This is a genomic window from Nonomuraea sp. NPDC052265, from assembly GCF_044547985.1.
Lineage (GTDB): Bacteria > Actinomycetota > Actinomycetes > Streptosporangiales > Streptosporangiaceae > Nonomuraea.
The window spans coordinates 1-115,343 of the sequence record NZ_JBIUBJ010000006.1 but is presented as its reverse complement, the minus strand read 5'-3'; the positions used below and the strand labels follow the sequence as shown (position 1 = coordinate 115,343).

89 protein-coding genes, 1 pseudogene and 2 riboswitches (1 of these 92 running past the window's edge) are annotated in these 115,343 nt (G+C 71.1%); of the genes and pseudogenes, 43 read left to right on the top strand and 47 right to left on the bottom strand.

Features of this window, described 5'->3' with window-relative positions; all coding sequences use genetic code 11:
* The 3 genes from ACIHAD_RS20065 to ACIHAD_RS20055 all read right to left on the bottom strand — a co-directional run.
* Positions 1–134, bottom strand: the 5' portion of a protein-coding gene (locus ACIHAD_RS20065; RefSeq protein ID WP_397356001.1) for a hypothetical protein. 535 nt of this gene lie to the left of the window's left edge; 134 of the gene's 669 nt are visible here — the first part of the coding sequence; it begins with the start codon at positions 132–134; the stop codon falls past the left edge of the window.
* 657 nt (positions 135–791) lie between these two features.
* A complete protein-coding gene (locus ACIHAD_RS20060; protein ID WP_397356000.1) occupies positions 792–920 on the bottom strand; it encodes a hypothetical protein in 129 nt (42 codons plus the stop codon).
* A 38-nt stretch (positions 921–958) separates the two neighbouring features.
* Positions 959–2,275, bottom strand: a complete 1,317-nt coding sequence (locus ACIHAD_RS20055; RefSeq protein WP_397355998.1) for a phosphoribosyltransferase family protein — start codon at positions 2,273–2,275, stop codon at positions 959–961.
* Between the two features lie 326 nt (positions 2,276–2,601).
* Between ACIHAD_RS20055 and ACIHAD_RS20050 the strand changes: the two genes are divergently transcribed.
* Positions 2,602–3,573, top strand: coding sequence for a CapA family protein (locus ACIHAD_RS20050; RefSeq protein WP_397355997.1), 972 nt, complete (start codon positions 2,602–2,604; stop codon positions 3,571–3,573).
* A gap of 56 nt (positions 3,574–3,629) precedes the next feature.
* On the opposite strand, the gene ACIHAD_RS20045 is transcribed toward ACIHAD_RS20050, so the two are convergent.
* Together ACIHAD_RS20045 and ACIHAD_RS20040 are read right to left on the bottom strand one after the other, a co-directional pair.
* The gene (locus ACIHAD_RS20045; RefSeq protein WP_397355996.1) at positions 3,630–4,457 is read right to left on the bottom strand and encodes an alpha/beta fold hydrolase; all 828 of its coding nucleotides are present in this window, start codon (positions 4,455–4,457) and stop codon (positions 3,630–3,632) included.
* 262 nt (positions 4,458–4,719) lie between these two features.
* Entirely contained in the window at positions 4,720–6,753 is a 2,034-nt protein-coding gene (locus ACIHAD_RS20040; protein ID WP_397355995.1) for a catalase, read from the bottom strand.
* A 272-nt stretch (positions 6,754–7,025) separates the two neighbouring features.
* A riboswitch (cobalamin riboswitch) is annotated at positions 7,026–7,143 on the top strand.
* A gap of 33 nt (positions 7,144–7,176) precedes the next feature.
* Here ACIHAD_RS20040 and ACIHAD_RS20035 point away from each other — a divergent pair.
* Genes ACIHAD_RS20035 through ACIHAD_RS20010 form a run of 6 tightly spaced genes read left to right on the top strand, consistent with a single transcriptional unit; the run spans position 7,177 to position 12,783 of the window.
* A complete protein-coding gene (locus ACIHAD_RS20035) occupies positions 7,177–7,365 on the top strand; it encodes a CbtB-domain containing protein (protein WP_397355994.1) in 189 nt (62 codons plus the stop codon).
* A gap of 8 nt (positions 7,366–7,373) precedes the next feature.
* Positions 7,374–8,156 (top strand): CbtA family protein, encoded by a 783-nt coding sequence (locus tag ACIHAD_RS20030; RefSeq protein WP_397355993.1) that lies wholly within the window; start codon positions 7,374–7,376, stop codon positions 8,154–8,156.
* A 5-nt stretch (positions 8,157–8,161) separates the two neighbouring features.
* Positions 8,162–8,707 (top strand): histidine phosphatase family protein, encoded by a 546-nt coding sequence (locus ACIHAD_RS20025; RefSeq protein ID WP_397355992.1) that lies wholly within the window; start codon positions 8,162–8,164, stop codon positions 8,705–8,707.
* A gap of 4 nt (positions 8,708–8,711) precedes the next feature.
* The gene (locus tag ACIHAD_RS20020; RefSeq protein ID WP_397355991.1) at positions 8,712–10,817 is read left to right on the top strand and encodes a VWA domain-containing protein; all 2,106 of its coding nucleotides are present in this window, start codon (positions 8,712–8,714) and stop codon (positions 10,815–10,817) included.
* 2 nt (positions 10,818–10,819) lie between these two features.
* The gene (gene cobO, locus ACIHAD_RS20015; RefSeq protein WP_397355990.1) at positions 10,820–11,422 is read left to right on the top strand and encodes a cob(I)yrinic acid a,c-diamide adenosyltransferase; all 603 of its coding nucleotides are present in this window, start codon (positions 10,820–10,822) and stop codon (positions 11,420–11,422) included.
* Positions 11,416–12,783: a cobyrinate a,c-diamide synthase gene (locus tag ACIHAD_RS20010; protein ID WP_397355989.1), complete on the top strand. Its 1,368-nt coding sequence runs from the start codon at positions 11,416–11,418 to the stop codon at positions 12,781–12,783. Before cobO ends, ACIHAD_RS20010 begins: the two co-directional genes overlap by 7 nt.
* Here the strand turns inward: ACIHAD_RS20010 and cobN are convergent.
* Positions 12,738–16,349, bottom strand: coding sequence for a cobaltochelatase subunit CobN (gene cobN, locus ACIHAD_RS20005; RefSeq protein WP_397355988.1), 3,612 nt, complete (start codon positions 16,347–16,349; stop codon positions 12,738–12,740). The genes ACIHAD_RS20010 and cobN overlap by 46 nt on opposite strands.
* Positions 16,350–16,402: 53 nt before the next feature.
* Positions 16,403–16,529: riboswitch (cobalamin riboswitch) on the bottom strand.
* Between the two features lie 71 nt (positions 16,530–16,600).
* On the opposite strand from cobN, the gene cobG reads away from it, so the two are divergent.
* The 3 genes from cobG to ACIHAD_RS19990 are packed head-to-tail and all read left to right on the top strand — an operon-like array spanning position 16,601 to position 19,892.
* Positions 16,601–17,791, top strand: coding sequence for a precorrin-3B synthase (cobG, locus tag ACIHAD_RS20000; protein WP_397355986.1), 1,191 nt, complete (start codon positions 16,601–16,603; stop codon positions 17,789–17,791).
* Positions 17,788–18,408, top strand: coding sequence for a precorrin-8X methylmutase (locus tag ACIHAD_RS19995; protein WP_397355985.1), 621 nt, complete (start codon positions 17,788–17,790; stop codon positions 18,406–18,408). Before cobG ends, ACIHAD_RS19995 begins: the two co-directional genes overlap by 4 nt.
* A gap of 5 nt (positions 18,409–18,413) precedes the next feature.
* Positions 18,414–19,892, top strand: a complete 1,479-nt coding sequence (locus tag ACIHAD_RS19990) for a precorrin-2 C(20)-methyltransferase (RefSeq protein ID WP_397355984.1) — start codon at positions 18,414–18,416, stop codon at positions 19,890–19,892.
* Here the strand turns inward: ACIHAD_RS19990 and ACIHAD_RS19985 are convergent.
* Genes ACIHAD_RS19985 through ACIHAD_RS19970 form a run of 4 tightly spaced genes read right to left on the bottom strand, consistent with a single transcriptional unit; the run spans position 19,883 to position 23,040 of the window.
* Entirely contained in the window at positions 19,883–20,662 is a 780-nt protein-coding gene (locus ACIHAD_RS19985) for a cobalt-precorrin-6A reductase (protein WP_397355983.1), read from the bottom strand. The two genes, ACIHAD_RS19990 and ACIHAD_RS19985, sit on opposite strands and share 10 nt — an antisense overlap.
* The gene (gene cobM, locus ACIHAD_RS19980; protein WP_397355982.1) at positions 20,647–21,402 is read right to left on the bottom strand and encodes a precorrin-4 C(11)-methyltransferase; all 756 of its coding nucleotides are present in this window, start codon (positions 21,400–21,402) and stop codon (positions 20,647–20,649) included. The genes ACIHAD_RS19985 and cobM overlap by 16 nt, the downstream gene beginning before the upstream one ends.
* Before the next feature lie 31 nt (positions 21,403–21,433).
* A complete protein-coding gene (gene cbiE, locus ACIHAD_RS19975; protein ID WP_397355981.1) occupies positions 21,434–22,642 on the bottom strand; it encodes a precorrin-6y C5,15-methyltransferase (decarboxylating) subunit CbiE in 1,209 nt (402 codons plus the stop codon).
* Positions 22,639–23,040 (bottom strand): pyridoxamine 5'-phosphate oxidase family protein, encoded by a 402-nt coding sequence (locus tag ACIHAD_RS19970; protein WP_397355980.1) that lies wholly within the window; start codon positions 23,038–23,040, stop codon positions 22,639–22,641. Before ACIHAD_RS19970 ends, cbiE begins: the two co-directional genes overlap by 4 nt.
* A gap of 52 nt (positions 23,041–23,092) precedes the next feature.
* On the opposite strand from ACIHAD_RS19970, the gene cobF reads away from it, so the two are divergent.
* Positions 23,093–23,842 (top strand): precorrin-6A synthase (deacetylating), encoded by a 750-nt coding sequence (cobF, locus tag ACIHAD_RS19965; RefSeq protein WP_397355979.1) that lies wholly within the window; start codon positions 23,093–23,095, stop codon positions 23,840–23,842.
* Between the two features lie 76 nt (positions 23,843–23,918).
* Positions 23,919–24,131, top strand: a complete 213-nt coding sequence (locus ACIHAD_RS19960; protein WP_397355977.1) for a hypothetical protein — start codon at positions 23,919–23,921, stop codon at positions 24,129–24,131.
* A 321-nt stretch (positions 24,132–24,452) separates the two neighbouring features.
* On the opposite strand, the gene ACIHAD_RS19955 is transcribed toward ACIHAD_RS19960, so the two are convergent.
* The gene (locus ACIHAD_RS19955; protein ID WP_397355976.1) at positions 24,453–25,433 is read right to left on the bottom strand and encodes an aldo/keto reductase; all 981 of its coding nucleotides are present in this window, start codon (positions 25,431–25,433) and stop codon (positions 24,453–24,455) included.
* A gap of 261 nt (positions 25,434–25,694) precedes the next feature.
* On the opposite strand from ACIHAD_RS19955, the gene ACIHAD_RS19950 reads away from it, so the two are divergent.
* Complete coding sequence (locus ACIHAD_RS19950; protein ID WP_397355975.1) at positions 25,695–26,177, top strand: Lrp/AsnC family transcriptional regulator; 483 nt, start codon at positions 25,695–25,697, stop codon at positions 26,175–26,177.
* Between the two features lie 589 nt (positions 26,178–26,766).
* Here the strand turns inward: ACIHAD_RS19950 and ACIHAD_RS19945 are convergent.
* The 5 genes from ACIHAD_RS19945 to ACIHAD_RS19925 form a co-directional block, all read right to left on the bottom strand.
* Positions 26,767–28,098, bottom strand: coding sequence for a glycoside hydrolase family 43 protein (locus ACIHAD_RS19945; RefSeq protein ID WP_397355974.1), 1,332 nt, complete (start codon positions 28,096–28,098; stop codon positions 26,767–26,769).
* A 78-nt stretch (positions 28,099–28,176) separates the two neighbouring features.
* Positions 28,177–29,754, bottom strand: coding sequence for a lectin (locus ACIHAD_RS19940; RefSeq protein WP_397355973.1), 1,578 nt, complete (start codon positions 29,752–29,754; stop codon positions 28,177–28,179).
* 25 nt (positions 29,755–29,779) lie between these two features.
* Positions 29,780–30,901 (bottom strand): lectin, encoded by a 1,122-nt coding sequence (locus ACIHAD_RS19935; RefSeq protein ID WP_397355972.1) that lies wholly within the window; start codon positions 30,899–30,901, stop codon positions 29,780–29,782.
* 205 nt (positions 30,902–31,106) lie between these two features.
* The gene (locus tag ACIHAD_RS19930) at positions 31,107–32,477 is read right to left on the bottom strand and encodes a PHB depolymerase family esterase (protein WP_397355971.1); all 1,371 of its coding nucleotides are present in this window, start codon (positions 32,475–32,477) and stop codon (positions 31,107–31,109) included.
* Complete coding sequence (locus ACIHAD_RS19925; protein WP_397355970.1) at positions 32,474–33,805, bottom strand: PHB depolymerase family esterase; 1,332 nt, start codon at positions 33,803–33,805, stop codon at positions 32,474–32,476. The genes ACIHAD_RS19930 and ACIHAD_RS19925 overlap by 4 nt, the downstream gene beginning before the upstream one ends.
* A gap of 496 nt (positions 33,806–34,301) precedes the next feature.
* Between ACIHAD_RS19925 and ACIHAD_RS19920 the strand changes: the two genes are divergently transcribed.
* The gene (locus ACIHAD_RS19920) at positions 34,302–35,759 is read left to right on the top strand and encodes an endo-1,4-beta-xylanase (RefSeq protein WP_397355969.1); all 1,458 of its coding nucleotides are present in this window, start codon (positions 34,302–34,304) and stop codon (positions 35,757–35,759) included.
* 437 nt (positions 35,760–36,196) lie between these two features.
* On the opposite strand, the gene ACIHAD_RS19915 is transcribed toward ACIHAD_RS19920, so the two are convergent.
* The gene (locus ACIHAD_RS19915; protein ID WP_397355968.1) at positions 36,197–36,826 is read right to left on the bottom strand and encodes a hypothetical protein; all 630 of its coding nucleotides are present in this window, start codon (positions 36,824–36,826) and stop codon (positions 36,197–36,199) included.
* Between the two features lie 673 nt (positions 36,827–37,499).
* Here ACIHAD_RS19915 and ACIHAD_RS19910 point away from each other — a divergent pair.
* The 4 genes from ACIHAD_RS19910 to ACIHAD_RS19895 all read left to right on the top strand — a co-directional run bounded on the left by ACIHAD_RS19910 (position 37,500) and on the right by ACIHAD_RS19895 (position 44,771).
* Positions 37,500–40,220 carry a beta-L-arabinofuranosidase domain-containing protein gene (locus tag ACIHAD_RS19910; protein ID WP_397355967.1) on the top strand — a complete coding sequence of 907 codons (2,721 nt, stop codon included), beginning with the start codon at positions 37,500–37,502 and terminating at the stop codon, positions 40,218–40,220.
* On the top strand, positions 40,217–42,229 hold the full coding sequence (locus ACIHAD_RS19905; protein ID WP_397355966.1) for an RICIN domain-containing protein: 2,013 nt from the start codon (positions 40,217–40,219) through the stop codon (positions 42,227–42,229). Before ACIHAD_RS19910 ends, ACIHAD_RS19905 begins: the two co-directional genes overlap by 4 nt.
* Before the next feature lie 15 nt (positions 42,230–42,244).
* On the top strand, positions 42,245–43,693 hold the full coding sequence (locus ACIHAD_RS19900) for a non-reducing end alpha-L-arabinofuranosidase family hydrolase (RefSeq protein WP_397355965.1): 1,449 nt from the start codon (positions 42,245–42,247) through the stop codon (positions 43,691–43,693).
* A gap of 487 nt (positions 43,694–44,180) precedes the next feature.
* Entirely contained in the window at positions 44,181–44,771 is a 591-nt protein-coding gene (locus ACIHAD_RS19895; protein WP_397355964.1) for a hypothetical protein, read from the top strand.
* A gap of 53 nt (positions 44,772–44,824) precedes the next feature.
* Here the strand turns inward: ACIHAD_RS19895 and ACIHAD_RS19890 are convergent, their stop codons facing one another.
* From ACIHAD_RS19890 to ACIHAD_RS19880, 3 genes are all read right to left on the bottom strand, one after another.
* Entirely contained in the window at positions 44,825–46,090 is a 1,266-nt protein-coding gene (locus tag ACIHAD_RS19890) for a valine--pyruvate transaminase (protein WP_397355963.1), read from the bottom strand.
* A gap of 274 nt (positions 46,091–46,364) precedes the next feature.
* Positions 46,365–47,096: an SDR family NAD(P)-dependent oxidoreductase gene (locus ACIHAD_RS19885; RefSeq protein ID WP_397356370.1), complete on the bottom strand. Its 732-nt coding sequence runs from the start codon at positions 47,094–47,096 to the stop codon at positions 46,365–46,367.
* Positions 47,047–47,184, bottom strand: a complete 138-nt coding sequence (locus tag ACIHAD_RS19880; protein WP_397356374.1) for a hypothetical protein — start codon at positions 47,182–47,184, stop codon at positions 47,047–47,049. The genes ACIHAD_RS19885 and ACIHAD_RS19880 overlap by 50 nt, the downstream gene beginning before the upstream one ends.
* A gap of 151 nt (positions 47,185–47,335) precedes the next feature.
* Here ACIHAD_RS19880 and ACIHAD_RS19875 point away from each other — a divergent pair, with 151 nt between their 5' ends.
* Positions 47,336–47,746, top strand: coding sequence for a hypothetical protein (locus ACIHAD_RS19875; RefSeq protein ID WP_397355962.1), 411 nt, complete (start codon positions 47,336–47,338; stop codon positions 47,744–47,746).
* A 207-nt stretch (positions 47,747–47,953) separates the two neighbouring features.
* Here the strand turns inward: ACIHAD_RS19875 and ACIHAD_RS19870 are convergent, their stop codons facing one another.
* Entirely contained in the window at positions 47,954–48,391 is a 438-nt protein-coding gene (locus ACIHAD_RS19870; RefSeq protein ID WP_397356369.1) for an NUDIX domain-containing protein, read from the bottom strand.
* A gap of 283 nt (positions 48,392–48,674) precedes the next feature.
* Here ACIHAD_RS19870 and ACIHAD_RS19865 point away from each other — a divergent pair, with 283 nt between their 5' ends.
* Entirely contained in the window at positions 48,675–49,193 is a 519-nt protein-coding gene (locus ACIHAD_RS19865) for a beta-class carbonic anhydrase (RefSeq protein WP_397355961.1), read from the top strand.
* Between the two features lie 235 nt (positions 49,194–49,428).
* Here ACIHAD_RS19865 and ACIHAD_RS19860 read toward each other — a convergent pair whose 3' ends face one another.
* The 3 genes from ACIHAD_RS19860 to ACIHAD_RS19850 form a co-directional block, all read right to left on the bottom strand.
* Positions 49,429–49,665 carry a hypothetical protein gene (locus ACIHAD_RS19860; RefSeq protein ID WP_397355959.1) on the bottom strand — a complete coding sequence of 79 codons (237 nt, stop codon included), beginning with the start codon at positions 49,663–49,665 and terminating at the stop codon, positions 49,429–49,431.
* 156 nt (positions 49,666–49,821) lie between these two features.
* Positions 49,822–52,542, bottom strand: a complete 2,721-nt coding sequence (locus ACIHAD_RS19855) for a CARDB domain-containing protein (protein ID WP_397355958.1) — start codon at positions 52,540–52,542, stop codon at positions 49,822–49,824.
* A 151-nt stretch (positions 52,543–52,693) separates the two neighbouring features.
* Positions 52,694–54,163: an SDR family oxidoreductase gene (locus ACIHAD_RS19850; protein ID WP_397355957.1), complete on the bottom strand. Its 1,470-nt coding sequence runs from the start codon at positions 54,161–54,163 to the stop codon at positions 52,694–52,696.
* Between the two features lie 341 nt (positions 54,164–54,504).
* Here ACIHAD_RS19850 and ACIHAD_RS19845 point away from each other — a divergent pair, with 341 nt between their 5' ends.
* On the top strand, positions 54,505–55,755 hold the full coding sequence (locus ACIHAD_RS19845; protein WP_397355956.1) for a cryptochrome/photolyase family protein: 1,251 nt from the start codon (positions 54,505–54,507) through the stop codon (positions 55,753–55,755).
* A gap of 28 nt (positions 55,756–55,783) precedes the next feature.
* On the opposite strand, the gene ACIHAD_RS19840 is transcribed toward ACIHAD_RS19845, so the two are convergent.
* A complete protein-coding gene (locus tag ACIHAD_RS19840; protein WP_397355955.1) occupies positions 55,784–56,050 on the bottom strand; it encodes a DUF3303 domain-containing protein in 267 nt (88 codons plus the stop codon).
* Between the two features lie 282 nt (positions 56,051–56,332).
* Between ACIHAD_RS19840 and ACIHAD_RS19835 the strand changes: the two genes are divergently transcribed.
* The 3 genes from ACIHAD_RS19835 to ACIHAD_RS19825 all read left to right on the top strand — a co-directional run bounded on the left by ACIHAD_RS19835 (position 56,333) and on the right by ACIHAD_RS19825 (position 59,509).
* Positions 56,333–57,553: an alpha/beta hydrolase family protein gene (locus ACIHAD_RS19835; protein WP_397355953.1), complete on the top strand. Its 1,221-nt coding sequence runs from the start codon at positions 56,333–56,335 to the stop codon at positions 57,551–57,553.
* Between the two features lie 247 nt (positions 57,554–57,800).
* On the top strand, positions 57,801–58,793 hold the full coding sequence (locus tag ACIHAD_RS19830; RefSeq protein ID WP_397355952.1) for a PmoA family protein: 993 nt from the start codon (positions 57,801–57,803) through the stop codon (positions 58,791–58,793).
* On the top strand, positions 58,790–59,509 hold the full coding sequence (locus ACIHAD_RS19825) for a cupin domain-containing protein (protein WP_397355951.1): 720 nt from the start codon (positions 58,790–58,792) through the stop codon (positions 59,507–59,509). Before ACIHAD_RS19830 ends, ACIHAD_RS19825 begins: the two co-directional genes overlap by 4 nt.
* Before the next feature lie 83 nt (positions 59,510–59,592).
* On the opposite strand, the gene ACIHAD_RS19820 is transcribed toward ACIHAD_RS19825, so the two are convergent.
* Entirely contained in the window at positions 59,593–60,594 is a 1,002-nt protein-coding gene (locus ACIHAD_RS19820) for a LacI family DNA-binding transcriptional regulator (RefSeq protein ID WP_397355950.1), read from the bottom strand.
* A 123-nt stretch (positions 60,595–60,717) separates the two neighbouring features.
* Here ACIHAD_RS19820 and ACIHAD_RS19815 point away from each other — a divergent pair, with 123 nt between their 5' ends.
* On the top strand, positions 60,718–61,449 hold the full coding sequence (locus ACIHAD_RS19815; RefSeq protein ID WP_397355949.1) for a polysaccharide deacetylase family protein: 732 nt from the start codon (positions 60,718–60,720) through the stop codon (positions 61,447–61,449).
* A gap of 37 nt (positions 61,450–61,486) precedes the next feature.
* Here the strand turns inward: ACIHAD_RS19815 and ACIHAD_RS19810 are convergent, their stop codons facing one another.
* The 12 genes from ACIHAD_RS19810 to ACIHAD_RS19755 all read right to left on the bottom strand — a co-directional run bounded on the left by ACIHAD_RS19810 (position 61,487) and on the right by ACIHAD_RS19755 (position 81,159).
* Positions 61,487–62,485, bottom strand: a complete 999-nt coding sequence (locus tag ACIHAD_RS19810; RefSeq protein WP_397355948.1) for an oligogalacturonate lyase family protein — start codon at positions 62,483–62,485, stop codon at positions 61,487–61,489.
* Between the two features lie 14 nt (positions 62,486–62,499).
* Entirely contained in the window at positions 62,500–65,640 is a 3,141-nt protein-coding gene (locus tag ACIHAD_RS19805; RefSeq protein WP_397355947.1) for a hypothetical protein, read from the bottom strand.
* Positions 65,640–66,347 carry an RraA family protein gene (locus ACIHAD_RS19800; RefSeq protein WP_397355946.1) on the bottom strand — a complete coding sequence of 236 codons (708 nt, stop codon included), beginning with the start codon at positions 66,345–66,347 and terminating at the stop codon, positions 65,640–65,642. Before ACIHAD_RS19800 ends, ACIHAD_RS19805 begins: the two co-directional genes overlap by 1 nt.
* Before the next feature lie 7 nt (positions 66,348–66,354).
* The gene (locus ACIHAD_RS19795; protein ID WP_397355945.1) at positions 66,355–67,848 is read right to left on the bottom strand and encodes a hypothetical protein; all 1,494 of its coding nucleotides are present in this window, start codon (positions 67,846–67,848) and stop codon (positions 66,355–66,357) included.
* Positions 67,845–70,997 (bottom strand): hypothetical protein, encoded by a 3,153-nt coding sequence (locus ACIHAD_RS19790; protein ID WP_397355944.1) that lies wholly within the window; start codon positions 70,995–70,997, stop codon positions 67,845–67,847. The genes ACIHAD_RS19795 and ACIHAD_RS19790 overlap by 4 nt, the downstream gene beginning before the upstream one ends.
* A gap of 12 nt (positions 70,998–71,009) precedes the next feature.
* Positions 71,010–74,162, bottom strand: coding sequence for a sugar-binding protein (locus ACIHAD_RS19785; protein ID WP_397355943.1), 3,153 nt, complete (start codon positions 74,160–74,162; stop codon positions 71,010–71,012).
* Positions 74,163–74,185: 23 nt separating this feature from the next.
* Positions 74,186–75,031 carry an NAD-dependent epimerase/dehydratase family protein gene (locus tag ACIHAD_RS19780; RefSeq protein WP_397355942.1) on the bottom strand — a complete coding sequence of 282 codons (846 nt, stop codon included), beginning with the start codon at positions 75,029–75,031 and terminating at the stop codon, positions 74,186–74,188.
* On the bottom strand, positions 75,031–75,885 hold the full coding sequence (locus ACIHAD_RS19775) for a carbohydrate ABC transporter permease (protein ID WP_397355941.1): 855 nt from the start codon (positions 75,883–75,885) through the stop codon (positions 75,031–75,033). The genes ACIHAD_RS19780 and ACIHAD_RS19775 overlap by 1 nt, the downstream gene beginning before the upstream one ends.
* A complete protein-coding gene (locus ACIHAD_RS19770) occupies positions 75,882–76,820 on the bottom strand; it encodes a carbohydrate ABC transporter permease (RefSeq protein WP_397355940.1) in 939 nt (312 codons plus the stop codon). The genes ACIHAD_RS19775 and ACIHAD_RS19770 overlap by 4 nt, the downstream gene beginning before the upstream one ends.
* Positions 76,817–78,175: an extracellular solute-binding protein gene (locus tag ACIHAD_RS19765; protein WP_397355939.1), complete on the bottom strand. Its 1,359-nt coding sequence runs from the start codon at positions 78,173–78,175 to the stop codon at positions 76,817–76,819. Before ACIHAD_RS19765 ends, ACIHAD_RS19770 begins: the two co-directional genes overlap by 4 nt.
* A 113-nt stretch (positions 78,176–78,288) precedes the next feature.
* The gene (locus ACIHAD_RS19760) at positions 78,289–79,539 is read right to left on the bottom strand and encodes an enolase C-terminal domain-like protein (protein ID WP_397355938.1); all 1,251 of its coding nucleotides are present in this window, start codon (positions 79,537–79,539) and stop codon (positions 78,289–78,291) included.
* Positions 79,540–79,554: 15 nt separating this feature from the next.
* Positions 79,555–81,159 (bottom strand): hypothetical protein, encoded by a 1,605-nt coding sequence (locus tag ACIHAD_RS19755; protein ID WP_397355937.1) that lies wholly within the window; start codon positions 81,157–81,159, stop codon positions 79,555–79,557.
* 89 nt (positions 81,160–81,248) lie between these two features.
* Here ACIHAD_RS19755 and ACIHAD_RS19750 point away from each other — a divergent pair, with 89 nt between their 5' ends.
* The 6 genes from ACIHAD_RS19750 to ACIHAD_RS19725 all read left to right on the top strand — a co-directional run bounded on the left by ACIHAD_RS19750 (position 81,249) and on the right by ACIHAD_RS19725 (position 91,701).
* Entirely contained in the window at positions 81,249–82,382 is a 1,134-nt protein-coding gene (locus ACIHAD_RS19750) for a LacI family DNA-binding transcriptional regulator (RefSeq protein ID WP_397355936.1), read from the top strand.
* An 18-nt stretch (positions 82,383–82,400) separates the two neighbouring features.
* The gene (locus tag ACIHAD_RS19745) at positions 82,401–83,480 is read left to right on the top strand and encodes a Gfo/Idh/MocA family protein (RefSeq protein WP_397355935.1); all 1,080 of its coding nucleotides are present in this window, start codon (positions 82,401–82,403) and stop codon (positions 83,478–83,480) included.
* Entirely contained in the window at positions 83,477–84,619 is a 1,143-nt protein-coding gene (gene dgoD / locus ACIHAD_RS19740) for a galactonate dehydratase (protein WP_397355933.1), read from the top strand. The genes ACIHAD_RS19745 and dgoD overlap by 4 nt, the downstream gene beginning before the upstream one ends.
* 178 nt (positions 84,620–84,797) lie before the next feature.
* On the top strand, positions 84,798–87,650 hold the full coding sequence (locus tag ACIHAD_RS19735; RefSeq protein WP_397355932.1) for an AAA family ATPase: 2,853 nt from the start codon (positions 84,798–84,800) through the stop codon (positions 87,648–87,650).
* A gap of 56 nt (positions 87,651–87,706) precedes the next feature.
* Positions 87,707–87,838 (top strand): hypothetical protein, encoded by a 132-nt coding sequence (locus ACIHAD_RS19730; protein WP_397355931.1) that lies wholly within the window; start codon positions 87,707–87,709, stop codon positions 87,836–87,838.
* Positions 87,839–87,858: 20 nt separating this feature from the next.
* Positions 87,859–91,701, top strand: a complete 3,843-nt coding sequence (locus tag ACIHAD_RS19725) for a S8 family peptidase (protein WP_397355930.1) — start codon at positions 87,859–87,861, stop codon at positions 91,699–91,701.
* Between the two features lie 136 nt (positions 91,702–91,837).
* Here the strand turns inward: ACIHAD_RS19725 and ACIHAD_RS19720 are convergent, their stop codons facing one another.
* From ACIHAD_RS19720 to ACIHAD_RS19710, 3 genes are all read right to left on the bottom strand, one after another.
* Positions 91,838–93,955 (bottom strand): hypothetical protein, encoded by a 2,118-nt coding sequence (locus ACIHAD_RS19720; RefSeq protein WP_397355929.1) that lies wholly within the window; start codon positions 93,953–93,955, stop codon positions 91,838–91,840.
* A gap of 155 nt (positions 93,956–94,110) precedes the next feature.
* The gene (locus ACIHAD_RS19715; RefSeq protein WP_397355928.1) at positions 94,111–94,284 is read right to left on the bottom strand and encodes a hypothetical protein; all 174 of its coding nucleotides are present in this window, start codon (positions 94,282–94,284) and stop codon (positions 94,111–94,113) included.
* Between the two features lie 32 nt (positions 94,285–94,316).
* Positions 94,317–95,477, bottom strand: coding sequence for a PucR family transcriptional regulator (locus tag ACIHAD_RS19710; RefSeq protein WP_397355927.1), 1,161 nt, complete (start codon positions 95,475–95,477; stop codon positions 94,317–94,319).
* Positions 95,478–95,714: 237 nt separating this feature from the next.
* On the opposite strand from ACIHAD_RS19710, the gene ACIHAD_RS19705 reads away from it, so the two are divergent.
* Genes ACIHAD_RS19705 through ACIHAD_RS19680 form a run of 6 tightly spaced genes read left to right on the top strand, consistent with a single transcriptional unit; the run spans position 95,715 to position 104,534 of the window.
* Complete coding sequence (locus tag ACIHAD_RS19705) at positions 95,715–96,548, top strand: alpha/beta fold hydrolase (RefSeq protein ID WP_397355925.1); 834 nt, start codon at positions 95,715–95,717, stop codon at positions 96,546–96,548.
* Between the two features lie 26 nt (positions 96,549–96,574).
* A complete protein-coding gene (locus ACIHAD_RS19700; protein WP_397355924.1) occupies positions 96,575–97,435 on the top strand; it encodes a VOC family protein in 861 nt (286 codons plus the stop codon).
* Positions 97,436–97,460: 25 nt separating this feature from the next.
* Positions 97,461–99,230 (top strand): FAD-dependent oxidoreductase, encoded by a 1,770-nt coding sequence (locus ACIHAD_RS19695; RefSeq protein WP_397355923.1) that lies wholly within the window; start codon positions 97,461–97,463, stop codon positions 99,228–99,230.
* Between the two features lie 6 nt (positions 99,231–99,236).
* Positions 99,237–100,793 carry an FAD-dependent monooxygenase gene (locus ACIHAD_RS19690; protein WP_397355922.1) on the top strand — a complete coding sequence of 519 codons (1,557 nt, stop codon included), beginning with the start codon at positions 99,237–99,239 and terminating at the stop codon, positions 100,791–100,793.
* Positions 100,790–102,862, top strand: a complete 2,073-nt coding sequence (locus ACIHAD_RS19685) for an acetate--CoA ligase family protein (RefSeq protein WP_397355921.1) — start codon at positions 100,790–100,792, stop codon at positions 102,860–102,862. The genes ACIHAD_RS19690 and ACIHAD_RS19685 overlap by 4 nt, the downstream gene beginning before the upstream one ends.
* The gene (locus ACIHAD_RS19680) at positions 102,843–104,534 is read left to right on the top strand and encodes a (2,3-dihydroxybenzoyl)adenylate synthase (protein WP_397355920.1); all 1,692 of its coding nucleotides are present in this window, start codon (positions 102,843–102,845) and stop codon (positions 104,532–104,534) included. Before ACIHAD_RS19685 ends, ACIHAD_RS19680 begins: the two co-directional genes overlap by 20 nt.
* A gap of 63 nt (positions 104,535–104,597) precedes the next feature.
* On the opposite strand, the gene ACIHAD_RS19675 is transcribed toward ACIHAD_RS19680, so the two are convergent.
* Positions 104,598–104,771 (bottom strand): hypothetical protein, encoded by a 174-nt coding sequence (locus tag ACIHAD_RS19675; RefSeq protein WP_397355919.1) that lies wholly within the window; start codon positions 104,769–104,771, stop codon positions 104,598–104,600.
* 101 nt (positions 104,772–104,872) lie between these two features.
* Here ACIHAD_RS19675 and ACIHAD_RS19670 point away from each other — a divergent pair, with 101 nt between their 5' ends.
* Positions 104,873–105,103 carry a hypothetical protein gene (locus ACIHAD_RS19670; protein WP_397355918.1) on the top strand — a complete coding sequence of 77 codons (231 nt, stop codon included), beginning with the start codon at positions 104,873–104,875 and terminating at the stop codon, positions 105,101–105,103.
* Positions 105,104–105,126: 23 nt separating this feature from the next.
* Here ACIHAD_RS19670 and ACIHAD_RS19665 read toward each other — a convergent pair.
* From ACIHAD_RS19665 to ACIHAD_RS19655, 3 genes and pseudogenes are all read right to left on the bottom strand, one after another.
* A pseudogene (locus ACIHAD_RS19665) lies at positions 105,127–105,432 on the bottom strand (pyridoxal-phosphate dependent enzyme); the annotation flags it as partial.
* Between the two features lie 79 nt (positions 105,433–105,511).
* Positions 105,512–108,502, bottom strand: coding sequence for a WD40 repeat domain-containing protein (locus tag ACIHAD_RS19660; protein WP_397355917.1), 2,991 nt, complete (start codon positions 108,500–108,502; stop codon positions 105,512–105,514).
* Positions 108,442–108,627, bottom strand: a complete 186-nt coding sequence (locus ACIHAD_RS19655; RefSeq protein WP_397355916.1) for a helix-turn-helix domain-containing protein — start codon at positions 108,625–108,627, stop codon at positions 108,442–108,444. The genes ACIHAD_RS19660 and ACIHAD_RS19655 overlap by 61 nt, the downstream gene beginning before the upstream one ends.
* Positions 108,628–108,830: 203 nt before the next feature.
* Between ACIHAD_RS19655 and ACIHAD_RS19650 the strand changes: the two genes are divergently transcribed.
* From ACIHAD_RS19650 to ACIHAD_RS19640, 3 genes are all read left to right on the top strand, one after another.
* Positions 108,831–109,253: a hypothetical protein gene (locus ACIHAD_RS19650; protein WP_397355915.1), complete on the top strand. Its 423-nt coding sequence runs from the start codon at positions 108,831–108,833 to the stop codon at positions 109,251–109,253.
* Between the two features lie 580 nt (positions 109,254–109,833).
* Complete coding sequence (locus ACIHAD_RS19645; RefSeq protein WP_397355914.1) at positions 109,834–111,093, top strand: carotenoid oxygenase family protein; 1,260 nt, start codon at positions 109,834–109,836, stop codon at positions 111,091–111,093.
* An 11-nt stretch (positions 111,094–111,104) separates the two neighbouring features.
* On the top strand, positions 111,105–111,995 hold the full coding sequence (locus ACIHAD_RS19640) for a GntR family transcriptional regulator (RefSeq protein ID WP_397355913.1): 891 nt from the start codon (positions 111,105–111,107) through the stop codon (positions 111,993–111,995).
* 371 nt (positions 111,996–112,366) lie between these two features.
* Here the strand turns inward: ACIHAD_RS19640 and ACIHAD_RS19635 are convergent, their stop codons facing one another.
* Positions 112,367–113,608 (bottom strand): serine hydrolase domain-containing protein, encoded by a 1,242-nt coding sequence (locus ACIHAD_RS19635; protein ID WP_397355912.1) that lies wholly within the window; start codon positions 113,606–113,608, stop codon positions 112,367–112,369.
* Between the two features lie 198 nt (positions 113,609–113,806).
* Here ACIHAD_RS19635 and ACIHAD_RS19630 point away from each other — a divergent pair, with 198 nt between their 5' ends.
* Positions 113,807–114,466 (top strand): helix-turn-helix domain-containing protein, encoded by a 660-nt coding sequence (locus ACIHAD_RS19630; protein WP_397355911.1) that lies wholly within the window; start codon positions 113,807–113,809, stop codon positions 114,464–114,466.
* 7 nt (positions 114,467–114,473) lie between these two features.
* Here the strand turns inward: ACIHAD_RS19630 and ACIHAD_RS19625 are convergent, their stop codons facing one another.
* Positions 114,474–114,647 carry a hypothetical protein gene (locus ACIHAD_RS19625; protein ID WP_397355910.1) on the bottom strand — a complete coding sequence of 58 codons (174 nt, stop codon included), beginning with the start codon at positions 114,645–114,647 and terminating at the stop codon, positions 114,474–114,476.
* A 134-nt stretch (positions 114,648–114,781) separates the two neighbouring features.
* On the opposite strand from ACIHAD_RS19625, the gene ACIHAD_RS19620 reads away from it, so the two are divergent.
* On the top strand, positions 114,782–115,343 hold a 562-nt coding region (locus ACIHAD_RS19620; RefSeq protein WP_397355909.1), incomplete at its 3' end, for an alpha/beta fold hydrolase.

Genomic DNA, 115,343 nt, shown 5'->3' with positions numbered 1-115,343 from the left:
TGCACCGGGATCCCGTTCATCGTCAGGGCCTTGTACACCTCGCGCACGGCGGCCAGGTGCTGCGAGGAGTACACCGACGAGGTGCGCGAGTACACGATGCCGACGCCCGCCCCGGCGCCCTGCAGCAGGGCCACCTCGGCGGCGAACCGGTTCAGGTCCAGGCTGGTCCGGCCGCGCGATGCCGGCCTGGAGGTCGTAGAACGGGAACTTGCCCAGGAAGCCGTCGACGCCCTGTCCCGGATAGTTCGACGCGTCGTTGCCCGACAGCTGGGAGAAGCCGGGCACGTCCCAGTGCGACCAGCCGTACGCGGTCGTCCGCGCGGCCCACGGGGCGGCGTACGCCAGCACCGGGAGCAGGGTCACGCCGTTCGCCGCGGCGGCGGCGAAGCGGGAGCCGAAGGCGTGGACGGGGCTGTCGTCGTACGTCCCTTGGGTGGGTTCGACGGCGGCCCAGAGGACGTCGGCGCGGTCCCACGACATTCCCGCCAGGACGCCGACGCCGGGACCGGCGGTGCCGGCGTGGTTGGTCCCGAGCAGTGTCCCCAGCGGTATGGGGGTCGCGGCGGCACTCGCGGGCCGCGCCGGCCCGGGCAGCCCGAGTGCGGCGGTGGCCACGCCGAGACCTGCGCCCGCGAGGACGGCACGCCGGGAGACGGTGGGAGGGACGTTCGGCTGACCGGCTGCGGTCACGGGTTCTCCTTCGCGAACGGCGGGGAGGTGGACGCGATCAGGGCGGAGATTAAATCAATCTGTCGGATTAAGTGGAGATTAGAGATCTGGACCGCCTCCCGTCAACGGACGCGGCGCGGCTCGTCTCCGTGCAGGCGTCCGATGGCGTCGGCCGGCAGCGGCATCCCCGAGCCGGCGGGCTGTGTGACGGTGTCGGTGACCAGGATCCGCCGGAGTGCGGCAGCACGCACATCCCCCACCAGTTCCTCGGCGACCACGCGCGCGGGGCTCAGCCGGCCTGGAGATGGTCGGTGAACCAGTCCCGTGCCAGGTCGGCGACGATTTCCAGCGCTCCGGGCTCTTCGAAGAGATGGGTCGCGTCAGGGATGATCTCCAGATGGTTCTCACAGCGCAGTTGCTGTTGTGCCGTCTGGTTCAGGTCGAGCACCAGTTCGTCCCTGTCGCCCACGATCAGCAACGTCGCCGCGCGCACCTCTGACAGACGCGGCCCGGCCAGGTCCGGCCGTCCTCCTCGGGAGACGACGGCGGCTGCCCGGCTGCCCGGCTCCGCCGCCGCCCGAAGCGCGGCCGCCGCTCCGGTGCTGGCGCCGAAATAGCCGATCCGCAGCCCCCCGGCCCGAGGGTGGTCGCCGAGCCGGTTCGTCACCTGGACGAGCCGTCCGGCCAGCATCTCGATGTCGAACACGTTGCCGCGGTCGGCCTCCTCCTCGGCGGTGAGCAGATCGAACAGCAACGTGCCCAGACCCGCCTGGTTGAGCACGGAGGCGACGTACCGGTTGCGGGGGCTGTGCCGGCTGCTGCCACTGCCGTGCACGAAGACCACCAGCCCTTCGGCCCCCTCCGGGACGACGAGCCGCCCCGGCAGGCGGACACGGCCGATGTCCATCGTCACCTCCTCGACCAGCTCCGGTCGATCAGACTTCAGCCCGCCGGCCTTCCCCCGCGCACGCCCCTCGGCGGCCCGCCGCAGCAGCTCCACAACCTGCCCGTCGGGGGTCTGCCTGAAGTCGGAGTACCAGACTCCGATGGCCCAGAGAGCGGCGGGCGTCTCCAAGCAGATCACCTCGTCGGCGTCCGGGCGCAGGGCGGCGACGGTGTCCGGCGTACCGACCGGGACCGCCAGGATCACTCGCGCGGCGCCGCGCGCACGAGCCACCTGGCAGGCGGCGCGAGCCGTGCCCCCTGTGGCGATCCCGTCGTCCACGATGACGACCGTACGGCCGTCGAGGTCGATCGGCGCGTGGTCACCGCGGAAGCGCCGGGCGCGGCGCACCACCTCGGCCCCCTCGCTCTCCTCCACCGAGGCGATGTCCTCGGGCGTCACGTTCGCCATCCGGACGACCTCGGGATTGATCACACGTATGCCGCCCTCTCCGAGGGCGCCGAATCCGAGTTCCGGCTGCAACGGCACCCCGAGCTTGCGAACCACGATCACGTCCAGCGGCGCGCCCAGAGCCTGGGCCACCTCGAACGCCACAGGCACGCCGCCCCTGGGCAACCCCAGGACGACCACGTTCTCCTCGGTGACAAGCCCGGTCAGACGTTGGGCGAGACGAACACCCGCATCATGACGATCAACGAACATTCGTGCACCCACCTCTCTCGACACTTCACACAAATCCCCGCGTCGATGGCGAAGGACACTCCTGTCATCACCATCAGGCGGTAAGGAGCCCGGGTACGTGCGGTCGAAGGGCCACGCCCCCTGGGACGCCACAGCAGGACGCGACCCGTACTCGCGAAAGCGGACACGTGTGCACTTTCGCCACAAATGGGAAGAAAAGGTATGAGCGGAGGCCTGGCCGCTGGACGCCGACCTCGCCACGGCCCTCCGCCGACCGGAGCCGAACAGGAAAGGAAGAGCCATGAGACCAGAAGGCGGGGGACGGCCCGGAACGGGGTGATCTCACCATGTCCCTCACACTGGCCCTCGCGGGCGACACGATGCTGGGACGCGGCGTCGCCGACAAGCTGGAACGCACCACCAGCCCGGACGCGTTCTTCTCCTCGGACGTGCGCGACCGCCTCGCCGAGGCGGATCTCGTCCTGCTCAATCTCGAATGCTGCCTCTCCGATCGAGGCACGCCCTGGACCGGCAAGCGCTTTCACTTCCGGGCGCCACCGCCGGCCGCCGCTCTGCTGGCCGACCTCGGCGTCGACTGCGTCACGCTGGCCAACAACCACGCGCTCGACTACGGTCGCGACGCGCTGCACGACACCTGCCGGCACCTCGCACACGCCGGGATCCGCCACGTGGGCGCGGGAGACCATCTCGCCCAGGCCCGCCGCCCGCTCAGGATCGAGGCCGGCGGCCTGCGGATCGCGATCGTCGCCTTCGCCGACCACCCCGCCGACTTCGCCGCCGACGCCTCCCAGGCCGGCATCGCCTACGCCGATCTCGCCGCCGGGACGCCCTCGTGGGTCAACGAGACCATCACGGGCCTGCGCGACGACGCCGACCTGGTTCTCCTCACTGCGCACTGGGGCCCGAACATGGTCACCGAGCCGCTGCCCTACATCCGCGCCACCGCGCACACACTGCTGGAGTCCGGGGCCACGCTGGTGGCGGGCCATTCGGCGCACGTCTTCCACGGCGTCGCCCCGCCCGTCCTGTACGACCTGGGCGACTTCGTCGACGACTACGCCACCAACCCGCTGGAGCGCAACGACCTCGGACTCCTGTGGCTGGTCACCCTGGACGAGCACGGCCCGGTACGACTGCGCGCCCTGCCCCTCAAACTCGACTACGCCCGCACCCGCATGGCCACCGACGACGACTGGCTCTGGATTCGCGACCGCTTCACCATCGCCTGCGCCCGCCTCGGCACCTCCGTCCGCGTGACCGGCCGTGACCTGCTCGTCGAGCTCCGCGACCGCCCTTGAGGCACACCATGACGGGCCCGCCCTCGTCGCCGCACTGCGCCCGCCGGGTGGTGTGGTCAGCCGCGCAGGAAGTCCAGCAGGTCGGCGTTGAACTTCTCCTTGTCGCCCGGCACCAGCGCGATCCCGTGCGAGCCGCCCTGGTACACCTTGTACACGCAGTCAGGGATGATCTTGGCGGACTTGTCGGCGGACGCCGCGATCGGCACGACCTGGTCGTCGTCTCCGTGGACGATCAGGGTGGGGATGTCGAACTTCTTCAGGTCCTGGGTGAAGTCGGTGGCGGAGAAGGCGTCCACGCAGGCCACGCCGGCCTGGATGTTCTCGGCCATGGCCATCAGCCAGAAGGCGTCCTTGTTGCCCTGGGTGACCTTGTTGCCGGGCCGGTTGGCGCCGAAGAAGCCGTCGGCGGTGTCGCGCCAGAACTGCGAGCGCTCGGTCAGGATGCCCTTCTTGATCTTGTCGAACACCTCCTGCGGGGTGCCCTCGGGGTTGTCGGGGGTTTTGAGCATGAGTGGCGGGACGGCCGACAGCAGTACCGCCTTGCTCAGGCGGGAGGTGCCGTGACGGCCGATGTAGCGGGCCAGTTCCCCGCCGCCCATGGAGTGCGCCACCAGCGTGACATCGCGCAGGTCCAGGGCGTTGATGAGGTCGGCCAGATCGTCGGCGAAGGTGTCGAAGTCGTAGCCGTCGAAGGGCTGGCTGGAGCGGCCGTGCCCGCGCCGGTCGTGCGCGATCGCCTTGAAGCCGTTGTCGGCGACCATCTTCATCTGGTCGTGCCAGGCGTCGGCGTTCAGCGGCCAGCCGTGGATGAAGATCACGGGCGATCCGCTGCCCCAGTCGTAGAAGAAGATCTGCTGGTCGTCACGGGTGGTGATGTAAGGCACCGTGAACCCCTTCCAGGGTCGATGGCTGATGTTGCAGGCGTTCTGGGCCACTCTGACGCGAGGGTGATGACACCCCCAGTCCGGAGAGGTGAAGGCATCCCCCCACGGCAGGCAGTACCGCAGTTCATCGCCTGGATATGGCCAGCGTCAGGTTCAGGGCCCTTTGCCTTACGCCCGATCACCGACATCCGGGTACGGGTTGGCCGCCACCGGCCTGTCGATGAGCGGTGCGGTGGCGGTCCCCGATGATCCGAGCGCCCCGTCAGGCGGGGAAGGCGGCCACGTCCCGGTCGTAGTGGCGGTGCCGCAGGACCGCGGCGACGAACTGCCCGGCGAAGCCGTCTCCCGCCGCGGAGCCGACCACGCCCTGGCGGCCGGGCAGGGCCGCGGCCTGCAGCAACGGCTCGCCGTCCGGCAGCGCGCCGATGGCCTTGCCGTGCTTGAACGCCTCGCGGACGAACTGCAGGGCGTGACCGCTGGCGCTCAACTCCTTGCCGCCGGTGCACAACACGGCGTCGTACAGCACCGAAGAGACGGCGCTGAGCTGCTTGTCGACGGCCAGCGTGCCGATCAGGCCCTCGTGCTGCGCGATCACGTCGCAGACCGCCTTGCCGTTCTGCAGTTCCTGCATCACCGGGTACAGGGCGGCGACGTCGGTCGCGTCACCGGCCAGGATCGCGATCTTCCGGGTGGCCAGGCTGGACGGCTGGCCACTCTGGCTGAGCGCCGGGGAGGACTTGCCGTGATTGCCGCCCTTCGGGGACGGGGCGGGCAGGCCGAGCCCGGCGGCGACGTGGGCGGCCAGGCCGGTGTCGACGTTCGAAAGCCGCTCGACCACCTGCTCCTTGATGGGGCGGCGCTGCACATGGCCCAGCTCGAACAGGAACGCCTTGACGATGTGGTACTTCTCCCAGTCCGACATGCTGTTCCAGAACAGGGTGGCCTGGCTGTAGTGGTCGGCGAAGCTGGGGCTGCGCCTGCGGATCTTCTCGCCCTCGACCCGCTCGGTGTAGTGCCTGAACACCCCGTTCATGTCACCGGCCAGCACTCCGGTCGCGGGACAACCGCCGCTGATGGAGTTCTTGGAATAGCTCGTGTGGCTCGTGTGGATCATGTGCTGGTGGAAGCCGTCGCGGTTGTCGTTGTGCACGGGTGCGAGCGGGCGGTTGATCGGGATCTGCTGGAAGTTCGGCCCGCCCAGGCGCAGCAACTGGGTGTCGAGATAGGAGAAGTTGCGGCCCTGGAGCAGCGGGTCGTTGGTGAAGTCGATGCCCGGCACCACATTGGCGGTGCAGAAGGCGATCTGCTCGGTCTCGGCGAAGAAGTTGTCCGGATTGCGGTTGAGGGTCATCCTGCCGACCATCCGCAGCGGCACCTCCTCCTCCGGGATGATCTTCGTGGGGTCGAGCAGGTCGAAGTCGAACTTGTGCTCGTCCTCCTCCGGCACCAGTTGCAGGCCCAGCTCCCACTCCGGGTACTGGCCGCTCTCGATCGCCTCCCACAGATCGCGCCGGTTGAAGTCGGGGTCGTTGCCCTGGATGCGCAGAACCTCGTCCCACACCAGCGAGTGCGTGCCGAGCGCGGGCCGCCAGTGGAACTTCACGAACGTGCCCCGCCCCGCGGCGTTGACCAGACGGAAGGTGTGCACGCCGAACCCCTGCATCATGCGGAAGCTGCGCGGGATCGCCCGATCCGACATCAACCACATGACCGTGTGCATCGTCTCCGGCTGCAACTGCACGAAGTCCCACAACGTGTCGTGCGCCGACTGCGCCTGGGGGATCTCGTTGTGCGGCTCGGGCTTGACCGAGTGCACGAAATCGGCGAACTTGATCGCGTCCTGCACGAAGAACACCGGAAAGTTGTTGCCCACGAGGTCGTAGTTGCCCTGCCGGGTGAAGAACTTGGTGGCGAAGCCCCGCACGTCCCGCACCGTGTCGGCCGAGCCACGTGATCCGGCCACCGTGGAGAAACGCACGAACACCGGCGTCACCAGCGTCGGGTCGCACAGGAAATCGGCACAGGTGTACTCGGCCAGCGACTCGTACACCTGGAACACGCCGTGCGCACCCGATCCACGCGCGTGCACCACCCGCTCCGGGATGCGTTCATGATCGAAACGCATCACCTTCTCCCGGAAATGGAAATCCTCCAGGATCGTCGGGCCGCGCTCACCGATCGACAGGGAATTGTCGGTGTCGTCGATCCGCACACCCTGATCGGTGGTGTAGCGGGTGTTCGCCGAATCGACCCGATACTGATCGAGTTGCTGCTGCTTGTGGCTGCCGTCTGACACAGGGTCCCCCGCGATGTGAGATGAGCTCGGAGTCGGGGGTCACGGGCCGTCATACCCGCCTCCGTCTCCTCCGCACCTCAACCGCTCCAGCCACCTGGCCGAGGTTCTTGGACTGGCCTTGTCGGGGGTCGCTCACCGATCAGGGTGGCGGGACGGCGCCGGTTCACAGCGGCTTCCTCGTTCCGCCGTCACCTTCGTCACGCATCGTCTCATATGAGCCTCTTGCGCCAGGAGCCCCGGGGGCGCATTGACGGGAACGAGAGGAGGAGGATACGTTCCGAACGATTCACGGTTGTCCAAGGGAAATCCGGTGAGATGCCGGTGCGGACGCGCCACTGTATCCGGGACGCAGATCCCGGGAGCCAGGTCGCTGGGCAGCCGTGACCTCGCTAGATGGGACGCGTCACCCTGAGGAGGCTTGACATGAGTGGGTTCCCCACCCCTTCCACCATTCCCTTTCCGCGCCTGCGGCCCTGGCTGCCGGCCGTACCTGTGCTGCTGCTCGTGGCGTACCTGGTGCTGATGGACAACGGCGCCATCTCCCAGACGGGCACCTTCCTGCACGAACTCATGCACGACGGGCGGCACCTGCTCGGCGTGCCGTGCCACTAGAGGCCGGGATGGTACGCATCCTGCTGGTCAGGGGCCTGCTCGTGGGGCTGCTGGCCGGACTGGTCGCGGGCGGCTTCGCCTTCGCCTTCGGTGAGCCGCGGGTGGACGACGCCATCGCCCTGGAGGAGGCCGCCGCACAGGCGGCCTCGTCGCAGCCCGCCGAGGAGGCCGGTCACAGCCACGCCGAGAAGGCCGGCCACAGTCACGGCGAGGAGGCCGAGGTGAGCAGGCCCGTGCAGAAGGGCGGGCTCTTCCTGGCCACGGGCCTGTACGGGCTCGCCGTCGGCGGCGTCTTCGCCCTCGTGTTCGCCGGCCTGCGCGGGCGGGTCGGGCCGAGATCCGACGGACGGCTCGCCCTGGCCGCGGCCGGGACGGCCTTCGCCGCCGTCATCCTCGTACCGTTCGTGAAATATCCCGCCAATCCACCGGCGGTCGGTGATCCCGACACCATCGGCAGCCGCACGCTGCTCTACGTGGTGATGGTCCTCGTCGGCCTGGCCGCGATCGCGATCGCCGTGGCGACGGCCCGCCGGATCACCGCGGGCCCCTGGGCCCGCTGGGTGGGGGCGGTGGCCGCCTTCCTGGTGCCGGTGGTGGCCGCCTGGTGGTTGCTGCCGACGGTCGACGAGGTGCCCGACGGCTTCCCGGCGACGCTGCTGTGGCAGTTCAGGCTCGCCTCGATCGGCACCCAGCTCGTCTTCTGGACGGCGTTCGGCGTGCTGTTCGGCTGGGCGAGCGATCGCGCGCCCCGGCGTACGGCGGTTCCGGCGCGCGTGGCCGCGCCGGGCTGAGGGGAGTGCTCTTCGTCCGGCACGCGACGACGCCGGGGATGCGGGCCGCGTGTTTCCCCTCCGACGAGGAGGCGGATCCGGCCGGCCTGGCCAAGGCCGCCGCGTTGACCCTCACGACGGCCTCCGTCGTGTGGGCGGCCCCTTCCAGGGCGGCCCTGCAGACCGCCCGTGCCATGGGGCTGCCCGTGCGCGAGTCCGCCGCCCTCGCGGAGGCGGACTGCGGCCGGTGGCGCGGCCGGTCCTTCGATCAGGTGGCGCGGGAGGAGCCGGAGGCGCTGGCGCGCTGGCTCACCGAACCCGGCGCGGCGCCGCACGGCGGCGAGTCCCGCGCGGCGCACGCGGTCAGGGTGGCGAGCTGGCTCGACTCCGTCCGCGACGAGCCGGGCCAGGTCGCCGTCTGCGAGGTCGGCACCATCAGGGCGGCGCTCGCCCACGCTCTCCGGCTGGACCCGCTCGGCGCCGCCCGCTTCGACGTGGCTCCCCTGTCCACCACCGAGCTGGTCGTCGTCCGGGACGGCTGGCGGATCGCTCATGTCAACCGGAAGGTCTGAGATTTTGATCGTCACATATCCGTTCAGCGCCGTCGTCGGGCTGGCGGACCTGAAGCTGGCTCTGGTGCTGAACGCGGTCTCGCCGCGGGTGGGCGGAGTGCTGGTACGCGGGGAGAAGGGCACCGCCAAGTCCACGATCGTGCGGGCGCTGGCGGCGCAGTTGCCCGCGGTGGAGGTGGTGCCGGGCTGCCGGTTCGCCTGCGATCCCGCCGCGCCCGATCCCGAGTGCCCGGACGGCCCCCACGAGCCGGGCGCCGAAGGTGTCGGCCGTCCCGCCGTCCTGGTGGAGCTGCCGGTCGGCGCGTCGGAGGATCGCCTGGTCGGCTCGCTCGACGTGGAACGGGCGCTGACGGAGGGGGTGAAGGCGTTCGAGCCGGGGCTGCTGGCGGCGGCGCATCGCGGCGTGTTGTACGTGGACGAGGTGAACCTCCTGCACGACCACCTCGTCGACCTCCTGCTCGACGCCGCCGCGCTGGGCACGTGCTACGTCGAGCGCGAGTCGATGTCGGTGCGGCACGCCGCCCGCTTCCTGCTCGTCGGGACCATGAACCCGGAGGAGGGGGAGCTTCGCCCCCAGCTCCTCGACCGGTTCGGGCTGACGGTCGAGGTGAAGGCCTCCCGCGACCCCGCCGAGCGCGCCGAGGTGGTGCGGCGCCGCCTCGCCTTCGACGCCGACGCCTCGGCGTTCGCCGCCCGGTGGGCCGCCGAGGAGACGGCACTGGCCCGGAGCATCGCCGCGGCCAGGGCGCGGGTCTCCGCGGTGCGGCTGCCTGACGCGCGGCTGCGGCAGATCGCCACCGTCTGCGCGGCGTTCGAGGTGGACGGGCTGCGGGCGGATCTCGTCACGGCGAACGCCGCCATCGCCCACGCCGCCTGGCAGGGCCGGGACACGGTGACCACCGAGGACGTGCGGGCCGCGGCCCGGCTGGCGCTGCCGCACCGCAGGCGGCGCGACCCGTTCGACGCGCCCGGCCTGGACGAGGAGCTGCTTGACGAGCTCCTGCGGCGCACCTCGGAAGACGAGGAGCCCGACGACCCGGGGCCTGGGAGCGACGCCGGCCCCGACGACCCGGGGCCGGGGAACAACGCCGGCCCCGACGATCCGAGGCCGGGGAACGACGCCGGCCCCGACGGCACGCCGCCGCCGGACGCGGCACCGCCCGCCCGTCCCGAGGGCGGCGATCCCGCGCGGGACGCCGCGCCGCCCGAGCGTCCGGGCGACCCGACAGGGCCGGAACCGGGAACGGCCGAGGGCCCAGCGGCCGGGAACGCACCGGCGGGCACCCCGGCCGCGGAGACGGGTGCGGCCGGGCGGATCGCCGGGGTGAGCGCTCCCTACCGGGTGCCGCTGCTGGACGTGCCCGGCGTCGGGGAAGGCGCGGTGGGCAGGCGGTCCCGCTCGCGGACCCGGCACGGGCGGAGCATCGGCGCGCGACGTCCGTCCGGCTCGGTGCGCGACCTGCACGTCATGGCGACGGTGCTGGCCGCCGCGCCGCAGCAGAGGCGGCGCGGGCGCAGCGGGCCGGGGCTGGTGCTGCGCGGCGACGACCTGCGCGAGGCGGTCCGCGAGGGCAAGGAGGGCAACCTCGTGCTGTTCGTGGTGGACGCGAGCGGCTCGATGGCCGCCCGCAAGCGCATGACGGCGGTCAAGACCGCCGTCCTCAGCCTGTTGCTGGACGCCTACCAGCGGCGGGACAAGGTCGGACTGATCACCTTCCGGGGCGCGGACGCCCAGGTGGCGTTGCCGCCCACGTCCTCGGTGGAGGCGGGCGCGGCCCGGCTGCGGTCCCTGCCCACCGGCGGCCGGACACCGCTGGCGGCCGGGCTGACCCGCGCGGCGGAGGTGCTGCGGGTGGAGCGGCTGCGCGATCCGGCCCGGCGTCCGCTGCTGGTGCTGGTGACCGACGGGCGGGCCACGGCGGGCGGCGACGTGGACCGGGCCGCCGGGCTGCTGGCCGGCACCGCGTCGGTGGTCGTGGACTGCGAGAACGGGCCGGTCCGGCTCGGCCTGGCCGTCCGGCTGGCGTCCCGGCTGCGTGCCCGTCTGGTCTCTCTCGACTCCATGGCCGACCTCGGGGCGGTCGTCCGTGACCACAGGAAGGCGGTCTGATCATGCCGCAGGGAAAACCGGCCGTCGTGCCCGACGACGGCCTCACCACGCGCCAGCGGCGCACCCGTCCGCTGCTGATGGTGCACACCGGCCCTGGCAAGGGCAAGTCCACGGCCGCGTTCGGGATGGCGCTGCGGGCCTGGAACCAGGGCTGGCCGGTCGGGGTGTTCCAGTTCGTCAAGTCGGCCAAGTGGCGCATCGGCGAGGAGCGGGCGCTCCAGGTGCTCGGCGAGAGCGACGAGGGCGGCGCGGTGACCTGGCACAAGATGGGCGAGGGCTGGTCGTGGATCCAGCGTCCCGGCGCCGAGGAGGACCACGCGGCCGACGCCCGCGAGGGCTGGGAGCAGATCAAGCGCGACCTGGCGGCACAGACGTACCGGTTCTACGTCCTGGACGAGTTCACCTACCCCTTGAAGTGGGGCTGGCTGGACCTGGACGACGTGCTGGCGGCACTGACGTCCCGGCCGGGCAACCAGCACGTCGTGATCACCGGCCGGGACGCGCCTGAGCGGCTGATCGAGGCCGCCGACCTGGTGACCGAGATGGGCAAGGTGCGCCATCCCATGGACGCCGGACAGAAGGGACAGAAGGGCATCGAGTGGTAGTCCCCCGGCTCGTCGTCGCGGCTCCGTCGTCGGGCAGCGGCAAGACGACGGTGGCCACAGGGCTCATGGCGGCGCTGCGGGCGCGCGGGCTGCGGGTGTCGCCCCACAAGGTGGGGCCCGACTACATCGACCCGGGCTACCACGCGCTGGCGAGCGGGCGTCCCGGCCGCAACCTGGATCCGTGGCTCGTCGGCGAGGAGCTGATCGCGCCGCTGTTCCTGCACGGCGCGGCCGGGTGCGACGTGGCGGTGGTCGAGGGCGTGATGGGCCTGTTCGACGGCAGGGGGGACACCGGCTTCGCCTCGACCGCGCACGTCGCGACGCTGCTGGACGCGCCGGTGGTGCTGGTCGTGGACGCGGCCAGGCAGAGCAGGTCGGTCGCGGCGGTGGTGCACGGGTTCGCCACCTTCGACCCGGACGTACGGGTGGGCGGCGTGGTGCTCAACCGGGTGGGCTCCGACCGGCACGAGGAGCTGTGCCGGTCCGCGCTGGCGGCGGCGGGCGTCCCTGTGCTGGGGGCGATCCGCCGCGACGACGCCGTGGCCACGCCCTCCCGGCATCTGGGGCTGGTGCCGGCCGCCGAGCGCCGGGCCGAGGCGGTCGCCGCCGTGGACCGGCTGGCCGCCCTGGTGGCGCGCTCGTGCGACCTGGACGCCTTGCTGCGGCTGGCGCGCTCCGCTCCCCCGCTGGCCGGCCCCGCCTGGGCGCCGCCGGCGCCCGGCGCGACGAGCGGCCGGCCGGCGGTGACGGTGGCCGGTGGGGCGGGCGACCGGCCGGTGGTGGCCGTGGCCGGTGGGGCGGCGTTCACCTTCGGCTACGCCGAGCAGGTCGAGCTGCTGCGGGCGGCGGGGGCGGAGGTGGCCGTCTTCGATCCGCTGCGCGACGCGCGGCTGCCGGACGGGACCGGCGCGATCGTGATCGGCGGCGGCTTCCCTGAGGTGTACGCCGCCGAACTGGCCGCCAACGAGCCCCTGCGGCAGCAGGTCGCCGCCTTCCCCGGCCCGATCGCCGCCGAGTGCGCGGGGCTGCTGTACCTGTGCGACGAACTGGACGGGCAGCGCATGTGCGGGCGCGTCCCCGGGCGGGCGTGGATGACGTCCCGGCTGACGCTCGGCTACCGGGACGCCGTCGCGCTGCGGCGCTCGCCGCTCACCAGGACGGGCGAGCGGCTGCGCGGGCACGAGTTCCACCGCACCGCCGTCCGGTACGCGGGCGAGCCCCTGTTCCGCTGGGACGGCGGCCACGACGGCCACGGCGACCCCGGCGTGACCGCGTCCTACCTGCACCTGCACTGGGCGGGTGCGCCGCATCTGGCTCAGCGGCTGGTGTCGTCCTCCAGGTCTCCCTCGGTCTTGAGGTAGACCTCCCGCAGGCCGTTCAGGACCTCCGGGTCGGGGTGCTGCCACATGCCGCGCTCGGCGGCCTCAAGGAGGCGTTCGGCGATGCCGTGCAGCGCCCAGGGGTTCGAGCGGGCCATGAACTCCTGGTTCTCGGGGTCGAGCACGTAGGTCTCGGTCAGTTTGTCGTACATCCAGTCGGCGACCACGCCGGTCGTGGCGTCGTAGCCGAACAGGTAGTCGACGGTGGCGGCCAGCTCGAAGGCGCCCTTGTAGCCGTGGCGGCGCATGGCGGCCAGCCAGCGCGGGTTGACCACCCTGGCCCGGAAGATCCGCGAGGTCTCCTCCGACAGGGTGCGGGTGCGGACGGCGTCCGGGCGGGTGCTGTCGCCGACGTAGGCGGCCGGAGCCTTGCCGGTGAGCGCCCGCACGGTGGCGATCATGCCTCCGTGGTACTGGAAGTAGTCGTCGGAGTCGGCGATGTCGTGCTCGCGGGTGTCGACGTTCTTGGCGGCGACGGCGATGCGGCGGTAGGCGTCCTCCATCTGGGGGCGGGCGGCGACGCCGTCGAGGTCGCGGCCGTAGGCGTAGCCGCCCCACACGGCGTACACCTCGGCGAGGTCGGCGTCGTCGCGCCAGTTGCGGCTGTCGATGAGCGGCAGCAGTCCGGCCCCGTACGCGCCGGGCGCGGAGCCGAAGACGCGCATCGTGGCCAGGCGCTCGTCGCCGCCCGTCGCGGCCACGTGGGCGCGGACGTGGTTGTCCTCGGCCGGCTCCGCCAGCGAGGCGACCAGCCGTACGGCGTCGTCGAGCATGCTCACCACGTGCGGGAAGGCGTCGCGGAAGAAGCCGCTGATGCGGACCGTCACGTCGATGCGCGGGCGGCCCAGCTCGGCGAGCGGGATCGGCTCCAGGCCGGTGACGCGACGCGACGCCTCGTCCCATTCGGGGCGGACGCCGAGCAGGGCCAGCACCTCGGCGACGTCGTCGCCCGCCGTGCGCATGGCGCTGGTCCCCCACACCGACAGCCCCACCGAGCGCGGCCACTGGCCGGTGTCGGCGCGGTAGCGCTCCAGCAGCGACTCCGCCATGGCCTGGCCGGTCTCCCAGGCCAGACGGCTGGGCACCGCCCGGGGATCCACGGAGTAGAAGTTGCGGCCCGTGGGCAGCACGTTGACCAGGCCGCGCAGCGGCGAACCGCTGGGTCCGGCGGGGACGTAGCCGCCGTCCAGGGCGTGCAGGACGTGGTCGAGCTCGTCGGTGGTGCGGGCCAGGCGCGGCACCATCTCGGTGGCGGCGAAGGCCAGCACACGCGCCACGAGCTCCACCCGCTCCTCGGGCGCGCGGCCCAAGACCGCGTGGGTGACGGCGGGGGCGGCCTCCGGGGCCCAGGCGCGTTCCTCCATGGCCTCGACCAGGGCGCGGGCGGTCGACTCCGCGCGGTCCACGTCGCCCAGCGCCGCCGTCCCGTCCTCGGCCAGGCCGAGCGCCTCGCGCAGGCCGGGCAGCGTCTCCCGGCCGGCCCACATCTGCCGGGCGCGCAACATGGCCAGCACCAGGTCCACCCGCACCCGGCCGGTGGGCGCCTGGCCGAGCACGTGCAGGCCGTCGCGGATCTGCGCGTCCTTCACCTCGCACAGCCAGCCGTCCACGTGCAGGATGAGGTCGTCGAACTCGCTGTCGTGCGGCCGGTCGGCCAGCCCGAGGTCGTGGTCGAGCCGGGCGGCCTGGATCAGCGTCCAGATCTGCGCCCGGATCGCGGGCAGCTTGGCGGGGTCCATGGCCGCGATCGTGGCGTGCTCGTCCAGCAGTTGTTCCAGCCGGGCGATGTCGCCGTAGGTGTCGGCGCGGGCCATGGGCGGCACCAGGTGGTCCACCAGCACGGCGTGCGCGCGCCGCTTGGCCTGCGTGCCCTCCCCCGGGTCGTTGACGAGGAAGGGGTAGATCAGCGGCAGGTCGCCGATGGCGGCGTCGGTGCCGCACGTGGCCGACATCCCCGCCGACTTGCCGGGCAGCCACTCCAGATTGCCGTGCTTGCCGACGTGCACCATCGCGTGCGCGCCGAACTCGGCCGACAGCCAGCGGTAGGCGGCCAGGTAGTGGTGGCTGGGCGGCAGGTCGGGGTCGTGGTAGATGGCGATCGGGTTCTCCCCGAAGCCGCGCGGCGGCTGCACCATCACCACCAGGTTCCCGGCCCGCAGCGCGGCCAGCACGATGTCGGTCCCGCTGTCGCCCTCGTGCACGAACAACTCTCCGGGCGGCGGTCCCCAGTGGCGTTCCATCTCCTCGCGCAGGGCCGCGGGCAGGGTGCGGTACCACTGCTCGTAGGAGGCGGCGGAGATGCGGACCGGGTTGCCCGCCAGGTGCTCCTCGGTCAGCCAGTCCGGGTCCTGGCCGCCGGCGGCGATCAGCGCGTGGACGAGCGCGTCGCCGTCCTGGTCGGCCACGCCGGGGAAGCCGTCGCCCAGGTCGTAACCCGCCTCGGCGAGCCGGGCCAGCAGCCGGACGGTGCTCGCGGGGGTGTCCAGCCCGACCGCGTTGCCGACGCGGGAGTGCTTGGTCGGGTACGCCGACAACATCACCACCAGCCGCCGTTCGGCGGGAGGCGTGTGCCGCAGCAGGCCGTGGCGCACCGCGATGCCCGCCACCCGGGCGGCCCGCTCGGGGTCGGCGACGTAGACGGTCAGCCCGTCGGGGTCGATCTCCTTGAACGAGAACGGCACCGTGATGATCCGCCCGTCGAACTCCGGGATCGCCACCTGGGAGGCGGCGTCCAGCGGCGACAGCCCGTCGTCGTTCTCCTCCCATGCCTGCCGGGTGGTGGTCAGGCAGAGTCCTTGCAGGATCGGCACGTCGAGCCCGGCCAGCGCGCCGACGTCCCATGCCTCGTCCTCGCCGCCCGCTCCCGCGGTGGCCGGACGGGAGCCACCCGCCGCCAGCACCGTGACGACCAGCGCGTCCGCCGCGCGCAGCGTGTCGAGCAGCTCCGGCTCGGCCGCGCGCAGGGACGAGCAGAAGACCGGCAGCGCCTGCCCGCCCGCGTCCTCGACGGCGTCGCACAACACCTCGACGAACGCGGTGTTGCCCGCCATGTGGTGCGCCCGGTAGTAGAGCACCCCCACCACGGGACCACCGGTGGCCCTGGCCGGGCGGTCCAGCCTCCCCCAGGTCGGGGCCGGGGCGGGCGGCTCGAACCCGTGCCCGGTCAGCAGGACCGTGTCGGACAGGAACGCGTGCAGCTGGGCCAGGTTGGCCGGGCCGCCATGGGCCAGGTAGGCGTGCGCCTCGGCGCACACCCCGCCGCTGACCGTGGACAGCTCCATCAGCTCGGCGTCGGGAGCCTGCTCCCCGCCCAGCACCACGACCGGGCGCGGCCCGGCCAGCAGCGCGTCGAGCCCTTCCGCCCAGGCCCGCCGCCCCCCCAGCAGGCGGACCACGACGAGGTCGGTCCCCTCCGTCAGGCCGGGGACGTCCTCGGCGGTCAGCCGGGCGGGATTGCCCGGACGGTAGCCCGCGCCGCAGGCGCGAGCGCTCAGCAGGTCGGTGTCGGAGGTGGAGAGCAGCAGAACGGTGGGGCTGTCGCCAGGCACGGCGCATTCCTCCCTCGGGGTCCTCGCCCCGGTCGCGGGTGACGCGACGGCAGGAGTCTCCTGGCTCCCGGATCGACGCTCACCCCGGCCTTCCCACCCGTCTCCGGGCAGTGGCCTCGTGGTGGGGTTCGCTCCCCGGTCACAGTGGCGGGACCGCGCCGGACTCGCACCGGCTTCCTCCCATTGCCTTCGCCTACGCCGAAGCTTACGGCAGGAGCGACCCGTCCCAGAAGTGGCGTTACGATCCCTTCGTGCCCGTAGGTGAATCTTCCGGACGTACGCGTCCCGATGCCTGTCCGGGGGCGCTCCAGGTGCACGAGGCCGCCGACGGCCCGCTCGCCCGTGTGCGCCTGCCCGGCGGCGCGGTGTCGGCCGCGCAGCTCGGCGTGCTCGCCAGGTGCGCGGCCGAGCTGGGCGCGGGCGTGATCGAGCTGACGTCGCGGGCGAACGTCCAGGTGCGGGGGCTGCGCTCGCCGGAGGTCTTCGCCGGGCGGATCGCGGCGGCCGGGCTGCTGCCGTCGCCCGCGCACGAGCGGGTGCGCAACATCCTGGCCTCGCCGCTGAGCGGGCGCGGGCCGGACGGGCTGCTGGACGTGCTGGCGATGGCGGAGGCCCTGGACCGGGCGCTGTGCGCGCGGCCCCGGCTGGCCGCTCTGCCGGGACGCTTCCTGTTCGCCCTGGACGACGGCACGCGGGACGTCGCCGGGCTCGGCGCGGACGTCACCTACGTGGCGACCGGACGGCTGCTGCTCGCCGGCACCGACACCGGGCTGACCGTCGCCCCGGACGCGGCGGTCCCGCTCATGATCGACGCCGCCGAGGCGTTCCTGGACGAGCTGTCCGCCGACGCCCCCCGCGCCTGGCGCATCCGCGAACTGCCGGACGGCCCCGCCAGAATCACCACCCGCCTGCGCGACGCCCCGTCCGGGATCGCCGCCCGCCTGCGCAACAGCGGACCAGGCCGGATGGACGCCACGCCCGCCTCGGGCTCCGCGCGCCGCCCGTCCGCGGGCAGGATCGCGCAGCGGGACGGCCGCGTGGCGATCGAGGCGCTGGTGCCGCTCGGCCGCCTGACGTCCGCCCAGGCCGGGGCCCTGGCGGACACCGGGCGGCCGGTGCGCCTGACACCCTGGCGGACCGTCGTCCTGCCGGACCTCTCCCCCGGCGAGGCGGACCGGGCCGAGCAGGCGCTCGCCGCGATCGGGCTCGCCACCGACCCGGACTCCCCCTGGGCCGGGGTCACCGCCTGCACCGGCCGTCCCGGCTGCGCGAAGGCGCTCGCCGACGTGCGGGCGGACGCCCGGCGCTGGGTGCGAGACCGCGCCCACGCCCCCGCCACGCCCGTCCACTGGGCCGGTTGCGAGCGGCGTTGCGGCCTGCCACGCGGCCCGGTCCTCCAGATGATCGCGACCACCAACGGATACGAGGAACGCCGGGAATGAGCGACTACATCCGCGACGGGGCCGAGATCTACCGGCGCTCGTTCGCGACCATCCGCGCCGAGACCGACCTCACGGGCCTGCCGCCCGAGGTCGCCCAGGTGGCGGTGCGCATGATCCACGCGTGCGGCATGACCGACCTCGTCACCGACCTGGCCTGGTCCCCGCGGGTGGTCGCGCGGGGCAGGGAGGCGCTGCGCGGCGGCGCGCCCGTGCTGTGCGACGCCATGATGGTCGCCTCGGGCGTGACCAGGCGCAGGCTGCCCGCCGGGAACGAGGTCCTGTGCACGCTGGGCGACCCGCGCGTGCCCGAGCTGGCCGAACGCCTCGGCACCACCCGCAGCGCCGCCGCCCTGGAGCTGTGGCGCGACCATCTGGAGGGCGCGGTGGTGGCGATCGGCAACGCGCCGACCGCCCTGTTCCGGCTGCTGGAGCTGGTGGCCGAGGGCGCGGGACGCCCCGCGGCCGTGCTCGGCATCCCGGTCGGCTTCATCGGCGCGGCCGAGTCCAAGCAGGCGCTGGCGGACAGCGACCTGGAGTACCTGGTGGTGCGCGGCCGTCGCGGCGGCAGTGCGATGACGGCGGCGGCGGTCAACGCCGTCGCGAGCGAGACGGAGTGACCACGATGACAGGACGCCTGTACGGAGTCGGCCTGGGCCCCGGCGACCCCGAGCTGGTCACGGTCAGGACGGCCCGGCTGATCGGCGAGGCGGAGGTGATCGCGTACCACGCCGCCCGGCACGGCCGCAGCATCGCCCGTTCGATCGCCAAGCCGTACATGCGCGAAGGCCAGATCGAGGAGCTGCTGCTCTACCCGCTGACCACGGAGACCACCGACCATCCGGGCGGCTACCAGGGGGCGCTCGACGACTTCTACGCCGACTGCGCCGAACGCCTGGCCGCCCACCTGGACGCGGGCCGCACGGTGGTCGTGCTGGCCGAGGGCGACCCGCTGTTCTACGGCTCCTACATGCACCTGCACAAGCGCCTCGCCCACCGCTATCCGACCGAGGTCGTCCCCGGGGTCACCTCGGTCAGCGCCGCCTCCGCCGTGCTCGGGCGTCCGCTGGTGGAGCGGGACGAGGTGCTGACCGTGCTGCCCGGCACGCTGGCCGCCGAGGCGCTGGCCGAGCGGCTGCGCGACACCGACTCCGCCGCCGTGCTGAAGCTGGGCCGCACGTTCGAGAAGGTGCGCGACGCGCTGGCCGAGGCCGGGCGGCTCGACGACGCCTGGTACGTCGAGCGCGCCACCATGGGCGCCGAGCGGGTCGCGCCGCTCAAGGACGTGGACCCGGCCGGCGTCCCGTACTTCTCGCTGGCCCTGTTGGCCAGCCCGGCCGAGCACACCTTCGTCCCCGAACGCCCGGCGCCGGAGGGGGCCGGCGAGGTGGTCGTGGTCGGGCTGGGCCCGGCCGGGCGGCCGTGGCTGACGCCCGAGGCGCAGGAGGCGCTGGCCGCCGCCACCGACCTCGTCGGGTACGGCCCCTACGTGGACCGCGTGGCCCCGAACCCGCGCCAGCGCCGCCACCGCACCGACAACCGGGTGGAGGCCGAACGCGCCAGGCACGCCCTTGAGCTGGCCCGGGACGGGGCCCGCGTGGCGGTCGTGTCGTCCGGCGACCCGGGCGTGTTCGCCATGGCCAGCGCCGTGCTCGAAGCCGCCGCCGACTTCCCGGACGTGCCCGTGCGGGTCGTGCCGGGACTGACCGCCGCCCAGGCGGTGGCGGCCAGGGCGGGCGCGCCGCTCGGTCACGACTACTGCGTGCTGTCGCTGTCCGACCTGCTCAAGCCGTGGGAGGTGGTGGCCGACCGGCTGTCCGCCGCCGCGCGGGCGGACCTGGTGCTGGCGATCTACAACCCGGCCTCGCGCAGCCGTACGTGGCAGGTCGCCGCCGCCCGGGACCTGCTGCTGGAGCACCGCGCGCCGGGCACCCCCGTGGTGATCGGCCGCGACGTCGGCGGCCCGGAGGAGAGCGTCACGGTCACCACGCTCGGCGAGCTGGACCCCGGCCAGGTGGACATGCGCTGCCTGCTGATCATCGGCTCGTCCACGACCCGGGCCACCGAAGGCGGCGTCGTCTACACCCCGCGCCGCTACCCCTGAACCCAGGCCACCGCCGCCGCCACGCTGTCCGTGGTCCGGACGCCCGACGGCGGCGGCGGCCGGTCCACCATGATCACTGGCAGGCCGAGCTCGCGCGCCGCGTCGAGCTTGGCCGTGGTCATGCTCCCGCCGCTGTCCTTGGTCACCAGCACGTCCAGGCGGTGCTCCCGGATCAGGGCGCGCTCGCCCTCCACGGTGTACGGTCCACGGTCCAGCAGGACGTGCACGTTCGCCGGCACGGGCCCCTCCGGCGGGTCCACCGACCTGGCCAGCAGCCATACGCCGGGCAGCGGCGCGAACACCGGCAGGCTGCGACGGCCGGTGGTGAGGAAGACGCGCACCGGCTCCGGCCCGCGAACGCCCGTCCGCCCAGCCGTGGTTCGCCGGCCGCCGGTGGCCAGCAGCTCGGCCGCCCTCTGGAGGGAGCCGACCCGCAGCCAGGCGTCGCCCGGCCCCTCACGCCAGCCCGGACGCCGGAGCACCAGCAGCGGCACCCCGGCCGCCGCGCAGGCTGCCACCCCTGAGGCGGTCATCCGCTCGGCGAACGGATGCGTGGCATCGACCACCAGCTCGACGCGCTCCTTCACCAGCCAGTCCGCCAGCCCCCGCGCACCGCCGAACCCGCCCTCGCGCACCTCGCCCACCGGCAGCCGCGGATTGCTCACCCGCCCCGCCAGCGACGACACCACGCGCAGCCCGGGATCGGCGGCCAGCTCGGCGGCCAGAGCCCGCGCCTCCGCGGTGCCGCCGAGGATCAGGACCCCTCGCACGCCCGCTCCCTCGCCGCGCTGTAGAGATGGCTGTCGGGGAACTGCGTCGCCGACAGTACCCGGCCCACGACGATCACGGCCGTCCGCCGGATCCCGGCCCGGTGGACCTGCCCGGCGATGTCGGCCAGCGTCCCGCGCAGGATCACCTCGTCGGCCCGGCTCGCCCGCGCCACCACGGCCGCCGGGCAGTCCGGGCCGTAGGAGGGCAGCAGCTCGGCGACCACCGCGTCGATCCGCTGCACGGCCAGGTGCAGCACCATCGTGGCCCGGCTCGCGCCGAGCGTGCCGAGGTCCTCGCCGTCCGGCATGGGGGTGGCGCGGGCGGAGGTACGCGTCAGGATGACCGTCTGGCCGACGCCGGGCACGGTCAGCTCCCGGCCCAGCGCGGCCGCCGCCGCCGCGAACGCCGGAACCCCGGGCACCGCCTCGTACGGCACGCCGAGGGCGTCCAGCCTGCGCATCTGCTCGGCCACGGCGCTGAACACCGACGGGTCGCCCGAGTGCAGCCGGGTCACGTCGAGACCGTCGCGGTGCGCGGCGGCCAGCTCGGCGACGATCTCGTCGAGCGTCAGGTCGGCCGTGTTCACCAGCCTGGCTCCCTGTGGGCAGGCGTCGAGCAGCTCGCGCGGCACCAGCGACCCGGCGTACAGGCAGACCGGCGACGACTCCAGCCGCCGCAGGCCGCGCAGCGTGATCAGGTCGGCGGCGCCGGGACCGGCTCCGACGAAGTACACGGTCACGGCTGGTCCCTCTTCGTCATCGACCACACGGTCACGGCTGGTCCTTCCTCGTGATCGACCACACGGTCACCGGCATCGCCGCCCGCCATCCGGTGAACCCGCCGACCGGCGACGCCCGCTGGACGCTCACGCGCACCAGGTCGCCGCCGAGCCTGCCGTACCAGTGGGCGAGGACGGCCTCGGACTCCAGGGTGACGGCGTTCACCACCAGCCGGCCGCCGGGGCGCAGCGCCGACCAGCAGCGTTCCAGCAGGCCGGGGGCGGTCGCGCCGCCGCCGACGAACACCGCGTCCGGCTCGGGCAGCCCGTCCAGCGCCCCGGGGGCCTTGCCCTCGACCACGCGCATCGACGGCACGCCGAGCCGCTCGGCGTTGCGCCGGACGGCGGCGGCCCGGTCGGCCCTGCTCTCGATCGCCACGGCCGCGCACGACGGGTGGCTGCGCATCCACTCGACGGCGATGCTGCCCGCCCCGGCGCCGACGTCCCACAGCAGCTCGCCGGGCATCGGGGCCAGGCGGGACAGGCTGACGGCGCGGACCTCCCGCTTGGTGAGCTGCCCGTCGTGCTCGTACGCGCCGTCGGGCAGCCCCGGCACCCTGGCCAGGGGCTCGGCGTCACGGGCGAGGACGCACTCGACGGCGATCACGTGGAGCGGGGACGCCTGGCCCTCCGCCCAGCCCTCCGCCGTACCCCGCCGTTCGGACTCCCGCGGGCCGCCCAGGTCCGACAGCACCGTCATCGGGCTCGGACCGTACCCGTGCCGGACGAGCAGCCCGGCGACCACCGACGGCGAGTCGGGCCCCGCGCCGAGCACGACGAGACGGCGGCCCGGCTGGAGCGCGGCGGCCAGCGCCGCGGGCGGGCGGCCCACCAGGCTGAGGACGTCCACCTGCTCGACCGGCCAGCCGAGCCGGGCGCAGGCCAGCGACAACGACGACACGTGCGGCAGCACCAGGACGCGTTCCGCGCCCAGCAGCCGGACCAGCGTCGAGCCGATGCCGAAGAACAGGGGATCTCCGCTGGCCAGGACGCACACCTCGCGGCCGGCGTACCGGTCCATGAGCGCGGGCAGCGCGGGCAGCAGCGGGGACGGCCAGGCCACCCGATCGGCCTCCGAGTCCGGGACGAGGTCGAGCTGCCGGTGGCCGCCCATGAGCACGCCGGCCGCCTCCACGGCGCGCCGCGAGCCCGGGGCCAGCCCGGCCCAGCCGTCCGCGCCGATCCCGACGACCGTGATCACACGTTGCCCAGCACGCGCGTCACCTGGATCTCCACCACCACCCGCGACGGATTGACCCGGGGCGGCTTGTACCGGGCGGCGTACCGGCGCTCCGCCTCGGCCACCTCGTCCGGCTCGGCGCGGATCACGGCCCGGCCCTCCAGCGTGGACCAGCGCCGGCCGTCCACCTGGCAGAGCGCGACCTGCGCGCCCGCCGTGCCGATGAGCCCGGCCTTGTGGGACGTGCCCGAAGTGATCACCCTGGCGATGCCCGCGGCCAGGTCCAGCGTGGCCCCCACCGGCACGACGTGCGGCGGGCGGCCGCCGGAACGGGCGGTGGCGAGCGTGCACAGGTGCCGCTCCTGCCAGAAGGCGGCGAAGGCGGCGCCCTGCTCGGCCAGGTTCACGATCCTCCTCATAGCGGTTTCGCGATGGACATCGTATATGTGCTCGTCTGGCAGACTTTGGCGGGTGAAACGGCTCCTCGTCATCGGGATCGGCGCCGGCGACCCCGACCATCTCACCCTCCAGGCGGTCAAGGCCATCGCCGCCACGGACGTGTTCTTCGTCGTCGACAAGGGCGAGGTCAAGCACGAGCTGGTCCAGCTCCGGCTCGACCTGATCGCCGAGCACGGCCGGGAGCCGTACCGGATCGCCGAGGCCCGCGACCCCGAACGCGACCGCACCTCCCCCGCCTACACCGCCGCCGTCGAGGACTGGCGCTCGCGCCGCTCGCTCGCCTGCGAAGCGCTCGTCCGCGACGAGCTGGGCGACGGCGAGACCGGCGCGTTCCTGGTGTGGGGCGACCCGGCCGTCTACGACAGCACGCTGGCCATCCTGGATGAGATCCTGGGCCGCGGGAACGTCGCCTTCGACGTCGAGGTCGTCCCCGGCATCAGCAGCGTCGCCGCCCTCACCGCCCGCCACCGCGTCGGCCTCACCCAGGTCGGCCGGCCCACGCACCTCACCACCGGCCGCCGCCTGGCCGAGCGGGGCCCCACCGCCGACGACGTGGTCGTCATGCTCGACGCCCACTGCTCCTTCACCGGCCTCGACGACTTCCACATCTACTGGGGCGCCTACCTGGGAACGCCGGACGAGATCCTGGTGTCGGGGCCGGTGTCCGAGGTCGGCGAACGCATCCGCGCGCTGCGCGATGAGGCCCGCGCCCGCAAGGGCTGGATCATGGACACGTACCTGCTTCGCCGCATCCCCCGGTAACGGTCGCCACAGCTCACGACGTACGCAAGCCGGGCGTAGCCGTGTCGTGACCAGCGGCGCCTGTCCGGCTCGCAGGATGCGCCAACGCGGCGAGCAGCCCGACAGCGCCGCCCTCGCCGAGCCGTGGACGCCGGACCGGCTGGCCGCGATCGACGAGCCGCGACCGGCCCGCTGGAGCGACCTGATCGGCGAGATCGTCCTGGTCGCATGCCTGGTCGCCGCGCTGTTCGCGCAACGGCCCGGTGCTCGCAAGGGTTCGTGTCACCAGACGCAAAGTAGCTGTGAGTAACAGGAAGCTCTCGGACGGGTTGACAAAGGGACCGTTAGCAAGCAACGCGACCTGCGGAAACGCGCTCGCCACCGTTGTCGGGGAAGCAAGCGCCGGACTCGTCCCCGAACGCCTGGACCGAAACCCGGAGGCGGGCGCCACAGCCATCACTCGCTGTGGCCTGCGGCAAAGCCCTACTTTGCCCCTGGTTACAGCGACCCGAGCGCCGGGCCTCCGAGCCCGTAGTCACCCGCAGCGACTCCCTATGCTCACGAGCAGTGTCGCGCAACAGATGATCCCCGGACCGCTTCCTTCGCGACCAAGCTCTTGGTCAGCAGGCTCTCAGGAGTGGCCGATGACCTGGTGAGGCCGGTAAGGGACCTCCAGCCGGGCCGTCTCCTCCTCGCTCAGCGACACCTCCACCGCCGCGACCGCGTCGTCCAGGTGGCTCACCTTGCTCGCCCCGACGATCGGCGCGGTCACCCCCGGTCTGCCTAGCAGCCAGGCGAGCGCGAGCTGCGCCGGCGGCAGGCCTCGCTCGGCGGCGACCGCGCGCACCACGTCGACGACGTCGAAGTCCGCGTCGGTGTACATGCTGCCGGCCAGCAGGTCGCTGCCGGATCGCACCGTGCGGCGCCGGCCGTCGCGGTGGCGGCTCCCGCTGAGCAGGCCGCGCGCCAGCGGGCTCCACGGGATGACGCCCACCCCCTGGTCCCGGCAGAGCGGGAGCATCTCGCGTTCCTCCTCGCGGTACACGAGGTTGTAGTGATTCTGCATCGACACGAACCTGGTCCAACCGGCCGTCTGCGCGGTGTGCTGCGCTTTGGCGAACTGCCAGGCGTACATGCTGGAGGCCCCGATGTAGCGGGCCTTGCCGGCCCGTACCACGTCGTGCAGGGCCTCCATGGTCTCCTCGATGGGCGTCTCGTCGTCCCAGCGGTGGATCTGGTACAGATCGACATAGTCAGTTCCCAGCCTGGTCAGCGAGGCGTCGATGGCGGCCAGCACGTGTTTGCGAGACAGCCCGCGGTCGTTGGGGCCCAGCCCCATGGGGAAGTAGACCTTCGTGGCCAGGACATAGTCGTCGCGGCGCTCGAAGAGCTTGCCGAGCAGTCGCCCGGTGATCTCCTCGCTCGCGCCGCCGGAGTACATGTCGGCGGTGTCGAAGAACGTCACACCGGCCTCGACCGCACGCCGTACGATCGGCTCGGCCGCGTCCTCTCGCAGCATCCACGCCCAGTTGTCCGGATCGCCGTACGTCATCATGCCCAGGCAGATCCGGGAGACGCGCAGTCCTGACGAGCCCAGCCTCATATAGCGCATTTAGCCTTACCTTCTTGTGAAAGTGCGGGTCTTCGCCGCTGCCGGAGGGGTTTCTCGGTGGAGCGCGACGGATGGCACCACGAGAGCGACGCCACCCCGAGCGGGGCGAGCCTGTCGAACAGGAGCACGGCGAAGGCCGGGCCGAGGTAGTGGAAGACGGCGCTTCCGGCGAAGTAGATCCAGGAAGGCGCCGCGGACAGGACGGCGCGGGGGCCGGGGAGCGGCATGACGACATCGTCGGCCAAGCCGTAATTTAGAAGAATGGTGAATCGAAGGATCCGGCCCGAGCGGACGTACGAACCGAAGAAGATCGACGCCCTCGACCTTCGTATTCTCACCGAGCTGCAGGTCGACGCGCGGGTGAGCTTCGCCGAGCTGGGACGCCGGGTCGCCCTGTCGGCGCCGGCGGTGGCCGACAGGGTGCAGCGGCTGGAGGAGACCGGGGCGATCATCGGCTATCGCGCCGAGGTCGATCCGCGGGCTCTGGGCTTTCCGGTGACGGTGATGGTGCGCATCCGCCCGGCGGTCCGGGAGCTCCAGCGCATTGCCAAGATCGCCCAGGAGGTTCCCCAGATCGTCGAGTGCTACCGGATGACCGGCGACGACTGTTTCTACTTCACGATGCACCTGCGGGCGGTCGACGAGCTCGAGCCGATCCTCGACCTGTTCACCCCGTACGGTCAGACGACCACGTCTCTCATCCACACCGCGCCCGTGCCGCGCCGCCCGCTGCCCCTGGAGTGAGCGCCTTCACGGCTCGCAGATGTAGCGAACCACGTGGGCAGGTGGCCGAGCAGGTCCTGTCCATGAGGCGGAGAGTGAGAGAAATTGCGGGAACAGGGTAGGGCCCGGGATCACGACGGCTTCCGCAGGCGTGATGCCGGCGGGCCGAGCAGTGCGATGATCGCGTCCTCGACGCTGGGATGGAGGTCCCGCGCGTCCCAGACTTCGGTGATCCGCAGCAGGCGGGCGGGCAGGCATGTCCGTCACTGCGGCCAGGTGCAGGATGCCGCCCTGCCGGCGCACCTCGCGGTGGACGCGCAGCAGGACGTGCAGGCCGCTGCCGTCCATGGGGCCCGGCGCTCGGGTCGCTGTAACCAGGGGCAAAGTAGGGCGTTGCCGCAGGCCACAGCAAGTGACGGCGCTCGCCGCCGTTGTCGGGGAAGCAAGCGCCGGACTCATCCCCGAACGCCTGGACCGAAACCCGGAGGCGGGCGCGGGGAGCCTCAGAAGTTCCGAGGGGCGCTGCCGAGGCCCCGTAGCCCCGGGCTCCCGGGTATGGCAGCCGGGGCAGGGGGCGGGCGGCAGGGACACCGGTGGCGCGCGGGAGACGTCAGCCGAACTGCCACCAGTTCATGTTGAACAGGTAGCCGCTTCCGCCGGTGAACTTCAGGTACAGGTCGCGGGTGCCGGTCGCGCCACTGACCGGACAGGACACGGTGGTCCAGGTCTGCCAGCCGCCCGTGCCCGGCACGGTGCACGTCCCGGCCGACGGGCCGTTGACGCCGTCCAGGCGTAGTTCGAGCCTGCCGCCGCTGGACGCCGAGGCGACCCGCGCGGCGAAGGTCCTGGCGCCGGCGCCGAACGCGACGCCCTTGACCTTGATGGAGTCGCCGTTCTCGATCCAGCCGACGTTCATCCCGCCTTCGCTGGAGGGCTCGGTCTCGACCCCGGACTCCCAGGCGATCGTCTCGGCCTCCTGGCGGACGTACGGGTTGAGGGTGCCCACCTGCGGCGCCCCGGACGCGGTCATGTTGATCGTCGGGATCGTGCCGCCGGAGCCGTAGGTGAACTTCTCCACGGCCACCGAACGGGTGAAGCCGCCGCCGCCCGGCAGTGCGCCGTTGTGGTAGAAGAAGTACGAGCCGCCCTGGTAGTCGACGATGCCCGCGTGGTTGGTGAAACTGCCGCCCTGCGTGGGCATGATCGTCCCTCGGTAGGTCCAGGGCCCGGTGGGGCCGGGGGCCGTGGAGTAGGCGATGAACTCCGAGCAGCACTTGGCCGCGAACACGAGGTAGTACAGGCCGTTCCGCTTGTAGACCCAGGGTCCCTCTTCGAACAGCGTCGGGCGGTTGGCGTCACCCGTCCTGGTGCCGAATCCCGCCGTGGTGAGCGGGATCTGCGTCGCGCTCCCCGAGTACGAGGTCATGTCGGCGTTCAGCTTCACGTACCAGAGCCGAGGATTGCCCCAGTAGAGGTAGGCCTGCCCGTCGTCGTCGATGAAGACCGTCGGGTCGATCTCACCGTTCTCGATCAGCGGCCGTCCGAGTGCGTCCCTGAACGGCCCGGTCGGACTGTCGGAGACGGCCACCCCGATGGCCATCCGGCCGGTCGCCCGGTTGGTCGTGGGCACGTACCAGTAGAACTGCCCGTTCCGGTAGATGGTCTGTCCCGCCCAGGCGTCGGACTTCGCCCAGCTGAAGGTGGTCAGGCTCAGCGGGGATCCGTGGTCGGTCCAGTTCACCATGTCGGCGGAGGACCAGACCCGCCACTCCTTCATGGTGAACCAGGTCGAGCCGTCCTCGTCATGGCCGGTGTAGAGGTACACCCGTCCGTTGTGCACCAGCGGCGCCGGGTCGGCGGTGTAGACGGTCTGGATGATCGGATTGTCCGCCCTGGCCGGGTGGGCGGGCAGAAGCGCCACGAGGCCGAGCAGGACCAGCACCCATACGATTCCGCGTCCGGCTCTTGTGGTGGCCGGCAACCGCAATGCCATTCTCACGATCGCTCCCGGGATGACGGGTCAGTTACGGGTCCAGCGCTGGTTGGCGCCGCCGTTGCACGACCAGATGGTCAGCTTGGTGCCGTTGGCGGTGGCGTTGTTCGGCACGTCCAGGCACTTGTTCGCCCCGACTGCGGTGATGGTGCCGTCGGCGTTGAAGCGCCACTGCTGGTTGCTCTGGCCGTTGCAGTCCCAGATGATGACGTTGGTGCCGTCGGTGGTTCCACCGTCGTACACGTCCAGGCACTTGCCGCCGTAGACGCGGAGTTCGCCGCTCGCGGTGGGCGTCCACTGCTGGTTGGCCTGGCCGTTGCAGTCCCAGATCTGCGCCTGTGAGCCGTTGGCCTGCGAGGCGCCGGCGACGTCGAGGCACCTGCCCGAGCCCACTCCCTTGATCGCGACCGCGGTGGGCTGGACGATGCCGCCTCCCGTCACGACGTACATGGCCGCCCCGTGCCCGGGGACCGGCGCGCTGATCGTCCCCGGCGAGGAGGACGTCGTGTGCGCCCACAGGTCACGCACCGAGTAGGAGGACGCCGAGCCCAGCCCCAGGGCCGCGGCGGTGGTCGAGACGGTCGCGGTCGAGGTGCCTCGGTTGAGCAGGACGACCGCGACCGAGCCGTTCTTCATCGGCTTGCGCCAGACCTCCAGGTTGCCGTTGTCGCTGATCTTGTGGCCCTGCCGCCCGCCCCAGTCCTGATTGACCGCGATGACCTCGGTGTTGGTGAGGATGGTGCGCGTGTCGGCGCTCATCGTACGGAGGTCGTTGCCGGCGATGAGGGGCGCGTTCAGCAGCGACCACAGGCTGAAGTGCGCGCGCCCCTCGGTGCCCGTCACCGAACCGACGCCGACCTCCAGCATGTCCGGGTCGTTCCAGCCCCCCGGGCCCGAGTACGACTCCAGCCCGACCTGCTGGTCCAGGATGCCCATGATGGAATTCCAGTTGGCCGCGATGTCGCCGGTGTCACGCCAGGAGTTGCCCACCGGCGTCCCCCAGGTCCACACGTTCTCCTGACCCCAGTTGCACAGGCTGTACACGATCGGGCGGCCGGCGGCGGCCAGCGCGTCCCGCATGGCCGTGTACCGCTGCTGCCCGTTCATGCCGCGGTGGTCGCCGCAGTTGTCGTATTTGAGATAGTCGATCCCCCACGACGCCCACAGGGCCGCGTCCCGCCGCTCGTAGCCCAGGCTGGCCGGGTAGCCCGCGCACGTCGTGGTGCCGGCAGAGGAGTAGATGCCGAGCTTGAGCCCTTTGGAGTGCACGTAGTCGGCCAGGGCCTTGATGCCGTTGGGGAACTTCTGCGGATCCGGCACCAGGTCGCCGCTCGCGTTCCGGCTCTTGGTGGACCAGCAGTCGTCGATGTTGACGTAGGTGTAGCCCGCCGCCGCCATGCCACTGGAGACCATGGCGTCGGCCGTCTGGCGGATGAGGCCGTCGTTGACGTTGCAGCCGAAGCTGTTCCAGTCGTTCCAGCCCATCTGCGGGGTACGGGCGAGGCCGTTCTCCAGCGCGACGGCCGGGGACGTGGCACCGCCGATCGCGACGAGGGAGCCGGCCGCCAGCAACGCGGCCGTCGTCAGGCCGAGAATTCTGCGCATTCGCTTCTCCACCTCCTGGGTGTCGTCATGAGCCGGCGCGGGTCCAGCGCTGGTTGGCGGCGCCGCCGCAGGACCAGATCTGCAGCTTGACGCCGTTGGCGGTGCTGTTGCTCGGCACGTCCAGGCACTTGTTCGCACCGACGGCGGTGATGGAGCCGTCGGCGTTGAAGCGCCACTGCTGGTTGGTCTGGCCGCCGCAGTCCCAGATGATCACGCCGGCGCCGTCGGCGGTGCTCCGGTTGGCCACGTCCAGGCACTTGCCGCCGTACACGCGCAGCTCACCGGCGCTGGTCGGCGTCCAGCGCTGGTTGCTCTGGCCGTTGCAGTCCCAGATCTGCGCCTGCGCGCCGTTGGCCTGTGACACGCCGGTGACGTCCAGGCAACGGCCCGAGCCCACGCCTTTGATCTCCGTCCCGCCGGAGGGTTCGCCCTGCGGCTGGCCGATGCTGCCGGGGACCGATTGCAGCGCCGCGTACCAGGCGGCGGCCATCTTGTCGTAACCGCCGGCGGTCGGGTGGACGCCGTCGATCAGGTCCGAGGTGGCCAACCTGCTGTGCATGTCGACCAGATGGACGTGCTTGCCGCTGTTCACCTTGCTCTGGACGATGCCGGGGATCGCCGCGTTGAAGGTGCGGGCGGCGGACTCCTGTCCGGCATTGGACAGCGGGATGATGGTCGCGACGAAGACGTCCGCGTCCGGCACGGCCGCGGTGATGTGGTCGATCAGCGTGGACAGCCGTTGCGGAGCGCCGGCCACGTTGTAGTTCTGCAGGATGTCGTTGGTGCCCAGGTGCAGCAGCAGCGTGCGCGGTGTGTACGTACGCAGCCAGCCGGTGAGGTTCGCGTCGATCTGGTCGATCCGCCAGCCTGGGTGGCCCTCGTGATCATGATCGCCCAGGCTGCCGGGCCCGTTGAACTGCGAGCCGACGAGGTCGACCGTGTAGCGGCCCCCGGCCAGGCGCTGCCACAGGCCGATCCGGTACCCGCCCGGCACCTGCGTGCCCTCGGTGATCGAGTCGCCGAGGGGCATGACCCGTACCCCGCCGTTGGACTCGGCTCCGGCGACCCCCGTCCCCATCGCCGTGCCGACCGCCAGCAACGCCGCCACCGTCAGTACGGCGGCCCGCCATCGCCTCCAGGTACGCATGCTCACCCCCTCGCCACCGGCCGCGAGCCGGGCGAGTCGGCCGATGACGCCCGCGCTGACCCGTCGCGCGGGCCGCGCATCGACCCCTCTGTTGGTTGTGACATCAGGACCTCCTGTGATCACGTTCGCTGTCGCTGACATCGCGCCGGCATCCGACGCCGGGCCGGGGCCCGCCGGACGGCGGGATCCGGCGGCGCCACCAGCCTCAGGTGCGGGTCCAGCGTTGGTTGGAGCCGCCGTTGCAGGTCCAGATCTGCAACCTGGTGCCGTTGGCGGTGCTGTTGCTCGGCACGTCCAGGCACTTGTCCGCCCCGACGGCGGTGATGGAGCCGTCGCTGTTGAAGCGCCACTTCTGGTTGCTCTGGCCGCCGCAGTCCCAGATGATCACGCCGCTGCCGTCGGCGGTGGCGCGGTTGGCGACGTCCAGGCACTTGCCGCCGTAAACGCGCAGCTCACCGGAGGCGGTGGACGTCCACTGCTGGTTGGGCTGCCCGTGGCAGTCCCAGATCTGCGCCTGGGCGCCGTTGGCCTGGGAGGCACCCGCGACGTCGAGACACCTGCCCGACCCCGCGTTCTTGACCTGGCCGCCGGGCGCCGGGCCAGGCGAGGTGCCGTCGAGTCCGAGGAAGGAGAGGGCGTAGGGGAACATGCCCGTCAACGGCAGGGAGTGGCCGTCCCCCGCGAAGCTGAGCCCCTCGACCCGCGACTGGGCTCCGGTGCCGCCGTACCGGGTGCGGGTGACGCCCGAGCGCGGGCTGTCGGTGTAGGCAGGGGTCTGGCTCACCCCGTTCAGGCCGGACCACTGCTTGATCTCTTCGCCGAAGTTGGCGTAGGCCAGTGTGGTGTCGACGGTGCCGTGCCAGAGCTGCATGCGCGGATAGGCGCCGGTGTAGCCGGGGAACATGGCGCGGGCCTGGTCGCCCCACTGCTGGGCGGTCTTGACGATCCGGCCGCCGGAGCACTCGCTGTTCCACAAGGACCCGTTGGTGGTGGCGAAGCATCCGGCCGGGACGCCGGAGAACGCCGCGGCGGCCGAGAACACGTCGGGGTACTGCGCGGCGAGTACGTTGGTCATCATCGCGCCCGAGGAGAAGCCGCTGACCACGATCTTGGCGGGGTCCACGTCGTGGTGCTGCCGGGCATAGCTGACCATCGACATGATCCCGGTGGAGTCCCCGCCGCCGTCACGTGTCAGCGCGGCCGGAGTGGACACGTCGAAGCACTGGCCGCCGCGGGTGGCCTCCGGGACCACGATGATGTATCCGTACTGGTCGGCGGCGGTGACGTAGTCGTGCCCGACGCCGTTGAACACCCCGGAGGCCGAGCCGGTGCAGTAGTGCACCATGACCAGCAGCGCCGGCCTCGCCGCCACCCGATCCGGGACATAGATGTACATGTTCAGGTTGGTCGGGTTGTTGCCGAAGCCGGTTACCCGGGTCAGCGACGCGGCTGCGGCGGGCCTGACGCCCAGCAGCACGGCGGCGGCCATCAGGAGGACGGCGGCGGTCGCCAGTGCGGCACGCGATGTCCGGGCCGTCGCGGGGCCGCGGCCGACGCGGCGGGCCAAAGGCATCATGTCCGGGTCCACTTCTGGTTGGTGCCGCCGTGACAGGTGTAGAGCTGGATCCCGGTGCCGTTGGCGGTGCCCTGGCCGACGGCGTCGAGGCACAGCCCGGACTGCACGCCCACGATGGTGCCGTCGGAGTTGACGCGCCACTTCTGGTTGTCGCCGCCCCAGCAGGAGTAGATCTGGATCTTGGCGCCGTTTCCGGTGCCTGCGGCGTCCAGGCATTTGTTGCCGTACACCCTCAGTTCTCCGGCCGAGGTCTGCGTCCACTGCTGGTTGGTGCGGCCGTTGCAGTCCCACAGCTGCACGGCGGTGCCGTCGGCGGTGCCGGCGTTGGGCACGTCCACGCAGCGGCCGGAGGCCACGCCCTTGATCTGCCCCGCGGGTGGTGGAGTCGGCGTCGTGGTGGACGACCCGCCGTCCAGGCCGAAGAAGCGGATGGCGTACGCCGCCATCCCCGGGTGGGGCAGGTCGTGGCCGGCGCCGGCGACGGTGTACGCCTCGACCTGACCGGAACCGAACACCCGCCGTGTCCAGCCGGACTGCGGGCTGTCGGTGGAGGCGGGGGTCTGGCCCAGTCCGTGGACGTCGGTCCACTGGTCGACCTCCTCCTGCAACATCGTGTACGGCAGGACGGAGTCGGCGGTGCCGTGCCAGGCCATCACGCGAGGCCGGGGCCCGGTGTAGCCGGGGTAGGCGTTCCTGACCAGGTCGCCCCACTGCTGCGGCGTCTTGTCCCCGCATCCGGCGGGCCCGAGGCAGCCGTAGGGGACACCCGAGAACGGCGCTCCGGCCTTGAACACGTCGGGGTAGGTGGCGAGCAGGTTGTTGGTCTCCATCGCCCCTGAGGAGAAACCGGTCGCGAACACCCGCTGCGGGTCACCGCCGTAGCGTTGCAGCACGTAGTTCGTCATGGAGACGATCGACACCGGGTCACTGCCTCCGCCGTGCCGCAGGGCCTCGTTCGACCACACGTCGAAGCAGTTCGACAGGCCGTTGGCGGTCTTGTTCGCCTGCGGATAGATGACGATGAAGCCGTACCGGTCTGCCAGCGAGGCGAACTCGGTGCCCTGGTGGAAGCCCGGAGCCCAGCCGTTGCAGCCGTGCATCGCCACCAGGACGCCCGGCCTGGCCGCCACCCTGTCGGGGACGTAGAGGTACATCCGCAGCCCGCCGGGATTGGTGCCGAAGTTCGTCACTTCGGTCAAGGCCGCCGCCGACGCTCCCGGAGCAGTGGTGAGGAACATGGCCAAAGTGGTGGCCGCCGCCGTGATCACAGCCGCCAGCGCGGCTCCGATGCCCGCGCGCCTTCTCCTGCGTGATTCGCCTGGTTTCATGCATCCACCTCTCGTCTGTTAGCGCTAACAAAGCGCTAACCGGTCGAGCTCTTCCGGGCCGATGGAAGGGACGGAGGGAGCAAATACGAGCCGGAACGGCGCTGTCAAGAGCGCCGTGGCGCGCGGCGACCGGAGGAGGCGGCCGCCGAGCGCGCTCACCTCGAATTATCGAGGCGGGCCGCCGAGAGCGTCACCATGAAACTTTCATCCGCCTCCCCGCGACAGGCGCTGACGAAACTTTCCGAGCATCAAGATGCACGTTGCACCTGCATAACCGAGACGGACGGCACGGGCGTAGCCGGAAATTTTCACTGCGTCCTTGACAATTTTCGGCCGCCATTCCCACACTGAGTGCCCGAGGTGGTCCCCCCTATCGGATCGGCGGTGTCCAGCACACGGACTACCGTCCCGGCGCCTGTGGTGCGCGTCCCCACCGGCGCACGGGTCGTACCCCGCACGATCCCTTCCCCATGATTCGCCTTTGGAGGCTCACACCATGCGTGTCAACGCCATGTCCCCACCGACCGCCCGGCGGCCGCGCGGCGCGCGCCGCCGGGCACTGATCACCGGCGCCTTGGGCGCACTCGGCCTGATCACAGCACTGGCGACGGCGATTCCGGCCGACGCCGCCGAGAGCACGCTCGGCGCGGCCGCCGCGCAGAGCGGACGCTACTTCGGCACCGCCATCGCCTCCGGCAAGCTCGGCGACTCCGCCTACACCACGATCGCCGGCCGCGAGTTCAACATGGTCACGGCCGAGAACGAGATGAAGATCGACGCCACCGAGCCGAACCGGGGCCAGTTCAACTTCACCCAGGGCGACCGCGTCTACAACTGGGCCGTCCAGAACGGCAAGCGCGTGCGCGGGCACACCCTGGCCTGGCACTCCCAGCAGCCGGGCTGGATGCAGTCGCTGTCGGGCAGCTCGCTGCGCCAGGCGATGATCGACCACATCAACGGCGTCATGGCCCACTACAAGGGCAAGATCTACGCCTGGGACGTGGTCAACGAGGCCTACGCCGACAGCGGCGGCGGCCGCCGCGACTCCAACCTCCAGCGCACCGGCAACGACTGGATCGAGGTCGCCTTCCGCACCGCGCGCGCCGCCGACCCGGCCGCCAAGCTCTGCTACAACGACTACAACATCGACAACTGGACCTGGGCCAAGACCCAGGGCGTCTACACCATGGTCAAGGACTTCAAGGCGCGCGGCGTGCCGATCGACTGCGTCGGCCTGCAGTCGCACTTCAACGGCAACAGCCCCTACAACAGCAACTACCGCACGACCATCCAGAGCTTCGCCGCGCTGGGCGTCGACGTGCAGATCACCGAGCTGGACATCCAGGGCGGCTCGGCCACCACGTACGCCAACGTGGTCAACGACTGCCTGGCGGTGCCGCGTTGCGCCGGCATCACCACCTGGGGCGTACGCGACAGCGACTCCTGGCTCGGCGCCAACGCCACACCGCTGCTCTTCGACGGCAACGGCAACAAGAAGGCCGCCTACACCGCCGTACTCAACGCGCTCAACGGTGGCGGCACGACACCGACGCCCGGGGGCGACGCGGGGCAGATCAAGGGCGTGGCCTCCGGCCGCTGCGTGGACGTGCCCAACGCCGGCACCGCCGACGGCACCGCCGTGCAGCTGTGGGACTGCAACGGCCGCACCAACCAGCAGTGGACGCAGACCTCGGCCGGAGAACTGAGGGTGTACGGCAACAAATGCCTGGACGCCGCAGGCACCGGAAACGGCGCCAAGATCCAGATCTACTCCTGCTGGGGCGGCGACAACCAGAAGTGGCGCGTCAACTCCGACGGCACCATCGTGGGCGTGCAGTCCGGGCTGTGCCTCGACGCCGTCGGCCAGGGCACCGCCAACGGCACCGGGATCCAGCTCTACACCTGTCACGGCGGCACCAACCAGAAGTGGACCTACAACCCCGCCACCGCGTGAGCCGCACCGGCCGGTCGCTCCGGCGACCGGCGACCCGGACCGGCTCCAGTCGCTGACCGCACCTCCGGTGCGCCCCTCCCCTCGCCGCAAGGCGCGGGGAGGGTGAGCCGCACCCGGCCGCTCGGGGTGTTCACGAGCCAGGCCGACGTGGGCTGCGGCAGGTACTCCGTAGTTCGCTCCCCGGAGCACGATCGATCGTTTCCCGGGCAGCGATCAGCCGCAAGCCCCTTCGGCGGATCCTTCAAGCGGGTCGGGTGAGCCGGCAGGCCACCACAACGTGGAAGTCCTCCACCGATCCGGCCCAAGACGAACTTCGCCGCCGGCTCACCGATCAGAAGCTGGACCGGTTGCCTGGCCAAGGTCGCGTGACGGCCACCAGCGCTCAGCGTCGTGGTCGCGGCGTGGTTGCGATGCCGGCCCCGCTCAGCCTCGCGCGCCTATTCGTCCACATTCGGATAGTTCGACTTGCGCGCCAGCCACCACCAGCCGTCACCCAGCCGGCTGCACCACCAGTAATCGTCGAACGTGGTCGCGGTGAGATCACAAGGACTTACCCGCGCGGCGTCAGGCCGGTCATAGATGTAGAGGAACATGTTCTCCGACACTTCCTCGTTCGACAGGCCCATCGTGAGAACACGTCCGGGGTAAAGCTCGATCGGCACATCCTGCGTACTGAGATGATCAAAGTGCAGGACATCGAACTCATCAGGCAGATGCACCCAACCACCCGAAGGCGTGTCCGCCGACAGCTTCCTGTCCTTGGCCAGCTGGGCCAGCGCGGCGAACTTGCCGTGATGGACCGCGAACCACGTACGCCCGAAGATCCCGTTCCAGGGCAGCACCACAACGGCGGCACACAGGACGACCGTCGCACCGGCCGCGGCATAACCGCGGATGTCACCGCGGCGGCGTATGAGTCTCTGCGCCCACCACGACGTGGAGAGCACGGCCACGACGAACGCGATCCCAAGGATCAGCTGCTCGATGATCCGATCGTAGTACTCCAGCCACAGCAGATACCGTCCGGCCACGACCACTGGCCAGCTCGCCGCCATGGTCGCGGTCAACGCATGCGATCGTTTCCCGATGACGCCTCCAGACCCGATCGGCGAGCACTGCTCCACATGAGGGCGGCCTCCCGCCAACCCGTGAATCCAACCCGCGAACTGCAACCGGCCGCATCAAACGGGACACCGCACAACCCGCGGTCCTCGGCGACGTGACAGACCTTGCACGTCGCTGTCGGTGAGGTGCAACGGACGTCCAGCGCCGGCAGTCACTCAAGCTTCGGTGAGACACCGTAGTGGTCATCAACCTTCGATGACAATGCTCAGTCTTCGCTGCGACAGGACAAGAGCCGGCGCGCCCGATGCTCCGGCGACTTCTGATCCACCGGGAATTTCCTGTTACCAAGCGGTAACTACTGTGAAACGTTCACACGTACGAGCCATCCAGAGCGATCTCCACGCGGGCAAAACTCCAGACGGGAACGCGTTCTGCCGGAAACGCCCGCTCGGCGGCAAGTGATGCCTGTTGACGCCGGGCCCGACCGTCAGATGTACTCCGCGACAACTCCTCGACACAAGTGGGCAGGCAGCTTGCAAAGATCAATGTTAGCGCTAACACCCCAAGAGCCGTAACTCCGCCCCTGACAACCACCGGTGGCCTCCAGGAAGGCCGGGCCCCCTGCGTACGCGACCTGCCACGGCCCCTCACCCCCCGATCCCCAAGGAGCTCCGCATGTCCTTGAGCCGTCGTCAGCTCTTCCAGGCCACGGGCGCGACCGCCGCGCTCACGGTCGTCGGCCAGGCAGCCGGCGCATCACCCGCCCTGGCCGCACTCCCCCAGGCCAGACCCGACATCGGCGTCTCGGCCTACGAGTTCGACCTCGGCCAGGTCCGCCTGACCTCCGGACGCCTGCTGGACAACCAGAACCGCGCTCTCGCCTACTTACGCTACGTCGACGTCGACCGGCTGCTCTACGTCTTCCGGGCCAACCACCGGCTGTCGACCGGCGGCGCGGCGGCCAACGGCGGCTGGGACGCGCCCGGCTTCCCGTTCCGATCACACGTTCAGGGCCATTTCCTGACGGCCTGGGCGCAGGCCTACGCCGTGCTCGGCGACACCACCTGCCGGGACAAGGCCACCTACATGGTGGCCGAACTGGCCAAATGCCAGGCCAACAACGGCGCCGCCGGATTCACCGCCGGCTATCTGTCCGGCTTCCCCGAATCGGACATCACGGCACTGGAGAACCGAACCCTGAGCAACGGCAACGTGCCCTACTACTGCCTCCACAAGACCCTGGCCGGACTGCTGGACGTCTGGCGGCAGACCGGCAACACCCAGGCCAGGACCGTGCTGCTGGCCCTGGCCGGATGGGTGGACGCCCGTACGTCGCGGCTCACCTCCAGCCAGACGCAGGCCATGCTCGGCACCGAGTTCGGCGGCATGAACGCCGTGCTGACGGACCTGTACCAGGCGACCGGCGACTCCCGCTGGCTGGCCACGGCCCAGCGGTTCGACCACGCGGCCGCCTTCAACCCGCTCGCCGCCGGCCAGGACCAGCTCAACGGCCTGCACGCCAACACCCAGGTGCCCAAGTGGATCGGAGCGGCCCGCGAGTACAAGGCGACGGGCGCCACCCGGTACCGCGACATCGCCGCCAACGCCTGGTCCATCACGGTCGGCGCGCACACGTACGTGAACGGCTCCAACAGCCAGGCCGAGCACTTCCGCGCCCCCGGCGCGATCGCCTCCTACCTGACCAGGGACACCGGCGAGGCGTGCAACACCTACAACATGCTCAAGCTGACCCGGGAGCTGTGGCTGCTGTCCCCGAACCGGGCCGACTACTTCGACTACTACGAGAACGCCCTGCTCAACCACCTGCTCGGCCAGCAGAACCCGGCGGACGCCCATGGGCACGTCACCTACTTCACCCCGCTCAACCCCGGCGGACGGCGAGGCGTCGGCCCGGCCTGGGGCGGCGGCACCTGGAGCACGGACTACGGCTCGTTCTGGTGCTGCCAGGGCACCGGGATCGAGACCAACACCAAGCTGACCGACTCGATCTATTTCCACAACGGCACCACGCTGTACGTGAACCTGTTCGTGCCCTCCACCCTCGACTGGAGCGCGCGCGGCATCACGATCACCCAGACCACCTCCTACCCGGCCGGCGACACCACGTCGCTGCAGGTCACCGGGAACGCGAGCGGATCGTGGACGATGCGCGTCCGCATCCCGGCCTGGACCCAGGGCGCGACGATCAGCGTCAACGGGGTCCAGCAGAACATCGCGACCACGCCGGGCAGCTACGCCGACCTCACCCGGACGTGGTCCTCCGGCGACACCGTCACCGCGCGCCTGCCCATGCGGGTGATCATGAAGGCCGCTGATGACAACCCCGGCGTGCAGGCCGTCACCTACGGTCCGGTCGTGTTGTCGGGCGACTACGGCGACACCGGCCTGTCGTCGGCCCCGGCCCTGAACCCCTCGTCGATCACCCGGACCAGCACCTCCTCCCTGACCTTCACGGCCACGGCGGACGGCGCGCCGGTGCGGCTCGGGCCGTTCCACGAGGCGTACGACCACAACTACGTCGTCTACTGGAACACCCAGGGCGCCGCCGCCACGGCGAGCTTCCGGCTGGTCAACGCGGCCAGCGGGCTCGTTCTCGGCATCCAGAACATGTCCACCGCCGACGGCGGCCCCGCCCTCCAGTGGACCGACAACGGCACCGCCGACCACGACTGGGTCCCGGTCGCGGACGGCAACGCCCTGCGGTTCCGCAACGTGCACAGCGGCAAGGTGCTCGGCGTCGAGAACATGTCGGCCGCCGACAACGCCCGGGTGCTCCAGTGGGGCGACACCGGCACCGCCGACCACCGCTGGACGGTCACCGACGTCGGCGACGGCTCGGTCAAGATCCGCAACGTCAACAGCTCCAAGCTGCTCGGCGTCCAGAACGGCTCGACCGCCAACGGCGCCCAGGTGGTCCAGGTCCCCGACGACGGCAGCCCGGACAACCAGTGGCGGTTCGTGCCGAACGGCGCGCGGCGCATCCAGAACGTGGGCACCGGGATGGTGCTCGGCGTCACCGGCATGTCCACGACCGACGGCGCGCTCGTCGTCCAGTGGGGTGACACCGGCACCGCCGACCACCTGTGGACCGCGATCGTCGACACCGGCGGCCACCTGCGGCTGCGCAACTCCAACAGCCAGAAGGTGCTCGGCGTGGAGAACATGGGCACCGCCGCCGGGTCGCGTGTCGTGCAGTGGACGGACAACGGCACCGCCGACCATCGCTGGCGGCTGCGCCACGGGTCGGGTGCCGCCTTCCGCGTCCAGTGCGCCAACGGCGGCCGGGTCCTCGGGGTGGCAGGCACATCCCAGGGCGCGCAGGTCGTGCTCGCCGACGACGACGGCTCGAACGACAATCTCTGGAGGTTCATGTGAGGCGCGTCCTCGCGGCTCTGTCGGCCCTGCTTCTCGTGGTCGTGGCACTCACCGCTCAGGAGGCGTCGGCCGCGACGGTCGACACCGGCATCTGGTACGTCCTGGTCAACCGCAACAGCGGCAAGGCCCTGGACGTCTACAACCTGTCCACCGCCGACGGCGGCCGCATCACCCAGTGGACCAGGAACAACCAGAACCAGCAGCAATGGCAGTTCGTCGACTCCGGCGGCGGCTACTACCGGATCAAGTCCCGCCACTCCGGCAAGGTCCTGGACGTCTACAACTTCTCCACCGCCAACGGCGGCGCCGTCGTCCAGTGGGCCGACGGCAACGGCACCAACCAGCAGTGGAAACTCGCCGACAGCCCCGACGGCCACGTACGCCTGATCAACCGCAACAGCGGCAAGGCCCTGGAGGTCCAGGGCGCCTCCACCGCCGACGGCGCCAACATCGTCCAGTACGACGACTGGGGCGGCGCCAACCAGCAATGGCAGCTCGTCCCGGTCACCGGCGACGGCGGCTACACCAACCCGGTCGTCTGGCAGGACTTCGCCGACGGCGACATCATCCGCGTCGGCGACGCCTACTACTACTCGGCCTCGACCATGCACTACTCGCCCGGCGCGCCGATCCTGCGCTCCTACAACCTGGTCGACTGGGAGTACGCCGGGCATTCGGTGCCGCGGCTCGACTTCGGCTCCGGCGCCTACGACCTCAACGGCGGCCGGGCGTACGTCAAGGGCATCTGGGCCTCGACCCTGAACTACCGGCCCAGCAACAGCACCTACTACTGGATGGGCTGCGTCGAGTTCAACCGGACCTACGTCTACACCGCCTCCGCCGTGGACGGCACGTGGACCAAGCGCTCACAGATCAACAACTGCTACTACGACGCCGGCCTGCTGATCGACTCCGACGACACCATGTACGTCGCCTACGGCAACAGCGCCATCAGCGTGGCCCAGCTCTCGGCCGACGGCCTCAGCCAGGTACGCACCCAGCAGGTGTTCCAGACTCCGAGCAACGTCGGCACCCTGGAAGGCTCCCGCTTCTACAAGCGCAACGGCTACTACTACATCTGGCTGACCCGCCCCGCCAACGGCCAGTACGTGCTCCGCTCCACCTCGCCGTGGGGCCCGTACGAGATGCGCCAGGTCCTGCTCAACCTGCCCGGCCCGATCTCCGGCGGCGGCGTCCCGCACCAGGGCGGGCTCGTCCAGACCCAGAACGGCGACTGGTACTACATGGCGTTCGTCGACGCCTACCCCGGCGGACGCGTCCCGGCGCTCGCACCGATCACCTGGACCGGCGACTGGCCGACCGTGCAGACCGTCAACGGAGGCTGGGGAGCCACCTACCCCAAGCCGAACATCCAGACCAGCCGCACCGTGTCGTCCATGACCGGCCCGGACACCTTCACCTCAGTCGCGCTCGGCCCTCGCTGGGAGTGGAACCACAACCCCGACACCGGCCGCTTCTCCACCGGCAACGGCCTGCGCCTGCAGACCGCGACCGTCACAGGCGACCTCTACAACGCCCGCAACACGCTGACCCACCGCATCCAGGGCCCGTCCTCCACGGCGACGATCGAGCTCGACTACTCCCAGATGGTCAACGGCGACCGCTCAGGGCTGGCGATGCTGCGCGACCAGTCGGCCTGGATCGGCGTCAAACGCGACAACGGCGTCAACCGGGTCGTGATGACCAACGGCCTGACCATGAACGGCTCTTGGCAGACCACCGGCACCGGCACCGAGGCGGCGGGCGCGAACATCTCGGGCGGCCGGATCTGGCTACGGGTCAACGCCGACATCCGGCCCGGCTCCGGCAGGCAGGCCCGCTTCTCCTACAGCACCGACGGGAGCACCTTCACGAGCCTCGGCCCGGCCTTCACGTTGAACAACGCCTGGCAGTTCTTCATGGGCTACCGCTTCGGGATCTTCAACTACGCCACCCAGTCCCTGGGCGGCGCGGTCACCGTACGCCGCTTCGACCTCACCACCCCCTGACCGAAAGGCGCAGACGTGAGATTCAGATTCCTGACCGTCCTGGCGACGGTGGCCACCTTACTGGCGAGCCAGTTCGTCGCCACACAGCCCGCCGACGCGGCCACCGTCGACACCAACGCCTGGTACGTCCTGGTCAACCGCAACAGCGGCAAGGCCCTGGACGTCTACAACCTGTCCACCGCCGACGGCGGCCGCATCACCCAATGGACCAGGAACAACCAGAACCAGCAGCAATGGCAGTTCGTCGACTCCGGCGGCGGCTACTACCGGATCAAGTCCCGCCACTCCGGCAAGGTCCTGGACGTCTACAACTTCTCCACCGCCAACGGCGGCGCCATCGTGCAATGGGCCGACCTCAACGGCAACAACCAGCAGTGGCGGCTGACCGACAGCTCCGACGGCCACGTACGCCTGATCAACCGCAACAGCGGCAAGGCCCTGGAGGTCCAGGGCGCCTCCACCGCCGACGGCGCCAACATCGTCCAGTACGACGACTGGGGCGGCGCCAACCAGCAATGGCAGCTCGTCAAGGTCGACGGCGGCACCCAGAACCCGGGATGCGATCTTCCGTCGGCGTACCGCTGGAGCTCGACCGGCGCGCTGGCGACCCCGAAGTCCGGCTGGGTCTCCCTCAAGGACTTCACCGTCGCCCCCTACAACGGCAGGCACCTCGTCTACGCCACCACCCACGACACCGGGACGAAGTGGGGCTCGATGAACTTCAGCCCCTTCACCAACTGGTCCGACATGGCCTCGGCGAGCCAGAACGCCATGTCCTCGGGCACCGTCGCGCCCACACTGTTCTACTTCGCCCCGAAGAACATCTGGGTACTCGCCTACCAGTGGGGCGGAACCGCCTTCTCCTACCGCACCTCCAGCGACCCCACCAACCCCAACGGCTGGTCAGCCCAGCAGACACTGTTCTCCGGCAGCATCTCCGGCTCCGGCACCGGCCCCATCGACCAGACCCTCATCGGCGACGACACGACCATGTACCTGTTCTTCGCCGGCGACAACGGCAAGATCTACCGGGCCACCATGCCCATCGGGAACTTCCCCGGCAGCTTCGGCACCACCTCGACCGTGGTCATGAGCGACACGACGAACAACCTGTTCGAAGCCGTCCAGGTCTACAAACTCCAGGGCCAGAACCGCTACCTCATGCTCGTCGAGGCGATCGGCGCCCAGGGCCGCTACTTCCGCTCCTTCACCGCCACCAGCCTGAACGGCACATGGACACCACAAGCCGCCACCGAGGCCAACCCCTTCGCCGGCAAGGCCAACAGCGGCGCCACCTGGACCAACGACATCAGCCACGGCGAACTGATCCGCACCAGCGCCGACCAGACCTTCACCGTGGACCCCTGCAACCTCCAACTCCTCTACCAGGGACGCAGCCCCAGCTCCGGCGGCGACTACGGCCTCCTGCCCTACCGGCCGGGCCTCCTGACACTCCAGCGCTGAGCCTGCTGAGCGCGGGTTGATCGTCCCGCGCACATCGAGACGGCCTTGAGCGATCACGCCCGGTACCGAGCCACCGGTGATCGCTCAAGGCCGTGGGGCGCCTCAGCCGGCGGCCACCCCGGGCGGCGCCCCCAGGACCGGCGGCCTCACCACACGCGGGCGGGCCGCGGATGCGCGGGAACGACGCACCCGCCCCCTCCTCCAGCCCGGTCATGACTCCTGTCATGTGGAGCCGATGACAGCCGGGACTTCTTCATCGGCGGGCCGGACGGCATGACCATGGTTCCCGGCTCCCCGGATGCCCCCGGAGATGATCCGGAACGAATCAGGGCGGCGTGCCGCCCGAGGCGCCTTCGGGTGAGGCCCGCTTCCAGGTGGGAGATGCTCAGCCCGTCGGTGGAGAGTTCTTCGTTCCGATGTCTGGCCGGTCCGCCGCACCTCTGGGATGATCTCGAAGGTCTGTTCCCACTGAGCCAAGGGGCCCTGCTTGAACACCGGACGGCCCCCGACCACGGACCTGCGCGAGCACTACCGGCGACTGAGGGACAGCACGCAGTGGCTCGACGTGGGCATGTGCTGGACGGTGGTGGTCCCCGACGACGGGCGAGCGTTCACCTTGGACCAGGTCGCCACCCGGCTCGCCGGGACCGCGCGCTACCGACTGCATGAGCCGGCGACGCTCGACGCCATCGGGCCACCCGAACATGACGCCTACCCCGTGCTCGTCGGCCGGTTCGGCTCGGCCACCGTTCTGTTCGAGTGGGACCGCCTCGGGACGGACCCCGCCGTGCTCCGGCGGCTCAGTGAGGGAGCACGCGTCTACAGCGCCTGGTGGAACGTCAACGCCAACAACCTGCTGAGCTTCGCGGCCGGAGGTGAGCACCTCCTGGCGATCGACGCACTCTTCCCCGGGCGCCAGGAAAACCATGCCGGTCTGGAACGATGGCCCGAACTGCAGGCGATGACGGACTTCTTCACCGCGCCGCACCCCAGTTTCGAGACCGCCCTGCGCCCCCACCGCCTCCTCGCCGCCGTCGAGCGGTCCGCAGCCGGTGGGATCGTCCAGAAAATCTCCTGACCCGCCCGGCGCGGACGCACACCGGCGCCGGTGGGGGCAGGGCGGCATGAGCCTCAGACGGAGTGGCGCAGTTCCAGCAGACCTTCGGCGATCCTCGCCACGCCCTCGGCGATCACGTGTTCGTCCGCGGTGAGGCTGATCCGGAAACAGCGATTGGCGTGGGGCGCCGCCGAGGCGGTCGACATCGGCTTGCCGAAGAAGTGGCGACCGGGGACGACGAAGACCTTCTTGGTCTTCATCAGCCGATAGAGGGCCATGTCATCGAACCAGTCGTGGTCGATCCACAACCAGCAGAACATCCCGCCCTCTCCCGCGTGCAGCCGCCAGTTGACGGAATCCGGCAGGAGATCGGCCAGCAGGCGCTCGGCGTAGAGGCGACGGGCTCGGTAGAACGGGCTGATCACCGAGGTGGCGAGCCGGTCCAGCAACCCTGAGGACAGCGCCCTGGCCGCCACCGCCTGCATGAGCTGCGGAGCGTGCAGGACGGAGTTGGCCATGAACGACACCATCGCCCGGATGTATCGGGACGGCCCGATCGCGAAGCCGATGCGTTCGGCAGGCAGGCCCGCCTTGGACAGGGTGAAGCAGTTGATCAGGTGTTCGTCCCACTGCGGCGCCACCCGGGAGGCGGCGACGCGGGGGAAGGGGGTGCCGTAGGCGTGGTCGACGATCAGCGGCACGTCACGGCGCCGTGCCACGTCGATCAGCCGGGCGAGCTCGTCGCCGTCGATGCTACGGCCGGTCGGATTGCTCGGGCTGGACAGGAGAAGCATGCCGATCTCGGGGCATCGTTCCAGCGCCTCGAAGTCGAAGGCGTAGCGAAAGGACCTGTCGCCTGTCAGCTCGACCTCGGGGGCGATGCCGGTCACGCCGTCGGGGTCCGTGGACAATCCCAGGTAGCCCGGGTAGTCCGGTGTCATGGGCAGGACCAGCCGCTGGAACGAGCCGTCCGCGACCTGGCCGGCGAACAGCGCGGTGGCGATGAAGAAGAGCATCTGGCTGCCCGGTCCCACCACGACGTTGTCCGCTGTCAGGTCCCAGCCGTAGTGGGCGTTGAAGTACGCGACGATCTCCTCGACCATGGCGGGCATGCCGCGCGAAGGTCCGTACCGGCTGCTCGTCCAGGCGAAATCCTCTGCCACGACCGTTGCGGTCAGGTCCTTCCAGGCGTCTATGACCTCTTTGATCTGGGCGGGGTTGCCGATGCTCAGGTTCAGCCAATCCGATGCTCCAGAGGCGGTGGAGGTCGCGACGTCCTCCATGATGCTGCGCAGGCCTGACATGTCGGACATCTTCTGGCCGCTCCGCGATAACTTCATTCTTGCGTGTCCCTTCTCGGGGCCGGCCAGACACCGGCGCATATCCCCGGTTTCTCGTGGTCACGTGAGTCCACCGCATTCGCCGTCGCCGCACAAGGCGGTGACGGCGTGCGCCGGCAGGTTCGTGGTCTTGTGACAGGAGGCCGGGTCGCAACACTCCGCCGTACGGACCAGGCACGCGAATCACGGCGGACGGGGACGGCCGGATATGGCAAGGGCGAGCCGGACGCGAACCACTGGGCCGAGTCGACTACGAGATCCCCGACCCATCTGATCACCGCCCGGTGCGCCTGTTGATCAGGGGATGTACACCTCGTAGTAGAAGCCCGGCAGATAAGGGCCACCTCCGCGGAACCAATGACAGTAGACGAGCCCCGTGTACTGACCGGTCTGTGCGGCGTCCTCGAAGGCGAGATCGCAGGCGGCCAGCGTCTGGTAGGGGCCCTGTAGGTACCAGTCCGGTGTCGGCCAGCCCACGGCGGTCACCGACTCGGCGGTCTGAGCGGCGGCGAAGGCGGGTGCGGCCCCAGCCAGAACACCGACGCTTCGTCAGGCATCCGGCGTAGACGCCCTTCTCCGCCAGCGCCGCGTTGAGCGTCACGGCGTAGTTGCGCAGCGCCGCCGACGACAACGCCAGACCGCCGAGTGCGGGCATCGGCAGGACGGCGCTCAGCCCGCCGGCGAACAGCAGGCCGCCCTCTCCTCTCTCGATCATCCCGGGCAGCACACTGCCGACCGCGTCGATCGCCGGGTACACCATGTCCATCGCCTCCCGGGTGTCCGCGGCGGTGGTTTCGGTGATCGACCGGCGGGGCGCGTCCAGGTCGGTGGACGCGGCCCCGTAATAGAGCACGTCGATCCCGCCGAACCGCTCGGTGACGGCGTCCAGCGCGGCGAGCAACCTGTCGCGGTCGCGCACGTCGGCGGCGAAGGACGCGGCCTTCCCCACCCGCGAGTCACTCCTCGGCGCGGTGCTGCCCCAGCGGCTCGCCGCCCTTGACGACATCATCACGACGGCGCCGGCCGACCCCGACCCCTGGGCGGGGTTCGTCGGCTTCCTCGAAGGGCTGTTCACCCTGCACGCCGAGGACCACAGCCTCAACGACGCCCTGGCCGAGAGCTTCTCGCCCAGGGATCGGCCCGGCGTGCGGGCCGATCCCTCATGTAGACCCCGGCCACCGCAAAAAGGAATCGGCCCCTCCCAGAAGGCAGTGCGTCTTGGATACTGGTGCCGAGGAGGGGAACATGACCGCTGTCAGGCGTCTGGTGACGTTCGTCGACGTCGACGACCAGGCGGCCGAGACCGTCACGGTCTCGGCGCGTCACGAGGCGGAACTCCTCGACGGGACGCGGGTGCTGCTCCTGGACGACCGGGGGTGGAGCTCTTCCCAGCGCTGGGCCGCGACGTCGGCATCCGAGATGCAGGAGACGGCGCGGGTGGTGGTCGGGCCCGACGAGCCGTTCAGCGGCCGTTCCGCGCAGGACATGGAGGCAGACCATTGGGCCGCGCTGCAGCAGATCGCTCAACGGCAGGGGGTCACTGCCGACGCGGCCGAACTCAGGCGGCTGCCGCACGACGTGGTGCTCAGCCGGCAGGTGCTCACGCGCATCGGCGGCACCCCGGACACCGGCCCCACGACCGGCGAGAACGTCTGACACCGCGCTGTCGCGCCGCCGAGCACCAGGACGACCGCCCCCCTACGTGGCCCCGAGCGGCCCAGGACGTCCGCGTAACGGCGACAGACGGACGGGGTTCAGCCTGATCTGGCCGCAGCCGGTTGCCCGCAGGGTCCGCGACCCCGGGTCGATGGCGGGAATGAGCAATCGGCCCACCGCCTTTACAACGTAGATTATTTAGCAGCTTCACAGGCCGATGTTGGTCTTGGCGCCCATGTAGCTTCCAGCTCCCGGCCATCCGGCCTGGGCCAGTTCGACGAATCGGTCGGTGAACCCGAGCTCGGGCAGCTCGGTCAGGGGTACGAACTTCACGCCGCGGATCGGGGTGGTGTCGGCGCCCGCCGCGGTGGCGCCGACGGTGCCGCCGGTGCGGGTGGCCTCGAACGTCATGTGCAGGACGTGGGTGTCGCCGCCGGGCAGGTGGTCGCACACGTAGAGCAGCCGGCCCACGCCGACCTCGACACCGGTCTCCTCGCGCATCTCCCGCATGAGCGCGTGGCCGATGGGCTCGCCCGGTTCGACCTTTCCGCCGGGCAGGGACCACGAGCGGCCGGAGTCGGCGTCCTGGTCGAGAAGGAGGATCCGGCCGTCCTCGATGACCACGCCGGTGACTCGTACCTGCATCACCTGCGCACGGTACCTCGGCTGCCGGGGCCGGGCGGGGGACGCGCCATCCGCCCAAGGAGTGGCTGCCGATGGAGGGCAGGCCCGGGATCGTACGGCTGCTGGAGGGGATCTGCTGCTCTCACGGCGGGAAGGCCGGCGCGGGTGGTGGACGCGAACGCAGGGACCGCTCGCCGCGTCCACCACTGACGGGGGCTACACACCGGAACAATAACATGTACAGTCAGTAGGGAATGTGGATTATGGCCGCGGGCCGCCGGCACGTGACAGGAGGACTTCCCCCATGAGCGTCACCGACCAGCTGATCGCCAACTCCGAACGCTACGCCGCCGCCTTCGACTCCGGCGACCTGCCGCTGCCGCCCGCCCGGGGCGTGGCCGTGGTGGCCTGCACGGACGCCCGGCTCAACGTCTACGGCCTGCTCGGGCTGCGCGAGGGCGACGCGCACGTGATCCGCAACGCCGGCGGCGTCGTCACCGCGGGCGAACGTCGCAGCCTGGCCATCAGCCAGCGCCTCCTGGGCACCCGCGAGATCATCCTCATCCACCACACCGACTGCGGCATGCTGACGTTCACCGACGACGGCTTCAAGAACGCCATCTACCAGGACGTCGGCGTCAAGCCCGACTGGTCCGCCGAGGCGTTCCAGGACCTGGAGGCGGACGTGCGCCAGTCGGTCGGACGCATCCAGGCCGACCCGTTCATCCCGTACAAGGACTCCGTCCGCGGGTTCGTCTACGACGTCGCCACGGGCCGGTTGAACGAGGTCAAGCCGGACGCCGCGGGAGTAGCCGGCGACTGACGACCGCCCCCTCTTCGACCACTGCCGCGTCACTGTGGCGGCGGGGCGATCGGATGCGGGTCCGCACCGGCGCGCGCTTTCCGGCGGCCGGAGAGGGTGGGAAATGTTCGGAATGGGGATGCGGTCGCTAAGGCTGCTCGCCGGAACGGCCCTCACGATCCGTGGTGGCTGCTCACCCAGTTCGCGTCCACCGGCTCGCGGGGCGGGCGGGCCGGCGAGCGCCGCAGTCGGTCTTCTACTCGTAGACCTCGCTCCGGTTGTTGACGATCTCGTCCAGCAGGGCGGTGGTGTCGGAGTACCGGCCCGCTGTCGTGCTGTTGAGCGGCTCGGTGAGGGTCGCGAAGGCGTACCTCACCGCTTCACCGACCGTACGCACCCCAAGTCCGCGGGAGAGCGCGGAGTCGATGCGGGTGGAGGCGTTGATCTGCCGCGCGGCCAGGTCCAGCAGCGTCGCCAGGAGCTGGAACCGCACCGGGCCCGGTTGCGGGCCACCCGCGTTCAGGACGGCTCCCGCCTCGGAGTTGTCCAGTTCCCCGTCGGCGGAGGCGTCGAACCGCTGATCGGTGGCTTGGACCCGGGCCAGTAGCTCCCAGGTACGAGCCTGCGGGTGGGTCTTCCAGTAGCCGTGCTAGCGCGGATCACGCGTCGGCGCGACCTCGGTGACCGTGGTGCTCGCGGAGGCGGTGACCGGGGGGAAGGTGCAGCCCTTGGCGTTGCCGTACACCACGGAGGCCGTGTCGGTCAGGCGCGCGCCGGCCGTGTGCAGCAGGCCGGGTCTCGCCGTGAACCGCACGGCCAGCTCCTTGCCGCCGGCCAGGGCCTCCTGCGACCAGGTCAGGGTGGTCGTCCCGTCCGGGTTGCGCGTGACCTTGCTCGGCCTGGGACCGGGTCCCCGGTCCAGGGCCTGGCTGTAGTACACCTCGGCGGGCAGCGTGTCGGTGAGCGTCACCCCGGTGGCGGTGCCGCTGCCGACGTTGGCGACCCGGAGGTCGATCTTCATCTCCTCACCGGCGTTCACCGTGGCGGGCGCGGTCTTCTCCAGTGTGAGCCGGGGCGCGTGGACCCTGGTCGTGGCCTCAGCCGTGTTGTTGCCGGTGTTCGCCTCGGCCCCGCCTCCCTCGTCCGTCGCGGTCGCCGTCGCCTTGTTGGTCAGTACGGCCGCGTCGGCGGTTTCGCACGGGATCGCGTAGGTGAAGGTCTGCGTACTGATGCCTTCCTCCCCGAGGTAGGGCACCTGCCGCTTCTGGACCGGGCCGGTGGGCGGAGTGTCGGCGACCTCGATCGAGGCTGCCGTCCCCGAGCCGGTGTTCTCCAGCTTCACCTGGTAGGTGAGGGTGTCGCCGGGTTCGGCGTCCGCCTTGTCCACGCTCTTGGCGACCTCGACGTCGGGGTCGAAGCGGTTGAAGAAGGCCATCTCCTGCTGGATCACGGAGCTGAAGTCGAGCTCTCTGCCGCCGGAGCCGCCCGTCCCGGCGCAGGCCGGTGAACCGGCCGGGTAGTCGCTGCAGGCCCAGCCCCTGGCGTCCGGAGACCCGGGCCCCCTGAACCTGATCGCCGCCCAATCGTCGTGATCCTGCAAGGTGGTCAGCCCGTCCCTACCGTTGATGTTCTGGGGGATCCCCGCGGTCTCGAAGACGGGGGCGTTGGTGCCTGGGGTGGTGCTGTCGTTCCAGTTGAGCGGACCGTTGCCGCGTCCGGATCTGAGGAGCCGCGGCCCGGTGGGGGCCCGGCGGTTGTCGGTCCACCAGAAGGTGAAGTCGGTGCCGTCGGAGATCCCGTTGTTCTCCAGGAGGCCGCTCTCGACCAGCGGGGGCAGCCGTCCGTCCGAGAAGCCCAGCCGTACAGCGCCCTTCTGCCACTCGCGGAAGTGGTCGACCAGCAGCGGCGGCGGGCCGTTGGGGATGCCCGTCTGGAAGAAGTAGTTCATGACGCTGAGGTAGTTGGGCTTGTAGTGCTCGTTGGTGTTGCCGCCGTGGCGCAGGGCCAGTGCGTGCCCGAGCTCGTGCAGGAGGGTGCCGGCCTGGTCCACCTCGGTCCCGACCCTGGCGTCGGCGTCCCCCGTGCCGGGGGTGAGCACCTGAAGGTCCGTCGGGTGCCCGCTGGTCGAGTCGCAGCGGCCGTTGTCGCCGACGAGGATCTGGTCGCCGTCGATGACGTCGTCGCCTGAGCGGGTGGTCTGGAGCATGGCGTCCCCTCGGTAGTCGAGACCGAAGTCCGCGACGCAGATGAGCCTCCACGTGCCGAGGGTGACGATGAAGTCCTTGTTGTTGTCCCGGGTGGGCTCGCAGCACTCGCCGGAGCTGCCGGGGTCGTTGAAGGTGCTCCCGTTCTCGGTGCGGGTGAGGTCGTGAGCGAAGATCGTGTAGTGCGCGTAGGGCGCCAGCTCCGGCGGCAGGTCGGCGGCGCGGGCGGCGCGGAAGTCGGCGTTGTTCTCCAGCCCCATGAACCTCTGGTGCGGGATTCGCACGCCCGGCCTGTGGATGAAGCCGATGCCGTCTCGCCGGGTCCCTCCGGGATAAGGACAGGGGTTCGTCGCCTTGAGCGGGGACGCGTCGAGCACGTCGCGGACGAGCGTGACCGCGCCCGGTTTGATCTCGTGGGAGTGCCTGGTGGCCGGGGTGGCGTCGGCCATGAAGTCGGTCTGCAGGATCAGGTTCTTCCGGCACGGATCGGCGCCCATCGCGGGAAGGTCCGCGACCATCGTGCCCGTCCGGTCGCGGACGCCGTGGATCTCGACGGTGTCCGGGATGCCGTCCGCGTCGACGTCGTTGAGGACGCTGATGCCGAGCCGGGTGATCCTGCCGTCGTTGGCCAGCGGATATCCGTGGTCGCCGCCGCCCTCGACGCAGCTCTGCCCCTTCGGCAGGCCGTTGGAGTGCGTGCAGGGCCTGCCGTACACGAAGGAGTCGTCATCCCCGGTCAGGGCGCCCGTCCTGAAGTTGTAGACGAGGTTCAGTTCGAGGTCGTTGTCCTTGGGGCTGATGTCCATCCGGTCGTCCTCGGTGTTCAGCCCGGAGTCCCAGTCCCACATCGCCACCGTGATGTCCACGGTGTCCTTGTCGCCGGGCAGGCTCGCGTCGGTGAACACCCAGCCGTTCGGCGCCTCGGGCAGGCCCAGCGGCTCGAACTCGTCGTCCTCGATCCTCGGTCCGGTCTCCACCGGGCCGTCGCCGATCTGCACTCTGGGGAAGTAGTCCCCGTCCCCCAGGCCGCCGCCGTCCGGGTCCTCGACCTGGAAGAGGTAGTCGATGGAGAAGGTCAGCGAACGGTTCGGGGCCGCCGCCGCCGCGGACGGCATGGCCAGCGCGGGGGTGATGGATAGCAGCAGCGCTCCGAGCGTGCCGATCATCCACCCCCGGCGCCGGGTTCGCGCTCCACGTTTCACAAGGGTCGCCATGAAGCGCATGGTCCTCCGGACGGGGACGAGGGCGCCTGAGTAGCCCCTACTCAATCCCGTTCACGACGGACGATCCCGCGCGTAGGGTTCGCTGGAGCGACCGTCAGGACGGCATCCGCTCCCTGCGCCGGGCTGCGGCGGCCACGTTGACCGGCATCCGGCCGAAGATCAGACCGTGGAAGGGCGAGATCGCCCACCAGTACAGCTGGCCGAGCAGTCCGTGCGGATGGAAGACGGCACGCTGCGTGTAGATCGTCCGGCCGCCGGAGCGTGTGACGCCGAGCTCCAGCCAGGCCAGTCCGGGCAGCCGCATCTCGGCGCGCAGCCGCAGCAGCCGTCCGGGAAGCACCTCCTCCACCCGCCAGAAGTCGATCGAGTCGCCCACCCGCAGCCGGGCCGGATCGCGCCGGCCGCGCCGCAGCCCCACCCCGCCCACCAGCCGGTCGGCCAGGCCCCGCAGCTGCCACGCCATCGGCAGCGAGTACCAGCCGTTACGGCCGCCGATGCCCTCGATCACCTGCCACAACGCCTCCGGGCTCGCCTGCACGGCCAGGCTGCGATCGTCCACGAACAGGCTGCCGCCCGCCCAGTCGGGATCGGTGGGCAGCGGATCGCTCGGCGCGCCCGGTGTGGACGCCGAGGACCAGCGCGTCGCGACATCGGCCTCCTTGATCTTCATCAGCGCCAGGGACACCGCCTGCCGGAAGCCGACCAGCCCGCCCTCGGGATCCGGTACGTGGCGGACGATGTCGTGCTCGCCGCACACGGCCTCGTTGCGCAGCGACTCCACCAGCGGACGGGCGATGCTCGCGGGGACCGGCGTGACCAGCCCCACCCACAGGCTCGACAGCCGGGGGGTGAGCAGCGGCACCGGAATGATCAACCTGGGCGGCAGCCCGGCGACCGCGGCATAGCCATGCATCATGTCGGCATACGTCAGAACGTCGGGCCCGCCGATGTCGAACCCCCGGTTGACCGTCCCCGGCACCCGCGCCCACGCGACCAGATAGCGCAGCACGTCCCGCACCGCGATCGGCTGCGTACGGCTGCGCACCCAGCGCGGCGTCGTCATCACCGGCAACCGTTCGGTCAGGTATCGAAGCATCTCGAACGAGGCCGACCCCGACCCGATGATCACCGCGGCACGCAGCACCACCGCCGGCACCACGCCCCGCAGGAAGATCTCCCCCACCTCGGCCCGCGACGACAGGTGCGGCGAAAGCCGCTCGTCCGCTGTCAACCCGCCCAGATAGACGATCCGCCGCACGCCCGCCTCGGCCGCCGCGGCCGCGAACGTGCGCGCCGCCAGCCGGTCCCGCTCGGCGAACCGGCCACTCGTCCCCATCGCGTGGATCAGGTAGTACGCGACCTCCACCCCGTCCAGCGCCCGGCGCGCGCGGTCGGCGTCCGTGGCGTCGGCCTCGACGACCTCCACCCGTTCCGCCCACGGAAGGTCGCGCAGGCGTGCGGCCGAGCGCACCATGCATCGCACTTCATGACCGGCGGCCAGCAGCTCAGGGGCCAGCCGCCCGCCGATGTAACCCGTTGCCCCTGTGACCAGGCACAATGCCATGCCCACGCACCTTCCCCGTCCCCCACGCGTCATGCCACGCAGGCGTGCGGGGGCGGCCCGTGGGCATCTGTGAGGCATGGCCGAGGTGCACGGTTGTGGCGGGTCGCGGGTGGCGGTGCCGAGGCGGGCGCCCGAGGAGTACGGGTCGGCGTTCCGCGAGGCCATGGCGGTCAAGGCGTCGATCGGGCGGAACGCCGACGTCCTGCGGCACTGCCTCGGTATGCTCGGCGTGTTCCGCCGCCACGCCCGCGGTGAAGCCGCCACCTACCTGCGAGAACCCCGTATCCGGACGAGCGCGGCCAGCGCCACCACGTCGTGTGACACGACCGAAGGAGCCGTCGATGGATGCGGTGATCGTCCTGCTCAACAGGGACCTGCGGGTGCACGACCACCCGGCCCTGACGGCCGCCTGCGAGCGCGCCCGCGCCGTGCTCCCCCTGTTCGTGCTGGACGAGACCGTCCCGGCCGGGCGCCGCCGCGGCTTCCTGCTGGAGTGCCTGGCCGACCTGCGGGCGTCTTTGCGGGCACGTGGCGGGGACCTGATCGTACGGCACGGCGACGTCGTGACCGAGACCATGAAGCTCGTCCACGGAACCGGAGCCGAGGCGGTCTTCGCCAGTGCCGACGTCAGCCTGCTGGCCAGGCGCAGGCAGGACCGGCTGGCCGGCGAACGGATCTCGTACCAGCTCTTCCCCGGGGTGACGGTGGTGCCGCCCGGCACGCTCACCCCGTCCGGGGGCGGGGATCACTACCGGGTCTTCACGCCGTACTGGCGCTCCTGGAGCCGGCACCGGCACCGTCCCCTGCTCCCGGCGCCTCACCACGTGCCGACGCCCCACGGCCTCGACGCCGGGCGGCTGCCGGTCCCGGACCGGCCGGAACCCATGCCCGGCGGCGAGGCCGCCGCCCGCGACCGCGCCCGGCGGTGGATCCGTCGGGCCCTGCCGGGGTACGCCGACGGCCACGACGACCTGGCCGGTGACCGCACCTCCCGCCTGAGCCCGTACCTGAGGTTCGGCTGCCTGTCCCCGCTGGAACTGGCCCACCTGGCCTCAGCCGGCGAGGCGTTCCTCCGCCAGCTGTGCTGGCGCGACTTCTACCACCAGGTCACGTACGCCTTCCCGCGGATCAACCGGGCGGACTACCGTCCCCGCGGCCACCACTGGCGCGACGACGAGGACGCGCTGCAGGCCTGGCGGGAGGGCATGACCGGCCTCCCCATCGTGGACGCCGGCATGCGCCAGCTCCTCGCCGAGGGGTGGATGCACAACCGGGCCCGCCTGATCGTGGCCTCCTACCTGGTCAAGGTGCTCGGGATCGACTGGCGCGCCGGCGCCCGGCACTTCTTCGAGCAGCTCCTCGACGGCGACATCGCCAACAACTCGGGCAACTGGCAGTGGATCGCCGGCACCGGCAACGACACGCGCCCCAACCGCGGCTTCAACCCGTTGCGCCAGGCACAGCGCTTCGACCCGGCGGGCGACTACGTGCGCCGCTACGTCCCCGAGCTCGCCGCAGTCCCCGCCGCCGACGTCCATCAGCCGTGGCGGCTGAGCACTCCCCCGAGCGGCTACCCCCGTCCGATGCTCTGACCGGCGCGACCAGGGCCGGCTCCCTGGATCAGCCGTCGAGCGCAGCGGCGGTCGTGGCTCCGGACACCACCGGTACGATTTCGAACTCGGTGAGGTCCGACCACTCGGCGACCCAGCGTTGCAGGAGTGCGATGTCGTCACATTCCATGAGCTGGAAGCAACGGCCCAGATCGGCCGTCACCCAACTGGAGACGAAGACAATGCCTTCGTCGGTCATGCGTCCCTTCTCCCGGAATCGCCGATAGACGGCCTTCGCGTCCTGACTGCGGAATCGTTCGATCACCATGAACAACATCTGCCCTCCGACGAGTGATCGCTTCCGTTGCTCGCCACCGTACGATCGGTCGGCCCACGGCCGCCTGCTCGCGCGGAGCGGTTACCGTCGAACGCCGGCGCCTCATGACGCCTCTCGTACGAGGCCGTAGCGGGGAGTGCCCTCGTTGTCAAGATCAAGGTGGCCTCGATGTCCCCTCCGGGCGGGCGGGCGTTTCCTTCATTCGTATGAGTGCCGAAATCATCTCCGGTGGCGAGGTTCCGGGCAGCGGGCGTCCATAGCGTGGCCGTTATGAATTGCGCATTGCTCAGACGGGGCGTGGCCTCTGCCGTGGCGGTCGGCCTGCTGCTCACCGGGCCCGCCGTACAGGCCAGGTCCAAGCCCGTCACTGTGGCCAGGTCCAAGCCCGTCACTGTGGCCGGGTCGAAGCCCGTCACTGTGGCCCTGCCCCAGCCGACAGGTCCACGCGAGATCGGCACCGTCGCGCTGCACCTGCGTGACGGCTCCAGGGCCGACCCGTGGATCAAAGCCCATGAGCGGCGCGAGCTGATGATCAGCCTGTGGTATCCCACGCGTCGTCCGGACGGCCGCCCCGCTGCGCCTTGGCTGCCGCCTCGCGCCGCCGAGGCCTTCTACCGCAACAACGGCCTCTCGCCTGCGGCTGTCAGCCTGCCTTCGACCCATGGCCGCGAAGGGGCCCGGGTGGCGGGCCGAGGGCTGCCCGTCGTCCTGTTCTCGCCCGGCAACGGCGCCGACCGTTCCATGAACACCACCACGGTCGAAGAGCTGGCCAGTTGGAGGTACATGGTGGTCACGATCGATCATCCGGGCGATGCCGGCGAGGTGGAGTTCCCCGACGGCACGGTCACCGGCCGTGTGCTCAAGCCGGTCCCGGTGAGCAGGCTGGGCGAGAAGGCCGAAGAGATCAAGGTGCGGGTGGCCGACACGCGCTTCGTGCTGGACCGGCTCAAGGAGCTGAACAAGGGGCAGAACCCCGATGCCGAAGGCCGGAAGCTGCCGGAGGGGCTGCGTGGCGCGTTCGACCTGAGCAGGGTCGGCATGTTCGGCCATTCCGCGGGAGGAGCGACGGCCGCCGCGACGATGCTGAAGGACCGGCGGGTCAAGGCGGTCCTGAACCTGGACGGGCCCGCCCTCGGCAAGGTGGCCGCCGAAGGACTGGCCAAGCCGTACATGCTCATGGAGGCCGAGATCTTCGACAAGCCCATCCGCGGGCAGAAGGCCTTCTGGTCCCGGCTGAAGGGCTGGCGGCTGCACGTGAAGACCAAGGGTGCCAAGCACAACTCCTACACCGACCTGCCGCTGGTGTACGAGCAGGCGGCCGCGGTGCTCGGCCTGTCGAAGGAGCAGTTGCGAGCGGTGAACGGGACACTGTCGGCGGCGCGTTCCGTGGCCGTCACCCGCGCCTACACCAGGGCCTTCTTCGATCTGCATCTACGACGCAAGGGCAACCTGCTGGACGGGCGTTCCTCGCGATTTCCCGAGGTGCGGGTGATCGCCCGTTAGCCACCAGGTCTCCGGCAGCAGGTGTGTCCTGGTCGACCGACCGGCTACCGGAGACCTCTCGTCGTCGATCCACGACCGGGCCGACGACTTCGGCACAAGCCCTGACCGCGGCCTTCGAGCGGCGCCCTCTTCACGGGGGTTGACCCTGAAGGGTGATCGACATAGGTTGACCAAGCAAAAGTGATCGATCACTATTGCTCCGTCCGAAGGAGCCACACCGATCCCGCCGGTCCCGCATCGCGAAGCGATGATCGCCGCCCTGGACGCGGGCGCGTGGGTGTGGCGCGAGAAGCCGCCGACGTCGCCCGATTCCAGCAGAAGGGCCCGCACCATGCCTGACACCACGCTCACCGTCCGCGAAGAGGACAAGTCCCTGGTCATCACCGCCGGCGACGTGCAGATCGCCCGGTACGTCCACCAGCCGGACGCCCCCGACGCCGAGTCCCCCAAGCCCTACCTCCATCCCATCCGCAGCCTGTCGGGCGCTCCTATGTCGGTCTACCGGCCGCACGACCACCGCTGGCACAAGGGCCTGCAGATGACCTGGGCACACCTGTCGGGACAGAACTTCTGGGGCGGCCCGACCTTCTCGGTGGAGCGGGACTACCACTGGGAGGACAACCTCGGCCACATCAACCACCTCGCCTTCACCGACGTCTCCTCCGACGGCAGGCGGGTCGTGGCCGAGGAGGACCTGCACTGGGTCTCGGCGCGGGGCGAGCACTGGGTCACCGAGCAGCGCCGCCAGGTCTTCCACGGCGTGGACAGCGCGCGGGGCGTCTGGGCCCTGGACTTCACCACGACGCTGCACAACGTCCGCGGCGCCACGCTCGACTTCGGCAGCCCCACCACCCACGGCCGGCCGATGGCCGGGTACGCGGGCTACTTCTGGCGCGGCCCCAGGTCCTGGACCGGCGGCACCATCATCGGCGCCGGCGGTCTGGGCGGTGAGGAGATGATGGGCGTCGAGGCCCCGTGGCTGGCCGTGGTCGGGCAGCACGATGCGATCGACGGCGGCGGGACCGTGCTGGCCATCGCCGGGCACTCCAGCGCGCCGGTGCCGATCAAGTGGTTCGTCCGCACGGAGCCGTTCGCCGTGATCAGCCCCTCCCCCTCCTTCGACGAGGAGATCTCGCTGGCCGACGGCGACACCCTCGAACTCGCGCACCGCTACGTCTTCATCGACCGCATGTGCGACCGGGCCGAGCTGGACGAGCTCGGCGCGGAGTTCGCGCTGTGACCCCGCTGTTCCCCGGCGGCACCTCGATCAGCGATCTGGCGGTCTACGACTGGGAGTGCGCCGACGGCGTGCACGGTGGCACGCCGCACCTGCACACGGTCTCGACCGAGGCGTACGTCGTGACCGCGGGCCGCGGGGAGGTGCACACTCTCAGTGCCGCCGGTTTCTCCCGGGACCGGCTCGAAGCGGGCACGGTCCTGTGGTTCTCGCCCGGGACGATTCACCGCCTGGTCAACGAGGACGGGCTGCGGCTGCTGGTGATCATGCAGAACGCGGGCCTGCCCGAGGCCGGGGACGCCGTGCTCACCTTCCCCGCCGACGTCCTGCGCGACCGTGACGCCTACCTCGCCGCGGCGACGCTGCCGGTGCTGGGTTCCGAGGACGAACGGGCGGCGGCCGCGCGGGCGCGCAGGGACCTGGCGGTCACCGGGTTCCGGCGGCTGGTGGAGGACGCCGAGGAGCGTGGGGGGCGGGCGCTGGCGGACTTCCATCGGCTGGCGGCGGCGATCGTCCGTCCCCGGGCCGCGTCCTGGAAGGAGTTGTGGAAGGAGACCGTCGCCGCCGAGACCGAGCGCACGATGTCACAGCTCGACGCGATCGCGGGCGGCGATCCCACCCATCTCGGGCGGGCCACCGTGGTGCGGACCACGTCCAAGCCGGGTCCTCGCGCCTTCGGCATGTGCGGCCGGCTACGGACGTGGGCACCGCGGCCCTGACCTCGCCCACGCCCGCCCGGGCACGGGAAGCCACGCCGGTGTCGAGCGCGGAGCGGTCCGGCCGGCTCAGGACGTGCGGGCCCTCAGCCGGGCGGCGGGCCGGCCGTCTCGCGGACGATGACCCGGTTGATCGACCGTTCGGAAGGAGGCGGCGCGGGCTCGCCGCGCACCGCCGCGATGAGCCGGGCCATCGCCTCCCGCCCCTGCGACTCCCGATCCACCGCCACGGTGGAGAGTGCGGGGGTGGCGAAACGTCCCAGTTCCTCATCGTCCCAGCCGAACACGCTGACGTCACCCGGAACCCGCCAGCCCCGCGACAACGCCGCGCGTACGGCGCCCATCGCCACGTGGTCGTTCACGGCCACGATGGCGGTCACGCCACAACCGTCGGGCAGGCCGCGAACGGCGTCATAGCCGGACTGGGGGCTCCAGTCGCCGAGCGCGACGCCGTACGAGGTGAGCCCGCGGCGCTCGATGGTCTGCTCGAAGACGAGCTTGCGGTTGCGGGCCGAGGCCCAGCTCTGCGCGCCCGCGATGTGGAAGAAGACCCGGTGGCCGAGCGAGGCGAGACAGTCGATGATCTCCTCGATCGGCGAGGCGTCCGCCAGCTCGTTGACCCCGCGCAGCTTGTCGTCGTAGTCGCCCGTGACGACGATGGGCACCGGCGAGGCGGCGGGATCGATCTCCAGAGGCGTCAGCGACAGAACGCCCTCGACCTGCCCCGACCCGGCCAGCTCCAGCACCCGCTCCGCCCTGGCACGCGGATCGCCCTCGACACTGAGAACCTCCAGCTGGAAGCCTTCGGCGTGCGCCGACGCCGCGGCGGCGCGGAGCATGCGCGCCGGCCACAGGTAGCCGGACGCGGGCAGGGTGATCGCCAGCCGGTTCGTGTGCCGTGTGCGCATGGAACGCGCGACGAGGTTCGGCCGGTAGTTGAACTCCTGGACGACCAGGTCGATCTTGGCGCGGGTCGCCGGCTTCAGGGTCTCGTTCTTGCTGAAGTACCGGGACACCGTCTGGTGCGACACGCCCGCGCGCCGGGCCACCTCGTGGATCGTGAGGCGCGGCGTCTCAGCCTCGTCCAAGGGCCCCCTCTCCTCGCTCTGCGCGTCACAGCCTAGCCGGTCCCCCTTTCGCCGAAGTGATCGTTCACCCTCTCCACCGCCGACCTTCAGAGTTAGTGCATTAACACGCTAAGCTCGATGCCCATGAGCGGTATTCTGCTGATGACCTTCGACGACTTCTTCGTGCCCGAGTGGAGCGCGATGCGCGGGGTGTTCAGGGAGCACGGCGCCCGGGTGACGTTCTTCATCAGCGAGCCGTACAAGCTCGACGACGACGCCTGGAGGCGATTGCGCGAGCTGGCCGGCGACGGGCACACCGTGGGGGCGCACGGCTTGCGGCACCTGTGGGCGCCCGACCGGATCGCGGCGCTCGGCGGCGACGGCTACCTGGCCGAGGACGTCGACCCGTGCCTGGCGGCGCTGCGCGCGCACGGGTTCGAGGCCGCGAGCTTCGCCTATCCGGTGAGCCGTCGCGACGAGCGGTCGGACGCCGTGCTGGGCGGGGTGTTCCGCCGGTTGCGCGGCGGCACCGGGCATCCGGCCGAAGGCGGGCTGGACACCTTGGACGAGATCTTCACCCCGGTCGCCGAGGTCGCCGGGCGCAGGGTGCTGATCGGGGCGGGGATCGACACGGGCAAGCTGTTCAGGCCGGCCGGGGTCGACGACGCCTCCGTGCGCTCGGCCCTGGTACGCGCGGCCGCGCGGGAGGAGGCGGTGACGTTCTACGCGCACGCGGTCGCGGACTCGCACGAGTGCAACCACGTGTCACCGGCGCGGCTGGAGATGGTGCTGACCCAGGCCGCCGAGCTGGGACTCCGCGTCCTGGGCTTCGACGACCTGGATCAGACCGGCATGACGAGTCCGACGCCGGTGTAGGCAGCGCGGCGGCCGAAGCCGGACATGAGGGGCGTCCCTAGAGGGCGACGGCGGCGACGGAGCCCTGGTGGTTGAACAGGACCTCGTCGCCTGCCGGAGAGAAGATCGGGTGTGGGTGGTCCGGGTGACGGGTGGCCGTGGTGCGGGCCAGCCATGCCTGGTGGCCGGTGGCCACCTCGATCAGCAGCACGTCGGAGACGCCGCCGGCGTCCTGCCAGCCGCGGCCTGGCCGGTCGGCCGGGCCGGTGGTGTCGGCGACGGCCCAGCGGCCGTCGCGGCTGACGTCGCAGTGCCACAGGCGCTCGCCCGCGGCGACCAGGCGGGGCGGGCGGCCGTCGGGGTGGGCGAAGTAGAGGCCCCGTGGCCCGGCCGCACTGTCGCCATAGGCGACGACGGCCGCGCCGAGGTCGTGGTGCAGCCAGCGCTCGTGACCGACGGCGACGAACGCGCCCGGATCGGCGGAGATCGCCGCCTGGTCCAGCACCTGGACGTGCCCGCCGTCGTGCCAGGCCCAGACCCGGTCGGGGATCTCCAGGGCCGGGCCCTCGTGCGCGTACGCCAGCCAGGACTCGTCGAAAGGGCTGTGGTGCGGGTGGTTGGCCTGCCAGTCGCGGGTGAACAGTTCGGTCGCCGCGCCGGTGACCAGGTCCACCCTGAGGAAGATCCACCGCGCCCCGGTCTCCCTGACCACGACGACGCTGCCGCCGTCGCGGGTGATGGCGCAGACGTCCTGAAGGTGCGCGGCCGTGTAGACGATCTCGGCCTCGCCTGGTCCGTCCGCGATGTACAGGACGTCGTCCCAGATCCAGGCGGCCCGCCCGGTCTCCTCGGCGACGTCGGGGTAGGCGGGACGGACCACGCCGTCCCGCCTGGGCGCGATCGCCGCCACGAGACGCTCGTCCTGCCCGTCGAGACCCACGCTGATCACGGCGGTCGCGCCGCGCCCCTCCTCGTACCGGGCCAGGAGCAGGCGGTCGCCGTGGAAGCCGTTGGCGTGCGGGTAGGTCAGGTGCGCGCCCGTGGCGACGATTCGCATCGGTGCGGGTCCTCTCAGACGAGCTGGGCGGAGCGGAACAGGGCGGGGTTCTTGGGCGCGGCCCCGACGCCGCCGCCCCATTCGAGGTACCCGTCGCGGGCGTCGCCGCCCGTTCCCGCGTCGGCGTCGTTGACGAGGAACGAGATCCCGATCACGCCGGTCGGCGGCTTGTCGTAGCCGAGCGACGCCCACGGTACGGCCAGGCGGTACGTGGTGGTCTTCGCTGTCTCGTCCCGGGTGATGGCGAGGTCGGCGCCCGGGGTCGGACCGGCCGGGCGGGTCCAGGTGTAGGCGGCGGGCCCCGAGGGCAGCAGGGCCGCGCCGACCTCGACCCGTTCACCGGTGAGCTCGCCGGGGAAGGCCGAGTACAGGTTGAACTGCACGGAGTCGACCTGCCAGTTCAGCGACGGGTCGGTGCGGGCGGCGTTGTGCACGTCGTCCTTGATGACCGCGTCCAGGATCAGCGCGTCCGGGCTGTGCGTGAACCGGATGGTCCCGGACAGGTCGTCGGGGCCGGTCCGCGTGCCGCCGCGGAGCCCGACCCAGCGGCCCAGGCCGTCCAGGTCGATCGGGTCCAGGGTGGTCGCCCCGGCCTTCTCGATCGGGCTGAAGCTGAGCGACCCGGTGTCGCTCGCGTTGCCGGCCGTGACCGCGTAGCTGTAGTTCACGTACGGCAGGGCGTCCGGCACCGGGGCCTCCACGGAGACCGACCCCAGCGCGGGCACCTCGGCCGGATCGGCGACCACCCCGCGCCAGGAGCCCACCTGCCAGCCGACGGAGCTCAGCTTGACCGGTGTGGCGGGGCTGTTGTTGGTCACGGTGACGCGGAGCTTCTTCCCGACGATGATCGGCCGCCCCTTGACCGTGTACGGCTTGACCACCTGGCTTCCCGAGCGCAGCCGGGCGATGGGACCGCGGTCGTCGGCGACCGTGGCGGTGACCGCCCTGCGGCCGGTGGCCGGAGTGGCGGGCAACTCCAGCGTAACCGACGTCTTCCGGCCCTTGCGGGTGACCAGGTCGGCCTTGACCTCGCCGGCGGCCACCGCCAGCCTGCCCGGCAGCTTGGCGCCGCCGGTACGGTCGGCGGTGACTGTCACGGCCAGCTTCTCGCCGGTGACCGACTGCTCGGGGGCGCTGACCGACAGCGGCGAGGCGCCGGCCTTGACCGAGGCGATGAGGCCGGAGACGAAGACGGGGCTGCCGTCCAGGTCGAGCCGCACCTTGCCGGCCTGCGGCCTGAGCGTGCTGACCGCGCCGAACTGGTCGGTCAGCGTGACGTCGCCGAGCGCGGCGAGTGTGACCGGGCGGGGCTGGGTGGCCCACAACAACCGGGTGCCGCCGCTGATCGGGTAGGAGTAGACGTCGGCGTCGCCGACGTTCTGGCGGGCGCCGAGTGTGCGGCCGGCGAGCTTGCGGATCAGCACGGCCTGGGAGACGGCGGCCGGCTTGGGCGACGGGGCGGCGACGCCGGGGGCCGGGCGGCGGAACAGGCCGAAGCGGTGCTCGCGCTCGCCGGCGTTGTCGCCGTCGTCGATGAGGTCGTACCAGAAGTACTTGTCCGCGCCCGCGCTCCTGGCCAGCGTCTGCGCCCTGATCAGGTAGTCGGCCTGCTGGGCCTCGGTCGAGCCGGCGGTGTGGGTGGGCCAGCCGTTCTCGCTGATCCAGATCGGCATGTTCTTCTTGGCCTTGACCTTCGCCACGAGCTGCGGGAACTCGGTCGTCATCACGGTCCGCTCGGGCGGCGTGCCGGCCCCGGCGTCGGCGTAGCCGTAGAAGTTGACGCTCAGCGTGTCGAGATAGTCCAGGCCGCCGAGGGCGAAGAACTGGTCGTGCCAGGCGAGCTGGGTGCCGGCCGAGGTCGGGCCGACCACGTTGGCCGTGGGCACCGCCTGGTGGATGGCCGGGTAGAGGGCCTTGACGACGTCGAGGTAGCACTGCGGGGTGATGCCGCAGGCGCCGTCGTTGAAGCCGGTGGAGTTGTACTCGTTGTAGATCGAGAAGTCCTTGGTGAACGGGGCGTAGTTGGCCGCCGTGGCCGCGCCGAAGCGGGCGAACGCGGCCAGGCCGGCGGGGGTGCTGGGCGTCTTGCCGCCGTCGTACAACGGGTTGCGGTAGCCGAGGATCGGCATGGTGGTGATGCCGTTCTCGTACGCCTTGCGCAGGCCGGAGTCGAGGGAGGCGGTGAAGTCGTAGACGCCCGCCTGCTTCTCGATGCCGGACCAGTTGGCGTCGGAGCGCACCTCGGTCCACCCGATCCGGGCGGCCGTCTTGAGCAGTTGCTCCTCGGTGTCCTTCTGCCAGCCGTAGTGGATGGCGGCCGAGAAGTACGGATCCTTCGTGGCGTTCGGGGTGATGACCCCGAACGAGGTGGAACGGGAGGTGAACCCGGTCGAGACGGTCAGCCGGTAATAACCTGGTCCGAGATCGGAAATATCGATCTTCGTCGTGCCGTTGGCCACCGCCAGCGTGCCCGACTTCAGCGGAACCCCGTTCGGGTCACCGATGGTCCACTCGACCTTGTCGGCCGCCGCGGCGACGTCGATCGTGTTGGTGCCCTGGGTGAAGACCAGCGACGGGTTGGTGATCGTGAGTTGCGACGGGTCGGTGAAGTGCACCTCGACCTTGCTGAAGCACACGCCGGGCATCGAGGCGGCGTCGGCCTTGACGTTGAGCCGGAAGTCGGCGCCGTTGGCCCGGTTCCTGAAGGTGATGTCGCCGAGCGCGATGACCGAGCTCTTCCACGTGCCGGTGCCGGTCAGCGCCACGTTGCCGCTGCCGGTGAAGGCGCCCGCCTTGCCGTCGTAGTGGACGTCGAGGCCGACCGGTCCCGCGTCGAAGTAGCGGACCACGACCCACGCGCGGGTCGCCCCGGCCGGGATCGAGGCGTCGGCCACGTCCACGTAGACGTAGCGGTTGTACGGCGTGCCGGACATCTGCCAGCACGACTCGCCGCCGCGCTCGCTGACGGCGTGGGCCGGGTCCTTGTCGCCGTCGCCCGGCCACGCCTTGACGATGCCGGTGTAGACGGGGTCGGCGCCGAGCACGGCCGTGGCCGCCGCCGCGGCGCTCGCGCTCTGGGCGGGCAGGGCAGCCAGCAGCCCGGCCGCCAGGGTGGCCGCGCAGGCGGCGGCCACGCTCCGTAAGGTGATCTTCATCAGCGGGATTCTCCTTGCCGTCCGTAGCGTTCTCCGGCCGCGCGGGCGAAGTCCTTGCCCGCCGCGCCGAGGTCGGCGATCACCTGCTCGTGGGAGCGGCCCGCCGCCTGCGCGGCGGGGATGACGGTGCCGCACTCGTTGGCGTCCATGAAGGCCGCCGCTTCCAGCAGCCCGTCCTCGTCCTCGGCCGGGATCGCCAGGAACCCGTGCTTGTCGGCGTGCACGAGCTGCCCCGGCTCGACCACCTGCCCGAACACCTCGACCGGCACGCCCCAGCGCACCGGACGGACATGGGCGTGCCCGACGCACAGCCGCCTGGCGAGGGCCTTGAACCCGGCGCCGGTCATCTCGTCCAGGTCGCGGATCGCGCCGTCGGTGATGGTGCCGACGCAGCCCAGCGCGCGGTGCGCGCCGCTGTTGACCTCGCCCCAGAACGAGCCGACGGTCCTGGGCTTGTCGAGGTCCTGCACGACGACGATCTTCGGCCCGTCGACCGAGGCCACGTAGCGCCGGTAGTCCTCCCACACGTCAGCGGGGTGCTCCGGGTTGCCCGGCTCGATGACGACGGTGACCGCCCGGCCCACCATGGGCCCCATCTGGGGCATGAAGTCGCGCGATTCCTCCTGGTGGAAGGCGATGTCGTGCTGGGTGATCTGTTCCCAGCCGTTGTAGACGGTGGGGGTGTTCCAGCGTTTCAGCCGGTGCATGCCACTCCTAGGTGACGCTCGTGATCGGGCCCCGCGCGAAGATCGGTGAGGGTCCCAGCGGCAGGGTGAGGGGTGAGGTGCGGGTGGTGGTGCGCCCGTAGACGTCGGTGGTGGTGAACGGGCCGCTCGCGGTGATCGTCGCCGTGGCCGAGGTGGTCGACCACAGCACGCGTGTGTCGCCGTAGCGCGCCGACCGCGCCGGCTGCGCCGGCCCGTCGGTCCCGCTGTACGCCTTGGCGCCCAGCATGCGGGCGGTCACCGCCTGGGCGACCAGCGCCGGTTTCGGGGCGTTGGCCGTGACCGTGACCAGCCCGTCGGCGACCGGCTGACGCATCATGCCGAAGTTGTGCTCGGCGTTGGCCGGGTCCGGCCCGTCGTTGACCAGGTCGTACCAGTAGATCCGCCTGACCCCGTTGGCCCCGGCGATCGTGTAGAGCCTGGCCAGGTGGTCGGCCTGCTCAAGCTCGGTGGTGCCGTGGCCGGTGTCGGTGGGCCAGCCCATCTCGCTGAGGTAGACGGGCGCGCCGCCGACCGTCTGGCGCAGCCCGGCGATGGTGTCGCCGTCGCCGCCCATCCACTCGGGGCCGCCCGGGTAGTGGTAGGGGTGGACGCTGTAGGCGTCGGCGTGGTCGAGGCCGCCCAGCCCGACGAGGGTCGGTGCGAAGCAGCCGGCGCAGTTGCCGATGCCGATCGTGGCCGGGCCGACGACGTCGACCTCGGGGCCGACGGCTGCCGCCACGCCCTTGAGCACGTCGAGGTAGCAGGCCGGGGTGGTGCCGCACACGCTGGTGTTGAAGGTGCGGGCGTTGTACTCGTTGAGCACCTCGACGTTCCGCAGGCCGTACCTCGTCATGAGGGCGTCGGCGAAGCGGCCGAAGGCTGCGACACCCTCGGGGCTGCTCGGGGTGCGGCCGTTGTCGTAGAAGCCGCTGGCGCCGTTGGCGATGAGCAGCGGCGTGAGGCCGAGCGCCTGGGCGTGCTCGATCTCGGCGGTGTAGGCGGCCGGGAAGGTGTAGCCGCCCTTGGTGGTCTCGAACGTGTTCCAGTAGGCGTCCTCCCTGATGTGGCTGATGCCGGCCTTCCTCGCGTCGTCGAGCACCGACACAGGCCAACCTGGGCGGCCGATGTGCACGGCCGCGCCGTAGGGTGCCTCCTCCCCCATGACCGGGACGGGCTCGATCACGGCGAAGGAGGTGGTCATGTCGGTCGGGTGCGGGGCGGCCCCGGCGTGCATGGACAGCGTGTAGTAGCCGGGGCCGAGGTCGTTGACGGCGACCGTCGACGTGCCCGAGGCCATCCAGCGGACGCCGGTGCGCACGGTCGTGTTCTTCTCGTCGGCGATGCGGTAACTGATCGAGGCGGCGGTGGAACCGATCTGGATCGGCCCCTGCCCCACGTGGAAGACCAGGCTCGGCGAACTCACCACGAGGGTGAACACCTCCGCCGTCGCGGTGAGAGAGGAGGCGGCGAGCAGCAGCAGTGCCACGAGAAGCCGTTTCATCGCGTGAGCCTCACCTGCTGGTAGCGGACGAGCTTCCAGTTGTTCAGGCCGTCGCCCCAGGTCTGCCAGCCGGCCAGGCCCAGCGAGCGGTAGTTGTCCCTGGGCTGGCCGTCGTTCTCGTTGACGGTGAGCGTCATCGAGAAGTCGGGCTCGGCGGGCGAGAGCGGCCTGATCTTGTCCCAGGGGATCGTGACCAGGTACGTCGTGGTCTTGGCCGTATCGTCGCGTGCCATCTCGACCGTGGCGCCCGGCATGGGGCCGACGCCGTAGTCGCGGGGCAGCGACTCGACGAACACGCCCGTCTCACCGGCGTAGAGCATGAACCACTCCGCGCCCCACCGGCCGAGGCCGTCGCCCGGCTGGCCCGGTTGCAGGCCGATGCCGATGCTGTCACCGGCGGGCAGCCATTCGTTCTTGGCCGCGGCCTTGTGGACGGGTTCGGTCACGACGGCCGCGACATAGAGGTTGCGCTGGTCCCAGGTGGCCCAGAAGTCACCGTCGGCGACGGAGGCGTCGATCTTGTTGTAGGTGCCGACGGTGGCCAGGTCGATGGCCGGGACGCCGTCGAGGCCCCGCAGCTTGCCGTCGCGCAGCCTGGGCGTGGCCCGCTTGACCGGGCTGAAGCCGAAGGCGTCGCTGTCCTGGGCGGTGCCGCCGCCGTCGAGGTGGGCGGTGGCGGTGACCGGCCGCACCACGTACGCCTCCTGGCCGGTGACCTCGGCCTCGACGGTCTTCGTGGTCAGCGGGGGCAGGGTCGTCCTGGCGTCGAAGGTGCCCTTGCGGTCGCCGAAGGTCCAGTCGATCGAGCTGACGGCGACGGGCTCGGTGGAACGGTTGGCGACCTCGACGCGGAGACGGCCGTCGAGAAGACCGGCGGTGCCGGATGCGCCGGTCGCGGGTCTGCTGTCGCCGGGCTTGAGGTTGATCTCGACCGGGGCGGGGACGACCTCGACCTGGGCCACAGCCAGACCGGTCACCACACCCTTGGCAACGATTTTTCCGGAAATAGTACGAATACCGGGAGCGTCGGCGACAAGTCCATCGGTGAACTCCACCGACATGCCGCCGTGCGCGGTCACCTTGACCGGGATCGTCGTCCCGGCCATCACCTTCTCCGGGGCCGCCAGCCGTACCAGCGGGTCCTGGGCGATCTTGCGCACGTCGGCCCGCACATACAGCGGCGCGCCCGTGAGCGTGAGCCGGATCCAGCCGCCGACCGGCGTCAGCGTGCGCTCGGCGCCGAGCATGTCGGCCACCACCACCGGCGCGCCGGCCCGCAGCTTTACCTGCCGCGCCGACCGGTCGCCCGTCCACAGCACCGTACGGCCGGCGAAACGGGCCGCGTGCAGCGCCGGGTCACCGGTGTCGACCCGGCCCAGGAACGCGGCGGCACCCAGCTCACGGGCGACGGTGGAGTAGGACAGGAAGGACGGTTTCGGGTTCATCCCGGTCGCGTCGGCGGACGGACGGCGCAGCAGCCCGAAGTTGTGCTCGCTGTTGTCCGGCCCGGTGCCGTCGTTGACCAGGTCGTACAGGAAGTACTTGGCCACCCCCGCCGCCTTGGCCTCGATGAGCGCGCGGGCCACCGACTCGGCCTGGGTGTTCTCGCTGACGCCGACGCCCTTGGCGGTGGCCGAGCTCCAGCCCTGCTCGGTGATCCAGATCGGGATCTCCTTGCCGTCGTTGTAGGTGCGCATCAGCTTCCTGAGCCCCTCCAGGTCGAGGCCGATCCCCTCGGGGGCGCCGGGCGCGCGGTAGGGGTGCAGGGCGACGGCGTCCATGTGCTTGAGCGCGCCGAGCCGGAAGAGCTCCTCCCACCAGTCGAGCGGCACCTTGAACGACGAGCCGCCGATGACCGGGATCTCGGGGGCCGCGGCCTTCACCCCGTTCCAGGCGGCTTCCTGGAGCTTGGCGTAGCACTTGGCGCTCTGGGAGCAGACGCCGCTGCTGAAGCCGCCGTAGTACTCGTTCCACACCTCCAGCGCGCTGACCTTGCCCTTGACGTGCTCCGCGACGGCCTTGGAGTACGCGCGGAAGCCCTCCCAGTGCTCGGGCCGGTTGGGGATCGAGCCGTAGTCGCTGTTACCGAGCCCCAGGAAGAGCAGCGGGCGCTGACCCCTGGCGTTCAGGTCGTCGACGTAGCGGTCGTGGGTCGGGTCGAAGCGGTATTCGCCCTTGGGCTTCTCGACCGTGTTCCAGTAGACGAGGTCGACGCGGACGTTACCGATGCCCGCTCTGGCCGCCAGCGAGGTGGTGTCCTCCCAGGTGGTGCCGGGGGCGAGGCGCGGATGGTGGTTGACGCCGAACATCGAGGACTGCTCCGGCGGGGTGTCCTCGGTCACCGCGAAGCCCGCGGTGCGCTCGCCGACGCTCAGCGTGTAGTAGCCGGTCGGCAGCACGCCCGCGTCGACCGAGCCCTCGCGGGTGACCGGGTCGACGGCGGCGGTGCCGGTGGCGACCACCGCACGGTTGTAGTCGCGCACGGTCCAGGCGACCTCGGGCCTGTGCCCGCTGAGCACGCCGAACGTGGCCCGCTCCCCCGGCTTGAACAGGTTGCCCGGCGTGGTGACCTTCACCTGCTCGTCCTCGGTGGCGATGGGCGACGGTGTGAAGGTGTAGGTGCCCAGGCAGACCGGCGCGGGGCTGGAGCCCATGCCGTTGGCCCAGGTGGCGATCCGCATGTCGTGGCCGTACTGGCCGCCGGCGAACGCGCCGTCGGGGAGGAAGAAGTGCGCGGTCTTCCACGTGTTGGTGCCGGCCAACTCGACGACCTTGGCGCCGTGCCAGATGTCGGTGCCGCCCGCGTCGTACACGAGGGTGAACTTGCCGGTCGGGCCGTCGAAGTAGTCGATGTCCACGGCCGCGTGGTTGACCCCCGGGTGCTTGAGCGCGGGATCGACGGTGACGTAGACGTACTGGCTGGGGCGGCCGACGCCGATCTCCCAGCAGTCGCGCTGTCCGTAGGTCTTGACGTGCAGGGCCGGATCGTCGCCGCCCGGGCTGGGGTCGATGGTGAGGCCGCTCGTCTCCAGCGTCTTGCCGAAGACGGCGGTGCCGGAGACGGGGGCGGAGACGGGGGCGGCTGGTGAGGCTGGCGGGATCGCGAGCCAGGCGGAGGCGAGGACGAGTGCCGCTGATGCGCGTAGCAAGGGGGTTCTCCTCTACTGCCCGATGAATCGTGCGGGGCGGAAAAGGGCGGGGTTCTTGGTCCCGGCGATGCCGGAGCCCCATTCGATCCAGCCCTCGCGGCCGGTTCCGTCGTTGTCGTTGGCGACCACGGACAGGCTGAACAGGCCGTCCTGCGGGGTGAGCGGGGCGAGTGCCGCCCAGGGCAGTGACAGCTCGTAGACGGTCTCCCGGGCCGTCTCGTCCCGGGTGACGGCGACCTTGGCGTCGGGTTGGGGTCCCTCGCCGAGCCAGCGGTGGAACTGCGGGCCCTGGGCGGTCAGCGCGAGGCCGAGCTCGGACCAGGTGCGCGTCTCGCCGGGCAGTCCGGCGGCGACGGCGAACTGCAGGGAGTCGCCCTGCCAGATGTCGGCTCCGGTGCTGGTCTGGGTGTGGGTGTCGTCGTGGATCCTGGCGCTGAGGTAGAAGCGGTCGGCGTCCCAGGTGACGTGGAGGGTGCCGCTGAGGTCGTCCGCGCCGCCGTAGGCGGGGATCTTGACGGTGCCGTCGGCGAGGTCGACGGCCGGGCGGCCGGTCAGGTCGTCGGGCACGCCGTCGACGGTGATCGTGGCGCGGTCGGCCCGGTTGAGCGCGCCGTCGGCGACGCGGGCCACCCGGCCGGTGACGCCGACGCCCGCGACGGCGCCCAGCCGCAGCTCGTACGGCCCGGCGGGCAGGTCCGCCAGCGGGAGGCGCTCGGTGCGCGAGCCGCCCGCGGGGACGGTCCCGGCGATCGGGAGCGTGCCGGTGCGAGCGCCGAAGGTCCAGCCGAGGTCGCCGGGCGCGAGCTCCTTGGCCGACAGGTTGCGCACGGTGATCGCCAGGTCGTCCGGGAGCACGTGCCTGGCGGTGATCGCGAACGGCTGCGTCACCTCGACCCGCGAGCCGAGCCTGGCGACCGGCCTCCCGTGGATCTTCAGGCGGCCGACCAGGTCGAGCGGGCCGGTGCGGGGCACGGCGGGCAGCGACACCGGGATCTCGGCCTTGCGCCCGCCGCGCACCGACACCGGCACGTCGACGTCGCCGATGGCGAAGCTGCCGCGTACGGCAGGGCCGCGCGTGGTGTCCACGGCCAGCTTGAGCTCGATCTTCTCGCCGACCACGGCGCCGCCGCCGGTGATCGTGTAGCGGGCGGCGTCCTCCAGCACGGCGTCGCCGCGCACGTAGACGGGGTCGCCGGACAGCGACAGCGTGACGCGGCCCCCGAGCGGGCGCAGCACCTCGCTCGCGCCGGTCAGGTCGGTGACGGTGAGCGGGGCGTCGGTGCGCAGCGAGACGGTCGCGGGCTGGGCCGACCACAGGACGCGCAGGTCGTGGCCGTCCTTCCGGAACAGCTGCCGGCCCTCGGCCTCCTGCCTGACGTGGGCGGCCCCGGTGAGCTGCCTGGTCATGGCGGCGTAGGCGACGTAGCCGGGCTTGGGCGTCCACCGGCCGGAGGCGTCGGCGGTGTTGCGCACCAGGCCGAAGTTGTCCTCGTTGAGCGCCGGGTCGGTGCCGTCGTTCATGAAGTCGTACCAGAAGAACCGCTGCACGCCCTTGGCCAGCGCCGTCACGTGGGTGCGGACCACGTAGGCGGCCTGGGTGGCCTCGGTGACGCCGCGCGCGTCGGTGTGGGTGGGCCAGCCCTGCTCGGTGACCCAGATGGGCTTGGACCTGCCGTTGTTGTACTTCCTGACCAGCGCGTCGAGGTCGTCGATGCTCTTGGCGGCCGACTCGGGGGTGCCCGGGTAGACGTAGGGGTGGATGGAGACCGCGTCGAGGTAGTTCAGGGCGCCGAGCTTGAACAGCTCCTCCAGCCAGGCGAGCGGCACGCCCGCGGAGGCCGGGCCGACGACCGTGACCTGCGGGTGGTCGGCCTTGACCTTCTCGTAGGTGGCCTTCAGCAGCGGGAAGTAGTAGTCGGCGCGCGAGTCGGCCGGGCCGTTGCCCCGGTCGCCGAAGCCGATGTTGAACTCGTTGTAGACCTCGATCCACGGCAGGTCGTACCTGCCGATCAACGCCGAGGCGTAGGCGGCGTAGGCGGCGCGGCCCGCGTCGGTGTACGGCGTGGCGTTCCCGTCGTGGTGGGGGTTGGTGTAGGCGGCGATCGCCAGCCAGCGCATGTCCTTGGCGTCGAGCGTGGCGTGCAGCGGGTCGTAGCGCCCGTACTCGTAGACGCCGTTGGTCTTCTCGATCGAGTCCCAGAACGCGTCGTCGCGCACGGTGCGCACCCCGGCCTTGGCGGCCAGTTCCAGCAGGTCGCCGCCGGGAGCGCCCCAGTCGGCCCGGGTGAAGTGCCCGGCCACGCCGAACGGCGAGTCGCCCGTCGCGGTGAAGGGCGTGAGCACGGCGAACGTGGTCTCCTTGGTGGCGATCGCCGTCCCGGCCGAGGTCGCGGTCACGCTGAGCCGGTAGTGCCCCGGCCTGGTGACCGGTACGGCCAGCGTCCCGGGAGTTCCGTCGCCCGAGGCCACCTGCACGCCGGACAGGTCACGCACGCTCCAGGTCAGCGCGTCACCCCGGCTCGTCACGTCGAACGAGGGCTGGGCGGGCTGCACGAACACGTTGCCCACGGCCCGCTGCCCCAGGGCGAGGTCGGGCGCGGGCGCGGTGATCGTGACCCCGTCGAGCCCGAGCTGCCCGGTGCGCTCCACGAGGAACGCCACCCGCTTGGCCGGCCCGTGCCACACGCCGTCGCCGGCCCCGCCGAAGTGCTGGTAGGACTGCCCGGCGGCGAAGGCGGTGACGGTGAGCCGCTGCCAGTCGCCGCCCGCGGCCAGCGGCAGCCGCTGCTGGTGGGTCTGCCCGGTGCTGTCCACCAGCCGCAGCGTCACCGTGGGCAGTGCGGGCGAGCGCGCCCAGAGCGACACCGCCTTCAGGTCGGCGGTCGTGGCGTACCCGGCCTCCACGTACTTGCCGCCGGCGGTGAGGTCGGCGGTCAGCAGGGCCGAGCGCGCTCCGGTCTTCGCGTCGGCCGCGTCGCTGGTGAGGGTGCCCTTGGCGCCGGGGAACTCCGGGCCGAGCCCCAGGGTCCAGCCCTGCGTGCCGTACTCGAAGTCGCCGACGACCTCGTCGATGTCCGTGGCCGCCCGGGACGGCACGGCCAGCAGTGGAACGATCAGTAGCGGGATGATGACGGTTCGTAACCAGAGATGGATGCGGGATCTCATGGGGGGTGGATCCTCTCCGTTCGTCAGAGCCGGTACAGGTGCTCCGCCTCGAAGCCGAGGACTCGGCGGGCCTTGGTCACGTCGATCGGCACGGCCCGGCCGGGCAGGGCGGCGCGCAGTGGGGAACGGGGCAGGAAGTGGCGGACGAGTTCCTCGGTGGGCAGCGGGACGATGGTGTCGGGGGCGGCCACGAACAGCACGTGGGAGCCGTCGATCGGCCGGGTGACGCCTAGCCAGCAGGCGGTGGCCGCGTCCCGGGAGTCCAGGTAGGCCCACAGGTCGACGGCTCCCCTGGCCGGCTCGGCGGCGAAGTCGGCGGCCCGTTCGGGCAGCCGGTCCTCGGGGCCGCCGACGAACGGGAAGCGCAGCGCCACCACGCTCATGCCGTACAGCCGGTGGATCATGCGCGCGGTGGACTCGTCGGCCTCCTTCGACAGCGCGTAGGGGTCGGCGGCCAGCAGCGGGTGCGCCTCGTCGACCGGCAGGTAGGCCGGTTCCAGGCCGTGCGGGGAGAACGGCATGCCCAGCACGCTGAGGCTGCTGGCGATGACCGCCCGGCGCACCCCCGCCTGGCCCGCCTGGTCGAGCACCGCGAACGTGGCGCCGGTGTTGTTGAGGTAGACCTCCTGCGGGGGGTTGTGGTTGGGGCTGGGGATGGCCGCCAGATGGATCACGGCCTCGACGCCTTCCAGCGCCTGCCGTACGACCTCGGGGTCGCCCGCGTCGCCCACGACGACGCGGTCGGCCTTGAGGTCGCCCGGATCCTCCAGGACCAGCGCGGTCACCGGCACGTCCTCGGCCGCGCAGCGCGCGAGGACGGCCCGGCCGATCAGCCCGGCGGCGCCGGTGACGAGCACTCTGCTGAGCATCAACCCTTGACCCCCGTGAACCCCACGCCGCGCACGATGTACTTCTGGAAGACGATGAAGACGAGCACGGGCGGCATCAACGCCATGAACATGCCGGCGATGACCATGTTCTCCTCGGCGAACTCCGCCAGCCTGGGCAGCGCCACCGAGATCGGGTGCATCTCGCCGTCGGAGATGGCCACCATGGGCCACAGGAAGTCCTTCCAGGCGCCCATGATCGTCAGCAGGGACGTCACGGCCAGGATGGGCTTCGACATGGGCAGCACGATGTACCAGAACATCCGCCAGGCTCCGGCGCCGTCGACCTGGGCCGCGCCGAACAACTCGCGCGGGATCCCGTCGAAGAAGCGTTTCATCAGCAGGACGGTGAAGGCGTGCGCGGCGTGCGGCAGCCACACCGCCCACGTGGTGTTGGCGATGCCCACGTCGAGCACCGTCAGGTAGAGCGCGACGAGCGACACGCTGCCCGGCAGGAACAGCGTCGCCAGGATCGCGCCGTAGACGTACTTGCCGTAGCGCGGCCGCAGCACCGACAGCGCGTACGCGCCCATGACCGACACGACGATCTGCGCCAGCCACGACCCTCCGGCCAGCACGACCGTGTTGAGCATGAAGTGGCCGATGCGGAGCCTGCTCCACGCCTCGGCGAGCAGCGACCAGTCGGCGGCGGCCGGGTAGAGGCGCAGCGGGTCGGTGAGCAGTTCCCGCGTCGGGGAGATCGCCCCCTTGACCGTCCACAGGATCGGCCCGAGCCCGGCGACGAGCACGCCGAGGAAGACGGCGAACTGGGTCGAGCCGAGCACCGCGCGTACGCCGCGCTTCTTCCGGTCGGAATCGGAGATCAGTCCGCTCATGTCGTGCTCCAAGCCTTCGTCATGCGCAGGTACACCGCCGACAGCAGGCCGAGCACGACCGCCAGCAGCACCGACAGCGCGCCGGCCATGCCGTAGTCGCCGTAGACGAAGGCGTACCGGTAGATGAGCAGCAGCACCGTCACCGTCGCGTCCTCCGGGCCGCCGTCGGTCATGACGAACGGCTCGGTGAAGACCTGGAAGGTGCCGATGACCTGCAGCAGCAGCATGAGCAGCAGCACGCCGCGCAACTGGGGCAGCGTGATGTGCCACACGCGCCGCCGGATCGACGCGCCGTCGCTCTCGGCCGCCTCGTACAGCTCCCTGGGGACGCTGGTCAGCGCCGCGATGTAGATCAGCACCGTGCCGCCCGCGCCTGCCCAGGTGGCCTCCAGCACCAGCGAGGGCATCGCCCACCGGGTGTCCTGCAGCCACGGGAACGGGCCCAGGCCGACCAGTCCGAGCAGGCCGTTGAGCAGGCCGTAGTCGCTGTTGTAGAAGAACTTCCACATCATGATCGCCACGACCGGCGGCACCGCCACCGGCAGGTAGACCAGCACGCGGAACAGGCCGCCGCCCTTGCGCAGCTCCGACATGACCACCGCGAGGAAGACCGGCACGGGGAAGCCCAGGATCAGGGCGAGGACGGTGAACCAGAGCGTGTTCAGCGCGGCCTTGCCGAGCAGCGGATCGGCGAACAGGTTGGTGAAGTTCTGCCAGCCGACCCAGCTCGCCGCCTCGACCAGGTTGGTGCGCTGGAAGGCGAGCATGGCGCTCTGCAGGATCGGCCACCAGGAGAACACGGCGAACACGAGCACCAGCGGCGCGAGGAACAACACCGAGGCCAGCGCGTAGGGGTGCCTGGTGCCGCGCCGCCGGGGCGCACGCGGCGTGGTGGCCGTCGTGTCCGCGCCCGCCTTCTCGGCCAGCGCCGTCACTGCTGCGACCTGTCCAGGATCGGCTTCACCTTCTCGACGGCCTTGGTGATCTCGGCCGCCGGGTCGGCGTCCTGGCGGGTCAGCACCGCCTGGACCACCGTGTCGAGCGCGGCGTAGAGCTCCTGGCCGGCGACGGGCGGCTCGGAGATGAACTCCTGCGCCTTCACGCCCTCGTTGTAGGTGGCGAAGTGCTCCCAGTCGACGTTGGAGGCGGCCTTCTCCGCGGCCATCACCGGGTCGGAGACCGCCGGGGCGAAGAACGGCAGCTGCGGCACGGCGGCCACGAGACCGTCGGCCTTCTTCTTCTCGGCCCGCTCGGTGGCCAGCGCCGCGTCGTACTTGGGCCGCAGGTAGACGGCGTCGATCCACTTGACCGCCGCCTGACGCTGCTCGGGCGTGGCCTTCGGGCTGACGACGGCGACCGTGCCGCCCAGCAGCGTGCCCTTGCCCGACCCGGACGGCAGCGTGGTCTGGCCGTACACCTCGGGCTTGCCGTTGAACTTGGCGATGTAACTGCCGTAGAGGTTGGGCGCGCCCAACATCATCGCGACCTTGCCGGCGGCGAAGTCACGCAGCAGGTCGTCCTGGTTGCGCAGGTGCTGGGTGCCCATCGACCTGTCGTCCCAGCGCATCGCCTTGAGCAGGTCGAGGGCCTGCCTGGTGGGGGCGTCGTCGAAGGCGGGGACGACCTTGCCGCCCTCCTCCTTCTCCATCCGGCCGCCGTAGGAGTAGGTCATGGTCGTGAGCATCCAGCCGCCGGTGTTGGCGGTGGCGTGCATGCCGAAGCCGGGCACCCCGGTCTTGTCGCTGATCGTCTTGGCGGCGGCCCGGACCTCGTCCCACGTGGCGGGGGGCTTGTCGGGATCGAGCCCGGCCTTGGTGAACAGCTCACGGTTGTAGACGAGGCCGGCGGCGTACGCCTCGGTGGGCAGGCCGTAGACCTTGCCGTCGGGGGTGCTGCTCGGGGCCAGGATGCGCTTGTCGAAGTCGGACTTGGCGAGCAGCTTCATGTCCGCGGTGAGGTCGGCGACCTGGCCGCGCTTGATCATGGCCTGCGGGTCGGTCAACGGGACGCGGAAGACCGTCTCCAGCTGGCCCGCGGCGAGGCGGGCCGCGAACGTCTTGACGTCGTACTGCGTCTCGGTCGGCTTGACCTTGATGGTCGGGTTGGCCTTCTCGAACTCGGCGACCTGGGCCAGGAAGTTCTTCTGGCTCTCGGGCTGGGTGCTGGGCGGCATGCCGGAGACGGTGATCTCGGTCTTGCCGCCGGACGTGCCGTCCTGCGGGCCGCCGCACGCCGCGACCGCGGCCAGGAGCAGCAGACCCGCGGCTCCTCTAGCCATGTACGTGTTCATCGGGACTCCAGTTCATGCCGGGGGGCGAGTCGAGTCGAACGTTATATATGACGCGTTAACGTGTAAAGCACGGGATGGTAACGCGGGTGAAATGCAACAGGTTAACGCGTCAACTAGGGTGCCTCTATGCCGCCGTCGGGGCGGCGGACCCGAGCGGCCCACCGCTCGTGCAGGTGGGTGACCGGCGGGTACGCGGCGGCCAGCCGCTCGTCCAGCTCGATTCCCCAGCCGGGCAGGTCGGCGGGACGGAGGTGACCACGAACGGGATTGAGCGTGCCGGGGAACACCTCGCACACGCTGTCGGGGTAGACATGGCCCTCCTGGATGCCGAACGCGGGCGTGGTGACGTCCAGCGCCAGGTTCGCCGCCACGCCGATGGGCGAGACGTCGCCCGGGGAGTGCCAGGCCGTGCGCACCCCGGTCAGCTCGCAGAGCGCGGCCAGCTTGCGTGCCGGGGTCAGCCCGCCGATGGCCGAGATGTGGCAGCGCAGCAGGTCGACGCCGCCGCCCAGGACCAGCCTGGCCGCGTCGGGCACCGAGACGAGCAGCTCGCCGACCGCGATCGGCGCGGGCGAGGCCGCCCGCACCTCGGGCAGCCGGTCGTAGTGCTCGGGCGCGACCACGTCCTCCAGGAAGAACAGCCGGTACGGCTCCAGCGACCTGGCCAGCAGGATCGCCTCCTTGGGCGTGAGCCGGCTGTGCACGTCGTGCAGCAGCTCGACGTCCTCGCCCAGCACCTCGCGGGCCCGTTCGAACAGGGCGGGGGTGGTGCGCAGGTAGTGCCTGACGTCCCAGCCGTCGGGGTGCGGCGAGTCCGGGTAGGCGTTCGCCCTGCCGGGCGCGCCGTAGCCGCCCAGCCCCGGTTGCCCGGTCTGCAGCCTGACGTGGTGATATCCGGCGGCCATGAGCCGCTGGGCGTGCTCCAGCGTGCCCTCGACGGTGGCGCCCTCGGCGTGCAGGTAGACGGGCGCCGCCGCGCGCACCCGGCCGCCGAGCAGCTCGTACACGGGCATGCCGGCGCGCTTGCCCGCGATGTCCCACAGCGCCATGTCGACGCCGGACAGCGCGTTGTTGAGCACCGGCCCGCCACGCCAGTAGGACGACAGGTGGATCATGCGGGTGATGTCCTCGATGTCGGCCGGATGGCGGCCGATCAGCATCGGGCCCACGTGCTCGTCCACGGCCGCGGCGACGGCGTGGAAGCGCTGGGTGAAGGTGGCGCAGCCGAGGCCGTACAGGCCGTCGTCGGAGGTGTCGATCCTGACCACGACCAGCGGGATGCCCTCGGGCGCCGTGACGACGGCGCGCACGCGCGTGATCGTCAGCCCGTCCCTGGACGGCCAGGGGGCCTGGGTTTCCTGCATGCGGGGACGCGCCTTTCAGAAGCGGGTGGGACGGGCGGGCACGGCGACCTCCAGGCCGCCCCACGACCAGCGGACCTCCTCCTCCCCCACGGCGCTGAGCACCGCTTGCGCGGTGGGTTCCTCGCCTTCCCCGAGCAGTTCCACGGCGAACCCGGCACGCAGGACCGCGTGGTGGAAGTCGACCGGTTCGCGCGGCCCGTTGTACAGCACCGCCTCGACGGCGACCTCGTCCTCACCGGCGGCCAGGGCCCAGGTGGCGCGCTGGCCGAGGAAGCCGGCCTCGCCCGTGTGCACGACCGCCCGGCGCGCTCCGGCGGCCAGCTCGAAGACGCCGTCGCCCAGCTCGCGGCCCCGCACGCCCCGGCCGCGCAGCGTGACGCGCAGCCGCAGGTCGCCCACGTCGAAGACGCTGCCTTCCGGCTTGTCGAGGTTCGGGTGGAAGTCGCCGGAGTCGTAGGTGAGCCACCATCCGGCCAGCGCCCTGGGCCCGTCCTGCGCCTGGCGGCACCACGCGGCGGTCAGGTCGTGGCCGTTGTGCATGATCCGGGCGCGCAGCACCACGGCCGGGTCCTCGGGCGTGCGCCAGTAGCCGAGCAGCGGCCTGCGCTGCACCCAGGCGAACTCCTCGTTGACCGTGCCCAGTGTGGCGTCCTCGCTGAGCCAGGTGGTGCCGGTGGTCTCGCCGTCGAAGACGGTCCTGACCCGCACCTCGGGCTCGGGCAGCCGGGCGAAGCGCCCGGCCAGGTGCGACGGGCAGGGCAGCGTGGGCACCATGCGCGGGGTGTCGTCGCGGGTCCCGACGCCGGGGCGCGCCTCGATCGGCGCGCCGGTCTGGGCGGCCAGATAACGCGTCAACTCCTCGCTGAGCCAGTCGGTGTACGCGCGGGCGTGTGGTCCGGCGAGTTGCCCGGTGCCCGGGTGGAAGCGCTCGGCGAGCGCCGCCCACACGCGCTCGCGCATGACCTCGATCTGCTCCAGGAACTCCCGGTCGCGGACCAGCACATGGGCGCGTTCGCAGATCTCCAGCAGGAACGGGCTGTAGGCGGGCGAGTTGTACTCGGCGAAGGCGTCGCGTTCCAGCATCGCGGCGAGCTTGCGCCTGCCGTAGGCGAGGAATTCGGGGGCGTCGAGCAGCTCGCCGGCGCTCGCGCAGGTGACGGAGCCGAGCAGGGCGATGTTCGTGTAGCGCGGGCCGACGTTGCGCCGGAAGATGGACAGGGCCGCGTGGCGCAGCGCCTCGGCGATCCGGCCGTCGAGGACGTCCCCGTGCACGGCCAGCACCTGGGCCAGCCGGACGCCGATGAAGTCGGCCCAGTTCCAGTCGGCGGGCGCCATGGCCTGGGGCGGCTCCTCCATGAAGTAGCCCCAGATGCCGTAGTGGTCGTCGAGCGGGTCGCGCTCCTGCAGGTCGACGATCGCGCCGAGCACGTCCTTGGCCCGGTCGAGGCGGCCTGCCTGCAGCAGCGCGATCGCGTAGTCGGTGGAGGTGCGGGTCTCGTGCACACGGCTGCCGGCCGGGATCGTCGTGTGGTATCCGTTGCTGCGTGACAGCAGCCACGGCAGCCGGTGTTCGGGGTCGTAGCGCTCGTCCTGAACCTTCAGGAACTCCTCGGGTGTCACCGCTGGGTGTCCTTTCGCCGAATGCGGCCCGACGTTAGTCTTAGCGTGTTAACGTGTCAACGATCACGAATGGGACGGATGGGGGCAGGATGAACGAATCGTCCGACAGCCAGGAGCCGCTCTACCAGCAGGTCAAGCGGGATCTGGTCGCGGCGATCTCGCGCGGTGAGTACGTGCAGGACGAGCCGTTCATCAGCCAGCGCGAGGTCTGCGAGCGGTTCGGAGTGAGCACCACCACCGCGGTGCGCGCGCTCAACGAACTGGTCACCGAGGGCTACCTGGTACGGCGGCGCGGACGCGGCACGTTCGTGGCCGATCGGCCCGTCCCGGCCGAGTCGTCGCGGGAGCGCTCCATCGCCTACATCATGCACGGGCACGGGCCACACAACTCCGACGTGATCGACGGCATCGAGTCGGTCTGCGCCGAACTGGGCTACCGGATGTTCCTGTCGAACACCAAGGGCTCACCGGCCGCCCAGGAGAAGGCGCTGCGTCAGGCGCTCGACACCCAGGCCAGCGGCGTCGCGCTGTACTCGGTCGACGCCCACCACGACTCCCCCGCCCTGGCCGAGCTGCGGCGGCGGCGCGTCCCGCTGGTCATGGTCGACCGCTACCACCCCGAGTCCCCCACCGACGCGGTGCTCTTCGACAACTTCGCCATCGGCTACCGGCTGACCGAATACCTCATCGGGCAGGGACACCGGCGCATCACCGCGCTGTGGGACGCCACCGAGTGCACCTCCGTGCAGGAGCGCCTCACCGGGCACGTGCAGTCGCTGCGCGAGCACGGGCTGCCGGTCTCGCCGGAGCTGACCGCGCTCAAGACCTACCTGCGGCTGCCGGAGGACCGGCGGCGGGAGATGCTGGCCGGGCTGCTCGACCGGCGCGAGCCGCCGACGGTGCTGCTGTGCGCCAACGGGTTCGTGCTGGCGCACGCGGCCTCCGACCTCACCGCGATGGGCGTCGAGGTGCCCGGACAGGTCGAGCTGGCCGGCATGGACGACGCGGGGCCGTTCGACCTGCTGCCGTTGACCGTCGCCGCCGCCCGCCTGCCGTCGCGGGAGATGGGCGAGCGGGCGATGCGGCTGCTGGCCGAGCGCATCGACCACCTGGAGACGGCCTCGGAGGTCGAGCACGTGGTGCTGCCGATCGAGATCCGCACCCGCGAGTCGGCTCGTGCCTATCTGCGCGTGGTCTCCGCCCAGACCGCCCAAACCGCCTGAACCCCTGAGGTACCCCCCATGCCATCCCCTCTTCGCGTCGCCCTGGTGGGCGGCGGTCAGATCGCCAACTCCACCCACATGCCGACTTTTCGCGAAATGTCGGCGGATATCGAGGTTGTGGCGGTCGTCGACGCCACCGTCGAGGCGGCCCGGTCGTTCGCCGATCGATGGTCCGTGCCGTACGCCTCGGACGACCTCGCCGCGACGCTGCGGGACGTGCGCCCCGACCTCGTCGACATCGCCAGCCCGCCCGCGCTCCACCGCGACCAGGTGATCGCGTCGCTGCGGGCGGGCGCGTGGGTGTGGTGCGAGAAGCCGCCGTGCCTGTCGCTGGCGGAGTACGACGAGATCACCGCGGCCGAGCGGGACGGCGGCCCGTACGCCGCGATCATCTACCAGCAGCGCTTCGGCTCGGCCGCCCAGCACGCCCGCGCGCTGATCTCCGGCGGCGCACTCGGCCGGCCGTACGTCGCGCACTGCCAGACCACCTGGTTCCGCGACCCCGCCTACTACGCGGTCCCGTGGCGCGGCCGGTGGGACACCGAGGGCGGCGGCCCCGCCATGGGCCTCGGCATCCACCAGATCGACCTCCTGCTCGAACTGCTCGGCGACTGGAGCGAGGTGCGCGGCATGGCCGCCCGGCTCGCCCGCGACGTGCAGACCGACGACGTGACGACCGCGCTGGTCCGCTTCGACTCGGGCGCGCTGGCCACCGTCGTCAGCACGTCGCTCGCGCCGCGCCAGGTCAGCCACCTGCGCGTCGACCTCGCCGCCGCGACCCTGGAACTCACCCACCTGTACGGCTACGCCAACGAGAACTGGACGGTCACCCCCGCCCCCGGCGTGACCGGTCTCGACTGGCCCCCGCCCGACGACGTGCCCAGCTCCCACCTGGCCCAGCTCCGGGGCCTGGTCACCGACCTGCGGGCCGGACGGCGGCCACGCGGCAGCGGCCAGGACGGCCGCAGGTCGCTGGAGCTGATCACGGCGATGTACAAGTCCGCGCTCACCGGGAAGCCGGTGCGTTCAGGCGAGATCGCTCCCGGCGACCCGTTCCACCGGAATCTGCACGGCGACAACCCTGGGGTGTTCCAGTGAAGATCATCGGCTTCGAGCTGTTCGTCGTCACCCCGCGCTGGATGTTCCTGCGCGTCGACACCGACGAGGGCGTCAGCGGCTGGGGCGAGCCCATCGTCGAGGGCCGTGCCGAGACGGTCGCCGCCTGCGTGAACACGCTGATGGAAGCGCTGGCCGGCGCCGACCCCGGCCGCATCGAGGACCACTGGCAGGTGATGTCGAAGGGCGGCTTCTACCGGGGCGGCCCGGTGCTGTCCAGTGCGGTGGCCGGGATCGACCAGGCGTTGTGGGACATCAAGGGCAAGGCTCTCGGCGTGCCGGTCTACGACCTGCTCGGCGGGCCGGTGCGCGATCAGGCCAAGGTCTACACGTGGGCGCACGGCGACACGGACGCCGAACTGGCCGAGAACGCCGTGGCCAGGGTGGAGGCGGGCTTCGACACGCTGAAGTTCGCCGCGTGGGAGGGCACGATGCCGCCGATCCCGTCGGCCGCCCTCACCAGCCGGATCGTGGCCCGCTTCGCGGCGGTGCGGGACGCGGTGGGCGACGGCGTCGACCTGGCCGTCGACCTGCATGGCCGCTTCACGTCGGCGGCCTCCCGCAAGGTGCTCCCCCTCCTGGAGCCGCTGTCCCCCTTGTTCGCCGAAGAACCGGTGCTTCCCGAGTTCTCCCGCGACCTGCGACGGGTGGTGGAGGCGACGACGATTCCCATCGCCACCGGCGAGCGCCTGTTCTCCCGCTGGGACTTCCGCGACGTGCTCCCGACGGGCGTGGCGGTGATCCAGCCGGACCTGTCGCACGCCGGCGGCATCTCCGAGGTCCGCAGGATCGCCGCGATGGCCGAGCCCTGGGACGTCACCCTCGCCCCGCACTGCCCCCTGGGCCCGATCGCTCTGGCCGCCTGCCTGCAGATCGACTTCGCGACGCCGAACTTCCTCATCCAGGAGCAGTCGCTGGGCATCGGCTACCACGACGGCCCAGAACTCCTGGACTACCTGGTGGACCGGTCGGTCTTCACCTTCACCGACGGCTACCTCGATCGCCCGGCGGCCTCCGGCCTGGGCATCGAGGTCGACGAGAAGGCGGTGCGCGAGGCGTCGTCGCACGCTTGGCGCAACCCGATCTGGCGCCACCGGGACGGCTCGTTCGCCGAGTGGTAGTCGTCCCCGAAAGCGACAGCCGTCGCCGGCGGACGATCGCCGGACGTCCCGCGCTGAGGACGGCCGCGCTCTTGGGCGTGTGTGCGAGTGTGCAGGGGGCTCAGACACTCGGAGGGTTCAGGCGCGAGGCGCGACAAGACGTGACATTTCACGCAGTCAGCGCTTCAATGGCTCGATTATGGACGATGCCGATGTGGCTGCCGAGCGGGTGATCTCGCCTGTCCTCGTCGGCCGGGACAAGGAGCTGCGCCGGTTACTGGCGGCGGTGACGCGTCCCCCGGCGGTCGTCATGATCGAGGGCGAGGCGGGCATCGGAAAGACCCGACTGGTCGGCGAGCTGATCGCCGCCGACGAGCTGCGTGCCCGGCCACCGCTCGTCGGCGGATGCGCGCAGATCCGCGAGCCGTTCCCGCTCGGCCCCGTCATCGAGGCACTGCGCGGCGCCGCCGGAAGGTTTCCCGTGGGGAGCCTGTCGCCGGTGACCGGTGCTCTGCACCCGCTGTTGCCCGAACTCGCCGCCGTCCTGCCGGCCGTACCCGGCTCGCTGGACGACCCCGCCGGACTGCGGCACCGCGTGTTCCGCGGGCTCGCCGAGCTGCTCGCCGCGCTCGGCCAGGTCGTGCTGGTGCTGGAAGATCTGCACTGGGCCGACGAGCAGACGATCGAGTTCCTCGGCTACCTGCTCACCGACCCGCCGCCCGGACTCGGCCTCGTGCTCACCTTCCGTGGCGAGGAGGCCGGTCCCGGCCTGCGGGCGCTCACCGCACGGTTACGGCCGGAGCTTGCCCACGCCCACCTCGTCCTGGCCCCGCTGGACGCCGCACGGACGAACGAGCTGACGGCCTCGATCCTGGGAACCGCCCAGGTGTCGGACGAGTTCGCCGCCTATCTGTGCGAGCGGACGTCCGGCCTGCCGTACGCCATCCAGGAGCTGGTCGCGCTGCTGCGCGCCCGCGGCGTCCTGGTCCAGCGGGGCACCAGGTGGGCGCGCAAGACGCTCGACGAGCTCGGCGTCCCGGCCGGGGTGCGTGACTCGGTGCTGGAACGGGTGCGCGGCCTGAGCGCGAACGCGCAGGCGGTGGCGGAGGCCGCGGCGGTGCTGCGGGTGGCCGTGCCGGTGCCGGAGCTCGTGGCCACCTGCCGCGTGCCGGAGCAGGACGCCCACGAGGGCCTGGACGAGTTGCTCGACCGCGGCTTGTTCGTCGAACGGGGCGGCACGGCGGGGTTCAGGCACGCGTTGGCCGTCCAGGCGGTGTACGGGAGCATCCCGCTGTCCAGACGGCAGGATCTGCACGTCCGGGCGGCCAAGGCGGTGGCGGGGCAGAATCCCACGCCGCTGGGCCAGATCGCGCATCACCATCGCCATGCCGGTCATCACGACGCCTGGGTGGACGCCGCGGAGAAGGCGGCGGACCAGGCTGTGGCGCTGGCCAACGACGCGGAGGCCGAGCGCCTGCTGGAGGCGGTGCTGCGGCACGCGCCCCTCGACCCGGCGCGAGAGGGCAGGCTCGCGGCGAAGCTGGGGTGGGCGGGTGGCTACGCGCTGGCCGCCGACGAGCTCATCGGCCTGCTGCGCGGCGCTGCTGATCGCCAGCCGCCCGGACCGGTGCGCGGCGAGCTGAACTACCTCATCGGGCTGAAGCTGGAGGCCGGGGGCGCCTCGCCGGAGCTCGCCCGCCGAGCCATGACCGAGGCCATCGGCGATCTCGCGGACCGGCCCGTGCTGGCCGCCTACGCGATGGTGGGCCTGGGCATGCCCAGAACCCCCGGTGTCCCTCTTGCCGAGCACCTGCGCTGGCTCGACCGGGCCCTCGAACGGCTCACCGAGATCTCGGAGCCTGAGCGGCGCATCTCCGTGCTCGGCAAGGTCGCCATGGTGCTGACCCTCGTCGGTGACCCGCGTGGGGCGAGCCTGACCGGGCAGGTCGTGGAGCAGACCGGCGGCCGTCCGGGCGACCGGTGGGAGGTGGTGGCCTACGACTCGATCGGGGAGGTCGCCTGCCTGGCCGGGCATCACGACACCGCGCACCGCCTGCTGGACGCCGCGCTGGCCCAGGCGGCCGAGCACGACGTCACCGGCCTGATCGAGTCCAGGTGCCGGTTGAACCTGGCGACGCTGGCCTACTGCCGGGGTTCCTGGGACGGCGTGGCGGACGAGCTCGAAGCGTTGCGGGTGCGTTTCGCCGACCTGCCCAGTTTCCGCCTCACCGCGGACACCGTGTCCGGCTGCCTGGCCCTCGCGCGCGGGCGGGCCGACGCCGCTCGTCTCGACGACCTGGTGCGCGCGAACCTGGAGACGGGCGCGGCCGACGTGCTCGCGCTGCCGGTGAGCGCGCTGCTGCGGCTGGCCGTCGCACAGGACCGGGCCGGGGAGGCCGTGGCGCGTACCGGCGAGGCGTTCTCGTTGTGGGCGGCCAAGGGGTTGTGGCCGGTGGGTGTTCGGGCGGTTCCCGCACTGGTGGAAGCCCTGGTGGGGCTGGGCAGGGTCGAGGAGGCCGGGGAGCTGGTGTCACGTCTCGAAGGCGAGCTCGCCGCGCTGGACGCGCCGCTCGCGCGGGCGGCGCTCGGCCATGCGTGGGGCTTCCTGTCCGCCGACGCCGTGCGCTTCATGGACGCGGCGGCGTCGTACGACCGGCTGGGGGCGCCGTACGAGGCGGCGCAGGCGCGCGAGCACGCGGCCGGGCTGCTGCTCACCGCCGGTGACGAGCGGGGGGCGTCGATGCTGGAAGCCGCCCTGCACGCGTACGGCGGGCTCGGCGCCGCCTGGGACCTCGACCGGGCCGGTCGGCTGAGCAGGCGCTGGGGCCTGCCCGTACCGGCCCGGCATCGCGGCGGCCCGCGCGGTTACGGGTCCGCGCTCTCCCCCAGGGAGGACGTGGTGGCCAGGCTGGCCGCCACTGGCCTGACCAACAAGGAGATCGCCAAGGAGCTGTTCCTGTCGGCCAAGACCGTGGACAAGCACCTGGGGTCGGCCATGCGCAAGCTGGGCCTGCGCTCCCGCGCGGGGCTGGCGCACCGCCTCGACGCCTGACTATTGGGGCGTTTGCCCCATAGGTAGCCATCTGTCGCTCCTGTGACGCTAGGCGCATGCCCGAAGAGCCCGATCCGAAGGACGAGCAGGACACACCCGAGCCCGAGGCCGAACCCGAGGCCGAACCCGAGGCCGAACCCGAGGCCGAACCCGAGGCCGAACTCGAAGAGGGCTGGGTCGACGCATGAGGAGAGAGGCAGAACCCCCGATGCCAACCACCAGAAGGCGGCCGTGGCCGCGCGTGTTAGCGGGCGCGGCCGTAGCGGCACTGGCCGCGGGCCTGCTCACCCCGGCGACGGCCCTCGCCGCGCCCGACGAGGGCGACACCGGCGTCGTCACGCTCCCCGGCGCCGCCGGCGGCGAATGGAACCTCACCCTGATCACCGGCGACACCGTCCGCCTCGCCAGGGACGGCGACGGACGCTACACCGCGACCCCCGAGGCCGTCCGCCGCCCCGACGGACACACCCCGTTGTTCCGCAGCGAGGCCGGCCCGGAGGGGATCTTCGTGATCCCGGACGACGCCCAGCCCGCCCTCGACGCGGGCGTCCTGGACCTCAAGCTGTTCGACGTCCGCTACCTGGCCGAGAACGGCTACGCCGACGGCACGGCCGACCGCCTGCCGCTGATCGTCCAGTACCAGGGCACCCAGAAGAGCACCGCCCGCGCCCTGCCCGACAGCACCGCCACCCGGTCGCTGCCGAGCATCCACGGCGCCGCGCTCACGGTCGACAAGGCGAAGGCGGACGAGTTCTGGGCCACCCTGCGCGAAGCGTCCACCGGCAGGACGAGGCTGGCCGGCGGCGTCGGCAAGGTCTGGCTGGACGCCAAGGTCAAGGCGGACCTGGCCGAGAGCGTGCCGCTGATCGGCGCCCCCGAGGCGTGGAAGGCCGGCTTCGACGGCTCGGGCACGACGGTCGCCGTGCTGGACACCGGCGTCGACGCCACCCACCCCGACCTGGCCGGCCGGATCGCCGACAGCCGCAGCTTCGTCGAGGGCCAGGAGGTGACCGACCACCACGGCCACGGCACCCACGTCGCCGCGACCGTGGGGGGCTCGGGCGCGGGCTCGGACGGCACGCGCAAGGGCGTCGCCCCCGGCGCCAGGCTCGTCATCGGCAAGGTGCTGGGCGACTCGGGCTCGGGTGACACCTCCGACATCATCGCCGGCATGGAGTGGGCCGCCATCGAGGAGAAGGCGAAGATCGTCTCGATGAGCCTCGGCGGCAACCCCACCGACGGCACCGACCCGCTGTCCCAGGCCGTCGACGACCTGAGCGCCTCGACGGGCGCGCTGTTCGTGGTCGCCGCGGGCAACGCCGGCCCCGGCAAGGAGACGATCGGCGCGCCCGGCGCCGCCGCGTCCGCGCTGACGGTCGCCGCCACCGACAAGTCCGACCAGCTCGCGAGCTTCTCCAGCCGCGGGCCGAGGGTCGTGGACGGCGCGCTCAAGCCGGACATCGCCGCCCCGGGCGTGGGCATCGTCGCCGCCCGCGCCGCCGGAACCTCGCTGGGCGGCCCGGTCGACGCCCTCTACACCAGCCTGAACGGCACCTCGATGGCGACCCCGCACGTCGCGGGCGCGGCCGCGCTGCTGGCCCAGGAACATCCGTCCTGGGACGGCCAGCGGCTCAAGGCGGCGCTGATGTCGACCGCCAAGGACGCCGGATACTCCGCCTACGAGCAGGGTGCCGGCCGCGTCGACGCGGCCAGGGCCGTCTCCCAGGCCGTCGTCTCCACCACGCCGAACCTGGACTACGGCGTCATCCCGGTAGACGTGAACGACACCGTGGACAAGACCGTCACCTACGCCAACGACGGCGCCGCCGAGGTGACGCTGACCCTCGCCGCCACCCTGGGCGAGGCCAAGGACGCGCTGACGTTCAGCGCCCCGTCGGTGACCGTCCCGGCCGGCGGCACCGCGTCCGTCACCGTCACCCTGCGCCCGGACGGCCTGCCCAAGGGCGGCTACACCGGCGCCGTGGTCGCCACAGGCCCGTCCGGTACGCACGTCACGACCCCGGTGGGGCTGCGCCGAGGGCCCAAGAAGGTGCCGCTGACCGTGCACCTCATCGACAGGTACGGCAACCCGCCCTCGCCGATGGTGACCTGGGTGGCCGCGAGCGCGGTCGACGTCCCCGACACCTACGGCGTCAGCTCGGGCGAGTTCGTCAGCGACGGCGTCTACCGCTACATGGTCGAGCCGGGCACCTACAGCGTCCAGGCCGGCGTCCAGCACAACACGACCGACAGCGGGCCTGGCCCGGTCGCCCAGCTGTACGACCCCGAGGTGGTCGTGCCGGAGGGCGGAGCCGAGATCACCCTCGACGCTCGCAAGGCCGTGCTGCTGCGCATGACGACGCCCAAGCCGATCGACTGGCGGCACGCCAGAGGCACCCTCTCCTTCGTGCGCACGGCCTGGGACGGCACCTCGCTGTCGTCCGGGAACATGGGCGCCCTCGGCATGAACGACTGGTACATCAGCCCCACCAAGAAGGTCACCAAGGGGAAGCTGCTGTTCTCGGTGCAGGCCACGGCCGCCAACCCGCAACTGGACGTGCGCGCCGTGTCCCCGCGGAAGTACGCGATCGACGCCAGAACCTATGAGTACTTCGACCGTGGGCTGAGCTTCGACCTCGGCTGGGACATCCCGTTCCCGGCCGGCACCCGCCGCTACGACCTCGCGTACGTCGGCGGCGGCGCGAACCCGCAGGGCGGCCTGCGCGGCAAGCTCGCGCTGATGACGATCGACCCCGATGACACCTGCGTCATCGACCTCAAGCGCCTCCAGGCGCTGAAGGCCGCGGGCGCCGCCGGGGTCGTGCTCTTCGCCAACCGCGTGTACCCCGGCTGCTCGATCCCCGCCTGGCCCGGCGGGGACGAAAAGCCGGAACTGCCGGTGGTTCAGATCTTCAAGGCCGTCGGCGACCAGCTTCGCGCCCAGCTCGCGAACGGCCCGGTCACGCTGGAGATCACCAGCCACCCGATCATCGACTACACCTACCAGCTCCTGAAGTACGAGGACGGCAGGGTCCCCGACCCCGTCTACCGCTTCACCGACAGCAGCCTGCAGGCCGTGGACACGGCATACCACACGCCGATGAGCCTCGACAACCAGATGGAGATCTGGCACAGCCGCAAGCCGCTGGAGCGGGTCACGTTCTCGACGGCCTTCCACTTCGCCGCCCCCTCCAGGCGGATCGAGTACTTCAGCCTGTCCGGCGCGGACACGCTGCGCGAGGGGACCGTCAGCGGCACCGACACGAAGACCTGGGGACTGGAGACGACCATCGAGAAGCCCGGCAGGGAGACCAGGCGCTGGGGCACCGGCCCGGCCACCCCGGGCGGCATGGTGATCCCGGAGGTCCCCGGCGTCGAGCAGAAGGTGTTGTGCGCGATGTGCCGGCGCGGCGACACGTTCCTGCCCGCCTACACCTTCGTGACCGGCGACGGGCGGCTGGCCATGACCGGCGGCAGCGTCAACACCAACGCGAAGCTGTTCAGGGACGGCAAGGAGATCCCGCGCGTCGCCGGCGCCGCGTTCCCGATGTTCACGCTGACCAAGGAGGAGGGCGTCTACCGGCTCGAACAGAGCGGCTCGGGCTCCGTCAACGCCTGGACCTTCCACTCCAGGGCCCGCGACGAGGACACCGTCCCGCCCACGACCGACTGCCACCCGACCATGGGCTCGTCCGGTTCGTGCAACCCGCAGCCGCTGGTGTTCGTCGGCTACGACCTGCGTGACACCCAGGCCCTGGACACCTCCGTACGGGCCGGTGGCCGGCACACGTTCCAGATCGACGTGACCCACTCCCCGTCGGCCGAGCGGATGCCGGCCGTCGCGGGGCTGAAGCTGGCCTACAGCACCGACGACGGCCAGACCTGGAAGGACGCCAAGGTCCGCCGGGTACGTACCGGCGTCTACACCACCACGCTCGTCTACCCCGCCCTCGCCGCGACCAAGGGCGCCGTCACCCTCAAGGCCGAGGCCTGGGACGCCGCAGGCAACAAGGTCGAACAGACCACCACCCGCGCCTTCCCCCTGCGCTGACCCTCGCAGGTGACCCTCGCAGCTGACCCGAGCCCGCCGCCCGCCAAGGGCGGCGGGCTCCGGGTGTACACGCCGGGCAGGCGAGGACGGGCGTTCGGTCCTCCGGGTGGCGGAGCTCCCGGAGGACCTCACCTGGTCAGGGCTTGGCCGCGGCGCTGACGATGCGGCCGGCTTCCTCCTTGGTGATGAGGCGGGCGGCCACCAGTTCGGCGGACTTCTTCGCGACGTGGGCGATGAGCTGGGGCCCGGTGTGCTTCTCGTCCTCGATGAGGTCCTCGATCGTGCAGCCGTCGGGGCGGTAGCGGTTGGCCACCCCGGTGTCGCGGGCCTTGATGGTGACCATCGGCGTCAGGTCGGAGCCCTTGCAGGCGTCCGGCGGAGGGGTGTAGCGGAGCAGGCGGGCGCCGCCCTGAACGGAGCCGAGGGCGTCCTCGGTGCCGCTGCGGAACCAGATGTTGCCCGAGCCGTCCTGCGCGCCCCGGTAGAGGCCGGACTCGACGGCGGTCGTGAACGTCTTCGACAGCGGGTCGATGCGGAACACCTTGCCGTCGAGGGAGGCGTAGACGTGCTCGTCGGGGTTGACGTGCAGCTCGTCGGAGACGCCGGTGTATTCGGCGGGGAGCTTGACCTGCTTGACCACGCGGGCCGTGGCCGGGTCCATGATGAACACCGTGCCGTCGGCGAGGCCCCAGAGCAGCCCGTCGGGGCCCTTGACCAGCGCGGTGATCGACTTCGCGCCGGGCACCGGTGTGTGCTCCGATCGTTTCTCGCCCGAGGCCAGGTCGTAGGTGAACACCTTGGCGTCCGTCGCCTTGGGCGTGGTGCCGCCGCCGCCATGGATCGACGTGCCGCCCCACAGGGTGTTCCCGAGTACGGCCAGCGAGGTGACGCCCTGGTCGGCGACGGGTGCGCGCAGTACCGTGTGATCGTCTGAGGCCTCGTCGTAGACGGTGAGCGCGCCGCCCCACAGGCCGTAGTCGGGGGTGCTGCCGATGTAGACCTTGCTCCCGGCGGCGGCGAACGCCACGGGCCGGTTCTGGCCGTCGCCGATCAGGCGGAACAGCTCACGAGGGTTCGTGCCGGTAACGAACGGCCGGGCCGGGTCGTAATGCATGATCGCGCCGTTGGGATAGGTGCCCAGGTAGAGATTTCCGTCCTTCCAGAACCACCCGTCGGTCTGCGCGGCCCGGCCAAGCTGGGTCACCTTGCCGGTGGCCGGGTCGAGGACCGCGACGTTGCCGTTGATGTAGAGGTTCGTGTAGATGCGGCCGTCCGGCCCGGCGGTGACGTTGTTGATGTCGATGGGCTGGTACGGGAACGGCAGCTTGAAGCGCTGGGAGGCGCCGGTGCGCGGGTCGTAGGAGAACGCGTCACCGTTGTAGTTGCCGATCGCCGCATAGAGCGTGCCGTCGACGAAGCCCCAGCCCACCCCGGCACCGCCCGAGGCCACCCCCGGGACCGCTTCCGGCCGGTCGGCGGCCAGGTCGTAGCGCCACAGCTCGGCGCCCGAGGTGAAGTAGACGTAGCCGCCCTCGGCGACCTTGGTCGTGCCGCGCGAGTTCATCGCGAACCCGTCGGCCAGCACCGCCCCCGAGTCGGGATCGAGCACGAGCGCCTGCCCCTTGCTGCGCTTGACGAACAGCTTGCCCGCCACCAGGTTCAGGTCGTACGGATAGCTCGGATCGCCGCGCAGCGCCTCGGGCCAGATGTCCCGCTTCTCCCCGGTGGCCAGGTCCAGCCGGATCAGATGCCCCGCCGAGCCGACCGCCGCCCACAGCAGTCGCCGGTCGGTGTCGACCGCGACGTCCGACGTGTACTGCTGGCCCTCGACCATCGCTCCGAGGTCACGGAACCCCTCACCCGGGGTGTACGAGAACGCCTTGGCCCCTGGATACGTCCCCCCGTAGACCTTGCCGTCCTTGCCGGCCTGCAGCCCGTAGGCGTACAGCTCTCCCGGCACGACCTGCCCCAGGTCGGTGGCCTGCTCCTGGCCCGGTTTGAAGGAGTACAGGTGGCCGTTGGGGTAGGTCCCGGCATAGACCGTACCGTCGGCGGCCTGGGTGATGCCCCACCCGCCGGACGAGCCGGGCAACTCCACGGTGTCCCTCAGTTCGCGGGTCACCGGATCGACCTCGGCGACGACCCCCGGCGTGCCCATCTGAACGCTGAAAACGGCCGGCCGCCCGTCCTGGCCGGTGCCGAAGTGCCCCTCGAAGACGGTGAGCGCGGTCGACTGGACGCCGAAGTCGGTCACGGTTCCTTGGGCTGGGGAGGCGGCTAAGAGAGTGGACAGCAGGACGGAGAGGACACGCATGGGTTGCACTCCCGGGAGATTACGGTCATGAGCGGAACTGCTTCTCGGAGCCAACGATCGTCTCGTTACGAGATAACGGTCCAGACCGTAAAAAGTCAACACTTGACGAAGGAACGTGGGCATGGCGGCGCCGGCAGTCCGCCGGCGTGGCCGCCGACCAGCGGCAGGCCGCCGAAGGCCAGGGCGCAGGCGGTGAGGACCCGGTCCAGGTCGGCCTCGGCGATGCCGAGCCCGTTTCCGATGACGGGCAGGCCTGCGGTGACGATCAACACCCGCTCATCCGGACGCGGGCGCCGGGAACTCACTTGTGTGGCCATAGACCGGCGAGGCGGGCGATGCGAAGACCGGCGTGCAGTTCCAGGCGGACCGCCCCGTCCGTGATGTCGCAGTCGATGACCTCGCGGATGCGGTCAAGCCGGTAGTAGAGCGTGCTGCGGTGGATGCGCAGACGTCGTGCCGTGCCCTGGATCTCGCCGCCGCTGTCGAGGTAGCCCTCCAGGGTCGTCGCGAGTTCGACGCCGTGGGGGGCGTTCAGCAGGCGTCGTACGCCGGCGGGGAGCTGGCTCGGCGTCAGCCGGTCGAGCGGCAGTTGCAGGAACAGACGGTCGATGCCGAGGTCCTCCCAGAAGACCCGCTTGCCGTAACGGTGCCGATCCAGCCGGGAGGCGCGGGAGGCGAGCTGGGCCTCACGGTAGGAGTCCACCGCCTCCGTCAACGACGGTTTCACGCTGCCCACGCCCGCCACGACCTCTTCCAGATCGGGGCCGGCGAGTGCGCGTTCAAGCCTGTCGTGGTTGACCGGGCGCGGAAAGAGGACAATTCCCTCGGCCCCGAGAACGGCACCGACGATCTTCACGGTCGTCGATCTCGTGGTGAATTCGAGGGTTGCCTCGACGGCAAGTCGCGTCACCGACTTCGAGGACGATTCCGGGGCCTGGAGAACGAGAACCGAGTAATTCTCGACATCATCGATGAGGTCGTCCCGCACGAGGGTTTCGGCTGCCTTCGAGCGGGCCGCCGGCGATCCTGCGAGCAATGCGGCAAGCAGGTGCTTCGAATTCTCCTTGCCGTGCCTGCGCTCAGAGATCCGCAGCGAGAGCAGCGCACCCATTTCCGGCGCGGCGGATTCCAGGACTTCGAGGTCGTCCACACACGGCGTTTCCCGATCCTCGACGTAGTAGACGTAGCCGAGCAGTTGCTGCTCGTGACGCAACGGCAGGACGACCAGCTCTCCGTCGTCCTGGGACACCCGCACGCCATGCTTCGCGTGGTGCAGCCGATGCTCCTTGACCAGTGCCTTCGTCACCGGCGCCGTCGAGCCCGCGAGCAGCCGCGCGAGCCGGGCGAGCCGGGCGTCGGTGTCGTGGACGCTGAACGCCGCGATCTTCAGGTCGTGATCGAGCACCACCAGCGCCACGCCGAGGCGATCAGCCAGATCTTGGACGGCGTCATCAAGGCTCACCGGGGTTGCTCCTCTCCTGCGACACAACGTCGGATCGGCACCAACAAATAGCGACAGATCGTACGAAGCGCTTCAACAGGGTGTCTGTCTACGGTGGTGCGACAGCGCACAAGTTAGCAATGCGAGGGGTGAAAGGGCCAAGTCCCGCCGTCGCCCGGCGGGCCCGATCCCGGCCGTTCACCCGATCACTGCACATCCTGAGCAATGCCCGTACCTGACGGGAAGGAGCCCATTCTAGTGACCGAGCGCACCGTCGAAACCCATGGCTATTCCACTTTCTTCCTGGAAAGCGGCGACGAGGCCCATGAAACCGTAATTCTGCTGCACGGCGGCGGCCCCGGCGCCAACGCGGTGTCGAACTGGAGCGGTTTCATTCCCGCCCTGAGCGACGACTATCACGTGCTGGCTCCCGACCTCGTCGGCTACGGCCGCACCGACCATCCCGAGGACATGCCGGGCAGCCTGACCGGATGGATGCGCATGCGGGTCGAGCAGGTGCTCGCCCTGATGGACGTCCGCGGCATCGAGCGGGCCCACCTGGTCGGCAACTCGATGGGCGGCGCGCTCGCCATGCACCTGGTGATGACGGCGCCGGAGCGCTTCGCCCGGGTCTCGCTGATGGGCAGCGCGGGCGGGCACTCGCAGCCGACGCCCGAGGTCATGCGGATGGTGTCCTTCTACAAGGACCCGACGATCAGCGCGCTGGAGAACCTCACCAAGTGGTTCGTCCACGACGAGGACGCGCTGGGCACGTCGATCTCGGAGATCACCGAGACGCGCTACAAGGAGGTCATGCGGCCCGAGGTGCGGCGTTCCTTCGAGCGCTTCTTCTCCTCCTCGCCCGCCGAGATGGCCGTACCGCCGTCGGCGCTGCGCCGGATGCCCCACCCGTTCCTCATCGTGCACGGCCGTGAGGACCGTTTCGTCACCCCCGACTCCAGCGTCTTCCTGCAGCAGCACCTGCCCAACGCGCAACTGCACATCTTCCCGCACTGCGGCCACTGGGTGCAGATCGAGCGCGCCGCCCAGTACGCGGCGCTGCTGCGCGGCTTCCTCACCGACGCGTTCTGACCTCGTAGGACCAGGAGACAACAGGCATGGACATCAAGCAGCTCGGCTACCTCGGCCTGTCCGCGCGCGAGCCGGACGCCTTCACCACGTACGCCACGGACATCCTCGGCATGCAGCGAGTCGCGGGAGAGGACGGCGCCACCCACTTCCGCATCGACGACGTGCACCACCGCGTCACCGTCGAGGCGGGAGAGCAGGACGGCGGCGCGTACTACGGCTGGGAGATCGCCGACGCCGACTCGCTGAGCGCCGCGCTCGACGAGCTGAGCGACCACGGCGTCGTTGCCCACCAGGCGACGCAGCGCGAGCTGGAGATCCGCCGCGTGGCCGGCATGGCGCACTTCCTCGACCCCGCGGGCAACCGGGTCGAGCTGTTCCACGGGGCCTCGCCGGGCGAGGGGCAGTTCACCTCGGCGCGGGACATCGAGCGGTTCGTCACGGGTGACCTCGGCCTCGGCCATGTCGTGCTCGCCAGCCCGGACGTGGCGGCCCAGCAGCGTTTCTACACCGACGTCCTCGGCTTCAAGATCAGCGACACGATGCGCGTGCCGTTCCAGGCCACGTTCCTGCACACGAACCCGCGCCACCACAGCATCGCCTTCGTGGACGGCCCGTTCTTCGGCATCCACCAGCCGTTCCTGCACCACTTCATGCTGGAGGTCCCCGACATGGACCAGGTCGGCCGGACCTACGACCTCGTGCTCGACCGCGAGGTACCGGTCACCATGACGCTCGGCCGGCACAGCAACGACCAGATGTTCTCCTTCTACGCGCAGTCCCCCGTCGGGGTGCACACCGAGTTCGGCAGCGGCGGCGTCCTCATCGACGACGCGACCTGGCAGGTCACCGAGATCCCCGGCCCCGACCTCTGGGGCCACCGGCACTGACGTCACCCTTCTAGGAGCCATTGACATGGAAACCCTCACCCCCGTCGTGGAGACGGACGTGCTGATCGTCGGGGCCGGCCCGGCGGGCGCGACCGCCGCGGCGCTGCTGTCGACGTACGGCATCGCCAACGTGGTGCTCAACAAGTACGCCGGGGTCTCGAACACGCCTCGCGCGCACATCACCAACCAGCGCGGCGTCGAGGTGCTGCGCGACCTCGGGCTGGAAGGCGAGGTGACCAAGAACGCGACCCCGCAGCACCTGATGGGCGAGCACGTGTACGCCACCAGCCTCGCCGGGCAGGAGCTCGGCCGCCTGCGCACCTGGTACACCCACCCGCACTTCAAGGCCGAGCACGACCTCGCCAGCCCGGCCTCCGTGTGCGACCTGCCGCAGCACGTCCTGGAGCCCATCCTGGTCAACGCCGCCGCCTCGCGCGGGTCGTCCGTCCGCTTCAACACCGAGCTGCTGACGTTCACGCAGGACGACGACGGCGTGACCGCCCTGGTCAAGGACAGGCTGACCGGCCAGGAGTACGGCATCCGCAGCAAGTACCTGATCGGCGCGGACGGCGGCAACTCGACCGTCGCCGCGCAGGCGGGCCTGCCGCTGGTCGGCAAGATGGGGCTGGGCGGCTCGATCAACGTGGTGTTCGAGGCGGACCTCACCCGCTTCGTCGAACACCGCCCGGGCGACATGTACTGGTTCGTTCAGCCGGGCGTCGGTCACGACGGCAACGGCATCGGCGTGCTGCGCATGGTGCGCCCGTGGACCAAGTGGGTCGGCGTGTGGGGGTACGACGTCGACGCCGGGCGTCCCTCGCTCACCGAGGAAGACGGCGTCCGCATCGCGCACCAGCTGATCGGGGACGACCAGGTGCCGGTGAAGGTCGAGTCGATCTCCACCTGGGCGGTCAACGACGTCTACGCCACCGACAACATGGCGGGCCGGGTCATCTGCGTCGGCGACGCCGTGCACCGGCACTCTCCCATGAACGGCCTCGGGTCGAACACCTCCATCCAGGACAGCTACAACCTGTGCTGGAAGCTCGCGATGGTGTTGCGCGGCGAAGCCGCGCCGGCACTGCTGGACAGTTACCGGGACGAGCGGCTGCCGGTCGCCAAGCAGATCGTCCAGCGCGCCAAGCGCAGCGACGGGCTGATGCCGCAGATCTTCATGGCGCTGCGCCTGCCGCCCGCCTCGGGCGCGCGGGAACTGCGGGACGCCCTGGACGCCCTGCTGCGGCCGACGGCCGAGGGCGCTCGGCGGCGGCAGGAGTTCGACGCCGCGCTGCGGGCCACGATCATGTGCTTCAACACGCACGGCGTCGAGACCAACCAGCACTACACGTCCGGCGCGATCGTCCCCGACGGCACGCCCGAGCAGCCCGCGCCGCGTGACGAGGAGATCTACCACTTCGCCTCCACCCGTCCTGGACGCCACCTGCCGCACGTGTGGCTGACCAAGGACCAGCAGCGCGTCTCCACCTTCGACCTGTGCGGCCGGGGCCGGTTCACCCTGCTCACCGGCGTCGACGGCGCGGCCTGGCGGGAGGCGGCCGAACGCGTCGCCAAGCGCCTCGGCGTGCCCGTCCGCGTCCGGTCGATCGGCCGCGGCTGCGACTTCGAGGACAGCTACGGCGACTACCACGCCCTGTCCGAGGTCGCGGAGGACGGGGTTCTCCTGGTCCGTCCCGACCACATGGTCGCCTGGCGGTCCGCCACCGCGCCGGATGATCCGGAGGCGGCGCTGAGCGCCGCGCTCGGCCGGATCCTCGGCCTGACGACCAAGGAGTAGGGGGCCATGCGCATCGCGGTGGTCGGCGGCGGGCCCGGCGGGTTGTTCTTCGCCACGCTGATCCGGCAGGCGGACCCGTCGTCCGCGGTAACCGTCTTCGAGCGCAACCGCGCCGACGACACCTTCGGCTTCGGGGTCGTCTTCTCCGACCGGACCCTGGAGGCGATCCACGCGGCGGACCCCGTGCTGCGCGCGGCCCTGACCGAGCACGGCAGGCACTGGGACGACATCGAGCTGCGGCTGAAGGGCGATCGGATCAGGTGCGGCGGCAACGGCATGGCCGCGGTCGTCCGGCGCACGCTGCTCCTGCTTCTCCAGGAACGGGCCCGCTCGGTCGGGGCGGACCTCCGGTTCTCCACCGAGGTGACGCTCGACGACCTGGCGGGCTACGACCTCGTGGTGGCCGCCGACGGGGCCTCCTCGCAGATCCGCGAGGCGCTCGGCCCCGTCCTCGGCTCACAGGTGGAGACCGCCGCGGCCAAGTTCATCTGGTTCGGCACCGACCACCTCTTCGACGGGCTCACCTTCATCCACGAACGCGGCCCTGACGGTGTCTTCGCGGTGCACGGATATCCGATCTCCGACACCATGTCGACGTTCATCGTGGAGACCGACGAGGCGTCCTGGCGGCGTGCCGGTCTCGATGCGTTCGACGAGAGCCTGCCGCCCGGGGCGAGCGACCTGCGCTCCAAGGCGTACCTGGAGATGCTGTTCGCCGAGCAGATCGAGGGCGGACGGCTGCTCACCAACAACTCCCGCTGGGCCGGCTTCCGCACGCGCCGCACCCGCCACTGGCACACCCTGACCCCGCGGCCCGTCGTGCTGCTCGGCGACGCCGTGCACACCGCGCACTTCTCCGTGGGCTCGGGCACCAAAATGGCCATGGAGGACGCCGTCGCGCTCACGCGGGCGCTGACCGGGCACCCCGGCGACCTCGGGACGGCCCTCGCGAGCTACGAGCAGGCGGCCCAGCCGCCGGTCCGGCACATCCAGGACTCGGCGCGGCCCAGCCTCGCCTGGTGGGAGAGCTTCGGCAGCTACTACGACGCCCTTGAGCCGTGGCAGTTCGCCTACCACTTCATGTCCCGCAGCATCTCCGACGCGCGGCTGGCCAGACGCGCGCCACGGTTCACCGACTGGGCCCACCGCCGGTGGCGGGACCTGCACGGCGCCGCCCCCCTGGAGACGCGCTTCGAATCCGCGGGCTGGTCGGCGCCCGGCCGGCTGCTCGACGTCGTGGCCGCCGCGGACGGCGCCCCGGCCGCCGTCCGGGGGAAGACCGATCTGCCGCTTTCCGCGACTCCGCTGCCCGGCGCGTGGGGCGCTCTGCTGAAGGCGCCGGACAGCGAGGCCGGCCTGCCCGGTCTGTGCGAGTCCCTCGCCACCGGCCCGGCGCTGGTCGCCGTGCACGGCGGCACGGCCCTGACCCGAACCCGGTTGTGTGAGGAGGCACGGATGCGCGCGGGACTTCCCGTACTGCTGATCGAGCGGGAATGTGACCGGGACCGGGCGCTGACCACGGTGCTGTCCGGCCGCGCGGACCTGGTCGGAGTGCTCGCGTGAACGACCTCGTACCCGGTCGGGGCGATCGCGTGAACGACCTCGGCCCGCTGTTCGCGCCGCGCGGCGTCGCGGTCGTCGGCGCTTCCCGCGACCCGGGCAAGCTCGGCGCCGCCATGGCCCGTTCGCTGTCCGGCTTCGGCGGGTTCCTGGCACTGGTGAACACGCGCGACGCCACCATGTACCCGTCCGTCGGCGCCGCGGCCGACGCGGGTCCCGTCGACCTCGCGCTGCTCTGCGTCCCCGCCGCGGCCTGCGCCGACGTGCTCACCGAGGCGGCCGCCGCGGGCGTGCGGGCCGCCGTCGTGTGCGGCGGCGGGTTCGCGGAGGCGGGCGGCGCCGGGATCGAGCACCAGCGACGGCTCGGCGCCATCGCCCGGGACTCGGGCCTTCGGCTCCTCGGCCCGAACACCAGCGGCTTCCTCGCCCCCCACGCGCGGCTGACCGCCAGCTTCGTCCCCGGCGCCCACCGGGTGGCGCCCGGCGCCGTCGCCGTCGTGGCCGCCAGCGGCGGCGTCAACCACGCCCTGGCGTTCGCGCTGACCGAGGCGGGGCACGGCGTCAGCCTCGCCGTCGGCCTCGGGAACGGAGCCGATGTCACCGCCCCCGACGTCCTCGACCACCTCGCCGGCGATCCCCGCACCGCCGCCGTCGCACTGCACGTCGAGTCGGTGGCGGACGGGCCCCGGCTGGTCGCGAGCGTCCGCCGGCTCACCGCGACCCGGCCGGTCGTCGCCCTGGTCGTCGGCCGCCACGATGTCGGAGCCTTCGCCGCGTCGCACACGGGGGCGCTCGCGACCTCCTGGCGCACCACGCGCGCCGCACTGGCGCAGGCGGGGGCGGTCCTCGTCGATGACGAACGCGAACTCGTCGACGCCGTCGGCGCGCTCGCGGTGACGCGGGCCCGCCCCTGCGCCGACCCGGGGGTCGGTGTCGTCACCGCCCAGGCGGGTCCGGGGCTGCTGCTCCTCGACGACCTGCGAGGACGCGGGATCCGGGTGCCCGAGCTCACCCCCGGCACCCGCCGGAGCCTGGCCGGGCTGCTGCCGCCGCTGACCTTCCAGCGCAACCCGGTCGACACCGGCCGCCCCGGGCCCGAGCTGGGAGCGGTGCTCGCCGCCACCGGCGCCGACCCCGGCGTGGACGTCATCGCCGGGTACGTCCTGCACGAACCGGACGCGGTCGACGTCGTCGCCGCCGTCGCAGAAGGCAGGACCGCAGGCGTCCCCGTCGTCCTCGGGCTGGCGGGAACGGGCGACGACGTCACCCGCGACCGCAGGGCCCTGCGCGAGTCGGGCGTCCCCGTGGCCCACGACGCCCGCGGCGTCGCCGCCGCCACTGCCGCACTGCTGGCGGACGCCCGCGCGCGTACGACCCGCCCGGCCGTCCCCGTCCCGTGGCAGGCGCCGACCGGCCTGGCCACCCGGTACGACGAACACACGGGCAAGGACCTGCTCGAACGGCTGGGCGTGGCGACCATGCCACGCCGTGCCTGCGCGGACCGGGCCGCGGCCCACGCCGCGTTCGGCTCCGTCGGGGCGCCGGTGGCCGTGAAGCTGCTGGACGCCGACGTCCTGCACAAGACGGAGATCGGCGGCGTCCACCTGGGCGTGTCCACCCACACCGCCCTGGACGCCGCACTCGACGCGCTGGACGCGGCCGGCGCGCGCCGCTACCTGGTCGAGGCCATGGCGCCGGCCGGGATCGATCTGGTGGTCGGCGCGCGACGCGACGTCGTCTTCGGCCCCCTGGTGCTCGTGGGGCTGGGCGGCACGGTGGCCGAAGCCCTGGCCGACGTCACCGTCAGGCTCGCCCCGCTGTCCCCCGGCGAGGCAGCCGGCATGCCGTCCGAGCTGGCCGGGCGGGCCCTGCTCGCCGGGTGGCGCGGCGGCCCCGTCCTCGACCCCGACGACCTCGGCACGATCGTCTCCAGACTCGGCGACCTGCTCGCCGCGAATCCGCTCCTGGACGAGATCGAGGTCAATCCGCTACGGCTCACGCCACAAGGTCTGATCGCGCTTGACGCCGTCATCCTCACCAGGAAGGCCGACGATGCCCACACCGATCACTGAGCACACCGTGCCCTGGCCCGACGCCGACGTCGCCCGCTTCACCGAGAAGGGCTACTGGGCCGGAGCCGCGATCGGCACCCTGCTGCGAGAGGTCGCCGACCGCGATCCGGGCGCCACGGCGCTGGTCGACGGGACGGGGCTCCGCCTCACGTACGGCGAGCTGGCCGATCGCGCCGACGCCGCCGCCGGACGCCTGCGTGACCTCGGCATCGCCCCGGGCGAGCGGATCATCATGCAACTCGGCAACTCGTGGGAGTTCGTCGTCCTCCTCCTGGCGTGCCTGCGCGCGGGCATCGTGCCCGTGATGGCGCTGCCTGCCCATCGCCGGGCCGAGCTCACCTACCTGGCCGTGCACGCCGAGGCCGTGGCGATCGCCGTCCCCGACCGGACCAGGGACTTCGACCACCAACGACTCGCCCACGACCTGGCGGCCGACGTACGCGCCGCCACCGGGGCCGGATGGCAGGTGCTGGTCGCCGGGGACGACGTCAGACCCGCAAGCGTCGACCTGCGGGCCCTGTGCGGCCCGCCCGCCGGCCGGGCCGGCTTCGACGCGCCCCCTCCGTCCCCCCGGGACGTGGCCGTCTTCCTGCTGTCCGGGGGCACGACGGGCCTGCCCAAGCTCATCGCCCGCACACACGACGACTACGCCTACAACGCCCGGGCCAGCGCCGAGGTCGCCGGGATCACGTCGGAGTCGGTCTACCTGGTCAGCCTGCCCGCCGGGCACAACTTCCCGCTCGCCTGCCCGGGTATTTTGGGCGTACTGCTCGCCGGTGGGCGGGTGGTCATGCTGCCCTCACCCGAGCCGGTACGGGCCTTCGCCACGATCGCGGCGGAAGGCGTCACGCACACCGCCGTGGTGCCCGCGGTCGCCGGTCGCTGGCTGGAGCGGGCCGTCGAGCACGGCGCCGGGCAGCTCGCCGGCCTGCGGGTCCTCCAGGTGGGCGGCGCCCGCCTCGCCGACGAGCTGGCGTACAAGGTGAACCCGGTGCTCGGGGCGAGGCTGCAGCAGGTGTTCGGCATGGCGGAGGGCCTGCTGAACTTCACCCGCCTGGACGACCCCCTGGAGACGGTGTGCACCACGCAGGGCCGTCCCCTGTGTCCTGCCGACGAGATCAGAATCGTGGACGAGCACGACCGGGACGTACCGGACGGCCAGGCCGGACTTCTGCTCACGCGCGGGCCGTACACCCCTCGCGGGTACTACCGGGCGGCGGAGCACAACGCCCGCTCCTTCACGGGCGACGGCTGGTTCCGCACGGGTGACATCTGCCTGCGTACCCCCGAGGGCAACCTCGTGGTGGCCGGCCGCGACAAGGACATGATCAACCGGGGCGGGGAGAAGATCTCCGCCGAGGAGATCGAGAACCTCGTGTACCAGCTTCCCTCTGTCAGCCAGGTCGCCGCCGTGGCCATGCCGGACGCCCTGCTCGGGGAACGCGTGTGCGTGTACGTCGTGCCCCGGGACGGAGCGACGGTCACGCTGGAGGAGATCCGCGCGCGGATGGAGAGCGCGGAGGTCGCCCGCTTCAAGCTTCCCGAACGGCTCGTCGTCGTCGAGGAACTCGCCTGGACCAAGGTCGGCAAGATCGACAAGAAGGCCCTGCGAACCGACATCGCCGGCCGCCTCGAGGCCGAGCTTTCCGGTGATGCCCCTGACCGGAACTGAAGTCGGAGCAGCGCGGCACGGGCCCTCGCGAAGCGGCACAGGGCGAGGGCGGTGGTCGTCGCCCTACCGGTTCACCTCCGAGGCGGGAAGGCGGTGGATGATCACCATGCTGGCGGCCAGGAGCACGATCGCGGCGATGAAGCCGCTTGCCGCGTTCCCGGTCAGGTCCTTCATCCAGGCGAGCGCGTAGGTGGCGACGAACCCGCCCAGGTTGCCGATCGACGAGATGAGCGCCATGCCCGCCGCGGCGGCGGCCCCCTTGCAGGAAGACGCCGGGCAGGCACCAGAAGACGGGGTAACTGGCGACGATCCCGATGTTGGCCAGGGTGATCGCCAGCGTGACGAGCACGACCGAGGCGTCCGTCACGACGGTCATCGCCAGTCCCGCGACGGCCAGGGCGAACGGCACGATGATGTGCCATCGGCGCTCCTGCGCCCGGTCCGACAGGAACCCGTTCACCAGCAGCGCCACCATGCCGCACGCACTGGGGACGGCGGTCAGCCAGCCGATGGCGCCGGTTCCCCCGCTCCCGCCTCCTGAAGGATGGTCGGCAGCCAGCGGCCGGTAGGCGCCGCCGAGCAGGGCGGCCAGCGCGGTGGCGCCGCCGGCCTCCGCCGGGAGCCGCAGGGCCCGCCACAGCGCGGCCTGGGCGCGGACGATGTCGTCGTCGTCCACGAGGACGACGCGGAAGACGGCTTGCGCGCAGATCCGGTGCACGAGGTCTCCGACGTTGCGCGGCCCCAGCGAGTCGGCGGCGACGGAGTCGACGGTCACGTCCACGGGACCTCCGGCTTCGAGCGCCGCGTGCAGAGCCCGGGAGCCGCGCGGCTCGACCCCCACGACGTCGACCCGGCTGCCGTGCCACCACGAGGCGAGCCCCGAGACGCCCGCCCCTGCGGTGCCGCACGATGACCGGACTGGTCAGGGCGTGTGTGGGGCTGGCCTGTATTTGTAGATTTACCGATCCCTCTGAGCCTCACCGGGAGTCACGGTCACACGTGGACTGGTAGGGGTAGGCCGGGAAATAGGCGGCCCAGTACTCCGGCGTGAGGCCTCCGCCTGCCCGTTGGCAGATCGTCGTGGTCGCGGCCGCCGGGGTGAGGTCGTATCGCTGATAGGGGATGTATCCGGCCGCGACGTAGAGAACGTCGTCGCGCAGGGACATGGCGAAGATCCTGCTGCCAGGAGTGATGATGGGCGCTCCCATGGGCTGCCGGGTTTCGGTGTCCCACAGCTGAACTGCGCCGTTGGCCATCCCGACGGCGAGCACGCGCGCGTCCGGGGAGAAGGCGAGGGCGCTGACGTCTGCGGCCGAGGTCGTAGACGTCAGGGTGCCGAGGTAGCGTCGCACGTTGCCGTCCCACAGGGTGGTCTGCCCGCTCCCCGTGCCAGCGGCGAGGAGGCGTCCGTCGGGACTGAAGGCCAGCGCGCCGGCCAAGCCGATGCTGCTCTCGCGGCGGATCGGCACCCCCTTGGTGACATCGGCGATGTGCCCCTGTGAAGTGACCAACAGCCGCTCGGTGGGATCGATGGCGAGGCGGCCGCTGATGAGGGGCACGGTCGCCGAAAAGCGGTTGTCAGCCGGATCCCAGACGGTGGTCTTGCTGGAGGGGGAGGTATCGTCGCCGTTGGTGATCCTCCCTCCGATCAACAGGCTGTTGCCGATGAAGGCGAGTCCCTTTTCCACTTCCAGGGGTGGCGAGGTCCCGCTGACGCGCCGGCGGTCGAGATCCCACAGCCATGCCCTGGATGGCGAGAGCGGGGAGGCCTCGCTGTAGGCCAGGACCCGGCCGTCGCGTCGGAAGGCGGCGATTGCCAAGCATCCGAACGTGCCTGGGGTGGCTGCGGGGCAGGGCAGTGGCGGTGGGCTGGGCAGGCGCTGCCCGGTGGTGCCATCACGAAGCTCGACTCGGTCGTAGTACGCGATGGCAAGGCGGTGGCCGTCGGGGCTGAAGGTCGCGCTGTTGGCGAATTCGTTTGTCCAGTCGCTGTCGAAGACGGCACTGAGTCGAAGCGTGCGGACGGTGGTCAGCGTCGAGGAGATCGCGCTGTGTAGCATCCCGGCAAGGTAGCGGACTCGGCCGGCCGCTAGGTCGATCTTGAGGTCGGCGGCGAGCTCGCCGCCGAGCGGGTACCGGAACAGTGGCTCTTCGGTCTGGCTGGGCCGCCATACCAGGAGCTCATCGAGGCTGGCCGTGGCCAGATAGGAGCCGTCCTGGCTGAATCCGACTTCGTATACGTCCGGTGCGGCGAGGGCGGGGGCCTCCTTGCCGTCGGGAAGGTGCCACTGCCGGACCTGTCCGTCCTCGGCCAGCAGCAGCCGTTGTCCGTCCGGGTCCAGGAACAGGCGTTCTTCCCGGCACTGCTTGGCCGACAGCGTCGGCGCCCAGGACGCCGTGATCTTGTGGCCGTTGCGCAGGCTCCACAACTGGAGCGGCGCGTCGGGCACGCACAGCGCCATGACCTTGCCGTTCGCGCTGATCGTGGCGTCGGGAGCGTCGAATTCGATGCCCTCCCGCCCTTGCGTGCGTGTCACGGCCACCCCGCGAACTGATTCCCCCTGATGCAGCCCTGACTTCTTTCGGGGGGTGCTCACCTGCAGGATCTTCTGCCGGGTGGCGAGGCCCCACACCCGGACGCGGTAGCGGGAGCCGTCCGCCTGGTAGACGATGACATGCTCTCCGCTGCGGCTGACCTCGACGCCCTGGCTGGCGGTGTCCAACGGCGATGGTTCGTAGTGGCCGGTGACCATGTCCCACAGCGTCACGTCCGAGTCAAAGGCAGGGCGATTCAGGATGGGTAGCCTGCGGGCGTCGCCCATGCCCAAGGCGGTGTCGGGCAGGCGCTTGCCCAGGCCAGGAGCGATGGAGATCGCCCGGTGGCTGTCCAGGTCCCAGCGGGTGATCCCAGAGGCGCCGGCGCTGATGAGTGAGCGGCCGTCGGTGGTCAGCCAGCGCAGGGTGGCCGGGGCGAGGTCGGGGTCGGTGAAGGTGTCCTGCTGGGGCTGGCGGCTCGCGGTCAGCAGGGCGCCGCGGGTCTCGGGGAGGTCGGCCAGGCGCCAGGCGGCGAGGCTGAGCTGCATCGCCAGGCGTGGGTCGGACTGGCGCAGGCTCTCGGCGGTGCCGATCAGCTGACGCGCGTACGCCTCGCGCTGCCGCTTGCTGCTGACGGTGTTCTGCTGCCAGGCCAGGGACGCCGCCACCAGTGCGAGCGTTGCCACGACCGACAGGATCAAGGTGCGCAGTCTGCGTCGGCGGCGTGCGCTGTGGTGGGCGGCTGTGCCGGCTTGCAGGAAGGTCCGCTCTGTGGGGGTGAGTGTGTCGAGGTGCTGGGTGAGGTGTTGGCGGGCGATGGCCAGTTGGAGTCCGCGGTAGAGGGTGCCGGGGTCGCGGGCGTGGTCGTTCCAGGCGGTGGCGGCCTCGGTCAGGCGGCGGTGGACGCGTAGCCGTTCGCGGTCTTCCTCGACCCAGTCGCGCAGGCGGGGCCAGGCGGTCAGCAGCGCCTCATGGGCCAGGTCGGCGGTGTCGTCGTCCAGGGTGATCAGGCGGGCGGCGGCCAGTCGTTCCAGCAGGACCGGGCCGGGGTCGTGCGGGTCGGCCGTGACCAGTTCGGCACGCCGCACCGGGCGGCGGGTGTCCTGCGCGCCAGCCTCGCCCGGCGTGACCAGACGCAGCAGCAGCTCGCGTAACCGCAGCCGCTCGACGGCGGCGAGATCGGTGTAGAGGGTTTCGGCGGTGTGCGCGACGGCGCCGTGAATGCCGCCGGCGGCTTCGTAGTCGGTCAGGGTGAGCGCCTTGCCGTGGTGGCGCCGCCAGGTCTCCAGCAGGGCGTGCGACATCAGCGGCAGCCCACCGGGCTCGCCCGCCACCTCCTCGATGACGGTCGCGGTCAGTTCACGCTGGACGATCAGCCCGGCGGCCGCCGCCGGTCTCCCGCGGCGGCCTGCGCCAGCGTGGCAGCCGAGCACGGCACCCGAGCGGCCATCGCCCGATAGGACAGCCCGCCCGCCTCCCTGCGGAGCTTGCGCAACTCCACGGCGAAGGCGGCCATCGGGCCATCCGCCGGATCGACCGGCCGTTCACGACGCCCCACACGATCCCCCATATCCCCGAATACGGGCAAACCAGCACAACGTACCCAGCCATGTGGACGTGATCAAGTTTTGTCCAGGGGGCGAATCGGGGTTCCAGACAATTCAGCAGCCGCCAAGACTGGCCCCTGCCTGCCGATATCCGCTCGGCGGGCCGGCCATTTCACGACCTGGAACCGCCCAGGCAACAAAACGAGGAGAACTCATGCTGAAAAGGTTCATCCCGGCTGCTGTCGTCGCCGCCTCTCTGGCGGGGCTGGCGTTCGCGTCGCCGGCGAGCGCGGAAGCCCTTTCCTCCTACACGGCGTACGGCTGCGCAGCCGGAGACTTCTGCATGTACTCCACCGAAGTGATCTCGGCAGGCACGAAGATCGGCATCGGCCGGGGCGAAGACTGGTCGTCCAGCGTGGCCAACAGCCCGTACAAGGGCGTCCGATCCTTCTTCAACAACGGCGTGGTCGCCACCTATGACCACGTCCTTGTCTCATACGTCTACTCGAACGGCGCCGCCTACTCGAAGTGCATCCACCGCGCCGAGGACGGCGACCTCGCGGCGGGACACGAGACGGTCGACTCCCCCGTGACCGTCACCCGGATCCAGTGGAGAAGGGAAAACTGCGCCGCGTAGTCCCCATCCGCCGATAGTCCGGCGGAACCGGTCCGGTCCGACGCCACGGAGGCCGTCGGACCGGACCGCCGGGGCCACGCGACCCTGGACCGACCCAACCGGGCCCGGGCCGCCGGCCGGGCTGTCCGGTAGGGGGCCCACTAGCAACGAGGAAATTCCCACGAAGTAGCGCCTGACAGTAACGGAGGAGTTGAGCTCCCGTGGCGGGCTGATGATCACTGCCGCTACGTTCGTTCCGGTTTTGTCCGGTACGGCACATGGAGTGGTGCGTTGTCAGAGAAGAAGTTCTCCGAGGAGGCCCCCCTCGCTCGGGTACGCGTCACCGGCCGCAAAGTTGCGCATGACCGCGCGGAAGGTCCGTGGCGGAGAGTGAAGGGCATCTTGGGACAACGCGAAGGGCGAAACCTGGGGGATCAGCGACACGGGCTCCGCCGGGGTGTGCAAGCTGCCCGCATTCTCTTCGGAACCGCGATGCCGTGAGGGTCCCTTTCGGGTGGACTCATGCGGTTGCACTAGTGCACAGCACGGCATTTTTCGTTGCTGCCGCAGGGGCAGGCATTCCCCTGCGTACGGTGTCCACATGAAGTATCTGGAAGGGCCCTTCGCGCCCGTCGCTGAAGAAGTCACCGCCTACGACCTGCCCGTCACCGGGCGGATCCCGGCCGAGCTCAACGGACGCTACCTGCGCAACGGGCCCAACCCTCTGGGCGTGGAAGACCCCGTTGTGCACCTCTGGGGCATGGGCCAGGGCATGGTGCACGGGGTGCGGCTACGTGACGGCCGGGCCGAGTGGTACCGCAACCGCTTCGTGCGCACACCGGGCTTCGCGCCCATGGTGCACGTGATCGAGCACGCTCAGCGCACCTTCGCCTTGGCGGAGGGTGGCCTGCCGCCCGCCGAGTTGGACGAGGAACTGAACACCGTCCGCGTGTGCGAGCTGGGAGGGACCGAGGAAGGGTTCACGGCGGGGGCGCACTCCAAGCACGACCCGCTCACCGGCGAGCTGCATTCGCTGTCGTACATGCCGGGCCGCGACTTCGTCCAGTACATCGTGACCGACCCCGGGGGGAGTGTCGTCCAGACCACCGCCATCCCCATGACGCGGACGCCGTTCATGCACGACTTCGCGCTCACCGAGGAACACGTGGTGTTGTGGGACACGCCGCTGGGTTTCGACGGGTTCGAGTGCCGGTGGCTGCCGGGGCACCCGACGCGCGTGGGGGTCATGCCGCGGACCGGTGGTGACGTGCGCTGGCTGGACATCGACCCGATCCATGTCAGCCACACGCTCAACGCCTACGACGACGGCGACGCGATCGTGGTCGACCTGGTCACGGCCGAGGGACCGTTCGATCCCGCCGACCCCGGAGCGATCCGGCCCACGCTGGACCGCTGGACGATCACACCGGACAAGATCCACCAGCGGCGCGTCGACGACCGGCCGCAGGACTTCCCGCGGGTGAACGAGGCACGTACCACCCGCCCACACCGATATGGCTACTCGGCCGCGACAGCCCTGTACGGGATCCCCTTCGCGCCCCAGGGCATGCCGCCGGACCACGCCTTCACCAACGCCCTGGTCAAGCACGACCTGAAACGAGGGACGAACGAAGTACACGGGTTCGGCAGGGACGAGGCGGTCGGAGAGGCCGTGTTCGCCGCCGCGGGGCAAGGCGAGGACGAGGGGTACCTGCTCACGTACGTGCACAATCCTCGCCGAAACGCCAGCGACCTGGTGATCCTCTCGGCCCAGGACTTCACCGGCGAGCCCGTCGCGCGCGTCCAGCTCCCGGTCAGGGTGCCGCTCGGTCTGCACGGCAACTGGCTGCCTGACCGCTGAGACGTGGCAGCATGGCCGTCGTGAACGATCCGCAACCGCCGTACCTCCGGATCGTCGCCGACATCGAGCGGCGCATCGCCGACGGAGAGTTGCAGCCCGGCGCTCCCGTTCCGACCACCAGGGCGATCATGCGCGAATGGGGCGTCGCCATGGCGACGGCCACCAAGGCGCTGGCCGCGCTCAAGCAGGCCGGCGCCATCGAGTCGGTGTCTCGGGTCGGCGCCGTGGTCGCTCCGCGGAGGCTGCCCTCACGTTCAGCCGGGAGTCTCGGACGCGACCGCGTCGTCCGCGTCGCCATGGAGATCGCCGACGCCGACGGCCTGGCCGCACTGTCCATGCGGGCGGTCGCGGCCAAGCTCGGCGTCGCCACCATGGCCCTCTACCGGCACCTCGACGCCAAGGCCGAGCTCACCCAGCTGATCGCCGACGCCGCGTTCGCCGAGATCGAATATCCGGCGCCACCGCCGGGATGGCGTTCCCACCTGCGGGTGGCCGCTCAGCTGCAGTGGGCGGCCTACCAGCGCCATCCCTGGCTGCCACGGCTCGTGTCCATCACCCGGCCGGCCACACTGCCCGGGCAGCTCGCGTACGGGGTATGGACCCTGCGCGCGCTCGACGGCCTCGGCCTGGACCCGATCACCCGCGTGCACGTCTACGGCACGATCGTGAACTACGTCCGGGGGACGGCGATCAACATCGAGAGCGAGGCCATCGCCGAACTGGACACGGGCATGACCAGCAAGCAGTGGGGCCAGGCCAAGCTGTCCGTCGACGGGCCGCTGATCGCCCAGGTCGCGGAGCCGGGCGCGGAGCTCGACCTGGAATCACTGTTCACCTTCGGCCTCGAACGCCTGCTGGACGGCCTGGCCACCGTGATCGCACCCCGGGAGATCCGCCGGTGACCGGGCCTTCACCGTCCGCCGGTGACCGGGCCTTCACCAGAGTCGGCACGTCGATTGGACGCCGGAGCGGCCCAGTGGCACCGCGGTCTCGACCACGTCCCTCGGCGACCTGATCGCCTTCGCCGCCCTCCTTCACCAGGTGGGCCGTCCGCCACGACCTGCCGGACGCCAACCCGATGGACTGTCCCCCCACATCGTGGCGAGGTCGTCGGCGGACATCGGCGCGGCGGCCTGGGCCCCGGCGGCAGCGGGCGTGGTCAGCAGCCCCGTCATGAGGAGGGCGGCCGAGCGGGGCCCAAGGTGCAACCCCCGCGGAAACATCGGCGGGCCCGTCATACGGGGACCGGCCGCGGGGGGCGCTGGGCAGCCCGTCAGCGAGCGGTCTTCCCGTCGCAGAACACCTCCTTGAGGAGCCTTTCCACCACCTTCGGGTACATCGCTGCCGGATCGGCCGTGGCGTCCCCGGTGGTGAGCGAGGCGGTCAGGGTCTTCCTGCCGTCGGGCGAGCTGTACATCAGCGCGCCGTAGCCCGCCGGAGGGCTGCCGTTGTGCTGGTAGACGATGCCGCCGCAGTTCGGCCCGAGGTCCTGCACCCACAGCCCGAGGCCGTAGCCGAGTTTGCCGTACGGCTTGCGCATCTCGGCCAGCAGCGGGGCCGGCAGGAGCTTGCCGCCCATCAGCGCGGAGACGAACGTCTGGAGATCGCGGGTGGTCGAGATGAGTGCCCCGGCGCCGGCCAGCAGCGAGAGGTTCTGGCGGGAGACGTCGACCACCTTCCACTGGCCGTCCTCCTGGTAGCGGAGGTAGCCGTGGGCGTGCGGTCCGGGGATCTGCGTACGGTCACCCGGCACCACGGTGCTCCGCATCCCGAGCGGGCGCAGGATCCGCCGCTGCATCTCCTCGGAGTAGGAGCGTGCGGTGACCTTCTCGATCAGCAGCAGGGCCAGCGTGTAGTTGGTGTTGGCGTACCTCTGGTCCGTCCCCGGCTCGAAACGGGGTTTCTTGGACAGCGCCAGCCGTACCAGTTCCTCAGGCTGATAGCTGTGGAACCGGTTGGCCAGCCATTCCTTGCCTTGGCCGGGGACTCCCGGCTCCCATTTCCCGTCGGCGTCGAAGTCACCGGTGTAGTTGAACAGCCCGGTGGTGTGGCGCAGCATCATCCGTACGGTGATCCGCGGGTCCAGCCCGAGGTCGGGCAGGTGGTCGGCCACCGGGTCGTCCAGCCCGATCTTGTTTTCGGCCACCAGTTGCAGCACCAGGGTGGCGGTGAGGGTCTTGTTGACGCTGCCCGTCCAGAAGCGACCGTTCGTGGGGGGTTTGGCGGTCTGGCCGAGCTTGCGCACCCCGGCGCTGCCGGTCCATTCGCCTCGCTCGTCGCGTACGCGCAGCTGTATTCCGGCCAGGCCTGCATCGGCAAGGTCTTGGAGGGCTTTCTGCAGTTGCGGGCGGTCCTGTCCGGTGGCGGCGCTCTGTACGGGCCGGCTGTCCGCGGCGGCCGTCACGGGCGTGACCGCCCCGGCCAGCAGTGTGGCCGCCAGCAGTGTGGCCGCCGTGCGGCGGGACGCCCGCGCTGCCTGGGAGGTGTTCTTCACCACGTGCGGTGATGTGGCCATGAGAGTTCCTCACATCGCGATAGTACGTGTTTCGTGCAATGCGAAAGCTACGTTGCATTCGTAACAACGTCAATCACGAAAGTGGTATTTACGCAGATAGAAAGCCGTAAATTGATGCAATGACGCTGCACGCAAATGCAAGGCAGCGTTGCAATGAATGCCGACGAAGGCAATACTGGCGCCATGCCAGGAGGACGATTGACCCAGCAGGACCGCGAGCGCATCGCGGCCGGACTCGCCGACGGGCTCTCCTATGGCGAGATCGCCAGGCGGCTCGGCCGGCCGAGCTCGACGATCACCCGGGAGCTCGCACGCAACGGCGGCCCCGGCGGCTATCGGCCCCAGCAGGCGCACCAGGCGACGACCCGGCGGGCCCGGCGCGGCACACCGGCCCCTCCGCGCGCGGCCGGATCGCCGGGCGGCGCGATGGAGGCGGAGCTGGTCGAGCTGGCGGTCAGGACGGGGCTGCCGAGGATGTGCGCGCGCGTCCACATCGACCTGCTGCTGTCCGAGGACGGCAGGCGCACCGCGGCCGAACTGGCCCACCGGCTGCAGATCAGTCCGGCCACCGTCTCCGTGGCCGTGAAGTTCCTGGTCGAGCTGGGGTTCGTGCGGCGCGAGCGCGACCCGCGGCGGCGACGCGACATCTACGTGGTCGACGACGACGCCTGGTACCACTCGATCGTGACCGGCAGGCGCCAGACGCTTGAGACGGTGCAGGCCAGCAAGGCGGCGGCCGAGACCTACGGGCAAGACAGCCCGGTACGGCAGCGACTGACCAAAGCGGCGGAGTTCTTGGAGCGAGTCAGTCTCGACATGATCGAGTCGGCAGACCGCTGGCGCAACCTCCTGACATGAACACCTCTCACTCGCGTCCCCCCAGGCCGGCCCCGGCCTGACGCTTCACACCGTTCCGATCGGCAAGCCGGTCCTGCGCCACGCCCTCGGCACGTAACTTGTTCGCGATCTGCGCGTTCGACAGCCGCGCCGCCACCGCCGCCAGCACCTCGCCCTCGCGCTGGGACACCTTTGCGATCATTCGGACATCATCACGTACGTGTGAACGTCACGGATGCCTCAGTGGCGAATCAGTGGAGACCACGGATGTCGGCCAACTGCCACATGAAGCATTCTGATCACGCAAGCGACGAACACGAACACGAGGGAAACGACATGGACAAGGTCATCTCGCAGGACGGCACCACGATCGCCTACGACCGGATCGGGCAAGGCCCGGCGGTGATCCTCATCGGCGCCGGCCCCAACGACCGATCCGCGACCGCCCCCCTGGCCGAGCTGCTGGCCAAGGACCTGACCGTCTACAACTACGACCGGCGCGGCCGCGGCGACAGCGGTGACACCGCCCCCTACGCGGCGGACCGCGAATACGAGGACATCGAGGCCATCATCGCCGCGGCGGGCGGGTCGGCACACCTGTACGGCACCTCCGGCGGCGGCATCATCGCCCTGGAAGCCGCCGCCCGCGGACTCGCCGTCGACAAGCTGGCGGTGTGGGAGGTCCCCTACATCCTGCCCGGCACCCGCACACCAGTACCGGCCGACTACCGCGAGCAGCTCGTGGCACTGCTGGCCGAGGGCCGCCGGGGCGACATGTGCGAGCTGTTCCTCACCGCCGCGGTCGGCATCCCGGCCGAGTTCGTGGCCCCGATGCGCGACTTCCCGGGCTGGCCGGCGATGGAGGCCGTGGCCCACACCCTCATCTACGACGCCACCA

Bases quoted from the DNA above. Each gene is read 5' to 3' on its own strand.
- ACIHAD_RS20055 (WP_397355998.1), bottom strand. From the start codon at position 2,275: ATGTTCGTTGATCGTCATGATGCGGGTGTTCGTCTCGCCCAACGTCTG.
- ACIHAD_RS20050 (WP_397355997.1), top strand. From the start codon at position 2,602: ATGTCCCTCACACTGGCCCTCGCGGGCGACACGATGCTGGGACGCGGC.
- ACIHAD_RS20035 (WP_397355994.1), top strand. From the start codon at position 7,177: ATGAGTGGGTTCCCCACCCCTTCCACCATTCCCTTTCCGCGCCTGCGG.
- ACIHAD_RS20030 (WP_397355993.1), top strand. From the start codon at position 7,374: ATGGTACGCATCCTGCTGGTCAGGGGCCTGCTCGTGGGGCTGCTGGCC.
- cobO (WP_397355990.1), top strand. From the start codon at position 10,820: ATGCCGCAGGGAAAACCGGCCGTCGTGCCCGACGACGGCCTCACCACG.
- ACIHAD_RS19995 (WP_397355985.1), top strand. From the start codon at position 17,788: ATGAGCGACTACATCCGCGACGGGGCCGAGATCTACCGGCGCTCGTTC.
- ACIHAD_RS19990 (WP_397355984.1), top strand. From the start codon at position 18,414: ATGACAGGACGCCTGTACGGAGTCGGCCTGGGCCCCGGCGACCCCGAG.
- ACIHAD_RS19970 (WP_397355980.1), bottom strand. From the start codon at position 23,040: ATGAGGAGGATCGTGAACCTGGCCGAGCAGGGCGCCGCCTTCGCCGCC.
- ACIHAD_RS19960 (WP_397355977.1), top strand. From the start codon at position 23,919: ATGCGCCAACGCGGCGAGCAGCCCGACAGCGCCGCCCTCGCCGAGCCG.
- ACIHAD_RS19955 (WP_397355976.1), bottom strand. From the start codon at position 25,433: ATGCGCTATATGAGGCTGGGCTCGTCAGGACTGCGCGTCTCCCGGATC.
- ACIHAD_RS19950 (WP_397355975.1), top strand. From the start codon at position 25,695: ATGGTGAATCGAAGGATCCGGCCCGAGCGGACGTACGAACCGAAGAAG.
- ACIHAD_RS19940 (WP_397355973.1), bottom strand. From the start codon at position 29,754: ATGCGCAGAATTCTCGGCCTGACGACGGCCGCGTTGCTGGCGGCCGGC.
- ACIHAD_RS19935 (WP_397355972.1), bottom strand. From the start codon at position 30,901: ATGCGTACCTGGAGGCGATGGCGGGCCGCCGTACTGACGGTGGCGGCG.
- ACIHAD_RS19930 (WP_397355971.1), bottom strand. From the start codon at position 32,477: ATGATGCCTTTGGCCCGCCGCGTCGGCCGCGGCCCCGCGACGGCCCGG.
- ACIHAD_RS19925 (WP_397355970.1), bottom strand. From the start codon at position 33,805: ATGAAACCAGGCGAATCACGCAGGAGAAGGCGCGCGGGCATCGGAGCC.
- ACIHAD_RS19920 (WP_397355969.1), top strand. From the start codon at position 34,302: ATGCGTGTCAACGCCATGTCCCCACCGACCGCCCGGCGGCCGCGCGGC.
- ACIHAD_RS19910 (WP_397355967.1), top strand. From the start codon at position 37,500: ATGTCCTTGAGCCGTCGTCAGCTCTTCCAGGCCACGGGCGCGACCGCC.
- ACIHAD_RS19890 (WP_397355963.1), bottom strand. From the start codon at position 46,090: ATGAAGTTATCGCGGAGCGGCCAGAAGATGTCCGACATGTCAGGCCTG.
- ACIHAD_RS19885 (WP_397356370.1), bottom strand. From the start codon at position 47,096: ATGTCGTCAAGGGCGGCGAGCCGCTGGGGCAGCACCGCGCCGAGGAGT.
- ACIHAD_RS19875 (WP_397355962.1), top strand. From the start codon at position 47,336: ATGACCGCTGTCAGGCGTCTGGTGACGTTCGTCGACGTCGACGACCAG.
- ACIHAD_RS19870 (WP_397356369.1), bottom strand. From the start codon at position 48,391: ATGCAGGTACGAGTCACCGGCGTGGTCATCGAGGACGGCCGGATCCTC.
- ACIHAD_RS19865 (WP_397355961.1), top strand. From the start codon at position 48,675: ATGAGCGTCACCGACCAGCTGATCGCCAACTCCGAACGCTACGCCGCC.
- ACIHAD_RS19855 (WP_397355958.1), bottom strand. From the start codon at position 52,542: ATGATCGGCACGCTCGGAGCGCTGCTGCTATCCATCACCCCCGCGCTG.
- ACIHAD_RS19850 (WP_397355957.1), bottom strand. From the start codon at position 54,163: ATGGCATTGTGCCTGGTCACAGGGGCAACGGGTTACATCGGCGGGCGG.
- ACIHAD_RS19845 (WP_397355956.1), top strand. From the start codon at position 54,505: ATGGATGCGGTGATCGTCCTGCTCAACAGGGACCTGCGGGTGCACGAC.
- ACIHAD_RS19840 (WP_397355955.1), bottom strand. From the start codon at position 56,050: ATGTTGTTCATGGTGATCGAACGATTCCGCAGTCAGGACGCGAAGGCC.
- ACIHAD_RS19830 (WP_397355952.1), top strand. From the start codon at position 57,801: ATGATCGCCGCCCTGGACGCGGGCGCGTGGGTGTGGCGCGAGAAGCCG.
- ACIHAD_RS19815 (WP_397355949.1), top strand. From the start codon at position 60,718: ATGAGCGGTATTCTGCTGATGACCTTCGACGACTTCTTCGTGCCCGAG.
- ACIHAD_RS19810 (WP_397355948.1), bottom strand. From the start codon at position 62,485: ATGCGAATCGTCGCCACGGGCGCGCACCTGACCTACCCGCACGCCAAC.
- ACIHAD_RS19805 (WP_397355947.1), bottom strand. From the start codon at position 65,640: ATGAAGATCACCTTACGGAGCGTGGCCGCCGCCTGCGCGGCCACCCTG.
- ACIHAD_RS19800 (WP_397355946.1), bottom strand. From the start codon at position 66,347: ATGCACCGGCTGAAACGCTGGAACACCCCCACCGTCTACAACGGCTGG.
- ACIHAD_RS19795 (WP_397355945.1), bottom strand. From the start codon at position 67,848: ATGAAACGGCTTCTCGTGGCACTGCTGCTGCTCGCCGCCTCCTCTCTC.
- ACIHAD_RS19785 (WP_397355943.1), bottom strand. From the start codon at position 74,162: ATGAGATCCCGCATCCATCTCTGGTTACGAACCGTCATCATCCCGCTA.
- ACIHAD_RS19780 (WP_397355942.1), bottom strand. From the start codon at position 75,031: ATGCTCAGCAGAGTGCTCGTCACCGGCGCCGCCGGGCTGATCGGCCGG.
- ACIHAD_RS19775 (WP_397355941.1), bottom strand. From the start codon at position 75,885: ATGAGCGGACTGATCTCCGATTCCGACCGGAAGAAGCGCGGCGTACGC.
- ACIHAD_RS19765 (WP_397355939.1), bottom strand. From the start codon at position 78,175: ATGAACACGTACATGGCTAGAGGAGCCGCGGGTCTGCTGCTCCTGGCC.
- ACIHAD_RS19760 (WP_397355938.1), bottom strand. From the start codon at position 79,539: ATGCAGGAAACCCAGGCCCCCTGGCCGTCCAGGGACGGGCTGACGATC.
- ACIHAD_RS19750 (WP_397355936.1), top strand. From the start codon at position 81,249: ATGAACGAATCGTCCGACAGCCAGGAGCCGCTCTACCAGCAGGTCAAG.
- ACIHAD_RS19745 (WP_397355935.1), top strand. From the start codon at position 82,401: ATGCCATCCCCTCTTCGCGTCGCCCTGGTGGGCGGCGGTCAGATCGCC.
- ACIHAD_RS19735 (WP_397355932.1), top strand. From the start codon at position 84,798: ATGGACGATGCCGATGTGGCTGCCGAGCGGGTGATCTCGCCTGTCCTC.
- ACIHAD_RS19730 (WP_397355931.1), top strand. From the start codon at position 87,707: ATGCCCGAAGAGCCCGATCCGAAGGACGAGCAGGACACACCCGAGCCC.
- ACIHAD_RS19725 (WP_397355930.1), top strand. From the start codon at position 87,859: ATGCCAACCACCAGAAGGCGGCCGTGGCCGCGCGTGTTAGCGGGCGCG.
- ACIHAD_RS19700 (WP_397355924.1), top strand. From the start codon at position 96,575: ATGGACATCAAGCAGCTCGGCTACCTCGGCCTGTCCGCGCGCGAGCCG.
- ACIHAD_RS19695 (WP_397355923.1), top strand. From the start codon at position 97,461: ATGGAAACCCTCACCCCCGTCGTGGAGACGGACGTGCTGATCGTCGGG.
- ACIHAD_RS19690 (WP_397355922.1), top strand. From the start codon at position 99,237: ATGCGCATCGCGGTGGTCGGCGGCGGGCCCGGCGGGTTGTTCTTCGCC.
- ACIHAD_RS19680 (WP_397355920.1), top strand. From the start codon at position 102,843: ATGCCCACACCGATCACTGAGCACACCGTGCCCTGGCCCGACGCCGAC.
- ACIHAD_RS19675 (WP_397355919.1), bottom strand. From the start codon at position 104,771: ATGGCGCTCATCTCGTCGATCGGCAACCTGGGCGGGTTCGTCGCCACC.
- ACIHAD_RS19650 (WP_397355915.1), top strand. From the start codon at position 108,831: ATGCTGAAAAGGTTCATCCCGGCTGCTGTCGTCGCCGCCTCTCTGGCG.
- ACIHAD_RS19645 (WP_397355914.1), top strand. From the start codon at position 109,834: ATGAAGTATCTGGAAGGGCCCTTCGCGCCCGTCGCTGAAGAAGTCACC.
- ACIHAD_RS19640 (WP_397355913.1), top strand. From the start codon at position 111,105: ATGGCCGTCGTGAACGATCCGCAACCGCCGTACCTCCGGATCGTCGCC.
- ACIHAD_RS19635 (WP_397355912.1), bottom strand. From the start codon at position 113,608: ATGGCCACATCACCGCACGTGGTGAAGAACACCTCCCAGGCAGCGCGG.
- ACIHAD_RS19625 (WP_397355910.1), bottom strand. From the start codon at position 114,647: ATGATCGCAAAGGTGTCCCAGCGCGAGGGCGAGGTGCTGGCGGCGGTG.